At 71.8% G+C, this 112921-nt stretch carries 103 protein-coding genes, 2 pseudogenes and 1 riboswitch (1 of these 106 cut by a window edge); of the genes and pseudogenes, 51 read left to right on the top strand and 54 right to left on the bottom strand.

All coding sequences use genetic code 11. The annotated features are described in order from the left end of the window. The 7 genes from ACFXJ5_RS22965 to ACFXJ5_RS22935 form a co-directional block, all read left to right on the top strand. Window positions 1-1277, top strand: partial view of a 6-phospho-beta-glucosidase gene (locus ACFXJ5_RS22965; RefSeq protein WP_384634003.1) — the 3' portion only. The gene continues 67 nt to the left of window position 1, outside the view; the window shows 1277 of its 1344 coding nt (coding positions 68-1344); the start codon falls outside the window, past its left edge; its stop codon occupies window positions 1275-1277. A 3-nt stretch (window positions 1278-1280) separates the two neighbouring features. Further along, window positions 1281-4481 carry an alpha-mannosidase gene (locus ACFXJ5_RS22960; protein WP_384634001.1) on the top strand — a complete coding sequence of 1067 codons (3201 nt, stop codon included), beginning with the start codon at window positions 1281-1283 and terminating at the stop codon, window positions 4479-4481. Then, window positions 4472-5236: an endonuclease/exonuclease/phosphatase family protein gene (locus ACFXJ5_RS22955; protein WP_384633998.1), complete on the top strand. Its 765-nt coding sequence runs from the start codon at window positions 4472-4474 to the stop codon at window positions 5234-5236. Before ACFXJ5_RS22960 ends, ACFXJ5_RS22955 begins: the two co-directional genes overlap by 10 nt. A 16-nt stretch (window positions 5237-5252) precedes the next feature. After that, entirely contained in the window at window positions 5253-8195 is a 2943-nt protein-coding gene (locus tag ACFXJ5_RS22950; RefSeq protein ID WP_384633995.1) for a glycoside hydrolase family 2 TIM barrel-domain containing protein, read from the top strand. A 30-nt stretch (window positions 8196-8225) separates the two neighbouring features. Further along, entirely contained in the window at window positions 8226-8984 is a 759-nt protein-coding gene (locus ACFXJ5_RS22945) for a uracil-DNA glycosylase (RefSeq protein WP_384633992.1), read from the top strand. Between the two features lie 334 nt (window positions 8985-9318). Then, window positions 9319-9879 (top strand): carboxymuconolactone decarboxylase family protein, encoded by a 561-nt coding sequence (locus tag ACFXJ5_RS22940; RefSeq protein ID WP_384633990.1) that lies wholly within the window; start codon window positions 9319-9321, stop codon window positions 9877-9879. A gap of 71 nt (window positions 9880-9950) precedes the next feature. Further along, the gene (locus ACFXJ5_RS22935) at window positions 9951-12689 is read left to right on the top strand and encodes an AAA family ATPase (RefSeq protein ID WP_384633987.1); all 2739 of its coding nucleotides are present in this window, start codon (window positions 9951-9953) and stop codon (window positions 12687-12689) included. Here the strand turns inward: ACFXJ5_RS22935 and ACFXJ5_RS22930 are convergent. From ACFXJ5_RS22930 to ACFXJ5_RS22905, 6 genes are all read right to left on the bottom strand, one after another. Beyond that, the gene (locus tag ACFXJ5_RS22930) at window positions 12661-13077 is read right to left on the bottom strand and encodes a hypothetical protein (RefSeq protein ID WP_384633985.1); all 417 of its coding nucleotides are present in this window, start codon (window positions 13075-13077) and stop codon (window positions 12661-12663) included. The genes ACFXJ5_RS22935 and ACFXJ5_RS22930 overlap by 29 nt on opposite strands. 260 nt (window positions 13078-13337) lie before the next feature. After that, window positions 13338-14393, bottom strand: coding sequence for a S66 peptidase family protein (locus tag ACFXJ5_RS22925; protein WP_384633983.1), 1056 nt, complete (start codon window positions 14391-14393; stop codon window positions 13338-13340). A 55-nt stretch (window positions 14394-14448) separates the two neighbouring features. Beyond that, a complete protein-coding gene (locus ACFXJ5_RS22920) occupies window positions 14449-15471 on the bottom strand; it encodes a LacI family DNA-binding transcriptional regulator (protein WP_384633981.1) in 1023 nt (340 codons plus the stop codon). Between the two features lie 26 nt (window positions 15472-15497). Continuing rightward, window positions 15498-16394: a carbohydrate ABC transporter permease gene (locus tag ACFXJ5_RS22915; RefSeq protein ID WP_384633978.1), complete on the bottom strand. Its 897-nt coding sequence runs from the start codon at window positions 16392-16394 to the stop codon at window positions 15498-15500. Continuing rightward, the gene (locus ACFXJ5_RS22910; RefSeq protein WP_384634119.1) at window positions 16391-17338 is read right to left on the bottom strand and encodes a carbohydrate ABC transporter permease; all 948 of its coding nucleotides are present in this window, start codon (window positions 17336-17338) and stop codon (window positions 16391-16393) included. The genes ACFXJ5_RS22915 and ACFXJ5_RS22910 overlap by 4 nt, the downstream gene beginning before the upstream one ends. Before the next feature lie 17 nt (window positions 17339-17355). Next, the gene (locus ACFXJ5_RS22905; protein WP_384633975.1) at window positions 17356-18651 is read right to left on the bottom strand and encodes an ABC transporter substrate-binding protein; all 1296 of its coding nucleotides are present in this window, start codon (window positions 18649-18651) and stop codon (window positions 17356-17358) included. 159 nt (window positions 18652-18810) lie between these two features. Here ACFXJ5_RS22905 and ACFXJ5_RS22900 point away from each other — a divergent pair, with 159 nt between their 5' ends. The 3 genes from ACFXJ5_RS22900 (at window position 18811) to ACFXJ5_RS22890 (ending at window position 24238) form a co-directional block, all read left to right on the top strand. Then, window positions 18811-20808, top strand: a complete 1998-nt coding sequence (locus ACFXJ5_RS22900) for a beta-galactosidase (RefSeq protein WP_384633972.1) — start codon at window positions 18811-18813, stop codon at window positions 20806-20808. A gap of 122 nt (window positions 20809-20930) precedes the next feature. Then, window positions 20931-22514, top strand: a complete 1584-nt coding sequence (locus ACFXJ5_RS22895; RefSeq protein ID WP_384633969.1) for an arabinogalactan endo-beta-1,4-galactanase — start codon at window positions 20931-20933, stop codon at window positions 22512-22514. A 188-nt stretch (window positions 22515-22702) separates the two neighbouring features. Continuing rightward, window positions 22703-24238 (top strand): glycosyl hydrolase 53 family protein, encoded by a 1536-nt coding sequence (locus ACFXJ5_RS22890; RefSeq protein WP_384633966.1) that lies wholly within the window; start codon window positions 22703-22705, stop codon window positions 24236-24238. A gap of 32 nt (window positions 24239-24270) precedes the next feature. Here the strand turns inward: ACFXJ5_RS22890 and ACFXJ5_RS22885 are convergent, their stop codons facing one another. Continuing rightward, window positions 24271-25038 carry an IclR family transcriptional regulator gene (locus ACFXJ5_RS22885; protein WP_384633964.1) on the bottom strand — a complete coding sequence of 256 codons (768 nt, stop codon included), beginning with the start codon at window positions 25036-25038 and terminating at the stop codon, window positions 24271-24273. A gap of 113 nt (window positions 25039-25151) precedes the next feature. On the opposite strand from ACFXJ5_RS22885, the gene ACFXJ5_RS22880 reads away from it, so the two are divergent. After that, the gene (locus ACFXJ5_RS22880; protein ID WP_384633961.1) at window positions 25152-26678 is read left to right on the top strand and encodes an aldehyde dehydrogenase (NADP(+)); all 1527 of its coding nucleotides are present in this window, start codon (window positions 25152-25154) and stop codon (window positions 26676-26678) included. 207 nt (window positions 26679-26885) lie between these two features. On the opposite strand, the gene thpD is transcribed toward ACFXJ5_RS22880, so the two are convergent. The 6 genes from thpD to ACFXJ5_RS22850 all read right to left on the bottom strand — a co-directional run bounded on the left by thpD (window position 26886) and on the right by ACFXJ5_RS22850 (window position 31798). Next, on the bottom strand, window positions 26886-27758 hold the full coding sequence (thpD, locus tag ACFXJ5_RS22875) for an ectoine hydroxylase (RefSeq protein WP_384634116.1): 873 nt from the start codon (window positions 27756-27758) through the stop codon (window positions 26886-26888). Window positions 27759-27771: 13 nt separating this feature from the next. Further along, window positions 27772-28170, bottom strand: coding sequence for an ectoine synthase (locus ACFXJ5_RS22870; protein ID WP_384633958.1), 399 nt, complete (start codon window positions 28168-28170; stop codon window positions 27772-27774). Window positions 28171-28186: 16 nt separating this feature from the next. Beyond that, complete coding sequence (ectB, locus tag ACFXJ5_RS22865) at window positions 28187-29455, bottom strand: diaminobutyrate--2-oxoglutarate transaminase (protein ID WP_384633955.1); 1269 nt, start codon at window positions 29453-29455, stop codon at window positions 28187-28189. A gap of 49 nt (window positions 29456-29504) precedes the next feature. Next, on the bottom strand, window positions 29505-29999 hold the full coding sequence (gene ectA / locus ACFXJ5_RS22860; RefSeq protein ID WP_384633952.1) for a diaminobutyrate acetyltransferase: 495 nt from the start codon (window positions 29997-29999) through the stop codon (window positions 29505-29507). Between the two features lie 336 nt (window positions 30000-30335). Next, window positions 30336-31217, bottom strand: a complete 882-nt coding sequence (locus ACFXJ5_RS22855; protein ID WP_384633949.1) for a hypothetical protein — start codon at window positions 31215-31217, stop codon at window positions 30336-30338. Next, window positions 31217-31798, bottom strand: a complete 582-nt coding sequence (locus ACFXJ5_RS22850) for a SigE family RNA polymerase sigma factor (RefSeq protein ID WP_384633946.1) — start codon at window positions 31796-31798, stop codon at window positions 31217-31219. Before ACFXJ5_RS22850 ends, ACFXJ5_RS22855 begins: the two co-directional genes overlap by 1 nt. A 457-nt stretch (window positions 31799-32255) precedes the next feature. Here ACFXJ5_RS22850 and ACFXJ5_RS22845 point away from each other — a divergent pair, with 457 nt between their 5' ends. The 3 genes from ACFXJ5_RS22845 (at window position 32256) to ACFXJ5_RS22835 (ending at window position 35362) form a co-directional block, all read left to right on the top strand. Then, a complete protein-coding gene (locus tag ACFXJ5_RS22845) occupies window positions 32256-33353 on the top strand; it encodes an amidohydrolase family protein (protein WP_384633943.1) in 1098 nt (365 codons plus the stop codon). Between the two features lie 137 nt (window positions 33354-33490). Then, window positions 33491-34117: a hypothetical protein gene (locus ACFXJ5_RS22840; RefSeq protein WP_384633940.1), complete on the top strand. Its 627-nt coding sequence runs from the start codon at window positions 33491-33493 to the stop codon at window positions 34115-34117. Window positions 34118-34423: 306 nt separating this feature from the next. Then, window positions 34424-35362: an SCO1860 family LAETG-anchored protein gene (locus ACFXJ5_RS22835; protein ID WP_384633937.1), complete on the top strand. Its 939-nt coding sequence runs from the start codon at window positions 34424-34426 to the stop codon at window positions 35360-35362. A gap of 110 nt (window positions 35363-35472) precedes the next feature. On the opposite strand, the gene cobC is transcribed toward ACFXJ5_RS22835, so the two are convergent. From cobC to ACFXJ5_RS22745, 18 genes and pseudogenes are all read right to left on the bottom strand, one after another. Next, window positions 35473-36513 (bottom strand): Rv2231c family pyridoxal phosphate-dependent protein CobC, encoded by a 1041-nt coding sequence (gene cobC, locus ACFXJ5_RS22830; RefSeq protein ID WP_384633933.1) that lies wholly within the window; start codon window positions 36511-36513, stop codon window positions 35473-35475. Continuing rightward, window positions 36503-37405 carry a sirohydrochlorin chelatase gene (locus ACFXJ5_RS22825; protein ID WP_384633930.1) on the bottom strand — a complete coding sequence of 301 codons (903 nt, stop codon included), beginning with the start codon at window positions 37403-37405 and terminating at the stop codon, window positions 36503-36505. Before ACFXJ5_RS22825 ends, cobC begins: the two co-directional genes overlap by 11 nt. Next, the gene (locus ACFXJ5_RS22820) at window positions 37402-37998 is read right to left on the bottom strand and encodes a precorrin-8X methylmutase (protein ID WP_384633927.1); all 597 of its coding nucleotides are present in this window, start codon (window positions 37996-37998) and stop codon (window positions 37402-37404) included. The genes ACFXJ5_RS22825 and ACFXJ5_RS22820 overlap by 4 nt, the downstream gene beginning before the upstream one ends. Beyond that, the gene (locus ACFXJ5_RS22815; RefSeq protein WP_384633924.1) at window positions 37995-38192 is read right to left on the bottom strand and encodes a 4Fe-4S binding protein; all 198 of its coding nucleotides are present in this window, start codon (window positions 38190-38192) and stop codon (window positions 37995-37997) included. The genes ACFXJ5_RS22820 and ACFXJ5_RS22815 overlap by 4 nt, the downstream gene beginning before the upstream one ends. Then, entirely contained in the window at window positions 38189-39862 is a 1674-nt protein-coding gene (gene cobJ / locus ACFXJ5_RS22810) for a precorrin-3B C(17)-methyltransferase (protein ID WP_384633921.1), read from the bottom strand. Before cobJ ends, ACFXJ5_RS22815 begins: the two co-directional genes overlap by 4 nt. Window positions 39863-40443: 581 nt before the next feature. Continuing rightward, window positions 40444-41718: pseudogene (gene cbiE, locus ACFXJ5_RS22805) on the bottom strand (precorrin-6y C5,15-methyltransferase (decarboxylating) subunit CbiE); the annotation flags it as partial. Then, complete coding sequence (locus ACFXJ5_RS22800; protein ID WP_384633918.1) at window positions 41715-42896, bottom strand: cobalt-precorrin-5B (C(1))-methyltransferase; 1182 nt, start codon at window positions 42894-42896, stop codon at window positions 41715-41717. The pseudogene cbiE and the gene ACFXJ5_RS22800, both read right to left, overlap by 4 nt. A gap of 47 nt (window positions 42897-42943) precedes the next feature. Continuing rightward, complete coding sequence (gene cobM, locus ACFXJ5_RS22795; protein ID WP_384633915.1) at window positions 42944-43732, bottom strand: precorrin-4 C(11)-methyltransferase; 789 nt, start codon at window positions 43730-43732, stop codon at window positions 42944-42946. A gap of 23 nt (window positions 43733-43755) precedes the next feature. Beyond that, a complete protein-coding gene (cobI, locus tag ACFXJ5_RS22790; RefSeq protein ID WP_384633913.1) occupies window positions 43756-44487 on the bottom strand; it encodes a precorrin-2 C(20)-methyltransferase in 732 nt (243 codons plus the stop codon). Window positions 44488-44506: 19 nt separating this feature from the next. Then, window positions 44507-45883, bottom strand: coding sequence for a cobyrinate a,c-diamide synthase (locus tag ACFXJ5_RS22785; protein WP_384633910.1), 1377 nt, complete (start codon window positions 45881-45883; stop codon window positions 44507-44509). After that, complete coding sequence (cobO, locus tag ACFXJ5_RS22780) at window positions 45880-46476, bottom strand: cob(I)yrinic acid a,c-diamide adenosyltransferase (RefSeq protein WP_384633908.1); 597 nt, start codon at window positions 46474-46476, stop codon at window positions 45880-45882. Before cobO ends, ACFXJ5_RS22785 begins: the two co-directional genes overlap by 4 nt. Continuing rightward, window positions 46476-48461 carry a putative cobaltochelatase gene (locus ACFXJ5_RS22775; RefSeq protein WP_384633905.1) on the bottom strand — a complete coding sequence of 662 codons (1986 nt, stop codon included), beginning with the start codon at window positions 48459-48461 and terminating at the stop codon, window positions 46476-46478. The genes cobO and ACFXJ5_RS22775 overlap by 1 nt, the downstream gene beginning before the upstream one ends. 466 nt (window positions 48462-48927) lie before the next feature. Next, window positions 48928-52683: a cobaltochelatase subunit CobN gene (cobN, locus tag ACFXJ5_RS22770; protein WP_384633902.1), complete on the bottom strand. Its 3756-nt coding sequence runs from the start codon at window positions 52681-52683 to the stop codon at window positions 48928-48930. Continuing rightward, window positions 52680-54182 (bottom strand): cobyric acid synthase, encoded by a 1503-nt coding sequence (locus tag ACFXJ5_RS22765; protein ID WP_384633899.1) that lies wholly within the window; start codon window positions 54180-54182, stop codon window positions 52680-52682. The genes cobN and ACFXJ5_RS22765 overlap by 4 nt, the downstream gene beginning before the upstream one ends. Then, window positions 54179-55276 carry a cobalamin biosynthesis protein gene (locus tag ACFXJ5_RS22760; protein WP_384633896.1) on the bottom strand — a complete coding sequence of 366 codons (1098 nt, stop codon included), beginning with the start codon at window positions 55274-55276 and terminating at the stop codon, window positions 54179-54181. Before ACFXJ5_RS22760 ends, ACFXJ5_RS22765 begins: the two co-directional genes overlap by 4 nt. A gap of 54 nt (window positions 55277-55330) precedes the next feature. Next, a riboswitch (cobalamin riboswitch) is annotated at window positions 55331-55458 on the bottom strand. Between the two features lie 204 nt (window positions 55459-55662). Continuing rightward, window positions 55663-55860 (bottom strand): hypothetical protein, encoded by a 198-nt coding sequence (locus tag ACFXJ5_RS22755; RefSeq protein ID WP_384633893.1) that lies wholly within the window; start codon window positions 55858-55860, stop codon window positions 55663-55665. Between the two features lie 34 nt (window positions 55861-55894). Next, on the bottom strand, window positions 55895-57157 hold the full coding sequence (locus tag ACFXJ5_RS22750) for an anion permease (RefSeq protein WP_384633891.1): 1263 nt from the start codon (window positions 57155-57157) through the stop codon (window positions 55895-55897). Between the two features lie 188 nt (window positions 57158-57345). Continuing rightward, entirely contained in the window at window positions 57346-58737 is a 1392-nt protein-coding gene (locus tag ACFXJ5_RS22745; protein WP_384633889.1) for an NAD(P)/FAD-dependent oxidoreductase, read from the bottom strand. A 119-nt stretch (window positions 58738-58856) separates the two neighbouring features. On the opposite strand from ACFXJ5_RS22745, the gene ACFXJ5_RS22740 reads away from it, so the two are divergent. From ACFXJ5_RS22740 to ACFXJ5_RS22730, 3 genes are all read left to right on the top strand, one after another. Beyond that, a complete protein-coding gene (locus ACFXJ5_RS22740; RefSeq protein ID WP_384633886.1) occupies window positions 58857-59519 on the top strand; it encodes a class II aldolase/adducin family protein in 663 nt (220 codons plus the stop codon). 133 nt (window positions 59520-59652) lie between these two features. Then, complete coding sequence (locus ACFXJ5_RS22735; RefSeq protein WP_384633884.1) at window positions 59653-60768, top strand: alpha/beta hydrolase; 1116 nt, start codon at window positions 59653-59655, stop codon at window positions 60766-60768. Between the two features lie 120 nt (window positions 60769-60888). Next, the gene (locus tag ACFXJ5_RS22730; RefSeq protein WP_384633881.1) at window positions 60889-62289 is read left to right on the top strand and encodes a hypothetical protein; all 1401 of its coding nucleotides are present in this window, start codon (window positions 60889-60891) and stop codon (window positions 62287-62289) included. A 12-nt stretch (window positions 62290-62301) separates the two neighbouring features. Here the strand turns inward: ACFXJ5_RS22730 and ACFXJ5_RS22725 are convergent, their stop codons facing one another. Together ACFXJ5_RS22725 and ligD are read right to left on the bottom strand one after the other, a co-directional pair. Beyond that, window positions 62302-62721: a VOC family protein gene (locus ACFXJ5_RS22725; RefSeq protein ID WP_384633878.1), complete on the bottom strand. Its 420-nt coding sequence runs from the start codon at window positions 62719-62721 to the stop codon at window positions 62302-62304. A 54-nt stretch (window positions 62722-62775) separates the two neighbouring features. Next, window positions 62776-63663, bottom strand: coding sequence for a non-homologous end-joining DNA ligase (ligD, locus tag ACFXJ5_RS22720; RefSeq protein WP_384633875.1), 888 nt, complete (start codon window positions 63661-63663; stop codon window positions 62776-62778). 147 nt (window positions 63664-63810) lie between these two features. Here ligD and ACFXJ5_RS22715 point away from each other — a divergent pair, with 147 nt between their 5' ends. From ACFXJ5_RS22715 to ACFXJ5_RS22705, 3 genes are all read left to right on the top strand, one after another. Further along, window positions 63811-65409, top strand: coding sequence for an ABC-F family ATP-binding cassette domain-containing protein (locus ACFXJ5_RS22715; protein ID WP_384633872.1), 1599 nt, complete (start codon window positions 63811-63813; stop codon window positions 65407-65409). Between the two features lie 322 nt (window positions 65410-65731). Next, window positions 65732-65953 (top strand): helix-turn-helix domain-containing protein, encoded by a 222-nt coding sequence (locus tag ACFXJ5_RS22710; RefSeq protein ID WP_329319527.1) that lies wholly within the window; start codon window positions 65732-65734, stop codon window positions 65951-65953. 134 nt (window positions 65954-66087) lie between these two features. Next, window positions 66088-66885, top strand: a complete 798-nt coding sequence (locus ACFXJ5_RS22705) for an enoyl-CoA hydratase/isomerase family protein (RefSeq protein WP_384633869.1) — start codon at window positions 66088-66090, stop codon at window positions 66883-66885. 20 nt (window positions 66886-66905) lie between these two features. On the opposite strand, the gene ACFXJ5_RS22700 is transcribed toward ACFXJ5_RS22705, so the two are convergent. Further along, entirely contained in the window at window positions 66906-67496 is a 591-nt protein-coding gene (locus tag ACFXJ5_RS22700) for a hypothetical protein (RefSeq protein ID WP_384633866.1), read from the bottom strand. Window positions 67497-67565: 69 nt separating this feature from the next. On the opposite strand from ACFXJ5_RS22700, the gene ACFXJ5_RS22695 reads away from it, so the two are divergent. The 5 genes from ACFXJ5_RS22695 to amaP are packed head-to-tail and all read left to right on the top strand — an operon-like array spanning window position 67566 to window position 69787. Beyond that, complete coding sequence (locus ACFXJ5_RS22695) at window positions 67566-68060, top strand: Asp23/Gls24 family envelope stress response protein (protein ID WP_384633863.1); 495 nt, start codon at window positions 67566-67568, stop codon at window positions 68058-68060. 10 nt (window positions 68061-68070) lie between these two features. Continuing rightward, on the top strand, window positions 68071-68253 hold the full coding sequence (locus ACFXJ5_RS22690) for a hypothetical protein (RefSeq protein WP_384633861.1): 183 nt from the start codon (window positions 68071-68073) through the stop codon (window positions 68251-68253). A gap of 16 nt (window positions 68254-68269) precedes the next feature. Further along, window positions 68270-68623 carry an Asp23/Gls24 family envelope stress response protein gene (locus ACFXJ5_RS22685; protein ID WP_384633858.1) on the top strand — a complete coding sequence of 118 codons (354 nt, stop codon included), beginning with the start codon at window positions 68270-68272 and terminating at the stop codon, window positions 68621-68623. Then, on the top strand, window positions 68620-69207 hold the full coding sequence (locus ACFXJ5_RS22680) for a DUF6286 domain-containing protein (RefSeq protein ID WP_384633855.1): 588 nt from the start codon (window positions 68620-68622) through the stop codon (window positions 69205-69207). The genes ACFXJ5_RS22685 and ACFXJ5_RS22680 overlap by 4 nt, the downstream gene beginning before the upstream one ends. A 7-nt stretch (window positions 69208-69214) precedes the next feature. After that, window positions 69215-69787, top strand: coding sequence for an alkaline shock response membrane anchor protein AmaP (gene amaP, locus ACFXJ5_RS22675; protein WP_384633853.1), 573 nt, complete (start codon window positions 69215-69217; stop codon window positions 69785-69787). Here the strand turns inward: amaP and ACFXJ5_RS22670 are convergent. From ACFXJ5_RS22670 to ACFXJ5_RS22655, 4 genes are all read right to left on the bottom strand, one after another. Beyond that, on the bottom strand, window positions 69780-71579 hold the full coding sequence (locus ACFXJ5_RS22670; RefSeq protein ID WP_384633850.1) for a glycoside hydrolase family 15 protein: 1800 nt from the start codon (window positions 71577-71579) through the stop codon (window positions 69780-69782). The genes amaP and ACFXJ5_RS22670 overlap by 8 nt on opposite strands. A gap of 63 nt (window positions 71580-71642) precedes the next feature. Continuing rightward, the gene (locus tag ACFXJ5_RS22665) at window positions 71643-72464 is read right to left on the bottom strand and encodes an SURF1 family cytochrome oxidase biogenesis protein (protein WP_384633847.1); all 822 of its coding nucleotides are present in this window, start codon (window positions 72462-72464) and stop codon (window positions 71643-71645) included. Window positions 72465-72546: 82 nt separating this feature from the next. Next, entirely contained in the window at window positions 72547-72795 is a 249-nt protein-coding gene (locus ACFXJ5_RS22660; protein WP_127354416.1) for a hypothetical protein, read from the bottom strand. 79 nt (window positions 72796-72874) lie between these two features. Then, entirely contained in the window at window positions 72875-73864 is a 990-nt protein-coding gene (locus ACFXJ5_RS22655; RefSeq protein WP_384633844.1) for a DEDDh family exonuclease, read from the bottom strand. A gap of 65 nt (window positions 73865-73929) precedes the next feature. Here ACFXJ5_RS22655 and ACFXJ5_RS22650 point away from each other — a divergent pair, with 65 nt between their 5' ends. The 4 genes from ACFXJ5_RS22650 to ACFXJ5_RS22635 all read left to right on the top strand — a co-directional run bounded on the left by ACFXJ5_RS22650 (window position 73930) and on the right by ACFXJ5_RS22635 (window position 77456). Then, window positions 73930-74646, top strand: a complete 717-nt coding sequence (locus tag ACFXJ5_RS22650) for a VIT family protein (RefSeq protein WP_384633841.1) — start codon at window positions 73930-73932, stop codon at window positions 74644-74646. A gap of 79 nt (window positions 74647-74725) precedes the next feature. Further along, window positions 74726-75595, top strand: coding sequence for a sterol desaturase family protein (locus ACFXJ5_RS22645; protein ID WP_384633838.1), 870 nt, complete (start codon window positions 74726-74728; stop codon window positions 75593-75595). Window positions 75596-75783: 188 nt separating this feature from the next. Further along, window positions 75784-76392, top strand: coding sequence for a lysoplasmalogenase (locus ACFXJ5_RS22640; RefSeq protein ID WP_384633835.1), 609 nt, complete (start codon window positions 75784-75786; stop codon window positions 76390-76392). A gap of 20 nt (window positions 76393-76412) precedes the next feature. Further along, window positions 76413-77456, top strand: coding sequence for a zinc-dependent alcohol dehydrogenase family protein (locus ACFXJ5_RS22635; protein ID WP_384633832.1), 1044 nt, complete (start codon window positions 76413-76415; stop codon window positions 77454-77456). 25 nt (window positions 77457-77481) lie between these two features. Here ACFXJ5_RS22635 and ACFXJ5_RS22630 read toward each other — a convergent pair whose 3' ends face one another. After that, window positions 77482-79035, bottom strand: a complete 1554-nt coding sequence (locus tag ACFXJ5_RS22630) for a S8 family serine peptidase (protein WP_384633829.1) — start codon at window positions 79033-79035, stop codon at window positions 77482-77484. Between the two features lie 302 nt (window positions 79036-79337). Here ACFXJ5_RS22630 and ACFXJ5_RS22625 point away from each other — a divergent pair, with 302 nt between their 5' ends. The 3 genes from ACFXJ5_RS22625 to moaA all read left to right on the top strand — a co-directional run bounded on the left by ACFXJ5_RS22625 (window position 79338) and on the right by moaA (window position 82457). Further along, complete coding sequence (locus ACFXJ5_RS22625; protein WP_384633826.1) at window positions 79338-79694, top strand: DUF485 domain-containing protein; 357 nt, start codon at window positions 79338-79340, stop codon at window positions 79692-79694. Continuing rightward, the gene (locus ACFXJ5_RS22620; RefSeq protein ID WP_384633823.1) at window positions 79691-81343 is read left to right on the top strand and encodes a cation acetate symporter; all 1653 of its coding nucleotides are present in this window, start codon (window positions 79691-79693) and stop codon (window positions 81341-81343) included. Before ACFXJ5_RS22625 ends, ACFXJ5_RS22620 begins: the two co-directional genes overlap by 4 nt. Before the next feature lie 124 nt (window positions 81344-81467). Continuing rightward, entirely contained in the window at window positions 81468-82457 is a 990-nt protein-coding gene (gene moaA, locus ACFXJ5_RS22615) for a GTP 3',8-cyclase MoaA (RefSeq protein ID WP_384633820.1), read from the top strand. Here the strand turns inward: moaA and ACFXJ5_RS22610 are convergent. Next, entirely contained in the window at window positions 82440-82661 is a 222-nt protein-coding gene (locus ACFXJ5_RS22610; protein WP_384633817.1) for a hypothetical protein, read from the bottom strand. The two genes, moaA and ACFXJ5_RS22610, sit on opposite strands and share 18 nt — an antisense overlap. A 176-nt stretch (window positions 82662-82837) precedes the next feature. Next, the gene (locus tag ACFXJ5_RS22605; protein WP_384633814.1) at window positions 82838-83209 is read right to left on the bottom strand and encodes a DUF3099 domain-containing protein; all 372 of its coding nucleotides are present in this window, start codon (window positions 83207-83209) and stop codon (window positions 82838-82840) included. A gap of 225 nt (window positions 83210-83434) precedes the next feature. Between ACFXJ5_RS22605 and ACFXJ5_RS22600 the strand changes: the two genes are divergently transcribed. Beyond that, entirely contained in the window at window positions 83435-83710 is a 276-nt protein-coding gene (locus ACFXJ5_RS22600; RefSeq protein ID WP_384633812.1) for a GlsB/YeaQ/YmgE family stress response membrane protein, read from the top strand. Between the two features lie 6 nt (window positions 83711-83716). Here ACFXJ5_RS22600 and ACFXJ5_RS22595 read toward each other — a convergent pair whose 3' ends face one another. The 3 genes from ACFXJ5_RS22595 to ACFXJ5_RS22585 form a co-directional block, all read right to left on the bottom strand. Continuing rightward, entirely contained in the window at window positions 83717-84268 is a 552-nt protein-coding gene (locus ACFXJ5_RS22595; RefSeq protein ID WP_384633809.1) for an RNA 2'-phosphotransferase, read from the bottom strand. Window positions 84269-84273: 5 nt separating this feature from the next. Continuing rightward, on the bottom strand, window positions 84274-85668 hold the full coding sequence (locus ACFXJ5_RS22590; protein ID WP_384633806.1) for a metallopeptidase TldD-related protein: 1395 nt from the start codon (window positions 85666-85668) through the stop codon (window positions 84274-84276). Between the two features lie 73 nt (window positions 85669-85741). Further along, the gene (locus tag ACFXJ5_RS22585; protein ID WP_384633803.1) at window positions 85742-87265 is read right to left on the bottom strand and encodes a TldD/PmbA family protein; all 1524 of its coding nucleotides are present in this window, start codon (window positions 87263-87265) and stop codon (window positions 85742-85744) included. Window positions 87266-87467: 202 nt separating this feature from the next. On the opposite strand from ACFXJ5_RS22585, the gene fabG reads away from it, so the two are divergent. From fabG to ACFXJ5_RS22570, 3 genes are all read left to right on the top strand, one after another. Further along, the gene (fabG, locus tag ACFXJ5_RS22580) at window positions 87468-88172 is read left to right on the top strand and encodes a 3-oxoacyl-[acyl-carrier-protein] reductase (protein WP_384633800.1); all 705 of its coding nucleotides are present in this window, start codon (window positions 87468-87470) and stop codon (window positions 88170-88172) included. A gap of 5 nt (window positions 88173-88177) precedes the next feature. Next, window positions 88178-88957 (top strand): enoyl-ACP reductase FabI, encoded by a 780-nt coding sequence (fabI, locus tag ACFXJ5_RS22575; protein WP_384633797.1) that lies wholly within the window; start codon window positions 88178-88180, stop codon window positions 88955-88957. Between the two features lie 287 nt (window positions 88958-89244). Further along, window positions 89245-89556, top strand: coding sequence for a hypothetical protein (locus ACFXJ5_RS22570; RefSeq protein ID WP_384633794.1), 312 nt, complete (start codon window positions 89245-89247; stop codon window positions 89554-89556). Here ACFXJ5_RS22570 and ACFXJ5_RS22565 read toward each other — a convergent pair. Further along, window positions 89537-90217 (bottom strand): FadR/GntR family transcriptional regulator, encoded by a 681-nt coding sequence (locus tag ACFXJ5_RS22565; RefSeq protein WP_384633791.1) that lies wholly within the window; start codon window positions 90215-90217, stop codon window positions 89537-89539. The two genes, ACFXJ5_RS22570 and ACFXJ5_RS22565, sit on opposite strands and share 20 nt — an antisense overlap. A 37-nt stretch (window positions 90218-90254) precedes the next feature. Here ACFXJ5_RS22565 and ACFXJ5_RS22560 point away from each other — a divergent pair, with 37 nt between their 5' ends. The 4 genes from ACFXJ5_RS22560 to ACFXJ5_RS22545 all read left to right on the top strand — a co-directional run bounded on the left by ACFXJ5_RS22560 (window position 90255) and on the right by ACFXJ5_RS22545 (window position 92632). Then, window positions 90255-91502 carry a CynX/NimT family MFS transporter gene (locus tag ACFXJ5_RS22560; RefSeq protein ID WP_384633788.1) on the top strand — a complete coding sequence of 416 codons (1248 nt, stop codon included), beginning with the start codon at window positions 90255-90257 and terminating at the stop codon, window positions 91500-91502. Window positions 91503-91557: 55 nt separating this feature from the next. Further along, window positions 91558-91680: an SGM_5486 family transporter-associated protein gene (locus tag ACFXJ5_RS22555; protein ID WP_384633785.1), complete on the top strand. Its 123-nt coding sequence runs from the start codon at window positions 91558-91560 to the stop codon at window positions 91678-91680. 153 nt (window positions 91681-91833) lie between these two features. Beyond that, window positions 91834-92046: a hypothetical protein gene (locus ACFXJ5_RS22550; protein ID WP_384633782.1), complete on the top strand. Its 213-nt coding sequence runs from the start codon at window positions 91834-91836 to the stop codon at window positions 92044-92046. Window positions 92047-92110: 64 nt separating this feature from the next. Beyond that, on the top strand, window positions 92111-92632 hold the full coding sequence (locus ACFXJ5_RS22545) for a SixA phosphatase family protein (protein ID WP_384633779.1): 522 nt from the start codon (window positions 92111-92113) through the stop codon (window positions 92630-92632). A gap of 18 nt (window positions 92633-92650) precedes the next feature. On the opposite strand, the gene serB is transcribed toward ACFXJ5_RS22545, so the two are convergent. Continuing rightward, on the bottom strand, window positions 92651-93877 hold the full coding sequence (serB, locus tag ACFXJ5_RS22540) for a phosphoserine phosphatase SerB (RefSeq protein WP_384633776.1): 1227 nt from the start codon (window positions 93875-93877) through the stop codon (window positions 92651-92653). Window positions 93878-93944: 67 nt separating this feature from the next. Then, window positions 93945-95429, bottom strand: a complete 1485-nt coding sequence (locus ACFXJ5_RS22535; protein ID WP_384633773.1) for a streptophobe family protein — start codon at window positions 95427-95429, stop codon at window positions 93945-93947. A gap of 291 nt (window positions 95430-95720) precedes the next feature. Here ACFXJ5_RS22535 and ACFXJ5_RS22530 point away from each other — a divergent pair, with 291 nt between their 5' ends. After that, complete coding sequence (locus tag ACFXJ5_RS22530) at window positions 95721-98303, top strand: FHA domain-containing protein (RefSeq protein ID WP_384633770.1); 2583 nt, start codon at window positions 95721-95723, stop codon at window positions 98301-98303. 90 nt (window positions 98304-98393) lie between these two features. Here ACFXJ5_RS22530 and ACFXJ5_RS22525 read toward each other — a convergent pair whose 3' ends face one another. The 3 genes from ACFXJ5_RS22525 to ACFXJ5_RS22515 form a co-directional block, all read right to left on the bottom strand. Beyond that, a complete protein-coding gene (locus tag ACFXJ5_RS22525; protein ID WP_384633766.1) occupies window positions 98394-99086 on the bottom strand; it encodes an aggregation-promoting factor C-terminal-like domain-containing protein in 693 nt (230 codons plus the stop codon). A gap of 344 nt (window positions 99087-99430) precedes the next feature. Next, on the bottom strand, window positions 99431-100480 hold the full coding sequence (locus ACFXJ5_RS22520; RefSeq protein ID WP_384633763.1) for an S-adenosylmethionine:tRNA ribosyltransferase-isomerase: 1050 nt from the start codon (window positions 100478-100480) through the stop codon (window positions 99431-99433). Then, the gene (locus ACFXJ5_RS22515) at window positions 100477-101184 is read right to left on the bottom strand and encodes an SDR family NAD(P)-dependent oxidoreductase (RefSeq protein ID WP_384633760.1); all 708 of its coding nucleotides are present in this window, start codon (window positions 101182-101184) and stop codon (window positions 100477-100479) included. The genes ACFXJ5_RS22520 and ACFXJ5_RS22515 overlap by 4 nt, the downstream gene beginning before the upstream one ends. 189 nt (window positions 101185-101373) lie before the next feature. Here ACFXJ5_RS22515 and ACFXJ5_RS22510 point away from each other — a divergent pair, with 189 nt between their 5' ends. From ACFXJ5_RS22510 to ACFXJ5_RS22495, 4 genes are all read left to right on the top strand, one after another. After that, the gene (locus ACFXJ5_RS22510; protein WP_384633757.1) at window positions 101374-102522 is read left to right on the top strand and encodes a GAF domain-containing sensor histidine kinase; all 1149 of its coding nucleotides are present in this window, start codon (window positions 101374-101376) and stop codon (window positions 102520-102522) included. Then, window positions 102515-103156 (top strand): response regulator, encoded by a 642-nt coding sequence (locus ACFXJ5_RS22505; RefSeq protein WP_384633754.1) that lies wholly within the window; start codon window positions 102515-102517, stop codon window positions 103154-103156. The genes ACFXJ5_RS22510 and ACFXJ5_RS22505 overlap by 8 nt, the downstream gene beginning before the upstream one ends. 164 nt (window positions 103157-103320) lie before the next feature. Next, the gene (locus tag ACFXJ5_RS22500; protein ID WP_384634113.1) at window positions 103321-103569 is read left to right on the top strand and encodes a chaplin; all 249 of its coding nucleotides are present in this window, start codon (window positions 103321-103323) and stop codon (window positions 103567-103569) included. Window positions 103570-103752: 183 nt separating this feature from the next. Then, window positions 103753-103992: a chaplin gene (locus ACFXJ5_RS22495; protein ID WP_384633751.1), complete on the top strand. Its 240-nt coding sequence runs from the start codon at window positions 103753-103755 to the stop codon at window positions 103990-103992. Window positions 103993-104084: 92 nt separating this feature from the next. Here ACFXJ5_RS22495 and ACFXJ5_RS22490 read toward each other — a convergent pair whose 3' ends face one another. Beyond that, window positions 104085-104873 (bottom strand): hypothetical protein, encoded by a 789-nt coding sequence (locus ACFXJ5_RS22490; protein WP_384633748.1) that lies wholly within the window; start codon window positions 104871-104873, stop codon window positions 104085-104087. Window positions 104874-104954: 81 nt separating this feature from the next. On the opposite strand from ACFXJ5_RS22490, the pseudogene ACFXJ5_RS22485 reads away from it, so the two are divergent. The 4 genes and pseudogenes from ACFXJ5_RS22485 to ACFXJ5_RS22470 all read left to right on the top strand — a co-directional run. After that, window positions 104955-105497, top strand: a pseudogene (locus ACFXJ5_RS22485) (ABC transporter ATP-binding protein); the annotation flags it as partial. 350 nt (window positions 105498-105847) lie between these two features. After that, window positions 105848-106270 (top strand): NfeD family protein, encoded by a 423-nt coding sequence (locus ACFXJ5_RS22480; RefSeq protein WP_384633742.1) that lies wholly within the window; start codon window positions 105848-105850, stop codon window positions 106268-106270. Between the two features lie 124 nt (window positions 106271-106394). After that, window positions 106395-107342, top strand: coding sequence for an SPFH domain-containing protein (locus ACFXJ5_RS22475; RefSeq protein ID WP_384633739.1), 948 nt, complete (start codon window positions 106395-106397; stop codon window positions 107340-107342). A gap of 72 nt (window positions 107343-107414) precedes the next feature. Beyond that, window positions 107415-108176, top strand: coding sequence for a sulfite exporter TauE/SafE family protein (locus ACFXJ5_RS22470; protein ID WP_384633736.1), 762 nt, complete (start codon window positions 107415-107417; stop codon window positions 108174-108176). Window positions 108177-108180: 4 nt separating this feature from the next. On the opposite strand, the gene ACFXJ5_RS22465 is transcribed toward ACFXJ5_RS22470, so the two are convergent. From ACFXJ5_RS22465 to ACFXJ5_RS22455, 3 genes are all read right to left on the bottom strand, one after another. Continuing rightward, the gene (locus tag ACFXJ5_RS22465; RefSeq protein ID WP_127354360.1) at window positions 108181-108687 is read right to left on the bottom strand and encodes an HNH endonuclease; all 507 of its coding nucleotides are present in this window, start codon (window positions 108685-108687) and stop codon (window positions 108181-108183) included. Window positions 108688-109028: 341 nt separating this feature from the next. Further along, window positions 109029-109568 carry a YbhB/YbcL family Raf kinase inhibitor-like protein gene (locus ACFXJ5_RS22460; RefSeq protein WP_384633733.1) on the bottom strand — a complete coding sequence of 180 codons (540 nt, stop codon included), beginning with the start codon at window positions 109566-109568 and terminating at the stop codon, window positions 109029-109031. Window positions 109569-109614: 46 nt separating this feature from the next. Next, on the bottom strand, window positions 109615-110397 hold the full coding sequence (locus ACFXJ5_RS22455) for a sporulation protein (RefSeq protein WP_384633730.1): 783 nt from the start codon (window positions 110395-110397) through the stop codon (window positions 109615-109617). A gap of 86 nt (window positions 110398-110483) precedes the next feature. On the opposite strand from ACFXJ5_RS22455, the gene ACFXJ5_RS22450 reads away from it, so the two are divergent. Together ACFXJ5_RS22450 and tyrS are read left to right on the top strand one after the other, a co-directional pair. Next, a complete protein-coding gene (locus ACFXJ5_RS22450; RefSeq protein WP_384633727.1) occupies window positions 110484-111134 on the top strand; it encodes a DNA-3-methyladenine glycosylase in 651 nt (216 codons plus the stop codon). Between the two features lie 71 nt (window positions 111135-111205). Further along, window positions 111206-112465: a tyrosine--tRNA ligase gene (gene tyrS / locus ACFXJ5_RS22445; protein WP_384633724.1), complete on the top strand. Its 1260-nt coding sequence runs from the start codon at window positions 111206-111208 to the stop codon at window positions 112463-112465. Window positions 112466-112921: the final 456 nt, after the last annotated feature.

Genomic DNA, 112921 nt, shown 5'->3' with positions numbered 1-112921 from the left:
ACCGGGCCGGCGGCGGAGTCACCCATGTCACCCTGCACGACCTCGACGCCGGGCGGCTCGACGCCATCGTCAAGGTGCTGCGCGAACAGGCGGCCGGAGTCCCCGACCCGCCCGAGGTCACCGTCACCACGGACCTCGACGAAGCGGTCAGGGGCGCGGACTTCGTCTTCTCCGCGATCCGGGTCGGCGGCCTCGCCGGACGCGTCATCGACGAGCGCGTCGCCCTGGACGAGGGCGTACTCGGCCAGGAGACGGTCGGCGCCGGCGGCATCTCGTACGGACTCCGTACGATCCCCGTCGCCGTCGACATCGCCCGCCGCATCGCCCGGCTCGCCCCCGACGCCTGGGTCATCAACTTCACCAACCCCGCCGGCATGGTCACCGAGGCGATGTCCCGCCACCTCGGCGACCGCGTCATCGGCATCTGCGACTCACCCGTCGGCCTCGGCAAGCGCGTCGCGCGCGCCCTCGGCATCGACCCCGAGCGCGCCTGGTTCGACTACGCGGGCCTCAACCACCTGGGCTGGCTGCGGGCCATCCGGGTCGACGGCGTCGACCTGCTGCCGCGTCTGCTCGCCGACGACGACGCCCTGACCTCCTTCGAGGAAGGCAAGATCTTCGGGGCGGACTGGCTGCGCACCCTCGGCGCGGTGCCCAACGAATACCTCCACCACTACTACTTCAACCGCGAGTCGGTCGCCGCCGCCCGTGCCGCCGAGCACACCCGCGGGGCCTTCCTGCTCGACCAGCAGCAGCGCTTCTACGAGCAGATGCGCGCCCCCGGCACCGCCCCCTTCGAGGCCTGGGACGCCACCCGCCTGGAGCGCGAGGCCACCTACGGCGCCGATGTCCGCGAAGCCGCCGGCGGGGGCGAGCGTGACTCCTGCGACCTGGAGTCCGGCGGCTACGAACTGGTCGCCCTGGCCCTCATGCGCGCCATCGCCCTGGACGAACGTACGACCCTGATCCTCAACGTACGCGGCAGGGGCGCCCTGCCGCCCCTCGACGGCGACGCGATCGTCGAGGTCCCCTGCCACGTGGACGCCAACGGCGCCCGTCCGATCACCGGCGACCCGCTGCCCGACCACGCCGTCGGCCTGGTCATCTCGGTCAAGGCCGTCGAGCGGGCGGTCATCCACGCCGCGACCACCGGCGAGCGGGCGGCCGCGCTGCGGGCCTTCGCCCTGCACCCCCTGGTCGACTCCGTGGCCGTCGCCCAGCGGCTGCTCGACGGCTACCAGAAGCACGTACCCGACCTCGCCTATCTCCGGGACTGAGCCATGCATGACGACCGCAAGCAGGTGGAGGCCCGCCTCGACCGCGCCCTGGAGCAGCGGATCCGCCCGGCTGTGTACGCCGCGTCGGTCCCGCTGACGCTCACCGCCTGGCACGTCCCGGACGAACCGGTCCCGGTGGCCGAGGCCCTGGCCGCCGAGTACGGGCCGTTCGCGGTCGGCGAGCGCTGGGGGAGGCCCTGGTCCACCAGCTGGATCCGGGCCGTCGGCACCGTCCCCGCCGACTGGGCCGGCAGGCGCGTCGAGGCCGTCTTCGACCTCGGCTTCGTCGGCGACTGGCCCGGCAACCAGGCCGAGGCCCTGGTCTACGACGCCGCCGGCCACCCGGTGAAGGGCATCGAGCCCCAGAACCACTACGTCCCCGTCGCCAACCCGGCGACCGGCGGCGAACCGGTCGAGCTCCTGCTGGAGGCCGCCGCCAACCCCGACATCCTGGCCAAGGGCTTCCTGCCGACCCCGTTCGGAGACAAGCTCACCGCGCCCCCCGAGCCGCTCTACACCTTCGGCCGCGCCGACCTCGCCGTACTCGACGAGAACGTCTGGCACCTGGTGCTGGACATCGAGGTCGCGGCCGAGCTGATGCGCGAACTGTCCGACTCCGACCCGCGCCGCCACGAGCTGCTCCGCGCCCTGGAGCGCATGCTCGACGCCCTCGACATCGCGGATGTGCCGGCCACCGCCGCTGCCGCCCGCGCCGAGCTGGCGGACGTGCTGTCCCGGCCCGCGAACGCCAGCGCGCACACCCTGTCGTCCGTCGGCCACGCCCACATCGACAGTGCCTGGCTGTGGCCGCTGCGCGAGACCGTACGCAAGACCTCGCGGACCTTCTCCAACGTCACGGCCCTGGCCGCCGACTACCCCGACTTCGTCTTCGCCTGTTCCCAGGCCCAGCAGTACGCCTGGGCCAAGGAGCACCACCCCGAGGTCTACGCCCGGATGCAGGACGCCGCCAAGGCCGGCAACTGGATCCCGGTCGGTGGCATGTGGGTCGAGGCCGACGGCAATCTGCCCGGTGGCGAGGCCCTGGCCCGGCAGCTCGTGCACGGCAAGCGCTTCTTCGCCGACGAGTTCGGCGTCGAGTGCGAGGGGGTGTGGCTGCCCGACTCCTTCGGCTACACCGGCGCCTACCCGCAGCTCGCGAAGCTGGCCGGCATGAAGTGGTTCCTGACCCAGAAGATCTCCTGGAACCAGACCAACAGAATGCCCCACCACACCTTCTGGTGGGAGGGCATCGACGGCAGCCGCGTCTTCACCCATTTCCCGCCCGTCGACACCTACAACGCGGTCTTCACCGGCGAGGAGATGGCCCATGCGGTCCGCAACTACGCCGACAAGGGCGGCGGCACGCGGTCGCTGGTCCCCTTCGGCCACGGCGACGGCGGCGGCGGCCCCACCCGCGAAATGATGGAGAAGGCCCGCCGCCTGCGTGACCTGGAAGGGTCCCCCAAGGTCGTCGTCCAGGACCCCAACACCTTCTTCCGCGACGCCCAGGCCGAATACCCCGACGCCCCCGTCTGGACCGGCGAGCTCTACCTCGAGCTGCACCGGGCCACCTACACCAGCCAGGCCCGCACCAAGTCCGGCAACCGGCGCAGCGAACATCTGCTCCGCGAGGCCGAGTTGTGGGCCGCCACGGCCGCCCTGCGGGCCGGCTTCGCGTACCCGTACGAGGATCTGGACCGCCTGTGGAAGACGGTGCTGCTGCACCAGTTCCACGACATCCTTCCCGGCTCCTCCATCGCCTGGGTGCACCGCGAGGCCGAGGCGACGTATGCGCAGGTGCGGGCGGAGCTGGAGGCGGTCATCGCGGAGGCAGGAGCCGCATTGGCCGGGACGATCGGCCCGGGAGCCGCGCTTCCGGGCGCCGAGGTGGAGGGCAATCGTCCCGCGGGGCGGGACGGGTGGGCACAACCCGGCCACCTGGCCGCGCCCTGGGTCTTCAACGCCGGCCCCCGGCCGCGCTCGGAAGTCGTTGCCGTCCCGGCAGACCTCGCGGCGTCAGCCGAACTGACCGGACAGCCGCTCTCCGACGGCGCCGTCGCCGTCTACGCCACGGTGCCCGGCTCCGGAGCCGCCCCCCTGACCACCGCCCAGCCCCTGGTCCCCGTCACGGTCACCGACCGCGTCCTCGACAACGGTCTGGTCCGCCTCACGCTGGACGACGAAGGACTCTTCGCCTCCGTACGGGACCTGGCCGCCGACCGCGAGGTCCTCGCGCCGGGGGAGCGCGGCAATCTCCTGCGGTTGCACACGGATCTGCCGAACCAGTGGGATGCCTGGGACATCGACCGGCACTACAAGCGGCAGTACACCGACCTCACCGAGGTCGACGCGATCACGGTGGTCGAGAGCGGCCCGCTGGTCGGTGCCGTGCGGATCGAGCGGAGCTTCGGAAAGTCGAAGATCACGCAGACCGTGCGGCTGCGCGCGGGGAGCCCGCGCATCGACATCGAGACCGAGATCGACTGGCACGAGACCGAGAAGATCCTCAAGGCGGCCTTCCCGCTGGACGTGCACGCCGACCGCTCGGCGGCCGAGATCCAGTTCGGGCACGTCTTCCGGCCCACGCACACCAACACCAGCTGGGAGGCGGCCCGGTTCGAGGTCTTCTGCCACCGCTGGGTACATGTCGCCGAGGCGGGCTACGGAGTGGCCGTCATCAACGACTCGACGTACGGCCACGATGTCGGCCGCGCCGCCCGCGAGGACGGCGGTACGACCACCACCCTGCGCCTCAGCCTCGTCCGCGCGCCCCGCAGCCCCGACCCGGCGGCGGACCAGGGCGCCCACAGGATGACGTACTCGCTCCTCCCGGGCGCGTCCGTCGCCGACGCCGTCGAGAGCGGCTACGCGCTCAACCTGCCGCTGCGGGTGGCCCCCGGATCCCCGGCCGCCGAGGCCGCAGGGCCGCTGGTGGGCCTGGACGGCAGGGAAGCGGCGATCGAGGCGGTCAAGCTCGCCGACGACCGGTCGGGGGACGTCGTGGTCAGGCTCTACGAGTCGCTGGGCGGCCGGGCCACGACCACCCTGCGGCCGGGCTTCGCGGTGGCACACGCGCAGGTCACCGACCTGCTGGAACGGCCGCTGGCGGGCGAGCAGCCGGTCGAGCCCGACGCGGACGGCGGGATCGCGGTGAGCCTGCGGCCCTTCCAGGTGCTGACCCTGCGGCTGACGCCGTGCGCATAGCGACGCTCAACATCTGGTGCCGGCGCGGTCCCTGGGCGGACCGGCTGGCGCTGATCCGGGGCGAGCTGCGGCAGCTCGCCCCGGAGGTGGTCGCCCTCCAGGAGGTCATCCGGGACCGGGACGGCTGCCAGGCCCACGAGATCGCCGCCGGGCTGGGCCACACCGTCGCGTACGCCCCGGCGGCCTTCCGCCAGGGCAACGCCCTGCTCAGCGCCCACCCGGTGCTGGAGCAGCAGGTGTTGGTGCTCCCCGGCGCCGACCGCGCCGAACCGCGGGCCCTGCTCTGCGTCCGCCTGGACACCCCGCGGGGCGAACTCCCGGTCTTCGTCACCCACCTGGCCTGGAAGGCGAACGAGAGCGCGCTGCGCCTGGAGCAGGTGCGCTTCATCGCCGAACGTGTCGCCGAGTTCGCCCCGCCCGGCAGCGGCCTGCCACCCGTCCTCGCCGGGGACTTCAACGCCGGCCCCGGAACCCCCGAGATCGCCCACCTCACCGACAGCGGCTGGACCGACGCCTGGGCCCACGCCGGGGACGGCACTGAAGGCTTCACCTTCCACCGGCGCAACGACTACGCCCGGGAGTGGAACGAGCCGGACCAGCGCCTCGACTACCTCTTCGTACGCAATGGCAAAGGCAGCGGCCCCGGCCCCGGCAGCGGTGACCTCGTGCCCAAGAACACCCGGCTCGCCTTCACCAACCCCGTCGGCGGCGTCTGGCCCTCCGACCACTTCGGCGTCGTGACCGATCTGCACTGAAGGGACCCCCCACCCCATGCCGCAGCCCTGGGACTCCCCGGAGAGCGTCAGCCTGCATCGGAACCGCATGCACGCCGTGGTCCGTCCCGCGGCCGACCGGCTGCCGCTGGACGGCCGTTGGCGGTTCCAGCTGCTGCCCCACCCCGAGGCACCGCTCGCCCGCCGCTGGACCTACCTCGACGTCCCCGGCTGCTGGACCGTCCAGGACTTCGACGACCTCCACGGCGTCGACGACCGCCCGCAGTACACCAACACCCGGATGCCCTGGCCCGAGCCCCCGCCGCACGTTCCCGCCACCAACCCCACCGGCGTCCACGAACGGGACGTCGACATCCCGGCGGAGTGGGCCGGCCGCCGGATCGTCCTGCACGTCGGCGCGGCCGAGAGCGTCGTCATCGCCGAGGTCAACGGCGTCCCCGTCGGCTTCGGCAAGGACTCCCACCTGGCGGGCGAGTTCGACATCACCGCCGCTGCCCGCCCCGGCGAGCGCAACACCCTGCGCCTCACCGTCGTCAAATGGTCCGACGCCAGCTATCTGGAGGACCAGGACCAGTGGTGGCACGGCGGCATCACCCGCCCCGTCCACCTCTACGCCACCGACCCGCTGCACCTCGCCGACATCCGGATCACCGCCTCCGCCGAGGGCGCGCTGGGGGTGGCCGTCCAGGTCCGTACGACCCAGGCCGACGGCGTCCTCCCCGCCGGCTGGACCGTCTCCGGCCTCCTGCGCACCCCGCAGGGCTTCGTCGAACTCTGGCAGGACCAGGACTTCACCGCCGCGTGCGTGGCGAGCGACCGCGTCTCGGACTTTCTCGGCGAGGCCCTGCTGACCGCCTCGCTGCCCGGCGTACGGCAGTGGTCGGCCGAAGCCCCGCAGCTGTACGACCTCACCGTCCGCCTCGCCCACCCCGACGGCCGGATCGCCGACACCTCCCACCACCGCGTCGGCTTCCGCACGGTCGAGATCGCCGGCCACGAACTCCTCGTCAACGGCGCGCCCGTCTACCTGCGGGGCGTCAACCGGCACGACTTCCACCCCCGCACCGGCCGCGTCGTCACCCCCGACGACATGCGCGCCGACCTGTGCCTGCTCAAGGCGTACGGCTTCAACGCGATCCGTACGTCCCACTACCCGCCCGACCCGGCCCTCCTCGACCTCGCCGACGAACTCGGCCTCTACATCGTCGACGAGGCCGACATCGAGACCCACGACCACGCCCACGAGCTCGCCGACGACCCCCGCTACCTCGCCGCCTTCACCGACCGCGTCGCCCGCATGGCCCTGCGCGACAAGAACCACCCCAGCGTCGTCATCTGGTCGCTGGGCAACGAGAGCGACTACGGCGCCAACCACGACGCCGCCGCCGGGTGGCTGCGCCGCTACGACCCCACCCGGCCCGTCCAGTACGAGGGCGCCATCAAGGACGACGACGGCCGCTGGGAGGACAGGCCGCAGACCGCGAGCGACATCATCTGCCCGATGTACGCCTCCATCGAGCAGATCACCGCCCGCCCGCACACCAAGCCGCTGATCCTGTGCGAGTACTCGCACGCCATGGGCAACAGCAACGGCACCCTCGCCGAATACTGGCAGGCCATCGAGTCCACGCCCGGTCTGCAGGGCGGCTTCGTCTGGGAGTTCTGGGACCACGGCATCCTCCAGCGGTTGACCGACGGGCGTCCCGCCGGGCCGGGAGCCCCGACGGGTTCGTACGCCGCCGGGGTCACCGCCACCGGCTACCGCTGGGCGTACGGAGGCGACTTCGGCGACGAGCCGAACGACGGCAACTTCTGCGCCGACGGCCTGGTCTTCCCCGACCGCACCCCCAAGCCCGCCATGGCCGAGCACCGCGAACTCGCCGCCCCGCTACGCCTGGAGCGCACCCCGGACGGCCAGGTCCTGGTCCACAACCGCCAGCACTTCACCGACCTGGCCTGGCTCACCGCGCAATGGCACGCCGGCGCCTGGACCGCCCCCGCGCCGCTCCCGCACGTCGCCCCCGGCGGCAGTGCGGCCCTCCCGCTGCCCAGCAACCTGCCCCCGTACGGCGAACTCCGCCTCACCCTGCGCGTCACCACCGCCGCCGACCTGCCGTGGGCACCGCGCGGCACCCTCGTCTGCACCCCGCAACTCGTGCTCCGCGAGGACCGCCGCGACCTCCTCGGCCGCGCCGGGGCCACGCTCGGGGCCACCCCGGTCGAGCTGGACGCCGAAGGCCTCCTCGTCCATCCGCTGCTGACCGCCCCGCCGGTCCTCAGCCTCTGGCGTGCCCCCACCGACAACGACCGCTGGGGCGGGATGGCCGACCGCTGGGAAGCGCTCGGCCTGCACGCCCCGGAACGCAAAGCCCTCTCGGTCGAGCGCGACGGGCAGGCCGTCGTCATCCGCTCGGCGTACGACACCGGCGCCGGCACCGTCACCCACGAGCAGGTCATCACCCCGCTCACGCACGGCCTGATCATCGAGGAGACCGCCGTGCTCCCCGAAGGCCTCACCGACGTCCCCCGGGTCGGCACCGTCCTGGAAACCGTCGCCGGCTTCGACACCCTCGACTGGTACGGCCAGGGCCCCGGCGAGACCTACCCCGACCGCTGCTCCTCCGACCCCGTCGGCCACCACCACGCCCCCGTCGACGCCCTCCTCACCCCCTACCTCCGCCCCCAGGAGAGCGGCGGCCGCCACGCCGTCCACCACTTCGCCCTCACCGGCCCGCGCCCCGACGGCCCCGCCCTCACCGTCCACCTCGACCGGCCCCGCCAGGTCAGCGTCAACCGCTTCCGGGCCACCGACCTCGCCGCCGCCACCCACCACGACGCCCTCGTCCCCCGCCCCGGCTGCGTCATCCACCTCGACGCCGCCCACCGCGGCCTCGGCACCGCCTCCTGCGGCCCCGACACCCTGCCCCGCTACCTCGTCGGGCCCGGCACCTACCGCTGGGCGTGGACCATGTCCTCCTGACCGGCGATCCGGCGTGAAAGGGTGGGAATCATGCCCGACGCCACCGCCTTCCCCGCCCACGAGGCGCCCCGGGCGGGCACCCTGGCCCAGCTGGACGAACGGGTCGTCCACTGCCGCGCCTGCCCCCGCCTGGTGGCCTGGCGCGAGGAGGTCGCCCGGGTCAAACGCCCCGCCTTCCAGGACTGGGACTACTGGGGGCGGCCCCTGCCCGGCTTCGGGCCCGCGGACGCCGCCCTGGTGATCACCGGGCTGGCGCCCGCCGCCCACGGCGCCAACCGCACCGGTCGCATGTTCACCGGCGACCGCTCCGGCGACATCCTCTACGCGGCCCTCCACGCCCTCGGCCTCGCCTCGCAGGCCACCGCCACCCGCCCCGGCGACGGCCTGGAGCTGTACGGCGTCCGAGTCACCGCGCCCGTACGCTGCGCCCCGCCCGCCAACAGCCCCACCCCCGCCGAACGCGACACCTGCCGCCCCTGGCTCGCCCGGGAACTGCGGCTGCTCCGCCCCACCGCCCGCTCCGTCGTCGCCCTGGGCCGCTTCGGCTGGCAGGCCGTCCTCCCCGCCCTCGCCACTGCCGGCTGGACCATCCCCTCCCGCCCCCGCCCCGCCTTCGCCCACGGCGCCCGCGTCACCCTCGCTCCCGCCGAGGAAGGCGTCGCCCCGGTGACCCTCATCGGCTGCTACCACGTCAGCCAGCGCAACGTCTTCACCGGCCTCCTCACACCGGCCATGCTGCGCGACGTGCTCCGGGCGGCCGCACAGGCCGCAGGCCTCGACCCTGGCTGATACCGGCGATGTCACATCCGGGCCCGCCCGGCCCGTCGTACCCCTGAAGGCACGATCCCGCCGCCTCCAGGAGGAACGACCGCCATGGCCCGCATCTCGCTCGACCCGCCCCGCACCCCCCTCATCCGCATCACCGAGTGGGCCCCTCCTTTTGACGCCGCCCTCGCACCGATCGGCCCCTGGGGGCCTCTCGGGCTTCGGATGGCTGCGCCGGGCTCCGTCCGTCGGGTCGGGGCGCTGTCCTTGCTGGGACCGGCGGTGTCACATCCGGGCCGGCCCGGTCCGTCGTACCCCTGAAGGCACGATCCCGCCGCTTCCAGGAGGAACGACCGCCATGGTCCGCATCTCGCTCGACCCGCCCCGCACCCCCCTCATCCGCATCACCGAGTGGTATTCCCGCCGCAAGTACGGCAAGGTCCTCGACCCGGGCAAGGCGATCGGCCACAACCCGAAGGTGCTGATGTCCTACGCCCGCTTCGAGCAGTCCGTGGTGAAGTGGAAGGCCCTGGACCCCGGGCTCAAGCACCTGGCCGTCATGGTGTCCGCCGCGCGGATCGGCTGCTCCTGGTGCGTGGACTTCGGCCATTGGACGGCGGAGGGACTGGGCCTGCCGATGGACAAGATCAGCCTGGTGCCGACGTGGCGGGACCACGCCGACGCCTTCGGCGAGCTGGAACTCTGGGTCATGGAGTACGCCGAGGCCATGACCGACACCGAGCCCACGGTCACCGACGCGCTCGCAGGGAAGCTGCTCGCCCGGCTGGGGGAGCCCGCGTTCGTCGAACTCACGGCGATCGTCGCGGTGGAGAACCTGCGCTCCCGCATCAACAGCGCACTGGGCCTGACCAGTCAGGGCTTCTCCGACACGTGCGCGGTGCGACCGGCGAACCGGTGACAAACCACCACAGGAGTACGGTGGAGCAGCCACCCGGTGCACAACCGAGGCACTTGTAGGGAGCGGTCGTCATGACCGAACAGCTCGGCGAACAAGGGGACTTCGTCGGGCGTAAGCCCGAAAGCGCGCTGCTCCGCCAACTGTACGGAGAAGCCGCCGCCGGACGGCCGCGGCTGGTCGTCGTCGAAGGGCCGGCCGGTATCGGGAAGACCGCGCTGGTACGCCGCTTCCTCGCCGAGTCGGCCGTACCCAGGGTGATGTCGGCCGGGGGCGCGGAGAACGAGGCGACGCTGCCGTACGGCGTGCTGGGACGGCTGGTCGACGACGGTCGTGGCTACGGCGATCCGCTGGCCGCCGGGTCCCGGCTGCTGGAGGCGGTCGGCGAACTCCAGAGCCAGGGCCCTGTCGTCCTGGTGGTGGACGACATCCACTGGGCCGACGCGCCGTCGCTCCACGCCCTGGCCTTCGCCCTGCGGCGGCTGCGCGCCGACCAGCTGCTGGCCGTGCTGACCGTACGGAACGCCGATGACCGGCGGCTGCCCGAGGGACTGCGCCGGGTCCTCGCCGACGACACCACCGTACGGATGCCGCTGGGCGGGCTGACGCTCCCGGAACTCACCGAACTCGGAGTGAGGATCGGCCGCGGGCCACTCCCGGCGGGGGCGGCCGCCCGGCTGCACGCCCACACCCGGGGCAACCCGCTGCACTGCCGCGCCCTGCTCGAACAGCTCCCGGACGCCGTGCTCGGCGACACCGCGACGCCGCTGCCGGCCCCGCACTCGTACACCCTGCTCGTCCTCGACCGGCTCGCGCACTGCGCCCGCCCCACGCGGGACCTCGTCGGCGCGGCCGGGGTGCTGGGCACGCCGTGCCCGCTGGACGCGGCCGCCCGGCTGGCCGGGCTCGACGACGACGAGATGCTCGCCGCCCTCGACGAGGCGGTGGCGCACCGCCTGTTGAACGAGGAACGGCACGGCTGCGCGACCATGGTGGCCTTCCCGCACCTCCTGGTGCGCGCGGCCGTCTACCACGAGCTGGGGCCGGCCCGGCGGACCGAACTCCACACAAGGGCCGCGGAGACGGCGGACGGGGAGTTCACCCGGCTGCACCACCGGGTACTCGCCGCCCACGGGCCGGACGCCCGGCTCGCCGCCGAACTCGCCCACCACGCCCGCCCCCGCGCCCGTGGCGGCCTGTGGGCGGAGGCGGCGACCCTGCTCCACGACGCGTCGCGGCTCGCCGTGCCGGGCGCCGAGCGCGGCCGGCTCGCCGTCGAGGCCGTGGAGGCGCTGCTGATGGACGGCCGGGTCGACGAGGCCGTCGGCCTGGTCGAGGCGCTGCCGGCCGGTACGCCCCCCGCGGCCCGTCGGTACGCGGAGGGCTACGTGGCCGTCGTACAGGGCCACAACTCCCGTGGCGCCACCCTTCTCGACGAGGCGTGGCGGCTCGACGGCCCCGGCGCGGATCCCGCACTCGCCGCCCGGATCGCGGCGCGACTGGCCTACGCGGAGCTGCTGCGCGGGCACGGCGCTCTGGCCAGGGAATGGGCCGAGACCGCCCTGCGGGCATCGGACGGCGGGTCCGGCAGCGGCCTGCTGCGCTACTGCCATCTGATCGCACTCGGCCTGAGCGGCGCGGGCGAGGAGGGGCTGGCCCGCACCGACCGTCTGCCCGCACCGGCACTCGTACCGCGGGAGGACGCCGACCTGCTGCTCGGCCGAGGGATGCTGCACCTGTGGTCGGACCGGCTCGCCGTCGGCCACAGCGAACTCCAGGCGGCGACGGTCGTGTTACGGCAGGGGCCGGGGCCGATGCGGGTGCTCGCGGTGACGCTCCTCGGCCAGGCCGAATACCGGCTGGGGCGCTGGGACGAGGCGGTGACGCACCTGGAGTTCGCGTCCTCGATCGCCATCGACGGCAGTCAGCTCTGGTTCGCCCCCATGCTGCACGCGGAGGCCGCCGTCGTGCTCACGGCCCGCGGCGACTTCGACCGGGCGGCCAGGCATGTGCGTATCGCGCGGGCGTCCCCCGACCACACGGACAGCACCGACTCGGCTCACTTCCACGCGGCCCGTGCCCAGGCCCTCCTCGCCACGGTCCGCGGCGAGCCGGCGGAAGCCGTCGCCGTACTGCGATCCCTGACGGCCTGCGACCTGACGCACGCCGTGAACGCGCCGGGCTGCTTCCTCTGGCGGGACCTGCTGGCCGACGCGCTGGTGGCGTGCGAGGCGTACGACGAGGCCGAAGCCGTGCTCGCGGTGTTCGAGGAACTGGCCCTCGCCGGTGGCTGCCACTCGGACCTGTCGGCCGCCTGCCGGGTCCGCGGCAACCTGCACGCGGCCCGCCACGAGCCCAAAGCCGCGCAGGACGCCTACGCGGAGGGGATCGAGCACGCGGTGCGAGCCGGCTACCCCTTCCACCGGGCCCGGGCGGAACTCGACTTCGGCGTCTTCCTCCGCCGCGCCGGCCGCCGCACCACGGCAAAACAGCACCTGCGCGAGGCGCGGGTGCTGCTGGCGGAACTGGGCGCCGTACCTTTCCTGAAGACCTGCGACCGCGAACTGGCCGTCTGCGGGGTCCGCCCCGACGGCGCCCCCGCGTCGCCGCCCCGGGACGGCCTCACCCCTCAGGAGCACGCTGTCGCGCAGCTCGCGGCGACCGGGCTGACGAACCGCCAGGTCGCCCGCGAACTGATCCTGAGCGTCAAGACTGTCGAGTACCACCTCAGCCATGCCTACGCGAAGCTCGGCATCGGTTCCCGGATGGGCCTCGTCGAGCAGATTACTTCTGGATCAGGAACGGCTGGCTGAGCGCCAGCGTCGCGCCGGGGGTCTGGCTGCCGTAGCTCACGGCGCCGTACGCCTCGGCCAGGTGGCCCTTGCGCTTGGCCAGTTCGGCCTTGCTCACGGTGAACGAGAAGTTGGCCGCCGGGTTCATCCAGTGCTGGTCGGCGAAGTGTCCTTCGACCTCTCCGGCCTTCGTCGCGCCCTGGACCTTCGCGGGGATGATGCTGCCGTCGGTGAGGTCCCGGACGACGAGGGTGACGCAGTACGCGCCCTGGTTCTGGTGGAGTGTCCCGCCCGCTTCGGCGTCGATCACGATCTCGGCGTCCGTGTGGGAATCCAGGGTCACATCGGCGATCGAGCCCTTCGGCTCACGGCTGAACACTCGTACGATCTGGGCGTCGTTCGGTCCCATGGCGTCCTTTCCCTCGACCGGTGAATCCGGTTCGATGCCCCCAACGCTAGGCACGGCGCCGCACCCCGGCCTCCGGCAAAGCCCCGGGGACAACCCGGGGTTCGGGGTGCGGCGTCGCCTCAGTACGTCACGAAGATCCGCCGCGCCGGCCCGTCCCGATCTTTCACGCCGCCCTCGCGCTGCTTCGCAGGCTTCGGGACGGCTGCGCCGGACTCCGTCCGTCGTGCCGGGGGCGCCCCCAGCCTGGGCGTGAGTACAGGTCAGTAGGTGACGAAGATCCGCCGCGCCGGCCCGTCCACCCGCACCCGGCCGCCGTACGGCATGACGATGCGCGGGTCGGTGTGGCCGAGGTCGACGTCGAAGACGGCGAGGGTGTCGGGGGCGTACTCCTTGAGGGCGCGGAGGACGGCCTCGCGCTGCTTCGCCGAGTAGGCCTCACGCTCCTCCGCCGCCAGCGGAGCCTCGAAGGACCAGCTCTGTGGCCGGCCCATCAGCACGGCCGGGAACTGGGCGAGCAAGCCACGCTCGCCCATGTTGCGGAGGATCCGGTAGACCTCCTCGGCGCTCGGCATCTCCTCCGACGTCTCCAGGAAGAGGACGCAGCCCGTGTACTCCTCGACCGGGAGGATTTCCCGGTCCGCCATCATCAGCCAGGAGAGGATCTCCAGACAGCCGCCCCAACTCACGCCCTCCACCACACGGTCCGCGTTGTGCCAGATCCAGCTGTCGGCGGGCTCCATGGCCGGCGCCGTCTCGAAGGTCGCCGGGTCCTCCCAACGCCCGGCCACGTACCGGGTCTCGCCGGGGGAGGTCAGCTCGTACTCCTCGCCCGAGGTGAACACCGCCGCCCGCAGCGCGCTCTCGGACAGCGGGTGCATCGCGACAGGGCGCCCGAACTCGGCCATCACAGCGCCGCCGTAGTAGCCGACGATCCCGGAATTCCACAGGTGGGCCAGGAAGTTGGTGTTGTCGCTCCACCCGAAGAACGGCTTGGGGTTGGCCCGGATCAACTCCCGGTCCAGATACGGCAGCACGGTGATCTGGTCATCCCCGCCGATGCTGGCGAAGACCGCCTTGATCGTCGGATCCGCGAACGCCGCGTGAATGTCGGCGGCCCTGTCCTTCGGACTCGAGCCCATCCGGCGCGTCGTGGCGTACTCCACCGGTACGAGCCCGAAGTCCTCGGTAAGGCGCCTCAGCCCCAGCTCGTACGGCTGCGGAAACAGCTCCGGCAGCCCGGCGCCGGGCGACAGCACGGCAACGCGGTCCCCGGGGCGGGGCTTGCTGGGATACGCGGGATATCCGGGCTTCGGCATTGCCCGATGCTACGGGCGCCGCCGCGCCGTCTCCAGCCATTTCCCGGGCCGCCGCTCAGGCCGACTCGCGGCGGACCAGCTCCGTCGGGAGGATCACCGCGGAGGGTTCCTCGCCCGCTATGCGGGCCAGCAGGACGCGGACCATTTCGGCGCTGATGCGGGACCAGGGCTGGCGGATGGTGGTCAGTGGGGGCCGGGTGCCGAGGGCGGCGGGGGAGTCGTCGAAGCCGCCGACGGCGACGTCTTCGGGGACGCGGCGGCCGGCGTGGTCGAGGGCGGTGAGTGCGCCCTGGGCCATGAGGTCGGAGGCGACGAAGACGGCGTCGAGGTCCGGGGCGTGCTCGAGGAGGGTGGCCATGGCCGCCTCGCCGCTGGCGCGGCTGTAGTCGCCCTCGGCGACGAGCCGCTCGTCGGCCTCGAGGCCGGCGGCCGCCAGCTCCTCGCGGTAGCCGGCGAGCCGCTGGACACCGCCGGGCGTGTCCAGCGGGCCGGTGATCATGGCGATCCGGCGGCGGCCGGACCCGGCGAGGTGCCGGACCATCTGGTGGGCGCCGCCGCGCTCGTCGACGGCGACGTACGCGATCGCCCGGCTCTGCCCCAGGGGCTCGCCGCACGCGACGACCGGCACGCCGGCCTTCTCCAGGCGCTCGGCCATGGGGTTGCCGGAGTGGCTGGAGACCAGCAGGACGCCGCCGACGTGGCCGCCGGTGATGTACCGCGTTATGCGCCGCCGCTCGGCCTCGGTGCCGGCGATCATGAGCAGCAGCGGGATGTCGTGGGCGGCCAGCGCCTGCGTGCAGCCGCGGAGCAGCACATTGAAGTTCGGGTCCTCGAAGAACCGCTCCTGTGGCTCGGTGAGCAGGAAGCCCACCGAGTCCGACCGCCCGGTGATGAGGCTGCGGGCGTGCCGGTTGACGACATAGCCCGTGCGGCGGATCGCCGCGTTGACCGCCTCGAGCGCCGCCGGGCTGACGTTGTGCCCGCCGTTGAGCACGCGGGACACGGTGCCACGGGAGACTCCGGCCTCGCGTGCCACGTCATGGATCGTGGGCGGACGACGTCGTTCGGTGCGGCTCATACGGCGCTTTCTCTCGGTGGCATTCGTCAGGACTTTACGGCCCCGGACAGCAGGTCCAGGCTCCAGAATCGCTGGATCACCAGGAAGAGCGCGATCAGCGGGACGATCGCCAGCAGCGCGCCGGTGATCACCAGGGTGTACAGGGCAGGGGCGGAGGCGCCCTGCTGGAGCAGGGTGTAGAGGCCGAGGGTGACCGGGAACTTGTTGTCATCGCCCAGCATGATGAAGGGGAGCAGGAAGTTGTTCCAGACCGCCACGAACTGGAAGAGGAAGACGGTCACCAGTCCCGGCACCATCACCGGCAGCGCGATCCGCCGGAAGATCCCCCACTCGGTCGCCCCGTCCATCCGCGCCGCCTCGATCACGTCGTCCGGCACGGCGGCGGAGGCGTAGATCCGAGCGAGGTAGATGCCGTACGGGGACAGGATGCTCGGCAGCAGCACCGAGAGGTAGCTGTCCGCGAGGTTGGCCTTCGCCATCAGCAGGTACGTCGGGATGGCGAGGATGACCGGCGGCATGAGCACCCCGGTGAGCAGGACGTTGAAGATCGACTCGCGGCCCCGGAAGCGGTACTTGGCCAGGGCGTAGCCGCTCACCGCCGAGACGGCGGTCGACAGCAGCGCACCGAAGCCCGCGTAGAAGAGGGAGTTGAGCATCCACTTCCAGTAGACGCCGTCGCGGTAGGCCGTCAGGTCGGAGATGTTCCGGGCGAGACCGGTGCCGGGCAGGAAGGTGAAGGTGGAGAACAGATCGCTGCTGCTCTTGGTGGACGCCACCAGCACCCACGCCACCGGTAGCAGGCAGTACGCGGCGCCGAGCAGCAGGACGACGGTCGGGAGCAGCCCGGCACGGCGGGAGCGCCGGGCGGTGGCCGGTCCGGACGCCTTCCGGAGGCCGGGTCGGGCGACGGTGGTGGCGCTCATCGGGATTCTCCCTGGCTCGTACGGGAGTTGGCGACCTTGAGGAAGCCGAAGGACAGCACGAGGGTGATGACGGCGATGACCACGGAGGTCGCGGCCGCCGAGTAGATGTCGCCGCGTACGAAGGCGTCCTGGTAGACCTTCATCAGCGGGCTCCAGGTGGTGGAGATGGAGTTGGTCAGCGGCTTGAGGGTGGTCGGTTCGCTGAACACCTGCAGGGTCGCGATCATCGAGAAGAAGAAGGTCAGGACGAGCGCCGGCGCGATGGTCGGGATCTTGATCCGGAGCGCGATCTGCAGCTCCGAGCAGCCGTCGATCCGGGCCGCCTCGTAGATCTCGGTGGGCACCGCACGCAGCGAGGTGTAGATCACGATCATGTTGAAGCCGGTGCCGCCCCAGACCGCGATGTTGGCGAGCGCCCCGAACATGGCGCCGCCGGACAGCAGGTCCGGGATGGGCAGGCCCAGCTTGCCCAGTACGAAGTCGAACGGGCTCACGGTGGGCAGGTACAGAAAGCCCCACAGCAGGGCGGCGACGACGCCGGGGACCGCGTACGGAAGGAAGATCGCGAGCCGGGAGAAGCCGCGCAGCCGGGTCCGGTTGGCGTCCAGCATCAGGGCGAAGAGCAGGGCGAGCCCCAGCATGGTGGGGACCACCAGGGCGCCGTAACCGATGATGCGCAGGGCGCCGTGGACCAGTTCGGTGTCGCTGAGGACGCCGGTGTAGTTGCTCAGGCCCGCCCAGACCTCGTGGCGGGCGTTCTTGCCCAGGCCGAGTCCGCTGATCCGGACCTTGTGCAGGCTGAGGTAGACCGCGTAGCCGATGGGCAGCGCGAAGAAGAGCAGGAACAGGACGGTCGCGGGGACCAGGAAGCCGTACGGCGCGAGACGCGGCCCCGCGACACGCTGACGTGACGCGCGCGCGGGGGTGGCCTTCGTGGTGGCCATGGCGGTGGAGGTCATGATCAGGAGACCTTGAACCCCTGCTTCTTCATGTCGGCGACGGTCGTCTGCTGCATGCTGCTCAGCGCGGCGCCGAAGTCCGACTTGCCCTGGGCCGCCGTGCCGAAGGAGTCCTTGAAGGCGCTGTAGGCGACGTTGACGTTGGGTCCCCAGGAGGCGCCGGCGGTGGTCTTCGCGATCGCCGCGGCCTTGGTGTAGAAGTCCGGCTGGTTGGAGAAGAAGTCGGGGGCCTTGGCGAGCGCTCCGCCGGTCTGTGCCTCGGTGGCGGCCGGGTAGATGCCGCCGTTCTTCACCAGCGCGGCCACGGCCGTCGGGTCGGTGTTGAGCCACGTGGCGAACTTGACCGCCGCGTCCTTGTGCGAGGAGTCGTTGGTGACGCCGGTGGTGGAACCGCCCCAGCTGCCGGTGGAGTTGTCGCCGGCGTTCCACTGGGGGAGCGGGGCCATCGCCCACTTGCCCTTGGTGGCGGGCGCGGCGGAGGTGAGCACGCCGGGGGCCCAGACGGCGCTGACCCAGGCGATCTGGGTGCCGGTGTTGAGCGCCTTGTTCCAGGCCGGGGTGTACATCGGCTGGTTGTCGATGGCGCCGTCCTTGACCAGGCCGCCCCAGAAGTCGGCGACCTTCTTGGAGGCCGCGTCATCGATGCCGACGGTCCACTTGTCGCCGCTGGACGTCCACCACTTGGCGCCGGCCTGCTGCGACAGACCCGCGAACAGGCCCGGGTCGTTGGCCGAGAAGGTGGTCAGCGACTTCTTGCTGTCCTTCTTCTTCAGCGCCTTGGCGGTGGCCGCGAACTCGTCCCAGGTGGTGGGGACGGTCAGGTTGTACTTCTTGAACAGGTCCTGGCGGTAGTAGAACATCAGCGGCCCGGTGTCCTGCGGGATCGCGTACACCGCGTCCGAGCCGAGCGTGACCTGCTGCCACACGCCGTCCGCGAAGCTCGACTTGGCGTCCCCGGCCTGCCCCGATATGTCGGCGAGGACGTCGTTGCTGACCAGGGTGGGGAGCGCCTGGTACTCGGCCTGCACCAGGTCGGGGGACTTGTGGGCCTTCGCGGCGGTGATGATCTTGGTGACCAGATCGTCGCCCGACGCCTGCTTCTTCACGGTCACGTGGATGTTCGGGTGCGACGTGTTCCAGATCGCCGCGACCTTGTCGAGACCGGGCGCCCAGGCCCAGTAGGTGAGGTTGACCGGGCCGGCGTCGGCCTTGTCGCTGCTGCTGGACGAGCTGCAGCCCGCGAGCAGTGCGGCTGCCATGACGGCTGCGGTGGACGCCGCGAAGACGCGGTGGTTCATGGGGTTCCTCCCCTGGCGAGGGCGCTGTGATCGTTCACAGTGACGCTGTGGCGTTCACAATAGAGAAACTTTCCGGACACTTGTCAATGCTTGTTGCCATGCGGTTATCTAGGCCGGGTTACCGATCAGGTGACTGTGCACGTTCCCAAAGGAGATTCGATGTCGCGTCTTGCCTACGGCGGTGACTACAACCCCGAGCAGTGGCCGGAGGCGGTCTGGCAGGAGGATGTGGCCCTGATGCGCCAGGCCGGCGTCACCATGGTCAGCCTCGGCGTCTTCTCCTGGGCGCGGCTGGAAACCGCACCCGGTGTCCACGATTTCGGCTGGCTCGACCGGGCGCTCGACCTGCTGCACGCCCACGGCATCCGCGCCGACCTCGCCACCCCCACCGTCGTACCGCCCGCGTGGTTCTACGCCGCACACCCCGACGCGCTGCCGGTCACCAAGGAGGGCGTGCGGTACGGATTCGGCTCACGCGGCGCCATCTGCCACAGCTCGGCCGCCTACCGGCAGGCCGCCGCCGGGATCACCGAGCAACTCGCCCGGCGCTACGGCAAGCACCCCGCCGTCGCCATGTGGCACGTCCACAACGAGTACGGCGTCCCGGTGAGCGCCTGCTACTGCGAGGCCTCCGCCGCGGAGTTCCGCGGCTGGCTGCGCACCCGGTACGAGACCCTGGACGCCCTCAACGCCGCCTGGGGCACCGCCTTCTGGGGCCAGCACTACGGCGACTGGGCGCACGTCGACGTACCCCGCGCCACCCCTTCCGTCGGCAACCCGGCCCAGCAGCTCGACTTCGCGCGGTTCACCGACGAGACCGTACGCGGCAACTTCATCGCCGAACGCGACATCCTGCACCGCCTGGCCCCCGGCATCCCGGTCACCACGAACTTCATGACCGCCCTCAGCCAGAGCGACTCCATGGACTACTGGGCCTGGGGCCGCGAGGTCGACTTCGTCACCAACGACCACTACCTGATCACCGACGGCCGCCGCACCCACGTCAACCTCGCCATGGCCGCCGACCTCAGCCGCTCGGTCGCCGGCGGCGGCCCCTGGCTGCTGCTGGAGCACTCGCCCAGCGGCATCAACTGGCAGCCCCGCAACCCCGCCAAGCGCCCCGGCGAGATGGCCCGCAACAGCCTGGCGCACGTGGCCCGCGGATCGGAGGGCGCGATGTTCTTCCAGTGGCGGCAGTCCCGGTACGGGGCCGAGAAGTACCACTCCGCGATGCTTCCGCAGGCAGGCACCGACAGCCGCGTCTGGCACGAGGTGGTCGCCCTCGGCGCGGACATCGGCGCGCTCGCCGACGTCCACGGCAGCCGCACCGTCGCCGACGCCGCCATGCTCTGGGACTGGCAGTCCTGGTGGGCGCAGTCGCTGGACTGGCGGCCCAGCGTCGACCACGACGCCCGCGAGCGCGCCGACAGCTTCTACGAGGCGCTCTACGACCGGCACCTCACCCTCGACTTCGCCCACCCCGAAGCCGACCTGTCCGGTTACCCCCTGGTCGTCGTGCCCGCGCTCTACCTCGCCACCGAGGCCGTCGGCCAGAAGCTGCGTGCCTACGTCGAGGGCGGCGGCACCCTCGTCGTCTCGTACTTCTCCGGCATCGTCGACGAGCACGACACCGTCCACCCCGGCGCCTACCCCGGCGCCCTGCGCGAGGTGCTCGGGCTGACCGTGGAGGAGTGGTCGCCGCTGCTCGCCGGTGAGCAGGTCCGCATCGAGGCGGCCGACGGCTCCGAACTGCCGGCCGACGTCTGGACGGAGTTCGTCGTCCCCCGTGGCGCCGATGCCGTCTGGACCTACGCCGACGGCCCCGCCGCCGGAGGCCCGGCCGTCACCCGGTACGAGCTGGGCCAGGGCACCGCCTGGTACATCTCCACCCGGCTCGCCCCCGAAGCCCTCGACACCGTGCTCGCCGCCGCAGCCGCCGACGCCGGGATCAGCCCCCGCGACGACCTGCCGCGCGACGTCGAGGTGGTGCGGCGCACCGGAGAGCACGGCTCGTACGTCTTCGTGATCAACCACACCGCCACCGAGGTCAAGGTCCCGCTCAGTGCCGCCGGCACCGAAGTGCTCACCGGCGAGCGGGCGGCCGGCGTGCTGGCGGTGCCGCCGGGCTCGGTCCGCGTGGTGCGCGCGGACAGCTAGGGCCCTACTGACTCCGGCCGCCTGACCCGGGAGGTCAGCCGGCCGGCCGGGGCGGCGTCTTCGCGTACGCGGAGGGGACGGCGCCGCCCCACCCCACCCATAGGTTCATCGAAGGGACAACGATGTTCCACGCGAGACGCACGCTCACGCGCGCGCTGGCCCGCGCCCTGGCGATACCCGTGATCGCCGCCATCGGGCTCACCCTCGCCCCGGCCCAGCCGGCGGCAGCCGCCAGTACGCTCACCAACGGCGGATTCGAGTCCAACGGTGCCGCGACCGCCACTCCGACCGGCTGGTCCACCTACTCGGCCGCCGGCCAGAACAGCGCCTCGTACACCGAGTCGGGCGGCCACTCCGGCTCGTACCGGCTGACGCACTGGTCCTCGTCCGCGTACAAGGTGGAGACGTACCAGTACCTGTCGGGGCTGACGAACGGCACGTACACACTCACCGCCTGGGTGCGTTCGGGCGGCGGCCAGAACTCCGCCTACCTGGCCCTCAAGAGCTGCGGCAGCAGCGAGCAGCGCACGGACCTGCCGGTGAGCGCGAGCTCGTGGGTGCGGATCGTCACCTCGATCGCGGTGACGAACAACCAGTGCACGATCAGCATCAACTCCGATGCCAACGCGGGCAACTGGCTCAACGTCGACGACCTGACCTTCGCCTCCGGCTCGACGGGCCTCAGCATCAAGGGCGCCGACATCTCCTCCCTCGCCAAGAGCGAGGCGAAGGGCGGCGTCTACAAGACCAGCTCCGGCACCACCGGCGACGCGCTCGCCATCCTGAAGTCCGCCGGCATGAACTACGCCCGCCTCAAGGTGTGGGTCAATCCGGCCGACGGCTACAACAACAAGGCCCGGGTCCTGGCCATGGCCACGCGCATCAAGGCCCAGGGCATGAAGCTCCTTGTCGACTTCCACTACTCCGACATCTGGGCCGACCCCGGCGCGCAGACCAAGCCGGCCGCCTGGTCCGGCCATACGTACAGCCAGCTGAAGACCGACGTCTACAACCACACGTACGACGTCCTCAACGCCCTCAAGGCGCAGGGCACGACAGCCGACATGGTGCAGATCGGCAATGAGATCAACGCCGGCATGCTCTGGTCCGAGGGGTCGACCGACAACTGGTCGCAGCTCGCCGGGTTGATCAACTCCGGCTACAGCGCGGCGAAGGCGGTCTCCTCCAGCACCCTGGTCGCGCTGCATCTGGCCAACGCCGGTGACGACTCCACCGTCCGCTGGTGGTTCGACAACGCGGCCACGTACGGGATCAACTACGACGTGATCGGCCTGTCGTACTACGGCTACTGGCACGGATCGCTCGCCGCGGCGCAGACCACTCTCGACGACGTCGCGTCCCGCTACGGCAAGCCGGTCTTCATCGCCGAGACGGCCTATCCCTTCCGGCTCGACAGCGACGACTCGTTCACCAACATCATCGACACCAGCGGCGAGTTGGTCTCCGGCTACCCGGCCACGCAGGCGGGCCAGGCGGCGTGGTTCCGCGACGTGATGAACATCGTGGAGGCCGTCCCCAACGGCCGTGGCCTCGGGGTCTTCTACTGGGAGGCCACCTGGACCGCCGTCACCGGCAACGGCTGGGATCCCACGGACTCGACCTCGGGCAACGGCTGGGAGAACCAGGCGCTGTTCGACTACAGCGACAAGGCGACGTCGGCGATGAGCTGGTTCGGCCACCGCTGACACCGACCGGCGGCGCCGCGCAGCTCGGGGGCCGCGGCGCCGCCCCGCCCCCAACCACCGATCCTCACTCCCCTGTTGAACGGACGACGTCGATGCTCCCCTCAAGACCCTCTAGCCCCTCAAGCCCTTCGAGCCCTTCGAGCCCTTCGAGCCCTTCGAGACGTACGATCCTGACCGGCTCCCTCGCGGTGCCGCTCATAGCGGCCGGAGTCACCGCACTGCCCGCCCAGTCCGCCTACGCCGCCACCAACTCGCTCGCCAACGGCGACTTCGAGGCCGACGGCACCGGCACCGCGACCCCCGCGGGCTGGAGCACCCGGAACGCCCCGGGCCAGGACAACGCCTCCTACACCGAGGCCGGCGGTCACTCCGGCTCGTACCGGCTCACGCACTGGTCGCCGGCCGCCTACCAGGTCGAGACGTACCAGCGGCTGACCGGCCTGGCGAACGGCCACCACACCCTCACCGCCTGGGTCCGCTCCTCCGGCGGCCAGAAGTCCGCCTACCTGGTACTGAAGGGCTCCGGGGGCCGCGAGGAGCGCACCGACCTGCCGCCCACCCCCAACGGCGGCTGGGTCCGGCTCGTCACCTCCGTCAAGGTGACCGGCCACCGGCTCACCGTGGGCATCGTCTCCGACGCCGACGCGGGCAACTGGATCAACGTCGACGACGTCACCCTGACCCCGGGCCTGACGGGCCTCGCTGTCAAGGGCGCCGATGTCTCCACCCTGGCGAAGACCGAGGACTACGGCGGTGTCTACCGGTACGGCAACGGAACCGCCGGCGACGCGCTGACCATCCTGGGCTCCGCCGGGATGAACTACGCCCGCCTCAAGGTGTGGGTCGACCCGGCCGACGGCTACAACGACAAGGCCCACGTCCTGACCATGGCCAAGCGCGCCAAGCGTCTCGGCATGGGCCTGCTGATCGACTTCCACTACTCGGACGCCTGGGCCGACCCCGGCAAGCAGAACAAGCCCGCCGCCTGGGCCTCCGACACCTTCGCCCAGCTCAAGGCCGACGTCTACCACCACACGTACGACGTCCTGCACGCACTCAAGGCGCAGGGCACCACCGCCGACATGGTGCAGATCGGCAACGAGATCAACGGCGGCCTCCTCTGGCCCGACGGCCGCTGGGACAACTGGCCCGGCCTCGCCGCCCTGCTCACCTCCGGCGCCGAGGCGGCCAAGGCGGTCAGCCGCTCCACCAAGGTCGCCCTCCACCTGGCCAACGCCGGGGACGACGGGGGCGCCCGCTGGTTCTTCGACAACGTCGTCTCGTACGAGGTGCCCTTCGACGTCATCGGCCTGTCGTACTACAGCTACTGGCACGGTGCGCTGAACGATTTGCAGGCCACCCTCGACGACATGGCCTCCCGCTACGGCAAGCCGGTCTTCGTCGCCGAGACCGCCTACGCCTTCACCCTCGACAACGACGACGCCCTGGAGAACAACATCGCGACCTCCTCGCAGCTCGTCTCCGGCTACCCGGCCACTCCCGCCGGGCAGGCGGCGAACCTGCGGGACATCATGAACGTCGTCGAGGCCGTCCCGAAGGGCCTGGGCCTGGGCGTCTTCTACTGGGAGCCGACCTGGACCGCCGTCACCGGCAACGGCTGGGACCCCGCCGACCCGTCATCGGGCGACGCGTGGGAGAACCAGGCGCTGTTCGACTACGCCGACAGGGCGCTGCCGGCGATGAGGTGGTTCGGCCACCGCTGAGGCGTCAGAGTCGCGGCGTCAGAGCTGAGGCGTCAGAGCCGCCGCGTGGCCAGCGTCAGCCGGTCGCGGGCGTCGAAGAGCGCGTCCTTGATCATCTGCTCGTGTGCCGGGGTCAGCCGGGCCACCGGCACCGAGCAGCTGATGGCGTCCCGGGCGGGGGTGCGGTAGGGGATCGCGACGCCGTAACAGCGCAGGCCGAGGGTGTTCTCCTCGCGGTCGATCGCGTAGCCCTGCTCGCGGATCTGCTGGAGTTCGAGGATGAGCTTCTCGCGGTCGGTGTGGGTGTGCTCGGTCAGCGGGTCCAGGGTCTCCGGCAGCAGCTTGCGGACCTGCTCGTCGGAGTACGTCGCGAGCAACGCCTTGCCCAGGGAGGTCGAGTGGGCGGGGAGGCGGCGGCCGACGCGGGTGAAGGGCCGCAGATAGTGCTGGGACTGGCGGGTGGCGAGGTAGACCACGTTGGTGCCGTCGAGGCGGGCGAGGTGGATGGTCTCGCTGGTGTCGTCCGAGAGCCGGTCGAGGGCCGGGCGGGCGGCCGCGACCACCTCGTCGCCGTCGATGTACGAGGTGCCGACGAGCAGGGCCCGTACGCCGATCCCGTAGCGCGTGCCGGTGGCGTCGGTCTCGATCCAGCCGAGCTCGACGAGGGTGCGCAGCAGCATGTAGAGGCTGGACTTGGGGTACCCGACCGCCTCCTGCACGGCGGCAAGGCTGTGCATGCCGGGGCTCCCGGCGAAGAACTCCAGCAGCTCCACGGTACGGACCGCCGACTTGACCTGCGCTCCGGCGTCACCAGCAGCCATCGGTCGACCCCTCTTGTTCGGCCGGGATGCCCGGAAGTAGGCTCCCGAGCATAGTTCACGGTTACAGACGCTGTTCAGTATATCGAACGAAGTATAAGGTGGAGGCACCCGCGATGGCTGTACCAGTGTGGAGCGTAGATCCCCGTACCGGGAAGCAGCGGGAGCAGGTCGCTGTAGAAGCTACCGCCGAGGAGATCGACACGGTCGTACGGGCGGCGGCCGCCGCCGCCCCGGCGCTGGCCGACCGGACCGTACGCGCCCGGCTGCTGCGCACCGCCGCCGAGTTCCTGGAAGAGGCCGGCCCCCGCATCCTGGAGGCCGCCGACGCCGAGACCGCCCTCGGCCCCGGCCGGCTCACCGGCGAACTCGGCCGCACCACCTACCAGTTGCGGGCCTTCGCCGACATCGTGGACGAGGGCGCCTTCCTCGACGTGATCATCGACCACGCCGACGCGTCGCTGGCGCCCCCGCGCCCCGACCTGCGGCGCTACAAGATCCCGCTGGGCGTCGTCGCCGTCTACTCGGCCAGCAACTTCCCGCTCGCCTTCTCCGTCCCCGGCGGCGACACGGCGAGCGCCCTGGCGGCCGGCTGCCCGGTCGTCGTCAAGGCCCACCCCGACCACCCGGCCACCTCCGAGCTGTGCGCCGACGCGCTGCGGCGCGCCGCTGTCGCGGTCGGCCTCCCGGCGGACGTCGTCGCGGTCGTGCACGGCTTCGAGGCCGGCGTCGAGCTGGTCAAGCACCCGCTGGTCTCGGCGGCGGGCTTCACCGGCTCCGTACGGGGCGGCCGGGCGCTGTTCGACGCGGCCGCCGCACGGCCCGTCCCGATCCCCTTCCACGGCGAACTGGGCTCCCTCAACCCGGTGGTGATCACCGAGGCCGCCGCCGAGGAGCGCGCCGAACAGATCGGCGCCGGCCTCGCCGGATCCCTGACCCTCGGCGTCGGCCAGTTCTGCGTCAAGCCCGGCCTGGTCCTCGCCCCGGAGGGCGAGGCGGGCGACCGGCTGCTCAAGTCCCTCACCGGCGCCGTCTCCGACACCCCCGCCGGCACCCTCCTCGACGCCCGCATGCGGGACAACTTCATCGCCGGCGTCCGCGAACGCGCCGAACTCCCCGGCGTCCAGGCCCCCGTCGAGCCCGGCGACGGCGGCGAGCACCTGGTACGCCCCGGCTTCGTCTCCGTACCGGCGGCCCGGCTTGCCGAGGCGGGCGACTACGACACTCTCCTGGAGGAGTGCTTCGGCCCCGTCACCGTCGTGGCCCGCTACGCCACCCCCGGCGAGGTCGAGGCCGTCCTCGGCCGCCTCCCCGGCAATCTCACCGCCACCGCCCACATCAGCGAGGCCGAGGCCTCCGGCGACGGCCCCGGCGCCGACCTCCTCGCCCGCCTCACCCCCCTCGCCGGCCGCGTCGTCGTCAACGGCTGGCCCACCGGCGTCGCCGTCGCCCCCGCCATGCACCACGGCGGCCCCTACCCCGCCACCACCTCCACCTCCACCTCCGTCGGCGGCACCGCCATCGAGCGCTGGCTCCGCCCCGTCGTCTACCAGGACGCCCCCGCGGCCCTCCTCCCGGCCGAGCTGCGCGACGACAACCCGCTGGGCCTGCCGCGCCGGGTGGACGGCCACCGCGAGGCGTGACCAAGGGGTGACCGGAGCCTGACGGCTCCGGTCACCCGGGATCTGCGGTTCCGGGTCGGCGAGTGAGCCAAAGCGGAGCGGCCGCTGTCGAAAAGGAGAACGCGCGCAGTCCGCGAGGAACGAGCGGGCGAGCACGATCGACTGTCGACAGTGGCTCAGCGCAGCGGAGGCGAACTCGCCTCTAAAAAAGCGGAGGCGAACTCGCCGCTAAAAAAGGGGCCTGAAGTCGCGGGCGCCGATGAACTCCGGTCGGCGCACCGGGGCGGCGTAGGGCTCTACTGCGGCGTTCTCCACGCTGTTGAAGACGATGAAGACATTGCTGCGCGGGAACGGCGTGATGTTGTCGCCGGACCCGTGCATGCAGTTGCAGTCGAACCAGGTCGCCGAGCCGGCGGGCCCGGTGAAGAGCTTGATGCCGTGCCGCGCGGCCAGCTCCGTGAGCGCGGCGTCGGAGGGCGTGCCGGCCTCCTGCATCTTCAGGGACTGCCGGTAGTTGTCGGCGGGGGTCTCGCCGGCGCAGCCGAGGAAGGTGCGGTGCGAGCCGGGCATGATCATCAGGCCGCCGTTGGTGGCGTGGTTCTCCGTCAGGGCCACGGAGACGGAGACCGTACGCATCCGGGGCAGGCCGTCCTCGGCGTGCCAGGTCTCGAAGTCCGAGTGCCAGTAGAAGCCGGAGGCGCCGAAGCCCGGCTTGACGTTGACGCGGCTCTGGTGGACGTAGACGTCGGAGCCGAGGATCCGGCGGGCGTAGTCCAGCAGGCGGGGGTCGCGGACGAGTCCGGCGAAGACCTCGCTGAGCCTGTGCACCTCGAAGACGGAGCGGATCTCCTGGGACTTCGGCTCGATGACCGCCCGCTCGTCGGCCCGCACGGCGGGATCGGCGAGCAGCCGGTCGAGCTCGGCGCGGTAGGTCTTCACCTCGGTCGGCGTGATCAGCTGGTCGACCGTCAGGAAGCCGTCCCGCTCGTAGCCGCGCAGGTCGGCCGCCGCGGACTCGCCCCAGACGACGGGGTCCTGGCGCGGGCTCACCAGCTCGGTGGCGCCCCGGGTCGGGTACAGGTCGGCCGGCTGTGTCGTCATCGTCGTCGTCATCTCAGACTCCTTCCGTCAGCAGGGGGTAGACACCGTTCTCGTCGTGCTCCTCGCGGCCGGTGACCGGCGGGTTGAAGACGCAGACGAAGCGCAGATCGGTCTTCGGTCGCATCGTGTGCCGCTCGTGGCCGTCGAGGAGATAGAGCGTGCCGGGGGAGATCCAGTGCGTCTCGCCGGTCTCGTCGTTGGTCAGTTCGCCCTCGCCCTCGACGCAGAGGACGGCCTCGATGTGGTTCGCGTACCACATGGAGGTCTCGGTGCCCGCGTACATCACGGTCTCGTGCACGGAGAAGCCGACGCCCTCACGGGCCAGGACGATGCGCTTGCTGCGCCAGGTGCCGCTCTCGGCGGCGATGTCGCGGTCGGTGCCTTCGATGTCCTTCAGGGAACGGACGATCATCTCTGCGTTCTCTTCCTTACGCGGTCTCGCGGATGGCCCGGGCGAGGGTACGCAGTCCCTCGTCCAGCTCTTCGGGGGTGATGGTCAGGGCGGGCAGCAGCTTGACGACCTCGCTCCGCGGGCCCGAGGTCTCGACGAGCAGGCCGAGTTCGAAGGCGCGGGCGCAGACCCGGTCGGCGCGGCCGGTGTCGGTGAACTCCAGCCCCCAGACCATGCCGCGGCCGCGGTACTCGGCGCCGGCGCGGGAATGCTCGTCGCAGATCTGCCGCAGGGCCGCCTCGATCTGCTCGCCGCGCGCGATGGTCTGCTTCTCCATGCCGCTGTCGGCCCAGTACGTGTCCAGTGCGGCGGTCGCGGTGACGAAGGCCGGGTTGTTGCCCCGGAAGGTGCCGTTGTGCTCGCCGGGCTCCCAGATGTCGAGCTCGGGCTTGAAGAGGGTCAGCGACATCGGCATGCCGTAGCCGCCGATGGACTTGGAGAGGGTGACGATGTCGGGGACGATCCCGGCCTCCTCGAACGAGAAGAAGGTCCCCGTGCGGCCGCAGCCCATCTGGATGTCGTCGACGATCAGCAGCATGTCGCGCCGCTTGCACAGGTCGGCCAGGCCGCGCAGCCACTCCGGGCGGGCGACGTTGATGCCGCCCTCGCCCTGGATGGTCTCGACGATCACGGCGGCGGGCTTGTTGAGGCCCGATCCCTGGTCCTCCAACAGCCGTTCGAACCACAGGAAGTCCGGGACGCGGCCCGCGAAGTAGTTGTCGAACGGCATCGGTGTGCCATGGACGAGGGGGATGCCCGCGCCCGCCCGCTTCATCGAGTTGCCGGTGACGGCGAGCGAGCCCAGCGACATGCCGTGGAAGGCGTTGGTGAAGGACACGACCGACTCCCGGCCCTTGACCTTGCGGGCCAGCTTCAGCGCGGCTTCCACGGCGTTGGTGCCGGTGGGGCCGGGGAACATCACCTTGTAGTCCAGGCCGCGCGGACGCAGCACCAGGTCCCGGAAGCGCTCCAGGAAGGCCCGCTTGGCGGTGGTACCCATGTCCAGGCCGTGGGTGACGCCGTCGCGCTCCAGATAGTCCAGCAGCGCGCGTTTGAGGACCGGGTTGTTGTGCCCGTAGTTGAGCGCTCCGGCGCCGGAGAAGAAGTCCAGGTAGCCGTGGCCGTCCTCGTCGTACATCCGGCTGCCCTGCGCGCGGTCGAACACGGCAGGCCAGCCACGGCAGTAGCTGCGTACCTCGGACTCCAGGGTCTCGAAAACGGTCATGGCGGGCGGGGTGATGGTCATTCCTGGTCCTTACGTGGTGCGTGTGCGTGTGCGGGGGGATCGGGGAGAGTCAGGCGATCGGGCCGATGCGGTACAGCACCTCGGCCTCGTGGCCGTCGGGGAACAGGGCTCCGTCGAACAGCACTTCGCGCTCAACGCGGGCGCCGTGCCGCTCGCCGAAGGACATGAACAGGCGGTGCGAGGCCTCGTTGTCCGGCGTGATCGTCGTCTCGACGCCCCGTACGCCCTCCGCGGCCACGCGCTGAGCCAGGTCGTCCAGCATCGCGCCGGCCAGCCCCCGGCCCCGGTGCGCGCGGTCCACCGCGACCTGCCACACCACCAGCGTCTCCGGCCGGTCGGGCCGTACGTAGCCGGTCGCGAAGCCCACCGGCTCGCCGCCGTCCCCGCGCGCCACCACCGAGGTGCGGGCGAAGTCGCGGCACCAGAGGAGATAGCTGTACGAGGAGTTGAGGTCGAGAGCGTCCGAATCGCGGGCGATACGCCAGAGCGCGGCACCGTCCCCGATATCCGGGATGTCGAGCAGCAATTGCGTTGCGGCGGTCATGCGGCACGAAGCTACCGAGTGGAAATGGGAATTGCACGGGGCAATGGCCTTTACGCGGCGGGCTTCATCCGTTATCACGCGTGCGTGAGGGTGATCGAGGGTTGGGGGTATTTGTCATCACAATACTGGACAGAACGGGCCGGATGTGGGGTCGGTCACACAGCGGAAATCACCGTGAGACGTTCACGAAATCTTGGCGTTTGGCCGGTGATCGAGTGGGCAGGAGCGTGACGGAGGAATATTCGGAGACAATTTCCGGGAATTCACTGGCAATTCCGGGAAAGGTGGTCCCGTCGGAACCCGTCGGAATAGCAAGAAACAACCGCCCGCAACGGCTCAGTAGAAGTCGCCGCGGACTTCCACCGCGCCACCGGAGCCGTCGCCCTGCGCCGCGTAGAGGTCGCCGCCGGCGTCACGGCCGCCCTGCGCGTGGTTGTACTGGCCGGCGAAGATCTGGGTGCCGGCCGGCAGCGTCCTGCCGGACTTGAGCGTCCAGCGGTAGACCACGGCGCCGTCCTCCTCCGTGACGGTGACGTCGTAGTCGTCGGAGGAGACCGTCGACCACGAACCGGTGCTGGCGACGCCGTCCGACTTCACCACGCGCAGTTCGACCGTCAACTTCGTCAGCGGCTCGGCGTTCTTGATCGTGACGTCGCTCTGCGCCCAGAAGTCGTTGCTGCCCGAGTCGATCGAGCCGTCCGACCAGAGATAGCCGTCCTGCGGATGGTTGCCGCGCTTCGTGTCGGGCGAGGTGGTCGGCGTACCACTCGACGACGACGACGCGCCGCCCGAGGCCTTCCCGGTCGCCGAGCCGCTGCCGCCGCCCGTGGTGCCGGACGGCGGTACGACCGGCCGGTGGGTCGGCGAGACCGTCGGCGTCGGCACGTCCGGGGGCGCGGCGGGGCCGGGGGAGGTCACCACGGTCTGCGGCTGGGAGTCGCCGGCGTTCACCGTGAGACCCACGGCGAGGCCGCCGATGCCGAACGCGCCGACCAGTCCGGCCGTCACGCCCACCACCCGCGCCCAGGGCGCCGGTCCGGACCGCGAACGGTGCCCGCGCCGCCCGTCCAGGTCCTGCTCGGACATCCCGCGCTCCACGCGGGCCAGGATCCGCTCCCGGTCGGGGCGGTGCTCCTGCGCCGCCCGCTCCAACTGCGTCCGCAGGTCGCTCAGCACCTCAGGGTGCCGCCCGCTCTTGTCGTCGTACCGGCGCGCCATCAGGTCCTCCGTCCCACGTGTCCGGCGGCTGCCGCCGTTTCGCCGTGACCGCGCGGGGGGCCGAGTACCCGTACGGCATTCGCCGGCCCGAGCAGCTTCTCCAACTCCGCGATGCCCCGCGAGGTCTGGCTCTTCACGGTACCGACCGAGATTCCCAGCGTGAGCGCGGTCTCCTTCTCCGACAGGTCGAAGGCGTGTCGCAGCACCACACAGGCGCGCTTCCGGAAGGGCAACCGCCGCAGCGCCTCCCGTACATCCAGCACCGCCGGCACATCCGGGTCGTCGACGCGCTCACTGCGCTGCCCCCAGAACAGGGCGATTCGTCTGCGCTCCCGAACCAGGCTCCGTATGCGGGAGCGGGCCAGATTCGTCACCACGCCACGCGCGTACGCCCCCGGATGGTCGGCCGCCCGCACCCGGTCCCACTGGTGCCACATCGCGACCAGCGCGTCCGCCGCCAGGTCGTCAGCCGCGTCCGGGTCACCGGTCAACAGGTAGGCCAGACGTGCGAGTTCGGCGTGATACCGCTCAAAGAACTCATGAAACTCGGCAGCGGCGACATCGTCGACGGCTGTGCCCACGGTGACCTCTCCCCCTGATCGCTACCGGTGGCCCCCGTGCGTCGTCGCCTGGATCCCGGCGAGATGCGTGAGCGTAGCAGCGCAACGGGAGTTGTTCGACCCACCTCGCGCAAAACCGAACAAATACGCCCGGCCAAAAAAACTTCGGAATCCTCGGCAACCTATCCGCCGCCGGCGGCAACCACTGTGTGGGACTCGGAGAATGGCCCCTCTCACGTCCCGCCGCCGCCCGCTGTCGGATCACGTAGCTCTGGCCCCCCATGCCAACGGATCGGACAGCGGGCGGCAATTCCGCCGTGCGCCGGTGCGGGAATCAGCCCTCCGGGGCGCCCCCGGTGACCAGCGGGACCGCCGGAGCGGCGGCAAGTGCGCCGCCCACGATCGCCGCCGCGTCGACCCCACTGCGAGGGGATGTGCCATGGGCCGAGGGTGACCGAGACCTCGTAGAGTGCATGGCATGGGAGAACGCGAGGTGCTGCACATCCGGGGCCGGGTCCTCACCGGCCCCGACGACCGGGACGTACGGGACGAGCTGTGGGTGGTCGGCGGCCGGATCAGCTACGACCGGCCGACCGGTACCCACGACGTGGTGACCGTCGACGGCTGGGTCCTGCCCGGCCTGGTCGACGCCCACTGCCATGTCGGCCTCGGCCACCACGGCGCCGTCGACGCGGCCACCTCCGAGAAGCAGGCCCTCACCGACCGGGACGCCGGCACCCTCCTCCTCCGCGACGCCGGGTCGCCCTCCGACACCCGCTGGGTCGACGACCGCGAGGACCTGCCCCGGATCATCCGCGCCGGCCGCCACATCGCCCGTACCCGCCGCTACATCCGCGACTTCGCCTGGGAGATCGAGCCCGAGGACCTGGTCGCCTACGTCCGCCAGGAGGCCCGGCGCGGCGACGGCTGGGTCAAGCTGGTCGGCGACTGGATCGACCGCGAGGCCGGCGATCTGACCGCCTGCTGGCCGCGCGGCGCCGTCGAGGCCGCGATCGCCGCCGCCCACGAGGAGGGCGCCCGGGTCACCGCGCACTGCTTCGCCGAGGACTCCCTCCCGGACCTGGTCGAGGCCGGCATCGACTGCATCGAGCACGCCACCGGCCTCACCGACGACACCATCCCGCTCTTCGTCGAGCGTGGCGTCGCCATCGTGCCCACCCTGGTCAACATCGCCACCTTCCCGCAGCTCGCGGCTCCCGCCGACGCCAGGTTCCCCCGCTGGGCCGACCACATGCGGCGCCTCCACGCCCGCCGCTACGACACCGTCCGGTCCGCCTACGACGCCGGCATCCCCGTCTTCGCGGGCACCGACGCCGGCGGCTCCCTCGCCCACGGCCTCATCCCCGACGAGGTCGCCGAGCTCGTCCGCGCCGGCCTCCCGCCGACCGCCGCCCTCTCGGCCGCCACCTGGGGAGCGCGGGAATGGCTCGGCCGCCCCTCCCTCACCGAAGGCGCCTCCGCCGACCTCGTCGTCCTTCCCTCCGACCCCCGCGAGGACGTACGCGTCCTGGCCGCCCCGCGCCGGGTCGTCCTGCGGGGCCGGGTGGTCGGGTAGGTACGACGCGGTCGGAACAGATCAGGAATCAGAACCCCAATTCGGGTGATCCCCGGCGGAACCGGCGGATCCGCTTGCCCCGTCCGTGCTGACATCGGAAGCAACCGGTCGATAAGCACACAGGACGGGGAACAGCCATGACCAGGCGAGGACCACAGAAGTTCCCGGGCGCATCGCTGCGTTACTGGTACCAGGACGACTTCGGCGGCGACGCCATGGAGGTCAACGTCGTCGTCCTCCACACCACCGAGGGCCGGACCGTCCCGTCGTACGACGGCGGCAGCAACGCGCCCAATCTGACGGCGGTCCCGGACTTCGGTGCGGAGAAGCTGAAGTGGTACCAGCACTTCGACATCGACATCTCGTCGCGTGCGCTGGTCAACCTGCCGGGCGGCGTGGAGACCAACACGCTCAACGTCTGCCAGGTCGAGCTGGTGGGCACCTGCGATCCAGACCGGCATCACCGGTGGGGGAGCAGCCCGCACCTCTACTGGCCGGAGGCGCCGGACTGGGCCCTGCGGGAACTGGCGCGGTTCCTGGCCTGGATGAGCGAGGAGCACGACGTGCCGCTGAGCGGGCCCAAGGTGTGGAAGCCCTATCCCGAGTCGTACGGGAGCCACAACGGGGAGCGGATGTCGGGGCGGGTGTGGAACGGCTTCAAGGGGGTGTGCGGGCACTGCCATGTCCCCGAGAACCTCCATGGGGATCCCGGTGCGATCGACTTCCCGACGCTGATCGCCTATGCGAGGGAGTACGCGAGTTGACGCTGCGTGACCCGGAGTGCGGGGCGCTCGTTGCTGACCACCGTGTGCGCCACGGCGCGTCAAGGGAGGTGGGAGGCGTCATCCCGTTGAACGGGTGACGGATGGGAATGGGCGTGCCGAAAGGTTCGAATATGCGGGCGAAAACCACCCTTTGGAGTGAACTGGCTTCAGGTAGTCGCCAGTTCACTCTCAGTACGTAAATCATTACGTGCGTCAAGGTCGTCGCGAACGCGCTGTCCCCATCAGCAGGCGTCGACGACCCATGCCAGTTGGGGGTTTTCCACCTTGTCCAGCACTGCCTTCAGCATGCCCGTCGTCGCACTCGCGGCAGGCACGCTCGCTCTGGCGCCCGCGGCCGCCGCGCATGCGACGGAGAACACGAGCAGCCACGGAAAGGCCACGGCCGTTGTCCTGCGGACCGGGCTCGATGTGTCGCTGCTCAACAAGACGGTCGACGTGCCGTTGAATCTCTCGCTCAACGATGTGCACGCGCCCGCCGACGCCGGCCAGACCGCCCTGACCGCCAAGCTCGACGGGGTCGGCGGCGGCAGGCCGTTCAGCGTCCTGCGCGCCGACGTCGCCACCGCGCGGGCCACGGCGGACAAGCACAAGGCCGAGGGATATGTGAATCTGGTCAATGCGCAGGTCCATGTCCCGGGCCTGCCGTTGATCGGCCTGATCAAGGTCGGGACGGTGACGTCCAAGGCCACCTGCGAGGCCGGCAAGCAGCCGACGGCCGAGTCGAATCTGCTGGGACACGTCGTCGTCCTCGGCAAGAAGGTGACGGTCAGCACGGGCGGTACGACCAAGGTCACGGTGCCGGGGGTCGGCGAGGTCCGGCTGGAGCTGTCGAAGCGGGAGGTGACCTCGCGTACGGCGGCGGCCACCGCGCTCGAACTGACGGTGTCGGTCAACCCGCTCAACCTGAACGTGGCCGAGGTGAACGGGACGGTCACGCTGGCCAAGGCGACCTGCGAGTCGCCGAAGGACGGCAGTTCGTCAGGCGGCGGCTCCGATCCCGGCCCCAGTACGGGAACCGGCAGCGGAACAGGCACCGGCACCGGCTCGGGAACCAAAGCCGAGGCCCAGAACGTCGCCACCAGTGAACAGAACCTCGCCGAGACCGGCGGCGGCTCCGCCACCCCGTACCTCGCAGCGGGCGCGGCCGGCCTGCTCGCCGTCGGCGGCGCCGTGGTCTACGCCGCCCGCCGCCGCAAGCCGGCCACGGTGAACGTCCGGGACTGACCCGGGCCCCGGGGGGACGGGGGGACCGGGGGGACGGGGGGACCGGGGGAAACGTGGAGGGCGGCGACGTGTCCGGCGCCGTCCTCCACCTCTGCCTGGGCGACGGGCGTTCAGCCCGCCAGTGCCTTGCCCAGCGCCTCCGCGAACCGGTCCGTGGTGTCCCGGTCCCGCACCGCGACCCGCAGCCATTCCGGGCCCAGACCCGGGAACGTATCGGCCCGCCGCACCGCGAAGCCGAGGTCGCGCAGTCGCTCGCGTACGACGTCCGCACCCGGCAGCCGTATCAGCAGGAACGGCCCCGCGGGCGCGTCGCCCGCGATCTTCAGCCCCGCGAACTCCCTCAGCCGGGCGGCGAGATGGTCGCGGTCGGCCGCGATCCGCAGCGCCGCCTCCGCCGCCTCGGCCAGCGCGGCTGGCTCCACGCACGCCGAGATGGCCGTCAACCCCGGCGTGGACACCGCCCACAGCGGCTGGGCGCGCTCCAACTCACCGATGCGCGCCGGGTCCGCCAGCACATAGCCGATCCGCAGCCCCGCCAGCCCCCAGGTCTTGGTGAGGCTGCGCAGCACCACCAGCCCGGGCAGATCGCGCCGCCCGGCCAGGGACTCGGACTCGCCCGGGACCGCGTCCATGAAGGCCTCGTCGACCACCAGGGTCCGGCCCGGGCGGGCCAGCGCGGCGATGTCCGCGGCCGGGTGCAGTACGGACGTCGGGTTGGTCGGGTTGCCGATGACGACCAGGTCGGCGTCATCGGGAACCAGCGCCGGGTCGAGCCGGAAGCCGTCGGAGCCGCTGAGCAGCACCCGCTCGACCGCATGCCCGGCGTCCCGCAGCGCCGCCTCCGGCTCGGTGAACTGCGGGTGCACCACGACCGCCCGGCGCGGCGACAACGCCCGGGCGAGCAGGACGAACGCCTCCGCCGCGCCCGCCGTCAGCAGCACCTCGCCGGCCGGCCGGCCGTGCCGTACGGCCACCGCGTCGCGCGCCGCCCGGCCGTCGGGGTAGGCGGCGAGCCCGTCGAGGGACGCGGCGATGCGCTCCTTCAGCCACGGCGGGGGAGTGCCGGTGCGGACGTTGACGGCGAGGTCGACGAGGCCGTCGCCGACCTCCTGGTCCCCGTGGTGGCGCAGGTCGTAGCCGTCAGTGGGCATGGTCGTGGTGGTGATGGCCGTGGGAGTGCGACGGGTCGTCCGGGTGGTGGTGCGGCTGCTGCGGCGAGCCGACCCGGTCCTCGAACCCCGGCAGCTTGATGCGGTACACGCAGGTGTCGCAGTTCATCCGCAGGTCGCCCTTGAGGGTCTCCCGGTACCGCTCCATCACCAGCTCCGCCAACTCCGGCTCCGGCCCGATGACATCGGCCTGCCGCAGCTCGACCTCCGGGTGTGCCGCTCCCCAGCCCTCCGCCTGCTGGCGTACGCGCTCCGGCAGGATCCCGGTGAACAGGAAGTACGGCAGCACCACGATCCGCCTGGCCCCCAGCTTCGCGCACCGGTCGAGCCCCGACGGCACGTCCGGCGCCGCCAGCGACACGAAGGCGGTCTCCACGCCCGCGTAGCCCCGGCCCTCCCACAGCAGCCTGGCGACCTTGCAGACCTCGGCGTTGGCGTCCGGGTCGGTCGAGCCACGGCCGACCAGGAGCACCGTGGTGTCCTCGCGCTCGGACAGGCCGACCACCTCGTCCAGGCGCCGCTCCAGCACCGCCAGCAGCCCCGGATGCGGGCCGAGCGGCCGCCCGTACGCGTAGGAGGTGCCCGGGTGCCGCTGCTCCTCGCGGGCCAGGGCGGCCGGGATGTCGCCCTTCGCGTGTCCGGCCGACACGAGCACGAGCGGCACGGCGGCGAAGCGGCGGACGCCATCCTCCACCAGCTCGGCCACGGCGTCCGCCAGCGGCGGCGGCGACAGCTCTATGAAGCCGCCGCCGACCGGCAGCCCCGGATTCCGCTCACCGAGCTGCGCCACGAAGGCGCGGAACGCCTCGGCCCCGGCCTCGTCCCGGGTGCCATGGCCGACGAGGAGGAGCGCGGGTGGTGCGGGCGGGGTCACAGGTGGTTCTCCTTGTTGGGGTATTCCGTATAGAGCAGGGCGTTGAGCGCGGCCGCGGCCACCGCCGAACCGCCCTTTTCCGAGACATTGCTGACGGCGGGCAGGCCGGAGGCCCGCAGCGCCGCCTTGCTCTCCGCAGCGCCGACGAAGCCGACCGGCAGCCCGATCACGAGGGCCGGAGCCGCCGCGTCGAGCGTCAGCAGCTCCTCCAGCGCGGTCGGCGCGCACCCGATCACCCATACGGCGCCGGGGCCCACCTCCTCGTACGCGAGGCGGATCGCATGGGCCGAACGCGTCAGCCCGGGGCCGGATCTGGCCTCCTTGAGGCGGCAGACCGCCTTACGGGTGGTGATCCCGGCGGCCACCATCTCGACGTCCGCGACGATCGGCGCGCCCGCGAGCAGCGCCGCGTGCGCGGTGACGAGCGACGGCTCGTCACAGACCAGGTCCTCCGCGTAGTCCAGGTCCGCGCTGGAGTGGATCACGCGCTCCACCACCGCGCGCGTCAGCGGCGGCAGTGGTGACGTGTCGAGTCTCGACCGCAGAATGCGGAACGACTCCTGTTCGATCGGGTGAACCGTCGTCCGGCTCATCGGACTCCTCCGGTAAGGGTCGTCTCTTCTATGGCGTCGACCGGGCACACCTCGATGCACTCCACGCACCCGTTGCACAACTCCGCCAGCACGTGCAGCGTCCCGCCGCGCGGCCGGATGGCATGCGTCGGGCACGTCATCAGGCACGCCCCGCAGCCCGCGCAGCGCGAGGTGACGTGAACGGGGGCCGTCACACCTGCCACCGGTAGCCGCGCGGAGTCACCATGCGGCCCGCGACATTACGGGTCGCGGTGTTGCCGACCGTGACCACGGTGACCATGTCGACGGTGGTCACATCCAGCGCGGCCAAAGTCGTGACCTCGCTGCGCTCGTCGGGACGCGAGGCCGCGTGCACCACGCCGACCGGGGTCTGCGGGGTGCGGTGGCCGGCCAGGATGGACAGGGCCTTGGGAAGCTGCCAGTCGCGGCCCCGGCTGCGCGGGTTGTAGAAGGTGACCACGAGGTCGGACTCGGCCGCCGCCCGGACCCGCCGCTCGATGACCTCCCACGGCGTGTGCAGATCCGACAGGCTGATCGACACATGGTCGTGGCCCAGCGGCGCCCCCAGAATCGCGGCGGCCGCCAGCGCGGCCGTCACCCCGGGCACGCCGACCACGTCGATGTCCTCGCTCGCCTCGGCCAGAGCGGGGGAGGCCATCGCGTACACCCCCGCATCCCCGCTCCCGATCAGCGCGACCGCGTACCCCGCCCGTGCCTCCGCCACGGCTGTACGGGCCCGCTCCTCCTCCGCGCCCAGACCGGACTCGAGGACCCGGGTGCCCGGGCGCAGCAAGTCCCGGATCTGGTCCACGTACTGGTCCAGGCCCACCACGACCGACGCCCGCCGCAGCTCCTCGCGGGCCCGCGGCGTCACCAGGTCCCGTGCGCCCGGGCCGAGCCCGACCACCGCCAGCCGCCCACGCGGCCGCCGCCGCGCCACGGCCGCCGTGGCCATCGCCGACTTACGCTTCTGGACGACCAGTTCACCGCCGGGCGCCGCCGCCAGCGCCGCCGCCTCCGCCACGGACGGCGTCCCCACCGCCGCGAGCGGCGCCGCCGACGGGTTCGGCACCGCGATCCCGGCCAACACCTCGGCCCCGTACGTCTGCAGCGGCACCCCCAGCCGCTCCGCCGCCGCCACGATCCCCGCCTCGTCCGCCTTGGCGTCCACCGTCGCGAGCGCGGCCACCGACTTCGTCGACAACCCTCCCTCGGCCAGCGCCTCCCGTACGAGCCCGAGCACCTCGTCGGCGCCGACGCCCCGGCTGGCCCCGACCCCCACCACGAGCGACGGCGGCCGCAGCACGGCGGTCCGCTCCCCGTCGGCCACGACGCGGTCGGTGACCAGGAGTTCGGCCTCCCCGGCCGCCCCGACGTTGGGCGGAAGCGCGGGCAACGGCCATACGGCATCCGCCCGCAGCGCGACCGCCTCACCGTCGAGCATCGCGCGGCTGACGGCAGCGACCGCGCCCTCCACCGGCAGCCCGAGCATGTCGAGCCCCGCCGCGTCCACGGCATCCGTCGCCGTCGTGATCACCGGCGCCGCCCCCAGGACCTCCCCGACCGCCTCCGCCAGCGCATTGGCCCCGCCCCCATGGCCCCCCAGCAGCGCCACCGCATACCGCTGCGCCTCGTCCACGCACACCACGCCCGGGTCGGCCGCCTTGCCTTCGAGCAGCGGCGCGATGAGCCGCACGACCGCCCCGGTCGCCAGGAAGCACACCAACTGCTCGCACTCGCCGAACGCACGGGCCACGGCCTCGCGGACCGGCCCCTCATACACCCGCGTCCGGTCCGGCCAGGCGGCCGCGAGCCGTTCGCAGCCACGCTGCCCTGCCGCGGTGGCGGATATCAGGCCGATCACTGTATTGCTCCTTCGGTGATTGTGCGGTGCGGCTGGTGCCGCCTGCGCCGGGGTTTGTCGCCATGTACCGCGCCGTTGCGCCTGCGGCGGGCTTCTCCCACCCGCCCACCCATTCGCCGGTCCGTTGGCTTCTGGCCTCTCACGGGTGGTTGCTCGCTAACCCGCAGCCGCGAGGATACGTAGGAGGGGGTGCGCCGGGTTGCCCCCGGAAGCGACGAGAACACACGGGGGGCAACCCAACGCCCCCGGTCACGTTCGAGCGCTGAGGAGGCTGCCCGGTGGCGGCCCCGACCCCAGAGCGAACCGTGCGCACCCGCCTGCGCCCTGCGGGCGGCCTCGGGTTGTGGGAGAACGTTCCGCAAGGCGAGCGAAGCGAGATGGGGGCACCTCCCAAAGGAAGCTTTGGGGGAGGCTGGCACAACCCGGCCACGGGCCTCAGGCCGCCGACGCACCCCCGGCAACCCACCGTCGGGGTGCGGGCCCGTCGCCGGGCGCGGGCCGGTTGGGCCGGCCCCAGCTCTTCCCCCAGCCTTCGGCCGGGGGGACCCCCAAGGCGGGCGGCCTACCCCCAACCCATGGGCAGGTACGGGGTTCGGGGCGGTAGCCCCGTCCCGCGTACCCCAGAGGACGAAAACCGGATTGGTCGCCGCCAGCCGGCTGACCTCACCCGGCAGCAGCGCCAGCCGCGAGGACTGCAACAGGACGCCGTCAACGACGAGCCCCGCACCGGAAAGAGCCGCCCGGACGTCCGCCACGCGGTCAAGCGCGGCCAGCGTCACGACCACAACCCGCCGCACCCGCGCGGCGCACGCCGCGACGATCGCCGGAAGGTCCGCGCCACCGCCGCCGATGAAAACGGCGTCCGGGTCCGGGAGTTGGCCGAGGACGGCCGGGGCGGAGCCGTGCACGGCCTGCACGTCCACACCATGCGCGGCGGCGTTGGCCAGGACCCGGGCGACGCCGTCGGACGCCCGCTCGACGGCCACCACCGCAGCCCCGAAGCGCGCGCACTCGACGGCCACCGACCCGGAGCCCGCGCCGATGTCCCAGACAAGGTCGCCCGTACGGGGGCCGAGCCGGGCCAGGGCCAGCGCCCGGACCTCGTACTTCGTGACCATGGAATCCCGGTGGGTGAAGGCCTCCTCCGGCAGCGCCCAGCCCGCAGGCGAAGGCCCCGGCCCGGCGACGGTACGCGCCACCGGCGACAGCACCCGCCCCTCGTCGAGGCACAGGACGACGCTGACACCCACCCCCGACCAGTCCCGCGCCGCCGCCTCCGCCGGGGAGACCCGCTCGACGGACTCCTCGGCCGTGCCGAGCGCCGCCGCGACAACGAGGGTCCGCTCGATGCCCGTACCGGCCAGTGCCGCGCCCAGTTCACCGGGGCCGGCCCCCGGACCGGTCAGGACGGCCGTCTTCGGGTGCGCCCGGCACACGTTGACCGCCGTACGCGGGTCGCGGCCGTGCGCGCTGACCACGACCGCGTCGTCCCACGTCAGGCCGAGCCGAGCGAAGGCCACGGCCACCGAGGGCGCCGAGGGCCGTACGTCCAGTGCGGCCGCCCCGAAGCGCTCGGCCAGGGCCCGTACGATCCCGAAGAACCCGGGATCGCCGGAGGCGAGGACAGCCGCCGTACCGCCCTTGGCGAGGTGTTCCTCGATCGCGTCCAGCGCGGGGGCGAGCGGGCCCAGGACGACCTGCTGGACGCCGGGCGGGAGCGCGGCGGCGTCCAGATGGCGCCGGGCGCCGACGACCAGGGTCGCACCGGCGGGCACCCCCGGACCCGCGAGCCCAGCAGCCGCACCCGTACCCGCACCCGTGCCCGTACCCGTACCCGTACCGATGACCGTGATCACGCCGGCAGCCCCCGACCCCACCGCGCGATGAGCTCGCGCCCCGTGAAGTCGACCATCGCCGCCTCCGCCGCGACCCGGCCCTCCGTGAAGCGCTCCATGACGTCCGCGACGCGCCGGCACAGCTCGACCCCGGCCGGGCCGAGCAGCCCCGCCGCGTCCCACAACTCGTAGGCGTGACGCGCGGTGTTGGCGGCCGCCACCTCCGCCGCGAGCTCCGCGTCCCCGCCCACCGCACGCGTGATGTCGGCGAGGACGGTCGTGTTGACCTTGGAGCGCGTGTAGTGCGTCATCAGCACCCCCGCCGCCAGTTTCGTCAGCTTGCCGGCCATCCCGACGAAGATCACCCGCCCGACGCCCAGTTCCACGGCCCGGCGCAGCGCCGCGCCCGTGAAGTCGCCGACCTCGATGAAGCACACCGGCGGCAGCTGCGGCAGCAGTTCCATCGCGCCCTTCTCCGTGCGGCCGCCGGTGCACAGCACCACCGCCGGCTCGCCCTGCGCGGCGGCGACGGCCACCGCCTGCTCGACGCTCGCCCGCCAGGAGGCGGTGGAGAAGGGCCGGACGATCCCGGTGGTCCCGAGGATCGAAATGCCGCCCAGGATGCCCAGCTTGCCGTTCGTCGTCTTTCTGGCCCGCTGCTCGCCGTCGGGGACGCTGATCGTGACGTCGACCCCGCGCACCGCCAGGTCCACGACCTCGCCGACCGCCTGCGTGATCATCGCGCGCGGCGTCGCATTGATCGCGGGACCGCCGACCTCGAGCCCCAGCCCCGGCTTGGTCACCACCCCGACGCCAAGGCCCCCGTGCAGGGCGATCCCGGGCGTCTCCCGCCAGCTGACCGTCGCCGTGAGGTGCGCGCCGTGCGTGACGTCCGGGTCGTCCCCGGCGTCCTTCACCACGACCGCCTCCGTACGCCCCGGCCGCAGCTCCACCGACCGCTCCACGGCGAACGTGACCCGCCGCCCGGACGGCAGCCCGACCTCCACCCACGGCTGCGCCGCCCCCGTCACCAGGTGCAGGGCGGCCGCCCGGGCTGCGGCCGACGCGCAGGTGCCGGTCGTCCAGCCCGTACGCAGCGCCTTGGGACGCTCCTTGGCGGTGCGCGGCAGATCGGGCTCGCGCAGTTCGGGTCCTTCGTAGGGCTCTTCGTAGGGCTCTTCGTGGGGGGTGTCGCTCAAGGTCGTCCCTCCTTCCGGGGTCTCGTCAGTCTGTACGGGCAGGTCGGCTAGCCGCGCGATTCGCGCAGCTCGCGGCGCGCCACCGGATCGGCCCGGCGATAGCCGTGGAAGTGGCCGGGGTGGTAGAGGTGCGAGCGCGTGCCGGTCGCCGACAGGGCCGGACCGACCAGGAAGAGGGTGTGCTTCCAGAGCTTGTGCTCCTTGACCGTTGCCTCCAGCGTCGCGATCGTGCAGCGCAGCACCAGCTCCTCCGGCCAGGTCGCCTGGTACGCGATCACCACCGGCGTGTCCTCCGGGTAGCCGCCCTCCAGCAACTCGCCGACCAGCTGCCCGGACCGGGCCGCCGACAGGAACAGCGCCATCGTCGTGCCGTGCCGCGCGAACTCGCGTACCTCCTCGCCCGGCGGCATCGGCGTCTTGCCGCCGCCCAGCCGGGTCAGGATCACGGACTGCGCGACCTCGGGGATGGTCAGCTCGCGCTGCGCGATGGCCGCGACCGCCGAGAAGGACGACACGCCCGGCACGATCTCGGTCTCCAGCCCCAGTTCCACGCACCGGTCGAGCTGTTCCTGCGTACCACCCCACAGAGCCGGGTCGCCGGAGTGGATCCGCGCGACCCGCAGGCCGTCGCGCCCCGCCCGCTCGTAGACGGCGACCACGTCCTCCAGCGACATCGTCGCCGAGTCCAGGATCTCCGCACCCTCGCGGGCGTGCTCCAGCACCTCGGCCTGCACCAGGCTCGCCGCCCAGATCACGATGTCCGCGTCGGCGATGGCTTTCGCCGCCCGGAAGGTCAGCAGATCGGCCGCGCCGGGACCGGCCCCGACGAAGGTCACTTTCCCATGGGTCCCGGTGACCGTCACAGCTTTCCTCCACGGCTCTCCCGCGACGCGGGCGCGATCAATGTCGACAAATACGGCAACGGCCCATCCAACAGCTCGCTCGCCGGCCGGATCGACTCCTCCGGCAGCCCCAGCGCCGAGCCCCACACCGCGCCCTCGGTCCGGTCCGTCTCCTTCAACGCCGCCGCCACCTCCTCCGCCAGCCGCCCGAACTTGTACGCCACGACCGTCCCCGGCCCCTCGAGCGCCGCTCTCAGCACCGCCGACCCCGCCGTCACCGGCACCAGCGTCAACGGCTCGGTCCCCTCGGTCAGTACGGCCCCGCTGCGCGCCGCCAGGTCCTGCATCGCCGTGATGCCCGGCACCGTCTCGACGGCGAGCCCGTCGACCAGCCCGCCGACCGTCTGCGCGAGATAGGTGAACGTCGAGTACACATTCGGGTCCCCGATCGTCGCGAACGCCACCGTCCCGTGCGCCCGCAGCAACTCCGCGACCCGCCCGCCCGCCGCGTCCCACGCCGCCTCGCGCCGCCCCCGGTCGCTCCGCTCATTGAGCGCGAACACCACCCGTACGACCTTCTCCTGCGGCACGTAGTGCAGCACCGTCGCCTCGGCCCGGCCCCGCTCGCCCGTGTCCATCACCGGGACCACCACGACATCGGCGGCCCGCAGCGCGTTCACGCCCTTCACCGTCACCAGTTCCGGATCGCCGGGTCCGACCCCGACCCCGATCAGTCGGTGTGTCGTCATGCTGCTGCTCCTTGTCCGTTCATCGTGTGGCCCCTGCCACGAACCGCCGCGCGAGCGACGGCTCCGCCGCCCAGTGCACGTGCAGGTACGAGGCGTGCACCCTGCCTGCCTTGACGAAGCCCTCCACGCGCCGCTCGGGCCTCGTCAGCCCCCACGCCGGCGCCGCGCCCGCCCCCGGCTCGATCACCGTCCGGTGGAACTCGTGCCCCCGAACGCGGGTCCCCGCAACCGCCAGCGCGCTGTCCGACACCGCGACCGCCTCCCGGTAGCCCAGCGTCAGCCGCTCCGACATGCGGGCGGTCGCGTCCAGCACGCCGCACATCGGGAGGTCGTCCAGCTCCCTCGCCAGGTACAGCAGCCCGGCGCATTCGGCGGCCACGGGCCCGTCGAACGCCGCCACGGCCTTGCGCAGCGGCTCGTTGGCCGACAGCTCGGGCGCGTACACCTCGGGGAAGCCGCCACCGATGACGATGCCCGCCGTGCGCTCCGGCAGGGCCTCGTCACGGAGGGGGTCGAACGTCACGACCTCCGCCCCGGCGGCCGCCAGCAGCTCCGCATGCTCGGCGTACGAGAACGTGAACGCGGCCCCGCCGGCCACGGCGATCACCGGTGCATGATCAGCCCGTCCGCCGTCCGGGGAGCCGTCGCCGACCACCGCCGCCGGGTCCCACGGCTCAGCCGCGAGCGGGGGCGCACTGCGCGCCAGCGCCAGCAGCCCCTCCAGGTCGCACCCGGCACGTACCCGTGCCGCCAGCGCCCGCACCGACTCCAGAGCCTCCGGCCGCCGCTCGGCGACGGGCACCAGCCCGAGGTGGCGCGAGGGCGCGCCCAGCGCACCGTCGCGCCGCAGGGCGCCGAGCACCGGCACCCCGGACTCGTCCAGGGCGGCCCGCAGCAGGGCCTCGTGCCGATCGGAGCCGACCTTGTTGAGGATCACGCCCGCGACCCGCACTTCGGGGTCCCAGGAGGCGAAGCCGTGCACCAGGGCGGCCACCGACCGCGACTGCGACGACGCGTCGACGACCAGCACGACCGGCGCCCGCAGCAGCTTCGCCACATGCGCGGTCGACGCCAGTTCGCCCTGCCCCGAGGCACCGTCGTACAGCCCCATGACGCCCTCGACGACAGCGAGATCGGCACCGGCTGCGCCGTGCAGGAAGAGCGGGGCGACCAGCTCCTCGCCGCACATGTACGCGTCGAGATTGCGGCCGACGCGCCCCGTCGCCAGCGCGTGGTAGCCCGGATCGATGTAGTCGGGCCCGACCTTGTGCGGGGACACGGCGAGCCCGGCCTCCGCGAAGGCGGCCATCAGCCCGGTGGCGACGGTCGTCTTGCCGCTGCCGGAGGCCGGCGCGGCGATCACCAGCCGGGGGACCTGGGACGAGGACGAGGTCACCACTCGATGCCCTTCTGGCCCTTCTGGCCGACGTCCATCGGGTGCTTGACCTTGCCCATCTCGGTCACCAGGTCGGCCGCCTCGACCAGCTTCTCGGGCGCGTTGCGGCCGGTGACGACCACGTGCTGCGTCCCGGGCCGGTCGCGCAGCACCGCGACGACCTCGTCGGTGTCCACCCAGCCCCAGTGCATCGGATAGGCGAACTCGTCGAGCACGTACAGCCCGTACGTCTCCGCCGCCAGGTCCCGCTTGACCTGCTCCCAGCCCTCCCGGGCGGCCTCCTCGCTGCTCTCCAGGTCCCGTTGCACCCAGGACCAGCCCTCTCCCATCTTGTGCCAGGCGACGGTCCCGCCCTCGCCGGAGTCGCCCAGCACGCGCAGCGCCCGCTCCTCGCCGACCTTCCACTTCGCCGACTTCACGAACTGGAACACCCCGACCGGCCAGCCCTGGTTCCACGCCCGCAGCGCCAGCCCGAAGGCCGCCGTCGACTTGCCCTTCCCGATTCCCGTGTGCACCACGACCAGCGGCCGGTTGCGGCGCTGCCGCGTCGTCAGCCCGTCCTCCGGCACGACGCCCGGCTTTCCCTGCGGCATTACGCGGCCCTCCTGCGTACGTCCCGTACGAGCGCGGACACGGTGTCCGCGCGCAATTCCTCCAGCGTCACGGCGGCGCCGCTCAGATCCCGCGCCAGCGCACCCGCCAGCCCGAGCCGTACGGGCCCCGACTCGCAGTCCACCACCACCGACGCCACACCCTCGGCCGCCAGCAGCCGCGCCGCCCGCGACCCGAGCGCCACCGGCTCGGGTCCACCCGTCGCCCGGCCGTCGGTCACCACGACCAGCAGCGGCCGCCGCGACGCGTCCCGCAGCCGCTCCACGCGCAGCACCTCGCGGGCCTTCAGCAGCCCGGCCGCCAGCGGCGTCCTGCCGCCCGTCGGCAGCATGCCCAGGCGCGCCGCGCCCGCCTCCACCGACGAGGTCGGCGGCAGCGCCAACTCGGCCCCGTTGCCCCGGAAGGTGATCAGCCCGACCTTGTCCCGCCGCTGATACGCGTCGAGCAGCAGCGACAGCACCGCGCCCTTCACCGCGCTCATCCGCTGCCGCGCCGCCATCGACCCGGACGCGTCCACCACGAACAGCACGAGGTTGCCCTCGCGGCCCTCCCGTACGGCCTGCCGCAAGTCGTCCTTACGTATCACCAGCCCGGCACCACTGCGCCCCCGCGCCCGCTGATGCGGGGCCGCCGCCTGCACGGTCGCCGCCAAGTGCAGCTTCCCCAGGGCTCCCCGGGGCCGCCGGGCCCCCGTCGTCCGCCCGTGCGCCGTCCGCGCCCGGGAACGGCGCCCGGCAGCGCCCTCACCGAGCCCCGGCACGCTCAGCGCCTTCGCCTTGAACGGCTCCCCGGCGGGGGCGGCCTTCTGCTCGCCGCCGCCACCGGTGCTCGGGGCGGGCTCAGTGCCCTCCTCGCCGTCGCCGGGTCCGTCCTCCGGCGGCTGCCCGCCGCCGTCATCCGGGCCGTCGGGGTCCGGGCCGTCGGGGTCCGGGTCGGGGTCCGGGTCCTCGTCCCCGCCCCGGTTCTGCTCCAGCGTCTCGTCGAGCTTCTCCTCGTCCAGGCCGGGCGCGTCGAAGGGGTTGCGCCGGCGCCGGTGCGGCAGCGCCAGCAGCGCCGCCTGCCGTACGTCCTCCGCCAGCACCTCCGTACGCCCGGCCCACGCCGCCAACGCGGTCGCCGTACGGGCCATCACGATGTCCGCCCGCATCCCGTCGACCTCGAACGCCGCACACGTCGCCGCGATCTGCCGCAACGGCCCGTCCCCCAGCCGCACCGCCGGCAACAGCGCCCGCGCCCCCGCGATCCGTTTCCGCAGCGCGCCCTCCTCGTCGGCCCAACGCCCCGCGAACCCCGCCGGATCCTCGTCGTACGCCAGCCTCCGCCGCACCACCTCGACCCGCTCGTCCGTCTCCCGCGACGCCGCCACCTCAACCGTCAGCCCGAACCGGTCCAACAACTGCGGCCGCAGCTCCCCCTCCTCCGGGTTCATCGTCCCCACCAGCAGAAAACGCGCCGCGTGCCGCACCGACACGCCCTCCCGCTCCACGTACGACGCCCCCATGGCCGCCGCGTCGAGCAGCAGGTCCACCAGGTGGTCGTGAAGCAGGTTCACCTCGTCCACATACAGCACACCTCGATGCGCCGCCGCCAGCAGGCCCGGCTCGAAGGACTTCACGCCCTCCGCCAACGCCCGCTCAATATCGAGCGCTCCGACCAGCCGGTCCTCCGACGCCCCGACCGGCAACTCCACCATCCGTGCGGCCCGCGCCACGCCGCTCGTCGCCTCGTGCGGCCCATCCGGGCAGGCGGGATCCGGCCCTGCCGGATCGCACGAGAACCTGCACCCGGCAACGACTCTGACCTCCGGCATCAACGCCGAAAGCGCGCGCACTGCCGTGGACTTCGCGGTGCCCTTCTCGCCGCGCACGAGCACGCCGCCCACGGCGGGGGAGACCGCGTTGAGCAGCAACGCCAGCCGCAGATCGTCCATCCCGACGATTGCGCTGAAGGGGTATGGGGTGCTCACGTTGTGGCCCTCCGATTGTTGACGCCGCGGTCCGGGGTGCCGTCTACGCCTCCGCGGGATGGGTGGCTGAGGTCTGTCGGGCGGCGTGCGCCGAGTGCCCGGGCTGTGCCGGCCCGTCCCGCCGACTCAGGCGGACGGCCTACCCACATCCCGGGGTAGTCCGCAGCGTCGCCCCCCACGCCCGCCGGGGCGTAGGGGGCTCCGGGGCGCAGCCTCGTGTGGGGTCTGGGGCGCAGCCCCGTGGATCCCCGCGCTGCAACCCACGCACGCTGGGTTCTGAGAGCGGAGACCCGCCGCGCGGCGATCACCCGTGCGAGTGGTCTGCGGTCGCCGAAGACCCTGCGGTGCGTGCTGCGTGCGAGGCTGCCTCTGTGCTCCCCGCCGTGGCGGGGGTGGTCCGAACGTCGGCACTCGGGAACACGAGTTGGTCGACTTGTCCCCGCGCACGCGGGGGTTTCGAGGGTGGTCACTCGCCACCCTCCAGATCGCCCTCAAGTTCGAGGTAGATCTCGCGGAGCCGGGTCAAGGTTTCCTGGTCCGGCTCCGCCCAGAGTTGCCGCTCGGCGGCTTCCATCAGCCGTTCGGTGATGCCGCGCAACGCCCAGGGGTTGGACTTCCGCATGAAATCCTGGTTTTCCGGATTGAAGACGTATTCGGACGCCAGCTTCTCGTACATCCAGTCGTCCACGACGCCCGCCGTGGCGTCGTACCCGAACAGGTAGTCCACAGTCGCGGCCATCTCGAACGCACCCTTGTAGCCGTGCTTTCTCATGGCGCTCATCCAGCGAGGGTTGACCACTCGCGCGCGGAAGACCCGGTGCGTCTCCTCACCCAGGGTCCGTGTCTTGACCTGGTCGGTCATCGCACTGTCACCGACGTAGGCCTCGGGGGAGACGCCCGTCAGATGCCGGACCATGGCGACCATGCCGCCGTGGTACTGGAAGTAGTCGTCGGCATCCGCGATGTCATGTTCTCTGGTGTCAACATTCTTCGCCGCGACCTGGATCCGCTTGAACGCCTGCTCCATGTCGCCGCGCGCCGCCCGCCCGTCCAGACCGCGTCCGTACGCGTAGCCGCCCCATACCGCGTACACCTCGGCGAGGTCCGCGTCGCTGCGCCAGTTGCGCGCGTCGATGAGCGGCAGCAGCCCGGCACCGTACGCGCCCGGCTTGGAGCCGAAGATACGGGCCGTGGCGCGCCGCCGGTCGCCGTGCTGGGCGGTGTCCTCGTCGGCGTGGGCCCGTACGAAGTTCTGGTCGGCCGGTTCGTCGAGCTCGGCGACGGCACGTACGGCGTCGTCGATCAACGCCACCACGTGCGGGAAGGCGTCCCGGAAGAACCCGGAGATCCGCACCGTCACGTCGATGCGCGGGCGGCCCAGCTCCTCGAGCCCCACCACCTCGAAGCCAGTCACCCGCCGGGACGCGTCGTCCCACACGGGCCGGCAGCCCAGCAGGGCAAGGATCTCGGCGATGTCGTCGCCCTGCGTACGCATGCAGGACGTGCCCCAGACCGTCAGGCCCACGGACTTCGGAAACGCGCCGGTGTCGGCCAGGTGCCGTGCCAGCAGCGAGTCGGCGAGGGCCGTGCCGACGTCCCAGGCCAGCCGCGACGGGATGGCCTTGGGGTCGACGGAGTAGAAGTTACGACCCGTCGGCAGGACGTTGACCAGCCCGCGCGTGGGCGAGCCGGACGGGCCGGCCGGGACGTAACCGCCGCGCAGGGCGCGCAGGATGTTGTCGATCTCGTCCGTCGTGCGGGCCAGCCGGGGCACGACCTCCTCCGCCGCGAACTCCAGAACCCGTACGGCGTCCGGCACTTCGTGCCCGAGGACCTCCGCCACGACGCCCTTCGCCGCGCCGGCCGCCCAGCCGCCGGCCTCCATGGCCTCCGCCAGCCGCCGGGCCAGCGTCTCCAGCAGGTCCACGGCGTCGGAGGCCGTACGGGAAGGCCCCTCCGCCAGCGCGACCAGTGCGGCCGGCACCTCCAGCCGGGCGCCCGGCTCGGCCAGCAGCGACTTCTCCTCGAGGCCGAACCACGCCGCCAGCGCCGCCCGCAGACCCGGCAGGGCACCGCCGACGCCGCCCCACACCTGGGACGAACGCAGCACCGCCAGCACCAGGTTGACCTGGGCCTCGCCGACCGGGCCGCCGCCGAGGATGTGGAGCCCGTCCCGGATCTGGACGTCCTTGATCTCGCAGAGCCAGCCGTCGACGTGCATGACGAACTCGTCGAAGTCGTCGTCGTCCGGCTGGTCGTCCACATGCAGGTCGTGGTGGAGCTCGGCGGCCCGTACGAGCGTCCAGATCTGGCTGCGTACGGCCGGAGCCTTCGTCGGATCGAGGTCGCTGACCATCGCGTACTCGTCCAGCAGCTGTTCCAGCTTCGCCAGGTCGCCGTACGAGTCGGCCCGCGCCATCGGCGGCACCAGGTGGTCCACGACCGTGGCGTGCCCGCGACGCTTGGCCTGGGTGCCCTCGCCCGGGTCGTTGACGATGAAGGGGTAGACCAGCGGCAGTTCGCCCATCACCGCGTCGGGCGCGCAACCGGCCGACAGGCCGAGGCCCTTGCCCGGCAGCCACTCCATGGTGCCGTGCTTGCCCATGTGCACGATCGCGTCGGCCCCGAAGGAGAGCTCCAGCCAGCGGTACGCCGCCATGTAGTGGTGCGACGGCGGCATGTCGGGGTCGTGGTAGATCGCGATCGGGTTCTCGCCGAAGCCGCGCGGCGGCTGGATCATGATGACGACGTTGCCGAACTGCAGCGACGCCAGCACGATGTCCTCGCCGTCCACGTACAGCGTGCCCGGCGGCTCGCCCCAGTGCCGCAGCATGCCCTCGCGCAGCTCGTCGTCGAGCCCGGCGAACCACCGCTGGTAGTCGGCGAGCGGCACCCGTGCCGGGGCGGAGGCCAACTGCTCCTCCGTCAGCCACTCCACGTCATGGCCACCGGCGGCGATAAGTCGATGAATCAGCTCATCCCCGTTGTCCGGGTAGCCGTCAACGCCGTATCCCGCTCCCCGCAAGGCATCCAGCAGCCGCACCGCCGAGGCGGGCGTGTCCAGGCCGACCGCGTTGCCGACCCGCGAGTGCTTGGTGGGGTAGGCGGTGAAGACCACCGCCAGCCGCTTCTCCGCGTTCGGCTTGTGCTTCAGCGCGGCGTGCCGCACCGCGATCCCGGCCACCCGCGCGGCCCGCTCGGGATCGGCCACGTACACCGGTACGTCGCCCTCGCCCTGCTCCTTGAAGGAGAAGGGCACGGTGATCAGCCGCCCGTCGAACTCCGGGATCGCCACCTGCATCGCCGCGTCCATCGGCGACAGCGCGGCGTCCGACGCGTCCCACGCCGCCCGTGACGACGTCAGGCACAGCCCTTGCAGCACCGGAACGTCCAGCTCCGCCAGCGCCCCGATGTCCCACGCCTCGTCGTCCCCGCCGGCGCTCGCGTCGCTCGCCCGGGTCCCGCCCGCCGCCAGCACCGTCGCGACGATCGCGTCGGTCCGCCCCAGCAGCTCGTACAGCCCGGCGTCCGCGCCACGCCCCTCTGATGTGCGCGCTTCGCCTCGACTCGGCTCCGGGCGGGTGCCGGTCGCTCGTTCCTCGCTCCCGACCCCCACCCTGCGCTGCATCTCGGCTACGCCGCGCAGCGAACCGCAGTACACCGGCAGCGCGTTGGCGCCCTTCGCCTCGATCGCCTCGCACAGCGTGTCGACAAAGCCCGTGTTCCCCGACAGCTCGTGCGCCCGGTAGAAGAGCACGCCGACCGTCGGGCGGCCCTGCTCGTACGCGTACGAGCCGTGCGTCCCGTAGTCCGGCATCGAGGCCGGCGGCTCGAAGCCCTCGCCGGTCAGCAGCACCGTGTCCGACAGGAACCGCGCCAGCTCCCGCAGGTTCCCCGGCCCGCCCTCGACCAGATAGCGCAAGGCCTCCGCCACCACGCCCGCCGGCACCGACGACTCCGCCATCAACTCGGCGTCCGGCACCGCCTCACCGCCCAGCAGCACCGTCGGAATCCCGGCCGCCCGCAGCGCGGCGAGTCCGTCCTCCCAGGCCCGCTTGCCGCCCAGCAGCCGGACGACGGCGAGGTCGGCGCCCGCCAGCAGCGCGGGCAGATCGGCCGCCGCGTCCACCCGCGTCGGGTTGCCGATCCGGTACGGCCCGCCGGACGCTCGCGCGGCCAGCAGGTCGGTGTCGGCGGTGGACAGCAGAAGTACGGTGCTCACGGTGCCCCCGGGGCTACGAACGGGAGGCCGGCGGGTGCGCCGTCCTCGATGAGCCGCATCAGAGCGGCGGTGTCTGCGTGCTCCTCGATCAGATCGCCGAGGCGGTCCAACTGCTCCTCGCGCAGCGCGGCGAACGCCGTGTCCGGCGCCGGCACGAACCGCCGCCCGGCCGCCTCCGCGACCCGGCGCAGAAACGCACGCCGGAAGCCGTCGCTCTCCAACGACCCGTGCCAGTGCGTACCCCACACGGCGCCGACCCGGCAGCCGTCCAGGAAAGCCTCGTCGCCGCCCTCACGCAGCTCGGCGACCCCGTGGTGGATCTCGTAACCCTCCACCTGCTCCCCGTACGCCTTGCCGACCGGCCGCGCCAACGTCTTCTCCGCCGCGAACCGCACCCGCACCGGCAGCAGCCCGAGCCCCTCCACGGTCCCGGCGCGCGACTCGACCTCGTCCTCGATCGACTCGCCCAGCACCTGGAACCCGCCGCAGATCCCCAGCACCGGCCGCCCTTGCGCCGCCCGACGCTCGATGGCGTCCGCCAGCCCGTGCTCTCGCAGCCACGCCAGGGCCTTCACGGTGCCGCGTGTGCCGGGCACCACCACCAGGTCGGCGTCGGCCAGTTCCTCGGGCCGGTCGGCAAAGCGCACGACCACGCCCGGCTCGGCCGCCAGCGCGTCGACATCCGTGAAGTTCGACATCAACGGCACGGCGGCGACCGCCACCCGCAGCACGTCCTCCCCGTACGGCGGGCCGGCCGCCCTGCGCTCCCGGGCGATCTCCAGACCGTCCTCCTGGTCGATCCCCAGCCCGTGCCGGTGCGGCAACACCCCGTAGAACGCCCGCCCGGTCAGCCCGCGCAGCATCTCCAGCCCCGGCTCCAGCAGCGACACGTCGCCCCGGAACTTGTTCACGATGTACCCGGCCACCAGCGACTGGTCCGCCGCGCTCAGCAGCGCCGTCGTCCCGAAGAACGACGCGAACACCCCACCCCTGTCGATATCCCCGACCACCACCACCGGCAACCGCGCCGCCCGCGCCAGCCCCATGTTCACGATGTCCCCCCGCCGAAGGTTGATCTCCGCCGGGCTCCCCGCCCCCTCGCAGATCACCGCGTCATACTGCCCACGCAACTCCTCCAGGCACCCCACGACCGTCTCCAGCAACTGCGCCCGGCTCCCGTCGTGATACCCCCGCGCACTCATCTCGCCCACCGGCTTCCCCAGCACCACCACCTGGCTCGTCCGATCCCCGCCCGGCTTCAACAACACCGGATTCATCAGCGCCGTCGGCTCGATCCGCGCCGCCTGCGCCTGCATCGCCTGCGCCCGCCCGATCTCCGCGCCCTCGCGCGTCACGTACGAATTCAGCGACATGTTCTGCGCCTTGAACGGCGCCACCCGGACGCCCTGCCGCACCAACCACCGGCAGATCCCGGCCGTGACCACGCTCTTCCCGGCATCGGAGGTGGTCCCGGCCACCAGCAGCGCTCCGCCGCTCATGCGTGCCCGCCCTTTGATCGCCCGGGTTGGGGGTAGGCCGTCCGCCTGAGGCGAGCGAAGCGAGATGGGGGCACCTCCCAAAGGAAGCTTTGGGGGAGGCTGGCCCAACCCGGCCACGGACCCGCGGACGACAACGCACCCGTCCGGGGTCCAGGGTCCGGGGGAGACAGCACCGCCCACGCCAGCCGTCCCCCGACCGCAACGCCCAGCGCCAGCGCGCTCACTCGCCGCGAAAGCCGCACGGCCCGCTCAATATCCGCAACTTCCACCAATCGATTCCCCCCACCGAGAACCGGCCGGTGCTCAACCCGCGCCCCATAAGCCAGCGTCCCGCCCAGCCGCACACCCAGTGCCCCCGCGAACGAAGCCTCGACCGGCCCCGCATTGGGACTGGGATGGGCCGCACCATCCATCCGCCACACCCGCCACGCCCCGCGCGGATCCGCCCCCGCCAACACGACAAGCGCCGCCGTGAGCCGCGAACCGGGCCACCCCACAACGTCGTCGAGCCGCGCCGACGCCCAACCGAAGCGACGCAGCCTGGCCGACCGGTGCCCGACCATCGCGTCGAGCGTGTTGACGGCCCGGAAGCCCACGAGCCCCGGTACGCCACCCACCGCACCCCACACGAGCGCGCCGACCACCGCGTCCGAGGTGTTCTCGGCGACGGACTCGACGACGGCCCGCGCGATCTGCTGCCCGTCCAGAGCCTGAGGGTCGCGTCCGCACAGGTTCGGCAGCCGCTCCCGCGCGCCCGCCAGGTCACCGGCCTCAAGAGCGGCTCCCACCGCCCGGGCCTCGCGCCCCAGCGAAGTCCCGCCGAGCGCGGCCCAGGTGGCGGCAGCCGTCAGCCCGACGGACGCGGCGGTGGAAGAACGTACGACCCGGGAGGCCACCGCAGCGCCGGCCACGGCACCGCCCACGCACAGGGCCGTGTAGAGCGCGCCCCGGCCCCGGTGGTCACGCCACAGGCGCCGTTCGAGAGAACCCGCGATGCGACCGAAGGCGGCGACGGGATGACCGCGCCGGGGGTCGCCGAATGCGCGGTCGGCGACAAAGCCGAGCACAGCGCCGTACGTGTAGGCACGCGGCATCTGCAGATGTCCTCACTCAGGGTCCGCGCCCTGGTTCGACGTGACCGGCGGTGAGAGTCTCCTGGCTCCCGGATCGGCACACCTCCGGCCTTCCAGCTCGACGTACGAGCCGTGACCACGTGCGGAGGTGCACTCCCCGGTGACAGTGGCGGGACCGCGCCGGATTCTCACCGGACTTCCTCTCCTGCCGCCGCTTGGCCCCGGAAGTCCACCACGCGCCGCGAATGCCCGTCAACTCACCCTTGACCTGCATCGGAAGATGTGTGAAGACACACATGAGGGCGCACCCGAGCACAAACGTGAGCGGGGCACGGACATGGTCCGTGCCCCGCTCCGGCGTACGCGACGGCGCGTCAGGCGGCGATCAGGCGGCGGTCAGGCCGCGATCAGGCGACGATGATGTAGATCCCGTACGCCACCGCGGCCGCGCACAGTGCGAACGCGGCGTACGCGCCGGTGCGGGCGGCCACCGCGCCCTCCTTGGAGAGGCCGACGATGCCGAGCGTGAAGACGCCGACGAGGCCGACGGTGACGGCGAGGCTGACGCCGATGACGGAGCCGAGAGCTGCCCAGTCGATGTTCATGGGGTGGGGTTCCTTTTCCGGGGGTCCGGGGCCGTCAGGCCGTGGCCTGTGCGGGGTCGGCGGGGGAGACCGGGGCCACCGGGGCGACGGCCGGTGCCGGGATGGTGGCGGTCAGACCGTCCGCGGGCAGGGGGCCGGCCGGCGGCGGGGTGACGGCGGCGATCGCGGTGGTCACCACACCGGGGGCGTCCACCGCATCGTCGTTGACGTTGGTGTGGTCGACCGGCTTGCGGCGCGACGCGACCCAGATCGTGGCGCACCCGGCGGCCGCGAGGAGGGCCACCACGGTGACGCCCCAGGTGCCCTGGTCGGCCAGCAGCGCGGCGCCCGCGGCGACGAGGCCGGCGGCCGGCAGGGTCAGCGCCCAGGCGACGAGCATCCGCCCCGCGGTGCTCCACCGCACGACACCGCCCTTGCGGCCGAGCCCCGCACCGATGACGGAGCCGGAGACCACATGCGTCGTCGACAGCGAGAAACCGATGTGGGACGAGGCCAGGATCACGGTCGCGGCACCCGTCTGGGCGGCGAAGCCCTGCGGCGGCTGGATGTCGGTGATGCCCTTGCCCATGGTGCGGATGATCCGCCAGCCGCCGATGAAGGTGCCGAGCGCGATGGCCATGCCGGACGAGATGATGACCCACATCGGCGGGTTGGAGCCCGGGGCGATGACCTTGCCGGTGACCAGGGCGAGGGTGATGACGCCCATGGTCTTCTGCGCGTCGTTGGTGCCGTGGGCGAGCGAGACCAGACCGGCCGAGGCGATCTGACCGGCGCGGTAGCCCTTGGCGGTGGCCTTCGGGTCGGCGTCGCGGCCGATCCGGTACGTGAGGCGGGTCGCCAGCAGCGCGGCGATGCCCGCGACGATCGGCGCGGCGATGGCCGGGATCAGCACCTTCTCGGCGACCGCTTCACCGTTGACCCCGGCGAGGCCGACGGAGGCGACGGTGGCGCCGATGAGGCCGCCCATCAGGGCGTGGGAGGAGCTGGAGGGCAGCCCGGCGTACCAGGTCACCAGGTTCCAGAGGACCGCGCCGACCAGACCCGCGAAGATCACTTCCGGATGGACGCCCGCGCTCTCGTCGATGATGCCCTTGGAGATGGTCAGGGCGACCTGGACGGAGATGAAAGCACCGACAAGATTCAGCGCGGCGGACATCGCCACGGCCGTCTTGGGCTTGAGTGCGCCAGTGGAGATGGTGGTGGCCATCGCATTGGCGGTGTCGTGGAAACCGTTCGTGAAGTCGAACACGAGAGCGGTGATGATCACGATTCCGATCAGGAGCGTGACGTGTTCCATTTACCCAGGCAATCGTTTGATCCGACAGTGGCGGTGGCGACCGTACGGACCCTGAATGAACGGAAGGTGAACGAGGGGCGGCCGCTCGGTGCCACCTGAAACGTGCCCGAATTATTCGCCTGAAGGTCACGCCTCGTTCGCCTTCGGGAGACATCATCCGGCCCCCTGGCGCCGCCCCGCTCACCCTCTCAGTGCCGCCCCGCCACCCGGTCCGCGAGCTGCGCCACCCGGTCCGTCTCCGCGCTGCGCCCGGCCAGCTCACGGCGGTCCGCGCCGCGATAGGCCGCGTACATCCCGTGCACCCCGACCCAGCGCAGCGGCTCCGGCTCCCATTTACGCACCTTGTGCCCCACCCACGGCAGCGCGGTGAGCGCCGTGCCATGGCCCTGGCCCGAGTCCAGCTGCACGAGGTCGCGCAGGGTGCGCGCCGCGAGGTTGGCCGTGGCGACCCCGCTGCCGACGTAGCCGCCGGCCCAGCCGAGCCCCGTGGAGCGGTCCAACTCGACGCTCGCGCACCAGTCGCGCGGCACGCCGAGGACGCCGGACCACGCGTGGTCGATCGCCACGCCCGCCGTGGCCGGGAAGAAGCGGACCAGGATCTCGCGCAGCGCCTCGATGGTCGCCGCCTGCGTACGCCCGTCGTTGTCGGTACGGGAGCCGAAGCGATACGGCACGCCCCGGCCGCCCAGCGCGATCCGGCCGTCGGCGGTGCGCTGCGCGTACATGTAGGCGTGCGCCATGTCGCCGAGGGTCTCGCGGCCCTCCCAGCCGATGGTCTTCCAGACGTGCTCCGGCAGCGGCTCGGTCGCGATCATCGAGGAGTTCATCGGAAGCCAGGTCCGCTTCTGGCCCTTGACGGAGGCGGTGAACCCCTCGGTGCAGCGCAGCACATAGGGGGCCCGCACCGTGCCGTATGCGGTGACCGCGTGCTTCGGGCGGATCTCGGTCACCGGGGTCGACTCGTGGACCACCACGCCCAGCGCCTCCACCGCCCGGGCGAGCCCCTGGAGCAGCTTCACCGGGTGGATGCGCGCGCCGTGCGGCGTCCAGGTGCCGCCGGCCGTCCCGGCGACCCGGATCCGCTCGGCGGACTCGGCCGCGCCGAGCAGCAGCCGGTCCTTCTCGCCGAAGGCGACCTCGGCCTCGTGGAAGGCCTTCAGTCGGGCCAGCTGGGCGGGGGAGTAGGCCACCTCCAGCACACCGCCCTGGTGGATGTCGGCCTCGATGCCCTCCTCGGCGGCGACCCGCACCACCTCGTCCACCGTGTCGTTCATGGCCCGCTGGAGGGCGACGGCGGCCTCATGTCCGTGCAGGCGGGCGTAGCGGTCCCGGCCGGCGATGCCGTTGTAGAGCCAGCCGCCGTTGCGACCGGAGGCGCCGTAGCCGCAGAACTTCTGCTCCAGGACGACGATGCGCAGGAACGGCACGGCCTTCTTCAGGTAGTACGCGGTCCACAGACCGGTGTAGCCGCCGCCGACGATGCACACGTCCGCGGTCGTGTCGCCGGGCAGCGGCTCGCGCGGTGCCGGAATGCCCTCCTGTGCGTACCAGAAGGAGATTCCGCCGTTGACGGTGGTCATGGGTGCCCCTGCAATTCGTATGGCTGATCGGCACGGAAGGATGTGGCGGGACGTTACTGCGCCCCGGGAGCGCGCGGCAACGAGCAACCTGTCAGGATCAGGGGTCGGAGGTGGGGCGAATGTCGGAGCGCGAAGGCCGGGACGGTCTGGAACAGCCGTGGATGCAACTGGTGGCCACGGCCCGCCGCATGGTCGACGACGGACTCGTGGTCGGCACGTCCGGCAACGTCTCCGCCCGGGTCGGCCACCTCATCCTGGTGACCCCGAGCGGCATCCCGTACGACCGCATCGGCCTCCAGGACATCGTCGCCGTCGACCTCGACGGCAAGCAGGTCGTCGGCGAGCTGCGGCCGAGCAGTGAACTGCCGATGCACCTGGCCATCTACCTCCGCACCGACGCCCGCGCCGTCGTCCACACCCACGCCGTGCACGCCACCGCCGTCTCCACCCTCCTCTACGAGCTGCCCGCCATCCACTACATGGCGGCCGCCCTCGGCGGCAAGATCCGCGTCGCCGACTACGCCACGTACGGCAGCGAAGAGCTCGCCGCCAACGTCCTCCACGCCCTCCGCGAGCGCACCGGCTGCCTGATCCGCAACCACGGCACCATCGTCTACGGCGACGACCTCGACCAGGCCTACGAGCGCACCGCCCAGCTCGAATGGATGTGCCAGGTCTGGCTCGCCGCCCGATCCGTGGACGGCTTCTCCCCCTCCCTGCTGTCCAAGCGCGAACTGGCCCGCGTAGCGGAAAAACTCCGCGACTACGGCCAGCCCAATTAGCCCGTCCGGCCATTGAGGACAGCGGGTCCAGGGGGCGTGCCCCCTGGTTTCGGGAAGGGGCGGGGTGCGGGATTCCTCCCGGCCCGCCGCCGCCCACTGGCCGTCGCGCCGTACGGCGCCGACACTGGAACGGATGCGCCTACGAACCGCGGCAGCCCTGACCGCCACGACACTCCTGGGCGCCGGCACCGCCGCCGTCGCGGCCGGCCGGTACGCCTCGGGCTTCGCCCTGAAGCCGAACCGCGACGGTGCGGAACCCGAGCCGCCGCTCACCGTGCACGCCGCCGACGACACCCACGTCACCCTCACCCGCACCCTCGCCTCCGCCCGCCCCGGCGTCTACGGGCTGACCGGCGACGGCGTCCACGCCCAGGTCGGGGAGATCACCGCCACCGCACCCGACTCCGTCACCCGCCGCCTGCGCCATGTCCAGCGCGGCGCCCTCAAGTCGGGCGAGGCGGTACGGCTCACCCCGCAGGTCTACGCGGGCGACCCGCGCGAGGCGCTCGGCCTGGACTTCAGCGAGGTCCAGGTCCCCGGCGAACTGGGTCTGCTGCCCGCGTGGTTCATCCCCGGCGCCCGCGACGTCTGGGTCATCACCGCCCACGGCCTCGGCGCCACCCGCGAGCAGCCCCTCGGCGTCGTGCCCGCCCTGCACCGCCGCCGCATCCCGGTCCTGGACATCACCTACCGCAACGACCCCGGCGCGCCGCGCTCCCCGGACGGCATCGCGCATCTCGGCGACACCGAGTGGCGCGACCTCGACGCGGCCATGCGCTACGCCGTCCGGCACGGCGCCCGGCGCCTGGTGCTCCACGGCTGGTCCATCGGCGCGACCATGGCGCTGCGTGCCGCCGACCACTCCCCGCTGCACAACCGGGTCAGCGGCCTGGTCCTCGACTCGCCCGTCCTCGACTGGCGGTCCACGGTCCGTGAGGCCGCCGCCAACCACGGTGTGCCCGCCCCGCTGCTCCCGCTCGGCGTACGCGCCGCCGAAGGCCGCACCGGCCTGCACGCGGCCCGCATCAGCGACTCCGCCGACCCGGCCCGCCTGCGCGTCCCCACCCTGATCTTCCACGGCCCGGACGACACCCTCGCCCCTTGGGCACCTTCCCGGCGCCTCGCCGAGGCCCGCCCGGACCTCGTGTCCCTCCAGGCCGTCGCCGAGGCGCCGCACGCCGCCATGTGGAACCGCGACCCGGACCGCTACGAGGAAGCACTGCGCCGTTTCCTGACCCCATTGGTCTGACCGCGCCCGGCGGCCCGGCGCGGGTGCAAAACGCCACCATACAGACAAACCACCCATGACCCATCGCGTGACGGGGACGCTCGTTTGGGAATCCGGGTACTCACCCGCAAGACTGCTCCCGTGACGTCCCGTATCCCGCGAGACACTCCGCTCCGCCTCGTCCCCCGCAGGCCGCTGGCAGCCGCGCCCCGCGCCGCCGCAGCGCGCCGCTCACGTCCGCCCAGACCACCGGAGGGGACCCCGCCGCTCTCCGAACTCGCCCGCCGGGCCAGAAACGAGCTCATCGACGCCGTACGCCTGGCCCGTTGGGCCGACGCCGCGACCGGCCTGGCTACCGGCACCGCCCGCCCCGGGGCCGGCGGGATACTGCGGGACGTCGACGTCCAGCGGGGCGCGGCCGCACTGCGGCTGACGGACCGGCAGGTGCGGGCGGCGTGGGACAGGGCACGGCTGGCCGGGCTGATCGAGCTGCACAAGGGCTCCGCCCGCCCGGGCTGGCGGCTGCGCGCGTGGGACCGGGACGACACCGCCGTCCTGCGTGGCTGGGTCGCCCTCTTCGACGCGTGGTCGCTCGCGCACCCCGCCGATGAGCACCCCGCGTGCGAGGGTGCCGACCCCTCGCTGGTCGCGGAGGTCGTCGAGGCCGCCCCTCAGCTGCTCTCCCTCCTGCACCTGTCCTCCGGGCCCGTGGCGGTCGCCGTGCTGCTCGACCTGCTGCGGCAGCGGGTGGCCGAGCTGCGTGAGGAACGCCACGAGCCCCCCGCCGACGGCAGCAGCGGCAGCCGCGACGAGCTTCCGCCGCTCCTGGACTGGACCCTGGAAGCCCTCGCCCGCGTGGGCGCCCTGTACCCGCGCGGCCCCGGGCGCGCGGAAGAGGTGACGATCACCGCGCTCGGCAGCTGGGCGGTATGGGTCAAGCTGGAGCAGATCTGCGTGGCCGCCCAGGGCCCTGCCGGGAACATCGAGCAGTCCGCCGAGGAGATGCTCAAGGCCTGCGTCGGCCTGTCCCCCCGGCCGGCCCGTGCCGAGCACCAGGCGTGGCTCGCCGCCCGCCCGGTCGCCCAGGCGGTCGCCGAACTGCTCGACGTCGCCCGTGGCGACGACGCCCTGCTGCGCGGCCTCGCCTTCGAGGTGCTCCGCTCCGTGGGCGCCCCCGCGGAGCCCGCCGTGCGCGCTGTCATCGACGAGGCCTCGCTGCGCCCGTACGCCCTGATGTGGATCGCCGAGCAGGAAGGCGGCGACCCGGATGCCGCCGCCGAACTGCTCACCCGCGAGGAGGCCACCTGGCTCTGGGTGGACACCGCCGCGGCCGTCGCCGAGCACGGCGAGAGTCATCTGCTGGTCAGCCACCTGGAGGCCGCCCTGCAGGGCTCGGTACCCCGCCTCCTGGCGGAGCTGACCGCCATAGGGCACCCCCGCACCGTCCAGGTGCTGGTCGCGCTCGCCGCCGCCCACCCCGACCCGGCCCTGGCCAAGGCGATGCGCCGCGCCGCCTTCCAGGTCCACACGGGAGCCGAGTGACCCATGTCGCAGTCAGCCCGAGGTCGGCGGTATCCGCGGCAGATAGGTGCCGAAGCTCCAGAGATTGCCCTCCGGGTCGCGGGCCGTGTAGTCCCGTGACCCGTAGTCCTGGTCGGTCAGTGGCATGACGACCTCGGCGCCGGCCGCCACCGCCCGCGCATGGTGGGCGTCGGTGTCCTGCACCACCACATAGACCGAGCTCGGGCCGAGGTCCTTCGCGGCCCGGCCGAACTCGCTGTCGTTCTGCGCGCTGCCGAGCATCACCATGCCGTTCCCGTAAGCGAGTTCGGCGTGGTGGACCACCCCGCCTCCGCCCTCGTGAACAGCCACCTCGGTGAAGCCGAACGCGTCCTTGAGGAAGGCGATGGCCGCCTTGGCGTCGCGATAGCGCAGCGCCGGGTAGACGGTGGGGGCGGCTCCATTGCCGGCCATGACGATCACTCTCCCCTTGACGAGCTCCGAGCTCCCTGTGTGAGCTGAGTCACCTCAGTCTGGCAGCGGGGTCCGACAATCGCCCTTGGGGTTCGGTTCCAGCAGGTCACCGGCCTTCTCCAGGCGTGCGAGCACATCCTCCGGCAGGAATCGCAGATCCTCCGGAGCACGGCACCCCTCGACCTCCTCCCACGACACCGGCGCGGCCACCGTCGGCTCGCTGCACGCCCGCAGCGAGTAGGGGGCGACCGTCGTACGGGCCGGGTTGTTCTGGTTCCAGTCCACGAAGACCTTGCCGCCCCGCAGCGACCTGTCCATCTCGGCCACCACCAGCTCCGGTTCACGCTCCACCAGCCGCTCCGCGAGCCCCCGCGCGTACGCCGTCGCCCGTGTGCCCTTCACCGGCTTCAGCGGTACGTGGACGTGCAGCCCTTTGGAGCCCGACACCTTCGGCCAGGCGTCGAGCCCGTCCCTGGCCAGCTCCTCGCGGATCATCAGTGCCACCCGGCAGCACTCCACGACGGTCGCCGGCGCCCCCGGATCCAGGTCGAACACCATCAGGTCCGGGTCGTGCACCCCGCCGCGCGGACCGACCCGCCACTGCGGCACATGGATCTCCAGCGCCGCCAGATTCGCCGCCCACATCAGCGTCCGCGCATCCTCGACCACCACATACCGCACCGTCTGCCGCCCCTTCGTGGACCCCGGCGACGGCAGCTCGACGGTCCGCACCCAGTCCGGGGTGCCGCGCGGCGCGTTCTTCTGGAAGAAGCCCTCCGCGTCCACCCCGTCCGGGAAGCGCTTGAAGGAGGCCGGGCGCCCGCGTACGTGGGGCAGCAGGACCGGGGCGATCCGCTCCCAGTAATCCAGCACCTCGCCCTTGCTGAAGCCGGTGGCCGGATACAGCACTTTCCCGGTGTTGGTCCGCGTCACGTCGTCCATAGGGTGCGGGTGACCGAAAAACCGCTTGGCAATCCGGTGGCCCCCGCCCGGTAGACTGCTCGCATGGCAGTTCTCCTCGCGCATTAGACGGCACCGCACGACCTCGACCGTCCGCACTGCCGTCCGCCACGCCCTGGAGTCTTTCCCGTGATCACTGCCACCGGCCTTGAGCTGCGCGCCGGAGCCCGCGTCCTCATCGAGTCCGCTTCCTTCCGTATCGCCCGCGGCGACCGCATCGGCCTCGTCGGCCGCAACGGTGCCGGCAAGACCACCCTCACCAAGGTCCTGGCCGGCGAGGGCCAGCCCGCGGCCGGCACCGTCACCTGCTCCGGCGAGGTGGGCTACCTCCCGCAGGACCCGCGCACCGGCGACCTCGACGTCCTCGCCCGCGACCGCATCCTGTCCGCCCGTGGGCTGGACGAGGTGCTGCGCAAGATGCGCGAGAACGAGGAGCGGATGTCCACCGGCCAGGGCGCCACCCGCGAAAAGGCGATGAAGAGGTACGAGCGCCTGGAGACCGAGTTCCTCACCAAGGGCGGTTACGCCGCCGAGGCCGAGGCCGCCACCATCTCCGCCGCGCTGGGCCTGCCCGACCGGGTGCTGGGCCAGCCCCTGCACACCCTCTCCGGCGGTCAGCGCCGCCGGGTCGAGCTGGCGCGGATCCTGTTCTCGGACGCGGACACGCTGCTGCTCGACGAGCCGACCAACCACCTCGACGCCGACTCGATCAGCTGGCTGCGGGACTTCCTGAAGACCTATCGCGGCGGCTTCGTCGTGATCTCCCACGACATCAACCTGGTCGAGACGGTCGTCAACAAGGTCTTCTACCTGGACGCCAACCGCTCCCACATCGACATCTACAACATGACCTGGAAGAAGTACCTCCAGCAGCGCGAGGACGACGAGAAGCGCCGCAAGCGCGAGCGCCAGAACGCCGAGAAGAAGGCCGCGACCCTCAATTCGCAGGCCGACAAGATGCGCGCCAAGGCCACCAAGACCGTCGCCGCGCAGAACATGGCCCGCCGCGCCGAGAAGCTGCTCGCCGGCCTGGACGAGGTACGGCAGTCCGACAAGGTCGCCAAGCTGCGGTTCCCCGACCCGGCGCCCTGCGGCAAGACGCCGCTGATGGCCACGGGCCTGTCCAAGTCGTACGGATCGCTGGAGATCTTCACGGACGTCGACCTGGCGATCGACAGGGGCTCGCGGGTCGTCATCCTCGGCCTCAACGGCGCGGGCAAGACCACCCTGCTGCGGCTCCTCGCCGGCGTCGAGAAGCCCGACACCGGTCAGGTCGAGCCCGGCCACGGCCTCAAGCTCGGCTACTACGCGCAGGAGCACGAGACCCTCGACCCGGACCGCACCGTCCTGGAGAACATGCGTTCGGCCGCGCCCGACATGGACCTGGTCGCGATCCGTAAGACGCTGGGCTCGTTCCTCTTCTCGGGTGACGATGTCGACAAGCCCGCCGGGGTGCTCTCCGGCGGAGAGAAGACCCGCCTCGCCCTGGCCACGCTCGTGGTCTCCAGCGCCAATGTGCTGCTGCTCGACGAGCCCACCAACAACCTCGACCCGGCCAGCCGCGAGGAGATCCTCGGCGCGCTGCACACCTTCACGGGCGCGGTCGTGCTCGTCACCCACGACGAGGGCGCGGTGCACGCGCTGCAGCCCGAGCGGATCATCCTGCTGCCCGACGGCGTCGAGGACCTGTGGGGCGAGGACTACGCGGACCTCGTCTCGCTGGCCTGACGCACTCGGTTGGATCAACCGTATGGATCATTCGGCCTACGGGTGATCCTTCATCTGTGTGAGACGAGCTCATACCCCGGCGTGGTGATCCGCGGCTTGGCGACTCTCTGTGTCGATCAGCCATGTCACGTGGGGAAACTCCTTACCGACCATGGTGACCTGCCCTTTCTTCACGGCTCTCGCGCCGCGTCCGGGAATGCCGGGCCCCGGGCGCCTCTCGCGGCGGAAATGTTGTCGCACGGACCTTGCCGAATGGGTGGCCAGGAAGCGCGCAAGGGGTGATCATGAGAGTCCGAAGCGCACTTCCCTGGAGGAGGCACGGGTGGCCGAGACTCTGAAGAAGGGCAGCCGGGTAACCGGAGCCGCGCGCGAAAAGCTCGCGGCAGACCTGAAGAAGAAGTACGACGGCGGTGCGAGCATCCGGGCACTGGCCGAAGAGACCGGCCGTTCCTACGGCTTCGTACACCGGATGCTCAGCGAGTCCGGCGTGACCCTGCGTGGTCGCGGCGGAGCGACACGGGGCAAGAAGGTCCCCGCGTCCTGACGGACGTCGGCGCCTCTCGTGGCTGCGGTTCGTGGTTTTCCGGTATCCGTTGCGGGTGCCACCCGGTCGCATTGCTGACCGACCGGGTGGTTACTCTTCGGTAATCGAATCCGCGGTTCGCTCGGAGGTGCCCGATGTCCGACCCCACTGTGCTGCTCGACCGTGACGGCGTACTGCTCACGGCGGAGGAACCCCTCCACCTCGCCACTGTCACGCTGAGCAACCCGGGCAAGCGGAATGTCCAGTCGCCCGCTCTGTGGCGGGCGTTGGCCGAGGCCGGCCGGCTGCTGCCGGGCAGTGTCAGGGTGGTCGTACTGCGCGCGGAAGGCGTGTCCTTCTCCGCAGGGTTGGACCGCCAGGCGTTCACCCCCGAAGGCTTTGACGGCGAACCGTCCTTCATCGACCTCGCACGCGCTTCCGAGGCCGAACTCGACGCCGCCATCGCCTCCTATCAGGAGGCCTTCACCTGGTGGCGGCGCAACGACATCATCTCCATCGCCGCCGTCCAGGGCCACGCCATCGGGGCGGGCTTCCAGCTGGCCCTCGCCTGCGACCTGCGGGTCGTCGCCGACGACGTGCAGTTCGCCATGCGCGAGACCAGCCTCGGGCTCGTCCCCGACCTCACCGGCACCAAGCCGCTGCTCGACCTCGTCGGCTACGGCCGCGCGCTCGAGATCTGCGCCACCGGCCGCTTCGTCAAGGCCGACGAGGCCGAGCGCATCGGCCTCGCCAACGTCGTCGTGACCGCCGCCGAGCTCGATGCAGCCGTCAAGGACCTCGCCGCCCCCCTGCTCGCCGCCCCACGCGACGCCGTCATCGAGACCAAGGCCCTGCTGCGCGAGGCCTCCGGCCGTGCGTACGACGACCAGCGCGCCGCCGAGCGCGCCGCGCAGGGCCGCCGGCTGCGGGACCTCGCTGGGGTGGGCGAGTAACCGCCTCCGCCCAGCGGGAGTTACGCCACTTCGGTGACGACCACGGTCACCGGGCCCACCGCCTCCGCCACCGCCCTGGCGACGTCCAGCGCGCGGTGACCGGCGGCCACGGCGATCTGTACCCACGGACCGTACGGGGCCGGGCTGAAGTCGCCGAGCCGCGAGGTCACCCCGGCCACCCCCGGCACGGCGCGCACCGCCTCCGTCAGGGAGCTCGCCACCACCACCCCGGCGGACGGCGGCAGGGGATCCGGTACGGATTCCGTCGCACCCGGGGCCTCGTCAAGGAGCCCGGTGACCGTCAGGTCGACGGCGGTCACCTCCAGGCCGAGCCGGTCGTGCGCGGCGTCCCAGAGCGCGCGCCGCAGGCCGTCGGAGGTGAACGGCAGCGGCCGGGCGACGGTGGCCTCGAACTCGGCGGCCACGAGGCCGTCCCGGCCGATGCGCAGGGCCGTGATCCGTACCGAGCCCAACCCGGCGGCCGCCGTACGCAGCACTCGGGCCGCCGCCTGCTCGGTGATCCAGGCGGCGTCGGCGGACCCGCCGAGCGGCAGGACACGGCCCATGGCGACCTGCTCGCGTACGGCTTGAGCCAAACGGTCCGACGTCATCGCGGCTGTCACCTCCGGCACCTAGTCTGGGGCATGGACCAGCCGGAACCGGAGAGGGGACGACTCGAGATGAGCGACACCGCGCTGGAGGGCGCCGGCAACGGCAAGACCCTGGAGCAGGGCACCGGTCCGGGGGTGGGCCCGGGCGTGTCGGGACGGCGGGTACCGCTCGGCGATCCGGCCACCCGGGGTCGTACCACCATCTCCGACGGCGTCGTGGAGAAGATCGCCGGGCTCGCCGCCCGGGACGTCCTGGGCGTGCACGCCCTCGGCTCCGGCTTCTCCCGCACGTTCGGCGCCGTACGCGACCGGGTCCCCGGCGGGAAGTCGCAGACGCCCGGCGTCAGGGCGGAGGTCGGCGAGGTGCAGACCGCGCTCGACCTGGCCATCGTGGTGGACTACGGCGTGTCGATCGTCGAAGTCGCCCGCGTGGTGCGGGAGAACGTGATCGTGGCGGTCGAGCGGATGACCGGGCTGGAGGTCGTCGAGGTCAACATCGTGGTCGGCGATGTGAAGCTGCCCGACGACTTCGATGACGAGCAGACCGAGCAGAGGGTCCAGTGAGGTGCCGTTGATGAGCAATGCCGTGGTGGGCCTGATCGTGGGAATGGCGCTCGGCTTCGCCGGATACTTCGGCGGGTTCGCCGCCTTCCTGCTGGTCGCCGCGCTCGGCGCCGTGGGCTTCGTCGCGGGACGGCTGCTCGACGGCGACATGGAGCTGGGCGACTTCTTTCGCGGCCGCGACCGGCGCCGGTGAACGTGGGAGGGCACCGGTGACCGCTGCCGCCGCCGACCGCGGCTCGCTGCGCATCGCGGACCGCGTCATCGCCAAGATCGCCGCCCGCGCGGCTCGTGACGCCCTGTCCGACGCGCCCGAGGCCCAGCACGTGCCCCCCGGCACCGAACCCAACGCCTCCGTCGCGGTGCGGCGCGGGAAGGCCCACCTCAGACTGTCGGTCGAACTCGGCTACCCCAACGACATCGTTGCCGTGGCCCGCACCGTACGCCGCCATGTCGCCGACCGCGTCGAGGCGTTGACCGGCATCGCGGTCCCCGAGGTCGCCGTGGAGGTGGAGCGCCTGCACTCGCCGGCCACCCACCGCGAGGACGAAGGGAGAGTCAGATGAGCGCCCCGACCCAGGCGCCGCCCACCACCGCGACAGCCACGCCGCGCGCCCGCCGCTTCTGGTCCGCCCGCAGGATCCCGGCCGCCCTGACGGCGCTGGTCGTGCTCGGCGCCGCCGGCCTGCTGCTCTACGACGTCACCGCCGTACGCGCCCACCGGCCCGGGATGGCCTGGCGCAGGACGCTCGCCCACGAACTGGCGAACCGCCCGCTGAACGACGTCTGGGTCGTCACAGGCGCCGCCGTGGCCGCCGCCCTCGGCCTCTGGCTCCTGCTGCTGGCCGCCACACCGGGGCTGCGGACCGTGCTGCCCATGCGCCGCGACACCACCCCCATCCGGGCCGGGCTCGACCGCCACGCCGCCGAACTCGCCCTGCGCGACAAGGCGATGGAGGTCCCCGGCGTCCGGTCGGCGCGGGTCTCGGTCGGCCGGCGGCGGGCCCGGGTGCGCGCCGAAGTGAGCTACCGGGACACCGACTCCGTACGGGCCGACCTCGACGCCGCGCTCGCCGACGGGCTGGCGCGGCTGTCCCTGGCCCGGCCGCTCGCGCTGGCGCTGTCCGTCCGCCGTACGGCAGGGGGGTGACGACGGGATGCGTACCACCGTCAACCGGCTGCTGCTCGGGCTGACCGGGCTGGTGCTGCTCGCGGCCGGCCTGGCCGTGCTGGCGGGCGGCCTCGGCCACTGGCCGTACGGCAGCGCACACGACGTGCTGCTCAGCGCCGCCGCCCGCCACCGCTACCGGGGCGAGGACTGGTGGTGGCCCACCGTGATCGGGGTCCTCGGCGTCGTCGTCCTGGTGGCGCTGTGGTGGCTGCTGGCGCAGTTCCGCGACCGCCGGATCCGCCAGATCCAGGTGGACGGCGGGGACAGCGGAGACGGCCAGGGCGTGGTGCTGCGCGGCCGGGCCCTGGAGAACATCGTCGCCGCCGAGACCGAGAGCCTCCCCGGCGTCGCCCACGCCCACGCGGCCCTCACCATCCGGCGCGACGCCCCCACCGTCCGGCTGCTCCTCGCCCTCGCCCCGCACGCCGACCCCGGCGCCCTGCTCACCGAGCTCGACGCCTACGTACTGGAGCGTGCCCGCGCCTCGGCGGCGCTGCCCGCCCTCCCGGCGGAGGCGCGGCTGCGGGCCGTCAGCCACCGGGCCTCGCGGGTCAGCTGACGGCTTGCCGGGCGCTGTCGAGGCCGGACAGCGTCAGTGCCGTGTTGACCAGGCCGATGTGGCTGAACGCCTGCGGGAAGTTGCCGAGCTGGCGGTCCTCGACCGGGTCCCATTCCTCCGCGAGCAGCCCGACGTCGTTGCGCAGCGCGAGCAGCTTCTCGAAGAGCGTGCGGGCGTCGTCCTCCCGGCCGGTCCGGTGCAGGGCGTCGGCGAGCCAGAACGAGCAGGCGAGGAAGGACCCTTCACCGCCGGGCAGACCGTCGACGCTACTCTCCTCCAGCGTGTAGCGGCGTACGAACCCGCCGTGGTCCAGCTCGCGCCGGACCGCGTCGACCGTGCCGATGACCCGCCGGTCGGTCGCCGGAAGAAAGCCGACCTGCGGGATCAGCAGCGTGGCGGCGTCCAGCTCCCGCGAGCCGTAGAACTGCGTGAAGGTGTTGCGCGCCGGGTCGAATCCCTTGCGCAGCACCTCGCGGTGCACCTCGTCGCGCATCGCCCGCCACCGGGCCGGGTCGCCCCTGAGCTGGGGCCGGCTTTCCAGCGTGCGCGCGGCGCGGTCGGCGGCCACCCAGGCCATGACCTTGGAGTGCACGAAGTGCTGCCGGTCGCCGCGCACCTCCCACAGGCCCTCGTCGGGCTCGCGCCACTTGCCCTCCAGGAAGTTCATCATGGCGCGCTGGACCGCCCAGGTGTGGTGCTCCGTGTCCATCCCGGCGGCACGGCTGAGGAAGAGGGAGTCCATGACCTCCCCGTAGACGTCGAGCTGAAGCTGGTCGACCGCCGCGTTGCCGACCCGGATCGGCAGCGAGGCCTCGTAGCCGTCGAGCCACGGGATCTCGGTCTCCGCCAGCCGTCGTTCGCCCTCTATGCCGTACATGATCTGCAGATCGGCGGGGTCTCCGGCGACCGCGCGCAGCAGCCAGTCCCGCCACTCGGCGGCCTCGGTCATGAAACCGCTGGTCACCAGCGCGTTGAGGGTCAGCGTCGAGTCGCGCAGCCAGCAGTAGCGGTAGTCCCAGTTGCGCACGCCCCGGATCTCCTCGGGGAGGGAGGTGGTCGCGGCGGCGACGATGCCCCCGCTGGGGGCGTACGTGAGCGCCTTGAGGGTGATCAGCGAGCGCAGCACCGCGTCCCGCCACGGGCCGTCGTAGCGGCACTGGGAGGACCACTTCTCCCAGTCCTCCAGGCTCTGTTCCAGGGACTCGTACGGATCGACCAGCTGCGGCCGCTTCTCGTGCGAGGGGTGCCAGGTGAGGACGAAGGCGACCCGCTCGCCCTGGGAGACCGCGAACTCGGCGTAGGTGCAGAAGTCCTTGCCGTACGTGTGGACCTCGGGCTCGCTGCGCAGCCACGTCGAGTCGGGCCCCGCGATGGCGACCCGGTGGCCGTCGACGCGCCGCACCCAGGGGACGATGCTGCCGTAGTCGAAGCGCAGTCGCAGCTCGCCCTTCATCGCCACGCGGCCCGACACGCCCTCGACGATGCGGATGACGTCCGGGGCGTGGTCGCGCTGCGGCATGAGGTCGATGATCTTGACGGTGCCGGAGCCGGTCTCCCAGACCGACTCCAGGACCAGGGTGTCGCCGATGTACGAGCGCCGGGCGCAGTTTCTGGGCCCATGGGCCGGGGCGATCCGCCAGTGGCCGTTCTCCTGGTCGCCGAGCAGGGCGGCGAAGCAGGCGGCGGAGTCGAAGCGAGGCAGGCACAGCCAGTCGATGGAGCCGTCCCTGCCGACCAGCGCGGCGGTCTGCAGGTCGCCGATGAGCGCGTAGTCCTCGATGAGTCCTGGCACGGTGCCCGCCTCTCTCAGATCTACGGACCGGTGAATGCCGTCTCTGTAGCGTGCCTCGGCGGGTCAGGGGGACGCGACTCCAGCGGTCGCCGGGTCCGGTTCCAGGGCCTGACCTTCGGCCTTCGCCCCCGCCGCGAGGCGTTCCCTGCGCTCGCGGCGGACCAGGATGACCCAACCGACCGGGACCATGACGGTGAACAGCCACCACTGGATGGCGTAGCCCATGTTGAGCGCGGAGCTGATGTCGGCGGGACTGGCGATCAGCTCGGGCTGCTTGCCGGTCGGCTTGGGGGAGGTGGACGCCAGCTCGACGTAGCCGCCGACCAGGGTCTCGGGCACCTGGTCGGTGACCAGGGTGCTGTTGATCAGCGAGATCTGGCGGGCGGGCAGGCCGACGCGGTTGCGGATGCCCGTCTCGGACGTGGTCTCGTCCGGGCGCAGCCGCCCGGTGAGGGTGACCTCGCCGCCGGGCGCCTTGGGGACCTTCGGAAACGTCGTGAGGTCGTTCCCCGCGGCGATCCAGCCCCGGTTGACCAGCACGGCCCTGCCGTCGGCCAGCACCAGCGGCGTGATGACGTGGTAGCCGATGCTGTCGCCGTCCGCCGCCGTGCGCTGCCGGGCGACCAGCTCGTGCGCGGTGTCGTAGTGCCCCCGCAGGATGACCGTGCGGTAGGTGTCCGTGGACGGCACGGTCCGCGCCGGCCCGGTCAGCGACTCGACCGGCACGGCCTTGGCGGCCAGATTCCGGTGGATGAGCTGGTTGGTCGCCTCTTTGCGGTCGTGCCGGTGCAGCTGCCAGAAGCCCAGCCGGTACATGGTGGGCATGACGAGCAGGGCGATCAGCGTGAGGATCACCCACTGCCGGGACAACAGGAAGCGGTACACGGCATCGACGTTACATCCGCTGTCCCGGCGCCCGATCGGAGGGGCACGTTCGGCCCGGGCTCAGGCTGTGCTCACCCCGGACTCAGGCCGGCAGCGAGCCCACCCGGTCGACGATGCCGGCCGCGCCTTCCGCCTTGGCGCAGTGACCACCGCAGTACCAGCGGCCGTCGACCTCGACGCCGTGGCCGACGATCCGCACCATGCAGTGCTCGCAGATGGGGGCCATCCGGTGGATGGCACATTCGAAGCTGTCGAACACGTGCACAGCCCCCTGGGCGTGCACCTCGAAGCTCATGACGTAGTCGTTTCCGCACACTTCACATCGGGCCATGAGGCCCAGAGTGGGGCGCGCCGCCGGACCCGGCAACCGGAAGCCGGGTGCGTCGCGGCGGCGCCACCCGATCGGCGGGTCAGCCGTGGACGTCCGGCGCGGGGGCCACTGCCTTGAGCAGTTCGACGAAGCGCCGTTCGTCGACGACCGGCGTGCCGAACTGCCCGGCCTTGGCGACCTTGGTGCTCGGGGACTCCGGGTCGTTGGTGACCAGCAGGCTGGTCAGCCGGCTCACCGACGACGCCACATGCAACCCGGCGTCCGTGGCCCGGTCCTCCAGCAGCTCGCGGTCGATCGCCGTGTCACCCGAGAAGGCGACCCGCATGCCCTGCACCAGCGGCCCGTCCGCCGCCATCCGCCCCGGATTGGGGTAGGGGCAAGCAGGCCGCTTGCGGGACGGCCGCCAGCTCATCGGCCGATAGGTCGAGCGGTAGCCCGCCGAGCCGCTGGAACGGCCGGACATGCCCCCGTCGACCCATTCGGTCAGCGGCCGGCAGGCGTGCAGCGGCAACCGCATCCCGGCGGCCGCCGCCAGATGCAGGCTGGGCCGGAAGGACTCGGCCAGCACGCGGGCGTCGTCCAGCGCATGGTGGGCGCGCTGCTGTACGACGCCGTAGTGCGCGGCCAGCGACTCCAGCTTGTGGTTGGCCAGCGGCAGCCGCAGCTCCTTGGACAGCACGATGGTGCACAGCCGGTGCTCCACCGGCGCCGCCGAGTTGGCGCGTGAGTATTCGCGGGCCAGCATCGACCAGTCGAAGACCGCGTTGTGCGCGACCAGCACCCGGCCGTCGAGGCGTTCGGCCAGCTCGGCGGCGATCTCCGGGAAGAGCGGGGCGTCGGCGAGCATCCGGCTCGTGAGGCCGTGAATCCACACGGGTCCCGGATCGCGCTGCGGATTGACGGGGGAGTACCAGTGGTCCTGCACGTCGCCCTGGGCGTCCAGCCGGTAGACGGCCGCCGACACTATCCGGTCGTCGCGGCCCAGCCCCGTGGTCTCGACGTCCACGACGGCGTATCCGTCGGGATAGGCCTCTGGCCACGGCTGCTGCGGAATCAGGGACGCGTGCATGGTGGACCACCATACGGGCCGCCACTGACAGTGGCCGAACCCCCCGTGAGCCGTACGCTCGCCGGGTGAGCGACGAGACACCCACGCATGACGAGGCCCACAGCGGCGACCTCGGCGCACGGCTCAACTGGCTGCGGGCGGCGGTGCTGGGCGCCAACGACGGCGTGGTCTCGACGGCCGGCCTCGTGGTCGGCGTCGCCGGGGCCACCGACTCGCGCAGCGCCCTGCTGACGGCGGGCCTCGCGGGACTGCTGGCCGGGTCGCTGTCCATGGCGGCCGGCGAGTACGTGTCGGTGAGCACCCAGCGCGATTCGGAGAAGGCCGCCCTGGCGAAGGAGGAGCGCGAGCTGCGCACCGAGCCGCAGGCCGAACTCGCCGAGCTGGCCGGGCTGTTGGAGGAGCAGGGGCTCACCTCCGAACTGGCCCTGGAAGTCGCCCGGCAGTACACCGCGCGGGACGCCCTGCGCGCCCACGCCAGCATCGAACTGGGCATCGACCCCGACGAGCTCACCAACCCCTGGAACGCCGCCGGGGCGAGCTTCCTGGCCTTCACCGTGGGCGCCCTGCTGCCGCTGCTCGCCATCGTGCTGCCGCCCGCGGTGCTCCGGCTGCCGATCACCGTCGGCTCGGTCCTCGTGGCCCTGGTCCTGACCGGCTGGCGCAGCGCCCGCCTCGGCGCGGCCCCGGTCCGCCCGGCGATCCTGCGCAACGTGGCCGGCGGCGCGCTGGCCATGGCGGTGACGTACGGAGCAGGGTCGCTGCTGGGGGCGGCCGGGGTGTGAGCGTCGCTGACACCACGTCTTACATACTTCTCGGTAACAATATCTAGCCGTGACCGCCGTGCGCCTCTACGGTGCACGCATGCCGAACCTGCCCGATGTCGTGCTGTGGTCCATACCTGCCTTCGTGCTACTCACCGTCGTCGAGATCGTGAGCTATCGCCTCCACCCCGACGAGGACTCCGCCGGGTACGAGGCGAAGGACGCCGCCACCAGCATCTCCATGGGGCTCGGCAGCCTCGTCTTCGACCTGGCCTGGAAGATCCCGATCGTCGCGATCTACACCGCCGTCTACGAACTGACCCCACTGCGCGTCCCCGTGCTGTGGTGGACGGTCCCGCTGATGCTCCTCGCGCAGGACTTCTTCTACTACTGGTCGCATCGCGGCCACCACGTCATCCGCATCCTGTGGGCCTGCCACGTCGTCCACCACTCCAGCCGGAAGTTCAACCTCTCCACGGCGCTGCGCCAGCCCTGGACCAGCCTCACCGTCTGGCCCTTCTACCTCCCCCTGATCGCCTGCGGCGTCCACCCGGCCGCCCTCGCCTTCTGCTCGTCGGCCAACCTCGTCTACCAGTTCTGGATCCACACCGAGCGCATCGACAAACTGCCCCGCCCCTTCGAGTACGTCCTCAACACCCCCTCCCACCACCGCGTCCACCACGCCTCCCAAGGCGGCTACCTGGACCGCAACTTCGGCGGCATCCTCATCCTCTGGGACCGCCTCTTCCGCTCCTTCACCCCCGAGACCGACCGCCCCGTCTACGGCCTCACCAAGAACATCTCCACCCACAACCCCCTCCGCGTCGCCACCCACGAATACGCCGCCATCGCCCGCGACCTCCGCACCGCCCACACCTGGCGCGAACGCGCCGGTCGCCTCTTCCGCGGCCCCGGCTGGGTGCCCCAGGCGCCCACGACGCCGCAGCCCGTCGCCGAGCGTGCGGCGTGACCGAGGCTGCCGCCCCCGACCCCGGGTTGGGGGTAGGCCGTCCGCCTGAGGCGAGCGAAGCGAGATGGGGGCACCTCCCAGCGTCTAGCTGGGGGTGGGGGCACCTCCCAAAGGAAGCTTTGGGGGAGGCTGGCCCAACCCGGCCGCACCCGGCGACGGACGCGCACCACGACGGTGGGTGGCCGGCGGTGCGCCGGCGGCTGACGGTCCGAGGCCGGCTGGCCGCCGCCTTCGCCCTGGCAACCGCCGCCGACCTCGGCGCCCTGCTCGCCGGATCCCACACCGCCCACGCAGTCGCCAAGCCCCTCCTCATGCCCCTGCTCGCGGCGTACGCGGCAGCGAACCGCGGCCCCCGCCTCCTCCTCGCCGCACTGCTCTGCGGCTGGGCCGGAGACGTGCTCCTGCTGAGCGACGCGAAGCCCGCGTTCCTCGCCGGGATGGGCTGCTTCGCCGCGGGGCACGTCTGCTACCTGGCCCTCTTCGGGCGCCCGAAGAGGACCACCGCCGCCGCATACGCCCTGCTCTGGGCGGCCACCCTCACCCTGCTGTGGCCCGGCCTGGAACCGGGCATGCGGATCCCGGTGACGGCGTACAGCCTGCTGCTCACGGCGATGGCGGCGGCCGCGACGACACGCGGCCCGCGCACGGCGGCGGGCGGCGCGCTCTTCCTGCTGTCGGACACCCTGATCATCACCGGCGCACCCGGCTTCTGGATCATGCTGACGTACGCGGCCGCCCAGTACGCGCTGGCCTCGGGGCTGCTCAGGTACCGTGAAAGGACCGCGATCACCATCTGAGCAGCGACAAGGACACCCCCATGCGCGCCACCGTCATCAACGCCCCTCGTGACATCCGGGTCGAGGAGGTGCCGGACGCCGCGATCAGGGAATCCGGGGACGCCGTGGTGCGGGTGGTGCTGGCCTGCATCTGCGGCAGCGACCTGTGGGCGTACCGGGGGGAGTCGCCGCGGCAGCCGGGCCAGCGGATCGGGCACGAGTTCCTGGGCGTGGTCGAGGAGACCGGCTCCGAGGTGGCGGGGCTCAAGGCGGGCGACCTGGTCGTGGCGCCGTTCGTCTGGTCGGACGGCGTCTGCGAGCACTGCGTCGAGGGCCTGACGACCTCCTGCCCGGCCGGCGGCTTCTGGGGCTCGGTGGGCTCCGACGGCGGCCAGGGCGAGGCCGTACGGGTGCCCTTCGCCGAGGCCACCCTGGTGAAGCTGCCCGCGGAGGCGGCCTCCGACGAGCGGCTGCTCACCGCCCTGCTGTCCCTCTCCGACGTGCTGGGCACCGGCCACCACGCCGCCGTGGGCGCCGGAGTGAAGCCCGGCAGCACGGTCGCTGTGGTCGGCGACGGCGCGGTCGGCCTGTGCGGCGTGCTGGCCGCCCGCCGGCTGGGCGCCGAGCAGATCATCGCGCTGGGGCGCCACACCGTACGTACCGACATCGCCCGGAAGTTCGGCGCCACCGACATCGTGGCCGAGCGGGGCGACGCCGCCGTCGAGGCGGTCCGGGAGCTCACCGGGGGCCAGGGCGCCCACGCGGTCATCGAGGCCGTGGGCACCGAGCAGTCCATGCGTACCGCGGTCGGCATCGCCCGCGACGGCGGCGCCATCGGCTACGTCGGTGTCCCCCACGGCAGCGGTACCGGGCTCGACCTGGGCATCATGTTCAACCGCAACATCGCGCTGCGCGGCGGGGTCGCCCCGGTCCGTACGTACATCCCCGAGCTGCTGCCCGACGTGCTGGACGGCACCATCGACCCGTCCCCGGTCTTCGACCTCACCGTCGGCCTGGAGGGCGTACCGGGCGGTTACGCGGCGATGGACGACCGCACCGCCCTCAAGACGCTCGTCAGGCTCTGAGCACCCCAAGGGCGGTGCAGGCGGCCTACTTCCCGGTCACCGCGGCGAGCGCGTCGACGATGCCGGAGCCGTAGAAGCTGTTGACGCTCTTGCCCGTGGTGCAGGTGGAGTCCTCGACGCCGTTGCCGTCGGGGTCGTAGATCCCGGTCGGGCAGCCGGGGTTGTCGGCCTCGGCCTTGAGGATCCGCAGCACCTGCGCCGGGGTGGCGTGCGGGTGCGTGCTCTTCACCAGCGCCGCGACGGCGGCCACGTGCGGGCTCGCCATCGAGGTGCCCTGCAGGTAGCCGTACGTGTTGTCCGGCAGGGTGGACAGGATCCGGCCGTTGGCGTCCGGGGTGTCCGGGATCTGGTACTTGTCACCGCCGGGGGCGGCGACGTCGATGACCCCGAGGCCGTAACTGGAGTAGTACGACTTGAGGTTCTGCACGCCCGTCGCGGAAACGGTCGCGACGCCCGGCAGTTGGGTCGGGATGTCGAAGCACTTGTGCGGGTCGACGGTGCGGGTGACCGCGGTCGAGTCGTCCGGGCTGGAGGCGTCGACGATCGCGTGGGAGTCGAGGTCGTCGTTGGAGTTGCCGGCCGACGCGACGTTGAGGACGCCCTTGCTCTGCGAGTAGAGCGAGGCCCGGTTGACGGCGTCGACGATGGCCAGCTGGTCGGGATCGTCGAGGCAGTTGTAGAGCCACGGGTCGATGTAGTAGCTGTTGTTGGTGATCTCGACGCCGTGGTCGGCGGCGAAGACGAAGGCGCAGACCACGCTCTCCGGGTAGAAGAGCTGGGTGACCGGGTCGGCCACCTTGATGGAGGCGACCTTCACGCCCGGGGCGACCCCGGCGACACCGATGCCGTTGCGGGCGGCGGCGATCTCACCGGCCACGTGGGTGCCATGGTAGTTGGCGGAGGTGTACGGGCGCCAGGCTCCGTAGCTCGTGTCCGCCACGCCGCCGACGCAGTTCGCGGACTGCGAGGCGGAGAAGTTGGCGGTCAGGTCCGGGTGGGTGTCGTCGACGCCCACATCGAGGACGGCGACGGTGACCTTGCTGCTGCCCGGGTTGATCTTGGCGGCCTTGTCGGCGCCGATGGCCCGCAGATCCCACTGGTTGGCCTCGAGCGGTTCCTGACCGTCGGCGGCCTGGGAGGTGGCCTTGGCCACCTCGGCTGCGGTGAGCACCTCAGGCGCGCCCTCGTCCGTCGTCGAGGCCGCCGAGAGCGCGGCGGTGCGGGTCGCGCCGGCCGTCTGAACCCCGCGCACCTTGCGGATCGTCGGGCCGAAGTCGGGGTTCGCCGAGTGGACGACGATGACGCCGATCTTGTCGTAGCTGGTGACGACCTCGCCGCCGGCCGCGGCTATCGCGCGCTCGACGGACTTGATGGTGGAGCGGTCGGGCCTGGTGTTCACCACGTACGACAGCAGCGGTCCGTCGGCCGCCGCCGCCGTGGTCGTCGTGCTGCCGGTCGTCGCTGCCGAGGCCGAGTTGGGCAGCAGCACCAGCGCGCTCGCCAGCGCGAAGCCGATGGGTATCGCGAGCGCGCGGCGCCGTCTCGGACGCCACCCCGGCCGGTTAACCAGCGGAACCATGGGTTCTCCAATCGTCCAGCGACCCGTCCGGTGGCAGGGTTGCCTTTGGACGGGTACATGACCATGGAAACTAGCGCTGGTCAGAGGGTGCCTTCAATGGATCCCGGCGGAAAGCTCGGATTCCATTTCGTACAGAGGTTCGTGACGGGGGCTCGAAAGAGGGCCAGTTTTCAATTACCGCCCCCTGTCGAAGCCTGTTGCCCGGCCTTTACCATGCGCGAGTCCGATCTTTACGTGACGCACCTCACGTCACGCACTCCCGCACGCCGCCGCCACACCCGCTCCGCCCCACAGGAGGAACCGTGGATTCCGCACGACCCTCAGGCACCTCCAGCACCTCCGGCCCACCGACCCCGGCCTCCTACTCCGCGGTCGAAGCGAGCTCGGAGTTCGTCCAACTCCGGCGCTCGTACCGCAACTTCACCTTCCCCGTCACGGTGGCCTTCATCGCCTGGTACCTGCTGTACGTGGTGTTGTCGAGCTACGCGGACTCCTTCATGGGCACCAAGATCGTCGGCAATATCAATGTCGCTTTCGTCCTGGGACTCGCGCAGTTCGTCACCACCTTCCTCATCGCGTGGCTTTACTCCCGCTATGCCAACGCCAAGCTCGACCCGGGCGCCGCAGCGCTCAAGAGCCGTCTGGAGGAAGCCGAATGAGCGCGCCGCTGATCACCGCCCAGGACACGGTCCCGCTCGCGGCGGCCGTCGCGAGCGAACACCGCACCCTGATCATCAGCCTCTTCGCGGTCTTCGTCCTGGCCACCCTCGCCATCACCGTCTGGGCCGGCCGCCAGACCAAGGACGCCACCGACTTCTACGCCGGCGGCCGCTCCTTCACCGGCTTCCAGAACGGCCTGGCGATCTCCGGCGACTACATGTCCGCCGCCTCGTTCCTCGGCATCGCCGGCGCCATCGCCCTGGTCGGCTACGACGGCTTCCTCTACTCCATCGGCTTCCTGGTCGCCTGGCTGGTCGCCCTGCTCCTGGTCGCCGAACCGCTGCGCAACTCCGGCCGCTTCACCATGGCCGACGTCCTGGCCTTCCGGCTGAAGCAGCGCCCGGTCCGTACGGCGGCCGGCACCTCCACCATCGTCGTCTCGATCTTCTATCTGCTGGCCCAGATGGTCGGTGCGGGCGCGCTCGTCTCGCTGCTGCTCGGGGTCACCGGCGACGGGCCGAAGCGGCTGATCGTCGCGCTCGTCGGCATCGTCATGGTCCTCTACGTCACCATCGGCGGCATGAAGGGCACCACCTGGGTCCAGATCATCAAGGCCGTGCTGCTGATCCTCGGCACCCTGCTGATCACGATCCTGGTGCTCAACAAGTTCAACTGGAACATCTCCTCGCTGCTCGGCGCCGCCGCCGAAAAGAGCGGCCAGGGCTCGAAGTTCCTGGAGCCGGGCCTGAAATACGGCATCGACGGCACCAGTAAGATCAACTTCATCTCGCTCGGCCTCGCCCTCGTCCTGGGCACCGCCGGTCTGCCGCACATCCTGGTGCGCTTCTACACGGTCCCGACCGCCAAGGCCGCCCGTAAGTCGGTGAACTGGGCGATCGGCATCATCGGCGTCTTCTACCTGATGACCATCGCGCTCGGCTTCGGCGCCGCCGCCCTGGTCGGCGCGGCGAAGATCACCGCCGTCGACAAGTCCGGCAACACCGCCGCCCCGCAACTCGCCGAGGCCGTGGGCGGCGGCGCGGGCTCCACCTGGGGCGCGATCCTGCTGGCGGTGATCTCGGCGGTCGCCTTCGCGACCATCCTCGCCGTGGTCGCGGGGCTCACCCTGGCCTCGTCCGCCTCCTTCGCCCACGACCTGTGGGCCAATGTGATCCGCAAGGGGGAGTCGGGGGAGAAGGACGAGCAGAAGGAGGTCGTCGTCGCCAAGATCGCGGCGGTCGTGATCGGCGCGGTGGCGATCGTCCTCGGCATGTACGCCACCAAACTCAACGCGGCCGCCCTGGTCGCCCTCGCCTTCGCGGTCGCGGCCTCCGCCAACCTCCCGACCATCCTCTACAGCCTCTACTGGAAGGGCTTCAAAACTCAGGGCGCGACCTGGTCCATCTACGGCGGCCTCATCTCCGCCGTGGGCCTGGTGATCTTCTCCCCGGTGGTCTCCGGCTCGCCCGAGGCCCTCTTCTCCGGCAGCGACTTCCACTGGTTCCCGCTGACCAACCCCGGCATCGTCTCCATTCCGCTGGGCTTCGTCCTCGGCTGGCTCGGCACGGTCCTGTCCCGCGAGGAGGCCGACATCGAGAAGTACAAGGAACTGGAGGTACGCGCCCTCACCGGCGCCGGCGCACATTGATCACCGCTGATCACCGCGCGGCAATATCAACAGACTGTTGAATGTCGGACCCGTCACGTAGGCTTCAGAACTACGGGGCGGGTCCTGCCGCACCCAGGACCCCCAACCCTGCGGGAGGCGACACATGCTGATCGACACGTATGGACGCGTCGCCACAGATCTTCGCGTCTCGCTCACCGACCGCTGCAACCTGCGGTGTACGTACTGCATGCCCGAGGAAGGCCTGCAGTGGCTCGCCAAGCCCGAACTGCTGACCGATGACGAAATCGTCCGGATGGTACGGATCGCCGTCACCGACCTCGGCGTCAAGGACGTCCGCTTCACCGGCGGCGAGCCGCTGCTGCGCCCCGGCATCGTCGGCATCGTCGAGCGCTGCGCCGCCCTGGAACCCCGCCCCAAGATATCGCTGACCACCAACGGCATCGGCCTGCAGCGCACCGCCGCCGCGCTGCGCGACGCGGGCCTGGACCGGGTCAACGTCTCCCTCGACACCCTGCGCCCGGAGGTCTTCCAGGCCCTCACCCGCCGCAAGCGCCACCACGACGTCATAGGCGGCCTCGAGGCCGCGCGGGCAGTCGGCCTCGCCCCCGTCAAGGTCAACACGGTGCTGATGCGTGGTGTCAACGACGACGAGGCCCCCGACCTGCTGCAGTGGGCCGTCGACAACGACTACGAGCTGCGCTTCATCGAGCAGATGCCGCTCGACGCCCAGCACGGCTGGCAGCGCAGCGACATGGTCACCGCCGAGGAGATCCTCGACAGCCTCCGCACCCGCTTCGACCTCACCCCCGAGCCCGACGAGGCCCGTGGACACGCCCCCGCCGAGCGCTGGCTGGTCGACGGCGGCCCCGCCCGGGTCGGCGTGATCGCCTCCGTCACCCGCCCCTTCTGCCGCGCCTGCGACCGCACCCGGCTCACCGCCGACGGCCAGGTCCGCAACTGCCTCTTCGCCCGCGAGGAGTCCGACCTGCGCGGCGCGCTGCGGTCCGGGGCGTCCGACGCGGAGATCGCCGACCTCTGGAAGGTCGCCATGTGGGGCAAGAAGGCCGGCTCCGGGCTCGACGACCCGACCTTCCTGCAGCCCGAGCGCCCCATGTCAGCGATCGGCGGCTGACGCCTCCCACTCGTCGAGGGCGACCACGTCCTTGAGGAACCCGCGCATATCCAGGAACTGCGAGAGATGCTCGCGGTGTTCCTCGCACGCCAGCCAGGTCTTCCGCCGCTCCGGCGTGTGGATCTTGGGGTTGTTCCAGGCCAGCACCCACACAGCGGTGGTGCGGCAGCCTTTGGCCGAGCAGATCGGCGCGTCATCAGTCACAAGGACCAGTAAACATGGCGACGCCGGGCAGCCACGGGGGGAGCCGCCCGGCGTCGGTCCGTCGCTCCGACGGGGGATGCGGAGCGCGTACGAAGTATGTCACGCGGACACCCCGGCAGTGCAGGGGATCCCCATGATTGATCTGAGCTTTTCTTGAGCTTACGCATTGGTACGGATCAAGTCTGGCCGGTGTGCGGCGCGGTCTTCTCCTCCGCGACCGGCTCCTCCGGAAGGTTCTCCGCTTCGTCCTCGCCGGGCCCCAGCATCGGCCGTACCGGCGGGTGAATGAAGGTCGACGGGAGCTTCGGCGCGTTCTCCCGGCCCGCGTTGGCGACCACCACCGCGACGTACGGCAGCAGAAGCCCCAGAGCCAGTGCGATCCAGCCCAGCGGCCGCGACACGTTCCACAGCGCGACGAAAAGGATGAACGACACGGTGCGCACCGACATGGAAATGATGTACCGACGCTGCCTGCCCCGGACATCGTCCGTCAGCCCCGCCCTGGCCCCCGTGATCCGGAAGACCTCCGCATGGCTGTGCTTCCGCATCACGTCCACCACCCGCTCGACCCGCCGGATGCATCCTGGTCCGGACAACCTCCACGGTACGCCGCGAGTCCGCCGCATTCGAGACCGGGGCCGCACCGTCTGTGACGCCGCCACCCCCGCCGTACGGCGTACGGACGCACCCGGCATGCGGCGTATGCCACCCCCACGCAGACTGGCGCTACGGGCGGCCATATCGGTCGTCGACGTGCGAGGAGGCGAACGGCCGTGAGCTGGTTGTGGGCGATCATCGTCGGGTTGGTCCTGGGGTTGCTCGCGAAGGCGATCCTTCCGGGGAAGCAGAACATCCCGCTGTGGCTGACGACGATCTACGGCATCCTGGGCAGCATCCTCGGCAATGCGGTCGCCGGGTGGATCGGCATCGCGGAGACCAAGGGCATCGACTGGGGCCGCCACGCCCTCCAACTCGCCGGAGCGGTGCTCATCGTGGCCCTGGGCACCCCGTTGTGGGCCGCGATCCGAGGGCAGCGGAAGACCGCCTGAACGGGCTCACCCGGTGTGCTGCCGCAGGTGTGCGGGCGGTATGCGATCGGTGAGCCAGACTCCGTTGGCGCTGAGCCGGAAGACGTGGCCGTCGGCGGCCAGGGCGGCGGCGTCGACGACCAGCACCACGGGGCGGCCGTGGCGTGAGCCCACGCGCACGGCCGTTTCGACGTCCGCCGAGAGGTGGACGTCCTGGCGGGACATGGGTTTGAGGCCCTCCCGGAGAACGAGGGGCAGGGTGGTGCTCGCGGTGCCGTGGTAGAGCACGGGGGGCGGCTCGGCGGAGGCGAGGCCGAGGTCGACCTCGACCGAGTGGCCCTGGCTGGCGCGGATCCGCAGACCGTCGTCGGAGTAGGCGAAGCGCCTCTTGTTGTTGGTCGCCACGACGTGGTCCAGCTCGGCCCGCGAGAAGCGCCGGCCGGCCCGGGCGGACGCGGCGATGAGCTCGTCCACGTCCACCCAGCCGCCCTCGTCGAGGACGATGCCGATCGCCGCCGGATCGTGCCGCAGTACGCGCGACAGGAACTTCGACGTCCGGACCGTCCGCTTTTCGTCCACCGCCGCTAGACCCCCTGACTGACCGAGCTCATGTTGAAGTCCGGCACCCGCATCGCCGGGAACGCGGCCCGCGTGAACCAGTCGCTCCACTCGCGCGGCAGCGTCCGCTCCGTACGGCCCACCTCCGTGACCCGCCCCAGCAGGTCGACCGGCGACTCGTTGAACCGGAAGTTGTTGACGGCGCCCGTCACCTCGCCGTTCTCCACCAGGTAGACGCCGTCCCGGGTGAGGCCGGTGAGCAGCAGCGTGGCCGGGTCCACCTCGCGGATGTACCACAGGCACGTGAGCAGCAGCCCGCGCTCGGTGTCGGCGACCAGCTCCTCCAGCGACCGCTTGCCGCCGCCGTCGAGCAGCAGGTTGCCGACGCCGGGGGCGACGGGGAGGCCGGTGAGGGAGGCGCTGTGCCGGGTGGTGAGCAGCCGCTCCAGAACCCCGTCGCGCAGCCAGTCCGTCGGCCCGACGGGCAGCCCGTTGTCGAAGACCGACGACGCGTCGCCGGAGGAGTGCGCGATCACGAAGGGCGCCGACTCCAGGCCGGGCTCGGCCGGGTCGCTGCGCAGGGTCAGCGGCAGTTCGGAGAGCTTCTCGCCGACCCGGGTGCCGCCACCGGGCCTGCTGAAGACCGTGCGGCCCTCGTGGGCGTCCCGGGCCGCCGCCGACCACTGCTGGTAGATCACCAGGTCGGCCACGGCGGACGGCGGCAGCAGCGTCTCGTACCGCCCCGCCGGGAGCTCGACCCGGCGCTCGGCCCAGGCGAGCCGCTGGGCCAGCTCCGCGTCGAGCGCGCCGGGGTCGACGTCCTTGAAGTCCCGGGTGGCCGCGCCGGCCCAGGCCGAGCGGGACAGGTCCTCGGACTTCGCGTTGAGCTCCAGCGTGCCGCTCGGCTGGTCGTGGCGCAGCCGCAGCCCGGTCGAGGTCCCCAGATAGGTGGAGGTCACCGAGTGGTACGCGAAGCCGTACAGCCGCCGGCCGCCGGCCCGCGCGGTCGCGAAGGCCTCTCCCAGCGCCGGGGCGAAGGCCGCGAAGACCTCCGACGAGGTCTCGGCGGGCCCCTCCGTGAAGTGCGGGGAGGCCGGAACGCCCTCGACCAGCGGCTGGGCGTCCTCCGCGGGACCCGCGTCCCGGGCGGCCGCCTCCGCCGCCCGCACCAGCGGTTCCAGCTCGTCGTCGGTCACCGCGGCCCGCGACACGACACCCGAGGCGGTGCCCTGCGCGCCGTTCACCGTCGCGATGACGGTCAGGGTGCGGCCCCGGGTCACGCCGTTCGTGGTCAGGGCGTTGCCCGCCCAGCGCAGGTTGGCGGAGGACTCCTCGTCGGCGATGACGACGGTGCCGTCGGCGCGGGACAGCTCAAGAGCGCGCTCGACGATCTCGTGCGGGGCATTGACGCGAGGGCTCACGCACACCCCTCGCTTCGCTCGGGTCGGCCTTCGCCCGGGACGCACCTTTTGATTGTTCGCTCGCTTCGCTCACTCATCGACCCGCCTCCTGCGTGGTGTTGAGGATGTTGACGCCGCGGAACAGCGCGGAGGGGCAGCCGTGCGACACGGCCGCGACCTGCCCCGGCTGGGCCTTGCCGCAGTTGAAGGCGCCGCCGAGGACGTATGTCTCCGGGCCGCCGACCGCCTCCATCGAGCCCCAGAAATCGGTGGTGGTGGCCTGGTAGGCGACATCGCGGAGCTGCCCGGCCAGCCGCCCGTTCTCGATCCGGAAGAAACGCTGCCCGGTGAACTGGAAGTTGTAGCGCTGCATGTCGATCGACCACGACCGGTCGCCGACGATGTAGATGCCGCGCTCCACGCCGCCGATCAGCTCCTGCGTCGACGGGCCGTCCGGCGCGGGCCGCAGCGACACGTTCGCCATCCGCTGCACCGGCACATGCCCGGGGGAGTCCGCGTAGGCGCAGCCGTTGGACCGCTCGAAGCCGGTCAGCTTCGCGATCCGGCGGTCCAGCTGGTACCCGACGAGCGTGCCGTCCTTCACCAGGTCCCAGGACTGCCCGGCCACGCCCTCGTCGTCGTACCCGATGGTCGCCAGGCCGTGCTCGGCCGTCCGGTCGCCGGTCACATTCAGCTGCTCGGAGCCGTACTTGAGCTTGCCGAGCTGGTCGAAGGTCGCGAAGGAGGTGCCCGCGTACGCCGCTTCGTAGCCCAGCGCGCGGTCCAGCTCCGTCGCGTGCCCGATCGACTCATGGATCGTCAGCCACAGGTTGGAGGGGTCCACCACGAGGTCGTACGCGCCCGCCTCCACCGCCGGCGCCCGCATCTTCTCCGCCAGCAGTCCGGGGATCTCCGCCAGCTCGGCGTCCCAGTCCCACCCGGTGCCGGTCAGGTACTCCCAGCCGCGTCCGACCGGCGGCGCCAGCGTCCGCATCGAGTCGAACTCACCGGACGTGGGGTCGACCGCGACCGCGGTGAGCACCGGATGGACCCGCACCCGCTGCTGCGTGGTGGTCGTGCCCGCCGTGTCCGCGTAGAACTTGTTCTCATGGACCGTCATCAGCGACGCGTCCACATGCGACACGCCGTCCGCCGCGAGCAGCCGTCCGCTCCACTCCGCGAGCAACCCGGTCTTGTCGGCATCCGGCACGTCGAAGGGATCGGTCTCGTACGCCGAGATCCACACCTTGTCCGCGTGCACCGGCTCCGCGGCCAGCTCGACCCGCTCGTCCGAACCGGCCGCCGCGATGACCTTCGCCGAGAGCTTCGCCATGGCCACCGCCTGCCCGGCCACCCGCGCCGCGGCGTCCATCGTCAGGTCCACGCCGGACGCGAACCCCCAGGCCCCGCCGTGCACCACCCGCACCGCGTACCCCGCGTCCGTGTCGTCCGACGAGCCCGAGGGCTTGCCGTCCCGCAGCCGCCACGACGCGCTGCGCACCCGCTCGAAGCGGAAGTCCGCGTGATCGGCCCCCAGCGCACGGGCCCTGGCCAGCGCCGCGTCGGCCAGCGCGCGCAACGGCAGCGCCAGAAATGACTGATCGATCTCATGGGGCACGGCGGCCTCCCCTTCTCGCCCACGCGACATGTCGACAGCTTCCCGAAGTGAATCATGCCGCTACGACAATCCGGCCGCCTCGGCATTTCTGTAGAGACTCGACAGTGAGTCGCACAACCCCCTGTCGAGGGTCGATTCTCCGTACCGGCCCGTAGACCGATAACTTCGAGGTAAGCCAGACGACTATCGAAAGGGTGATCCGTTGAGCCGCTCGGTTCTCGTCACCGGAGGAAACCGGGGCATCGGCCTCGCCATCGCCCGCGCCTTCGCCGACGCCGGCGACAAAGTCGCCATCACATACCGCTCGGGAGAGCCGCCGGCCGGCTTCCTGGCCGTCAAGTGCGACATCACCGACTCCGAGCAGGTCGAGCAGGCATTCAAGGAGATCGAGGCCGAGCAGGGCGCGGTCGAGGTGCTGGTCGCCAACGCCGGTGTCACCCGCGACCAGTTGCTGCTGCGGATGACCGACGAGGACTTCACTTCGGTCCTGGACACCAACCTCACCGGCACCTTCCGGGTGGTCAAGGCCGCCACGAAGAAGATGCTGCGGGCCCGAAAGGGACGGATCGTCCTCATCTCCTCGGTGGTCGGGCTCCTCGGCTCCGCGGGCCAGGCCAACTACGCCGCCTCCAAGGCCGGTCTGGTCGGCTTCGCGCGCTCCGTCGCCCGTGAGCTCGGCTCGCGCAACATCACCGTCAACGTCGTCGCGCCCGGCTTCGTCGACACCGACATGACCCGCGTGCTCACCGACGAGCAGCGCAAGGGCATCGTCGCGCAGGTCCCGCTGGGCCGCTACGCCCAGCCCGAGGAGATCGCCTCCTCGGTCCGCTTCCTCGCATCCGACGAGGCCGCATACATCACCGGAGCCGTCATTCCCGTCGACGGCGGATTGGGCATGGGTCACTGAGCACCATGAGTGGAATCCTCGCAGGCAAGCGCATCCTGGTCACCGGAGTCCTCACCGACTCCTCGATCGCCTTCCACGTCGCGAAGCTCGCCCAGGAGGAGGGCGCGGAGGTCGTCCTCACCGGCTTCGGCCGGCTGAGCCTCGTCGAGCGCATCTCCAAGCGCCTGCCGAAGCCGGCCCCGGTCATCGAGCTCGACGTCCAGAACAAGGAGCACCTCGACGGCCTCGCCGCCAAGGTCTCCGAGCACATCGGCGAGGGCATCAACCTCGACGGCGTCGTGCACTCCATCGGCTTCGCCCCGCAGGACGCGCTCGGCGGCAACTTCCTCAACACCGAGTGGCCGTCCGTGGCCACCGCGGTCGAGGTCTCCGCGTACTCGCTCAAGTCGCTGACCATGGCCCTGCTGCCGCTGCTGGAGCAGCGCGGCGGTTCCGTCGTCGGCATGGACTTCGACGCGCAGGTCGCCTGGCCGAAGTACGACTGGATGGGCGTCGCCAAGGCCGCTCTCGAGTCGACCTCGCGCTACCTCGCCCGCGACCTCGGCGAGAAGAACATCCGCTGCAACCTCATCTCCGCCGGTCCCATCAAGTCCATGGCCGCCAAGTCCATCCCCGGCTTCGAGGACCTCGCCAACGTCTGGGACTCCCGCGCCCCCCTCAAGTGGGACCTCAGCGACCCCGAGCCCGCCGCCCGCGGCGTCGTCGCCCTCCTCTCGGACTGGTTCCCCAAGACGACCGGGGAGATCGTCCACGTCGACGGCGGCCTGCACGCCATCGGCGCGTAGCGGCTGCGGTGCGCCGGACGCGGCGGCACTACCCGGATGCCGTGAGGCCGTTTCGGGTGGGCCGCCGACGGACGGAGTCCGGCGCAGCCGTCCGAAGCCGGAGAGGCCCCCATGGGGCCGAGCCGTGCGAGGGCGGCGAAGGGAATCGGGTCGACGGGGGAGATCGTCCACGTCGACGGCGGGCTGCACGCCATCGGCGCGTAGCGGCTGTTCGCCCGGTTCTGGATTCGCCCGTTCGGGCGACCAGAACTGGGCGTTGTGCGTGGTGGGGGGCACACGATGAGGGCATGGCGCGCACCTCGGCAGTCCTGGTCCTGACCGCGATAGCCGCCCTCGCGGCGGCGTACGCATGTCCGTCCGCTCATGCCGACACCGGCTGCAGTACGCATGTGCAGGGGAGCCTGGGGGTGGCGGTGTGCCACAACCCGGACCCGCGCAATGATCATGTGCAGCTGCACATCGAGTGCCGGCGATGGTGGGATCCGGACGTGGACGGGCGGCCGCTGGAGATCGGCCCGGCCCAGACGGTGACGATGGGCGACCGGTGCTGGAAGGAGATCCAGAAGATCTGGGTCACCATCACGCAGGGGGAACGCTGAAGCACCAGCTGAAGGCGTGGCCGGCCGCTTCCGTCGCGGCGGTGTCGCCGTCGCCGGCCCGGATCGCCTCGACCAGCCGGGCGTGGTCGACGTACTGCTCGGGCCGCAGTTCCTCGCCGACGTCCGCCCGCAGGAAGGCGCGCAGGACCTGGCCCAGGTCCGCGTAGAGCTCGGCGAGGACGGGGTTGTGGGAGGCCGCGACGACCGCCAGGTGCAGGGTGGCGTCGGCCTCCACGAAGGCGTCGGCGTCGCCGGACTCCCAGGCGCGCTCGCGGCGGTCGAGGGCGGCGTCCAGGTTCGCGAGGTCCCGCTCGGTACGCCGCTGGGCGGCAAGCCGCGCCGCCGAGGCCTCCAGGGCGCTGCGCAGTTCGCTGACGTGCCCCGTCTCGGCGTCGGCGAAGCGGCGGTGCATGACCCCGGCGAGCTCGCTGGTCGCCAGGACGTAGGTGCCGGAGCCCTGCCGGATGTCGAGGAGCCCGTTGTGGGCGAGGGCGCGGACCGCCTCGCGCACGGTGTTCCTGGCCACCCCGAGCTGCTCGACGAGCTGCTGTTCGGTCGGAATGCGCGAGCCGACCGGCCACTCGCCGGAGGTGATCTGGGCGCGCAGCTGCGCGATCACCTGGTCGGCGAGCGCGGAACGCCGGGGTGAGGTCAGCGGCATGGACTCTCCCTTCCCATATTCATCCCATGATTCTACGATGACAGCCATGCGTACCGACAAAGCCACGACCGCGGTCGTGCCCCCGCCGCACACCGCCCGCGTACGCACCCGCGGAGCCACCGCCATCATCGTCGTCTCGTTGGTGCTGGCCGCGCTCAACCTACGCCCCGCCATCACCGGCCTCGGCGCCGTCCTGGAGGAGGTACGCGGCGACCTCGGCATGAGCGGCACCGTCGCCGGCCTGCTCACCTCCGTCCCCGTGCTGTGCTTCGCCGTGTTCGGCGTGGCCGCGCCCCGCCTGGCCCGCCGCTTCGGGGCGGCCGCCGTCATCTGCGCCGGGATGGCGGTCATCGCGCTCGGCCTGGGCCTGCGCCCCTTCGCCGGGAGCACCGCGCTCTTCCTCGCCGCCAGCGCCGTCGCCCTGGCCGGCATCGCGGTCACCAACGTCCTGATGCCCGTCATCGTCAAGCGGTACTTCCCGGACCGCGTCGGCGCCATGACCGGCCTCTACTCCATGGCCCTGACCCTCGGCGCCGGGCTCGGCTCCGCGATCACCGTCCCGCTGGCCGACGCCGCGGGTGGCAGCTGGCGCTTCGGCCTGGGCGCCTGGGCCCTGGTCGCGGCTGTGGCGGTGCTGCCGTGGCTGGTGATGCTCGTACGGGACCGGTCCGGGGACGCCGCCCCGCCCCGGGTGGCCGCCACGGCCGTACGGATCACCAGGAGCCGTACCGCGTGGGCGCTCGCGATCTTCTTCGGCCTCCAGGCCATCAGCGCGTACGTCGCCATGGGCTGGCTGCCGCAGATCTTCCGCGACGCCGGGGTCCCGGCCGGCACCGCGGGTGTGCTGTCCGCCGTGACCATGAGCATGGGCGTACCGCTGTCCTTCGTCCTCCCCGCCCTCGCCGGCCGGATGCGGCACCAGGGCTCGCTCGCCGTCGCCCTCGGCGCCTTCGGGGTGGCCGGGTACGCCGGGCTGTGGCTCGCCCCGGCCGCCGCGCCCTGGGTCTGGGCGGTCCTGCTCGGGGTCGCCAACTCCACCTTCCCCCTCGTGCTCACCCTGATCGGGATGCGCTCGCGCACTCCCTCGGGCGTGGTCCGGCTGTCCGCCTTCGCCCAGTGCACCGGCTACCTCATCACCGTGCCCGGGCCCATCCTGGTCGGCGCCCTCTACCAGTCCAGCGGCGGCTGGGGCCTGCCCATCGGCCTCATGATGGCGCTGCTGGTGCCGCAGACCGTGGCCGGTGTCGTCGCCGGCCGCGACCGCTTCGTCGAGGACGAGCTGTGACCCGGGTGGAAGACCCCGGTAACAGCCGGATCCGGCCCGGTGCGAAACTGAGTGCATGCCCGTACTTGAGCCGGATCCGCCGACGCCCCAGAAGAAGCTTCTCCTCCTCTTCGGCCTGATGATGGCCGTCCCGGCGGTCGTCGCGGTGGTCGCGATCATCGCCGCCAGACTCGGCTGACCCTCAGACCGGGGTAGGGACAACCCCACCACCCCTAGGGGGCCAGGGTCAGGGTGCAGTGGGTGGACCACCGGATGGGACCGCAATCCCCGCTTCCGTAGCGTCGTAGTGCAGTCACAGCCAGCACCTCGGCCCTTCACGGAGGCGGTCCCCGTGTCCTCGCAGATGTTCCACCCCCAGACGGCGCGGCAGGCCCAGACCCGTCTCCCCTGGTGGGCCGTCGCGCTGCCCGCCCTCGCCTTCGCCGCGCTTCTGGCGCTGGTCGCGGCCCCGGCCCATGCCGACCCGTCCGCCGCCGAGCCGCTGGTCCACCTCCTCGGCCGGATCACGCAGGCGATCCCCGACCTCGTACGGCAGGTGCTGTGAGCACCGGGGAGGGCCTTGGCCACACCTCGCGCCTGATGGCTGGTTTTCTGGAAAGCTGATGGGCATGAGCGAAGCTGCATCGCCCCGCCGGATCGTCCTGCTCCGGCACGCAAAGGCCGACTGGCCCGCCGTACCCGATCACGAGCGGCCCCTCGCAGAGCGTGGCCGCAAGGACGCGCCCGCCGCCGGACGCCGGCTCGCGGACCTGGGCATACCCTTCGACCTGGCCCTCTGCTCCTCCTCCGCCCGCACCCGCGAAACGTGGAAGCTGGCCGCGCACGAACTGTCGCACCGGCCAAGGACCGTCTACGAGGAGCGGCTCTACGACGCCACCCTCGGCGACCTCCTGGCGCTTTTGGCCGAAACTCCCGACGACATCGACGATGTGCTCGTCATCGGCCACAATCCCGGCATGCACGCCCTCGCGGACGCCCTCGCCGGCCAGGCCGACGGCGACACCCTGACCCGCCTCAGCCGCGGCGGCTTCCCCACCGCCGCGCTCGCGGTTCTGACGTTCTCCGGCTCCTGGAAGTCGGTGGAACACGGCGTCGCCCGGCTCACGGACTACTGGGCCCCGCACGAGTAGGGCGCGGCGCGCGCCGGTTCAGCCGGCGGCGCCGTCCAGCTCGTCGGCGGACTCGACCTCTTCGCGGGTCACGCCCAGCAGGTAGAGCACGGTGTCCAGGAAGGGCACGTTGACGGCGGTGTCGGCCGCCTGCCGGACGACCGGCTTGGCGTTGAAGGCGACGCCGAGCCCGGCGGCGTTGAGCATGTCGAGGTCGTTCGCCCCGTCGCCGATGGCGACGGTCTGCCCGAGCGGCACGCCCGCCTGCTCCGCGAAGCGCCGCAGCAGGCGGGCCTTGCCGGCCCGGTCGACGAGCTCGCCGGTGACCCGGCCCGTGAGCTTGCCGTCGATGATCTCCAGGGTGTTGGCGGCGGCGAAGTCGAGCCCCAGCCGCTCCTTGAGGTCGTCGGTGACCTGCGTGAAGCCGCCGGAGACGACGCCCACCTGGTAGCCGAGCCGCTTGAGCGTACGGATCAGGGTCCGCGCCCCGGCCGTCAGCCGGACCTCGGCCCTGACCTTGTCGACGACGGACTCGTCGAGCCCCGCCAGCAGCGCGACCCGGGCGTGCAGCGACTGCTCGAAGTCCAGCTCACCGCGCATCGCGGCGGCCGTGATCTCGGCGACCTTCTCCCCGGCCCCGGCCCCGGCGTGGGCGGCGAAGAGCTCGATGACCTCGTCCTGGATGACCGTGGAGTCCACGTCCATGACGATCAGCCGCTGGGCCCGCCGGTGCAGTCCGGCCGCGACGACGGCGATGTCGACGCCGCGCGCGTGCGCCTCGACGGACAGGGCCGGCCGCAGGGTGTCCGTGGCGACGCCCGAGACCGCGAACTCGACCGCCGTCACCGGGTACTTCGCGAGCCGGAAGATCCGGTCGATGTTGCCACCGGCCTCGGTGATGGTGGCCGCTATGGCGGCCGTCGCCTCGGCGGTGAGCGGGTGGCCCAGCACCGTCACATGGGAACGGCCCTCACCGCGCGGCCGGTTGTCGCCGATGCCGGAGATGATCTCCGCCTGAAGCTTCAGGGACTCGGCCCAGCTGTGCACGGTCGACCGCAGCTCGCCCTCCAGGCCCCGCCCGGACGGCATGGTCACCAGCGCGCAGAGCACGATGCGGCCCCGCGTGACGACCTGCTCGATGTCCACCACGTCCACACCGAACGCGGCCAGTGTGTCGAAGAGCCCGGCGGTGATGCCCGGCCGGTCCTTGCCGAAGATCTTGACCAGGAGGGTCGGCACATTGACGGTCTGCGATACGTCGTTCATGGTGACACCACCGTATCGGGCTCCGCTCGGGCCGCGACACGCCGTCCCGGGTGGCGGACAGCCCAGGTCAGCCCGGGGTCGGCGGCTGTTCCTTGTACGGATTGGGCTCGTCCTCGCCCGGCCGGTAGACCGGGCTCGGGATGTAAGGCCCCGGCTGGTACGCGATGCCCGGATACGTACGCGACGAGTCACCGCCGACAGCCTCCACCGGCCCCCGCCCCCGCTCCGGCCCCCGCTCCGGCCCCCGCCCCGGCCCCGGCCCCCGCGCATACGGCGCCGCCCGCCGCCCCGCCGCCCCCGTGGCCAGCGCCAGCAGCGCCCCCACGCCGCCCGCCGCCCCGCCCCAGGCGGCACCGAGAAGCAGCGCCGGCGGCAGGCTGCCGTGCAGGGCGAGCCCGGCACCGACGGCGTTGAAACCGAAGACCGACAGGTTGGCGTCGACCGACACCCCGGTCAGCCACACCAGCAGCGGGAAGGCGGCCGCCGTGACCACCGCCAGCCGCAGCGCGCACCGCCCGGCGTAACCGGCCCCGGTGGTCCCCCACCGCGGGGTGCGGGCGGCGGCCAGCACCCCGGCCGCCAGCAGCATGACCGCCGCCGCCACCGTGAGCAGCCACGCCCTGTGGTCCAGCTCGGCCAGCCGCCCGGGGGTGATGGGTTGGCCGGCCTTCCCGGACAGCAACCGGTTCAGCGGATCCGGCAGCGCCTGCGCCAGCTCACCGGTCGCGGTGCCCGTCCACCGTACGAACAGCCCCAGCGGCACCGCGAGCCACACCCCGTTGGGGGCGCCCAGCAGCGCGGCCCCCATGATCCGGCCGGGGTGGTCGTCGGTGAGGGCCGCATAGCCCGCCGCCGCGAAACCGGCCGCCACCGCGAGCAGCAGCACCCCGTAGAGCGCCGACGCCGCCGGCCGGACCACCCGGTGCAGCGCCGTCAGCCCGTGCGGCAGCGGCGTACGGCGGGACACCAGCAGCGCGATCACCAGCACCCCCAGCACCCAGCCGAGGCCCCCGAGCAGCGAGCGGACGGTGTCGACGTGGAAGCCCACCGAGGTCTTGGTGCCGATCGCGTCCCCCAGCCCGTTCTGCAGCTGGTCGAGCAGTCCGCCGCCGCCGCTCGTGCCACCGCCGCCCGTGACCGACGCCCCGTCAATGGCGATGGTGTCCTGCCCCGCCCAGGCGAGGCCGCCGAGCAGCGCGACGAACAGCACCACCACCGCCCCTGCCCGCGCGGCCAACTGGCTGCCCGGGATCTCCGCGCCCGCCCCACGCAGCGACCGCAGAAAGACCCACCCCAAGGGCAACGCCCCGACCAGCCCGACCCCCAACGGCACGATGTCGATGGCCGCCTGCGCCCCGGCCCCGCCCAGCCCGAACACCGAGACGTCGCCGGACGGGCTGACCCGGCCCCCCACGGCCATCGCCACCACCGCCGCGGTCATCGGACCCAGCGACCCCGCCGTGTCCGCGCCGAGCAGATGCAGGCCGAGGGCGGCGGTGCCGGCCATCGCCAGAAAGCCCCAACTCACCGCCGCTATCGCGGAAAACAGCACTCCACCCCAAGAAATCGCAGGTGAATGTGGTGTGGAGGTTTGCGCGCTCATCCCGGCCCCCCGAGGTGCGGTTGTCCCGATCGGTCATGATCAGGACCGTTACGCGTGTGGTTACCACTCTCCGGTGGTGTTTCTCCGCCGTCAACGCCGCCTCCACCGCGTAGTTCGCGAAGTTCGTCCTCGGCGGGTTCCGGTACGAAGAGACCGCCTGGAATAGTTCCTCCCGCTGTTGGCAATCCCTAGACTCCCCTCAGCGGGGATGACTCGGGGGACGACTTTGTGGGGCTTGGGGTGCCTGAACTCGTACTGGAATTGAACGGACAGACCTGGACGCTCGATCCATCCAGGTCATACAGCCTCGGCCGAGATCCGCAGGCTGACATCGTCTTCGAGGACGCCAGGGTCTCCTGGCGGCACGCCACCATCCGCTGGGGCGGCACCGGTTGGCTCTTCGAGGACCTCGGGAGCACCAACGGCACCTTCGTACAGGGGCAGCGGGCGGCGCAGGCCGTCGAGGTCGGCCCGGGCTCCGCGGTCAGCCTCGGCAATGCCACCGACGGCCCGCGGCTCAACTTCACCGGCGTACGGCAGCAGGCCGGCGCCGACCTCTACAGCGCCGAGACCGCGCTCGCCCAGCCGCCGCAGGCGCGACCCGCGGCGCAGCCGGCCGGATACGCGGCGGCCCAGCCGGCCGTCGCCGCCCAGCAGGCCCCGGCCCCGGCCTGGGGCGCACCGCCTGCGCAGCAGTCCGTACCGCCGCAGTCCGGCGGTTGGGGCGGCCGGCCCCAGGCCCAACAGCCCCAGCAGGCGCCCGCGTCGACCGGCGCGGCCGGCGGCGCCGGCGCACCGCCGGTCTACGGCGAGCGCAGCCCCACCACCTTCCACCAGCTCGCCCTCGGCCACGTCATGCGCATCGGCCGTGCGCTGGAGAACGAGCTGGTCGTCTCCGACCTGCAGGTCTCCCGCCACCACGCGGAATTCCGCGCGCACCCCGACGGCCGCTACGAGATCGTCGACCTGGGCAGCCACAACGGCACCTACGTCAACGGCCAGCCGGTCCAGCGTCATCTGCTCGACGCCGACGACATCGTGGGCGTCGGCCACTCCACCTTCCGGCTGGTCGGCAACCGGCTGGAGGAGTTCGTCGACACCGGCGAGGTCTCCTTCTCGGCCCGCCGCCTCACCGTGCGCGTGCCGCAGGGCAACACCACCAAGACCATCCTCAACGACGTCTCCTTCGGCGTCCCCGAGAAGTCGCTGGTCGCGGTCATCGGCCCGTCCGGCTCCGGCAAGTCCACCCTGCTGCGCGCCCTGACCGGCTACCGCCCCGCCGACGCGGGCGACGTGCTGTACGACAACCGCAACCTCTACAAGCAGTTCGCGGAGCTGCGCCAGCGCATCGGCCTGGTCCCGCAGGACGACATCCTGCACAAGGAGCTGTCGGTCCGCACCGCCCTGCGCTATGCGGCCAAGCTCCGCTTCCCCGGCGACACCAAGTCCGCCGAGCGCGAGTCCCGTATCGACGAGGTGCTGCGCGAGCTCAAGCTCGACATCCACGCCGACAAGCGCGTCACCTCCCTCTCGGGCGGCCAGCGCAAGCGCGTCTCCGTCGCCCTGGAGCTGCTCACCAAGCCGTCCCTGATCTTCCTGGACGAGCCCACCTCCGGCCTCGACCCGGGCATGGACCGGGACGTCATGAAGCTGCTGCGCGGCCTCGCCGACGACGGCCGTACGGTCCTGGTGGTCACCCACTCGGTGGCCGAGCTGGCGCTGTGCGACAAGCTCCTGGTGATGGCCCCGGGCGGCGCGGTCGCGTACTTCGGCCCGCCCGAGGAGGCGCTGAACTTCTTCGGCTACGACACCTGGGCCGACGTCTTCTCCGCCTTCGAGAACTACCGCGACTACGACTGGGCGGGCCGCTGGAAGGGCTCGCAGCACTACCAGATGTACGCAGCGGACCTCGACGCCGCTGCCCCCATGTCCGCGCCGGTCGTCCCGCAGCGGGCCGGCCGACCGCCCAAGCCGCAGAGCTGGGGGTCGCAGTTCGTCACGCTGGTGCGCCGGTATCTCTCGGTGATCGCCTCGGACAAGGGCTTCATAGGTCTGATGATCATCCTGCCCGCCGTGCTGGGCGTGGTGAGCATCGTCATCCCCACCGAGTTCGGGCTGGCCCCGCCGCCGAAGGGCAGGTTCAACAGCAACGCCGGCACCATCATGCTGATCCTCGCGGTCGGCGCCTGCTTCGCCGGGGCGGCGAACTCGGTCCGCGAGCTGATCAAGGAACGGGTCATCTACGAGCGCGAACGGGCCACCGGCCTGTCCCGCTCGGCCTACCTCATGTCCAAGGTGGTCGTGCTCGGCCTGATCACCGCCCTCCAGGGCGTCATCATCTGCGCGATCGGATTCAGCCGCCGCGAGCTCCCGCCCACCGGTGTCGTCCTGCACAGCCTGCCCGCCGTCGAGCTCGCCCTGCCGATCATGGGGCTCGGCTTCACCTCGATGATGTTCGGCCTGGTCATCTCGTCCCTGGTCAAGACCGCCGAGAAGACCATGCCGCTGCTGGTCATGTTCGCCATAGTCCAGGTCGTCTTCACCGGCGTGCTCTTCCAGATCTACGGCACGGTCGGTGTCGAGCAACTCGCCTGGCTGATGCCCTCCCGCTGGGCGGTGGCGGCGGCCGGCTCCACGCTGGACCTCGGCCACGTCATGCCGCCCTGGGACGGCCAGAACCCCAACAACACCGACCCGATGTGGGCGGCCACGGCGGGGCAGTGGGGCGTCAACATGACGGTCCTGCTCCTGATCGGCGCCGTCTGCGGCGTCCTGGTGCTGAGGCTGCTGCGCCGCCATGAGCCCGAGGTCATGCGCAAGTAGTGACCGCTGCGCGACGCCGAAGGGCGGCGGCTTCCCGGTGAGGGAAACCGCCGCCCTTCGTACGAGCGTCAGCAGGCCGAGCCGGTCGGCTCAGTACCAGCTGTGGGCCTGCCAGAAGGACCAGGCGCCACAGGGGCTGCCGTAGCGGCCGTTCATGTAGCTCAGGCCCCACTTGATCTGGGTGGCCGGGTTGGTGCGCCAGTCGGCGCCGGCGGAGGCCATCTTGGAGCCCGGCAGCGCCTGGACGAGGCCGTACGCGCCCGAGGAACCGTTGGTCGCCGAGGGATTCCAGCTGCTCTCGTGGCTGACGATGTTCGAGAAGCACTGGAACTGCGACGCGCTCATCATCGACGCGGCTATCTGCTGCGGCGTACCGCTCACGACCGCGCGGGCCGGCGACTTGGTGATCGCCTTGCGGACCTGGCTGCGGCTCGCGGCGGCAGCCTGGGCCTTGCGCTTGGAGGCAGCGGCGACGGCGGCCTCGTGCTTCTTCTTGGCGGCAGCGGCGGCAGCGGCCTTCTTCTTGGCAGCGGCGGCGGCGTCGGCCACGGCCTTCTTCTTCGCGGCGACGGCCTGGCTGCCGGCCTGGCCGGCGATGCTCTGCTGCTGAACGTTCGACGCGGGGGTCCAGTCGGCGACCTGCTGGGCAGCCACGGCCGTCCCGGCCGTCCCGGATACGCCGGTGATGGCCAGGACACCGGCACCTGCCGCGGCAACGCCGGCGGCGGAGTACTTGTGGACCTTGGTCAGACGGTTGAGCATCGGGATCGTGGGGACGTTCATGGGGGAGTTACCTCTTCCATTCGCGCGGTGCTCCGCTCTGCCCTTGGGCGCTGCCGTCAGGCAAAGAGAAGCGCCGCGTGTCGAACGCGGCGCGGAGCGACCCCGACATTGTTAGCGGCGGGAAAATCCCCTGGCAAAGATGCCCATTACTACCGAACGCCGTAGTTGCCCCCTAAACCAGACTCCCGCCGATGGCCTCCCACCTGGGCATGTAAGGGGGCTGTGAAGCTACTAATCCCGTTAGTAAGTGATCTGCGTCCCATGAGGCGCTTCACATGGGGGTGCCTCCGGCATCGCGCACTGCGACACCGGAGACACGCTCTGTGGCCGATTTGAGAGGCCCTTTACGGCAGCAGCAGGTTCACGTCCCCGAACTCGTGCCACAGGTAGCCCCCGGCCACAGCCGCCCCGTACACCCACTCGAGCAGCGCACCACCCGCCACCGCCTCCAGCATCAGCAGGTGGGACGCCTCGGGGTCGTGCAGCCCGGTCAGCAGACCGTCCACGGCCCGCACGCCGCGCTCCGGGGTGATCACCAGGTCCGTCCAGCCCTCCGCCGCCCGGACCCGCCCCCGGCCCGAGGTCGCCGACTCCAGGGCCCGCACCGCCGTCGTACCGACCGCCACCACCCGCCCGCCGCCCGCCCGGGCCGCGTTCACCAGCCACGCGGTGCTGGCCGGTACGGCGAAGCGCTCCGGGTACGGCGGCTCGTGGGCCTCCGCCGAGGCGACGCCGGTATGCAGCACGATCGGCGCGATCTGCACCCCCCGGCTCACCAGCTCCGTCACCAGCCCCGCCGTGAAGGGCCGCCCCGCGCTCGGCATCTCCGCCGAGCCCAGACCATCGGCCGACGGCACGGAGAAGACCGTCTGGTACGCCGCGAGCGGCTGGTCCCGCTCCGTGTAGCCGTACCGGATGGCCCGCCCGTAGCGCCCCAGGTACGCCGCCACGTCGGCCACCGACACCGCCGCCAGCCACAGCCGCTCCCCCCGCGCCGAGAGCGGCGCCAGCAGCGTCAGGCGCTCCCCGCCCGGCAGAGCCACGACGACCCCGGCGGGACCGCCCGCCCGGGGCAGGGTCGTACCCCGCGCGTCCGGCGTACGCAGCTCGACCGCCCACCGCCCGTCGTCCTGCCGGGTCGAGAAGTGCACGACCACCGGCTTCTCCCCGAGCCGCCCGTCCACCGCCGCAGGGAGCGTCCGCGACGTGTTCACCACCAGGACGTCGCCGGCCCGCAGCAGGCACGGCAGCTCACCGAAGCCGTGGTGCGAAACCTTCCCGGCGGCTCTGCGCCCGACCAGCAGCCGCACCGCGTCCCGCCCGCCGCCGCGCTTCTCCGCAGGTACCCGGGCCGACAACTCGGGCGGCACCCGAAGCCCCTCCATCACCGTCATCGCGCCCCCTCCAGCAGCGCCGGGGCGGAGTAGCGGCCGCTGCCCGCGCCCTCGTCGAGCAGCCCCAGCAGCGCCGGCACCACCGACTCCGGCGAGGCCCGGTCCGCGAAGTCCGGGTCGTCCGGTACGGCCGCCGCGTACAGCTCCGTACGCAGGTCGCCCGGGTCCACCGCCCACACGGCCAGCCCCGGCTCCTCCACCGCGAGCACCGCCGACAGCTGATCGAGGGCGGCCTTGGTCGCCCCGTAGCCGCCCCAGGTCTCGTACGCCTCCACGGCAGCGTCCGAGCTCACGTTGAGTACGGTCCCCGAACCCGACCGCAGCAGCGGCAGCGCCTCCTGCACCAGCGCCAGCGGAGCCACGACATTGGTCTCCAGTGCCGCCCGCAGGCCGGCCAGCGGCAGCTGGGCAAGTGCCACCAGCGGCTCGGCGCCCAGCGCGCTCGCGTTGTTGACCAGCAGGTCGAGGCCGCCGAACTCCCACGCGGCCGCCACCAGCTCGACCCGGTGCGCGGGCTCGGTGACATCGCCCGGCACCGCCGTCACCCCCGCCGCACCTTCCAGACCCTCCAGCTCGGCCGCCGCGGCCTTCAGCGCGTCCGCCGACCGTCCGTCGATCACCAGGTCCCAGCCGCGCGCCGCCAGCGCCGTCGCCAGCGCCCGCCCCAGTCCCCGTGATGCCCCAGTGATGATCGCTACCGGCATGGTTCAGTCCTCCAATGCCGCCGACCGGCCCCGTGCCGGACGACTGCCCTCACCGTAGGAACGCGGGCACCCCCAGCGCCTCGGCCGCCCGCAGCACCCGACGGGGGCACTTCGCCCTAGGTCTCCGGACCCCCGCCCACCCGCCGAGCGGCCGATCCCCGGGGCCCCGCCCGCCGGTACGGTGAACACATGTCCAGCCACGCGTCCCGACGCGGCATCGAAGCGGTCAGCGCCGCGGTCCTCGCCATGAGCAGGCACCTGGAGGTCCGCGAGGTCCTGCAGACCATCGTCGGCTCCGCCCGCGAACTGCTCGACGCCGAGTACGCCGCGCTCGGGGTGCCCGACGACCACGGAGGCTTCGCCCAGTTCGTGGTCGACGGCATCAGCGACGAGCAGTGGAAGGCGATCGGCCCGCTGCCCCGCCAGCACGGCATCCTCGCGCTCATGCTCAGCGAGGCCACCACCCAGCGGCTGCCCGACGTACGCAAGCACCCCAGCTTCGACGGCTGGCCCAGGGCCCACCCCGACATGACCGACTTCATCGGCATGCCCGTCGTCGACGGCGACGAGGTGCTCGCCGCGCTCTTCCTCGCCAACAAGAGGTGCCCCACGCCCGTCGACGTGTGCGGCTTCACCGAGGAGGACGAGGCGCTGCTGCGCATCCTCGCCGCGCACGCCGCCATCGCGCTGGTCAACGCCCGGCTCTACGAACGCAGCCGCGAGCTGACGCTGGTGGGGGAGCGGGCCCGTATCGCCCACGAACTGCACGACGCCGTATCGCAGAAGCTCTTCTCGCTGCGGCTCACCGCCCAGGCCGCCGCCGCCCTCGTCGACCGCGACCCCGGCCGTGCCAAGGACGAGCTACGGCAGGTGGCCGCCCTCGCGGCCGAGGCCGCCGACGAACTGCGCGCCGTCGTCGTCGAGATGAGGCCCGCCGCCCTGGACGAGGACGGCCTCGTCGCCGCGCTGCGCAGCGAGGTGCAGGTGCTCGGCCGCGCACACACGGCGAGCGTCGAGTTCACCACCGCCCGGCTGCGGGCCCTGCCGGCCGCCCAGGAGGAGGCCGTGCTGCGCGTCGCCCAGGAGGCGCTGCACAACGCGCTGCGGCACTCCGGCGCGTCCGCCGTGACCGTCCGCCTGGAAGGCCGCGCCAAGGGCGCGTTGCTCACCGTCACCGACGACGGGTGCGGCTTCGACCCGTCGGTGGTGCGCGCCGCCGGTCGCCACCTCGGCCTGGTCTCCATGCGGGACCGGGCGAGCGGCGTCGGCGGCACCCTGACTGTGCAGTCGGCGCCCGGCAAGGGCACCGTGATCGAGATGGAGGTGCCCGGTGGCTGACGCCATCCGCGTCCTGCTGGTCGACGACCACCAGGTGGTCAGGCGCGGCCTGCGTACGTTCCTGGAAGTGCAGCCCGACATCGAGGTCGTCGGCGAGGCCGGCGACGGAGACGAAGGAGTGCTGCGCGCCCAGGAACTGAGCCCCGACGTGATCCTGATGGACGTCAAGATGCCCGGCACCGACGGCATCACCGCGCTGCGCAGGCTCCGCGAGGAGGGCAGCCAGGCCCGTGTCCTGGTGGTCACCAGCTTCACCGAACAGCGCACCGTGGTCCCCGCCCTGCGGGCCGGCGCCGCCGGCTACGTCTACAAGGACGTGGACCCCGACGCCCTCGCCGGTGCCATCCGCTCCGTGCACGCCGGCCACGTCCTGCTCCAGCCGGAGGTCGCCGACGCACTGTTGTCCCAGGAGGAGGCCGGCGGCGGCACGGGCCGGGGCACCACGCTCACCGAGCGCGAGCGCGAAGTCCTCACCCTGATCGCCGACGGCCGCTCCAACCGCGAGATCGCCCGTGCCCTGGTGCTGTCCGAGAAGACCGTCAAGACCCACGTATCGAACATCCTGATGAAGCTCGACCTCTCCGACCGCACCCAGGCCGCCCTCTGGGCCGTACGGCACGGGATCGGCATCTGACCGGCGTCCGGTAGGCGTCCAACCGGAACGTCGTCCTCCGGGCTGAGATTCATACCGTCGGGTGTATGTCCCCCGAATGGCGCAACCTCATCGACCCTCGGCCGTTCTCCATGGCGTGCTGCGGCGACTCGCCGCAGTGCCACATGCAAGGAAGGGTCAACGAAGTGAAGAACCTGCACAAGGTCGCCGCCGTCACCATGGTCGCCGGAGGCCTCGCCCTGGCCGGAGCCGGAGCTGCCTCCGCCACCAGCGGCGGTGCGCACGCCGGCGGTCTGGCGAAGAACTCACCGGGAGTCGTCTCGGGCAACCTGATCCAGGTGCCCGTGCACGTCCCGGTCAACGTCTGCGGCAACACCGTGAGCGTGATCGGCCTCCTCAACCCGTCGACCGGGAACTTCTGCGTCAACAAGTGACCCGGCGCCTGCGCCAGGCACAGCTGTGACCACCGGCCCCGGAGGCCTCGCCTCCGGGGCCGGTCCTTTACTTTCGGCCGTTTGGGGGGTTCCGGGCCCAGGCCCGTTTCATCCGACCGGGCCCCGCGTTCCTCAGGCGTGGCCCCACATTCGGGGCCGTACAACAGCAGGAGGAACGCTTCCATGAGCACTGCCACCAAGGCAGCTTTCGCCATCGCCGCCGCCGGGATGGTCGCCGGTGCCGGAGCAGGCACCGCGCTCGCCGACGCGAACGCCGGCGCCATCGCCGCCAAGTCCCCCGGCGTGCTCTCGGGCAACGTCATCCAGGTGCCCGTGCACATCCCGGTCAACCTGTGCGGCAACTCGATCAACCTCGTCGGCCTCGTCAACCCGGCCATCGGGAATGTCTGCATCAACAAGTGACGCAGAGCGGAAGGCCCCGCGGACAACGACGTCCGCGGGGCCTTCCGCTCTGTTCAGGACCTCCTCAGGACCTCCGTACCAGGACGGCGGCCTCAGCCCTGCCGACGCTCCGTCTCCTCCACATACGCGTTGTACGCCGCCACCTGCGCCCTCCGAGCCGTACGCTCCACCGGCCGCAGTAGCCCGGCCCGCGCCGCGATCTCCGAGGCGCTCACCGCCCCCCCGTGCTCGCCGGTCGCGATCGCCACCAGCGCCGCCACCCGCTGCGCCAGCTCCAGCACCCGCGCCGCCCGCGGCGGATACCCCGGCGCCAGCACCTCGCGCCCCCGCTCGGCCCGCGCCCGGTAGGCGTCCAGCGCCGCCTGCGCGGCCGGACCCGACCCCGCGACATCCAGCTTCGTGAGCGCCGCTGTGGCCTCCCGCAGCGCCTCCGCCAGCTCCCGCTCCGCCTCGCCCAGCGACGGCACGTCCGCGGGCGGCCCTTGCCGGACCTCCAGACACTGCCACTCCACCTCGACATGCACATCGCCCCGGGGCCCGGCCTCCCTCACTTCCGGTACGAGACCGAGCGGCGGCCCCCCGACCGCGACGACCGCCTCACCCGCCGCGAGCGCCCGGGCATTGAAGTCCGGCGGCCCGCTGAGCCCCAGCGGATGCCCCGGCACCGGCAGCGCGAGCCGCAGCCCCGTCACCCCCAGGGCGCGCAGCCGGCCGAGCCCCAGCGTGAGGCCGACCGGGGCCGGCTCACCCGGCAATCCGGAAACGCGGTGGATCGTATCGCCGGCGATTACCTCATCGGCGACGTCATCTGGTGCGGCAAGTCCGGCAATCAGGGCATTCCCCCACGCCGTCAGCCGTCCTGAGCGAGGTTCCTCGAGCATCCCCCCAGCCTAAGGACTGGCACCGACACCGCGTGGCGTAGGTTTTCCCTCGGGGGCCTCGACGCCAAGACTGCGACTGCAATGGGAGACAACGCGCTCATGAGCGATGTTCTGGAGCTGGTGGACGTATCAGTGGTCCGCGACGGCCGGGCTCTGGTGGACCAGGTTTCCTGGTCGGTCGCCGAAGGTGAGCGCTGGGTGATCCTGGGTCCCAACGGCGCCGGCAAGACAACCCTCCTCAATGTCGCCTCCAGCTATCTCTTCCCGACCTCCGGCACCGTCCAGATCCTCGGCGAGAAGCTCGGCAGCGTCGACGTGTTCGAGCTGCGGCCCCGCATCGGCATGGCCGGCATCGCGATGTCCGAGAAGCTGCCCCGCCGCCAGACCGTCCTGGAGACCGTCCTCACCGCCGCGTACGGCATGACCGCCCACTGGCAGGAGAGCTACGAGAAGGTGGACGAGGACCGCGCCCGCGCCTTCCTCGACCGGCTGGGCATGTCCGACTACCTCGACCGGAAGTTCGGCACCCTCTCCGAGGGCGAACGCAAGCGCACCCTCATCGCCCGCGCCATGATGACCGACCCCGAACTGCTGCTCCTGGACGAGCCCGCCGCCGGCCTCGACCTCGGCGGCCGCGAGGACCTGGTCCGCCGCCTCGGCCGGCTCGCCCGTGACCCGATCGCCCCGTCCATGATCATGGTCACCCACCATGTCGAGGAAATCGCCCCCGGCTTCACCCACGTCCTGATGATCCGTCAGGGCAAGGTCGTCGCCGCCGGACCCCTCGACACCGAGCTCAGCTCCGTCAACCTCTCCCGCTGCTTCGGCCTCCCGCTCGTCGTCGAGCGCAACGGCGACCGCTGGACCGCCACCGGCCTGCCCCTCAGCTAGATCCCAACCCCCGCCCAACCCCCGCCCGACGCCGGGGCCTTCGCGCTCTGTCACAGATCACCCCACGCCCCTACGATGGGGGCGTGGACTCATGGTTGTGGTGGCTCGTCGCGGCAGTAGGGCTCGGCATTCCCCTCGTGGTGACCGCGATGCCCGAGTTCGGGATGTTCGCGGTCGGCTCGGTGGCCGCCGCCGTCGTCGCAGGCCTCGGCGGCGGAATCACCGCGCAGGTGCTGGTCTTCGCCATCGTCTCCGTCGCACTCATCGCCGTCGTACGCCCCATCGCCAACCGGAACGCGAAACAGCGCCCCGAACTGCGCAGCGGCGTCGACGCACTCAGGGGCCGCCAGGCCGTCGTCCTCGAAAGAGTCGACGAGAACGGCGGCCGGATCAAGCTCAACGGCGAGACCTGGTCCGCCCGATCTCTCGACTCCGGCCGGATTTTCGAGCCCGGCGAGAAGGTGGACGTCGCGGAGATCGAGGGCGCGACAGCGGTCGTCATCTGACAGCTGACCTGGCCGTACGGGGCCAACGGGAATTCGCCGAACCCCAGCGCCGCCCGGCCCGGGTCTGACAGACTTGATCATGTCGTAATACAGGCAGCAGCAGGCAAACGGCGTGGGAGTAGACGTGGCACCGATCGTCATCGTCCTGATCATCCTGGTGGTGCTCGTCTTCATCGCGCTCATCAAGACGGTCCAGGTCATTCCGCAGGCCAGCGCGGCCATCGTCGAGCGATTCGGCCGCTACACAAGGACCTTGAGCGCGGGCCTCAACATCGTGGTCCCCTTCATCGACACCATCCGCAACCGCATCGACCTCCGCGAGCAGGTCGTGCCCTTCCCGCCCCAGCCGGTGATCACCCAGGACAACCTGGTCGTGAACATCGACACGGTCATCTACTACCAGGTCACCGACGCCCGCGCCGCGACGTACGAAGTCGCCAGCTACATCCAGGCGATCGAGCAGCTCACCGTCACCACCCTCCGCAACATCATCGGTGGCATGGACCTGGAGCGGACGCTGACCTCCCGCGAGGAGATCAACGCGGCGCTGCGCGGCGTCCTCGACGAGGCCACCGGCAAGTGGGGCATCCGCGTCAACCGCGTCGAGCTCAAGGCCATCGAGCCGCCCACCTCCATCCAGGACTCGATGGAGAAGCAGATGCGCGCCGACCGTGACAAGCGCGCGGCGATCCTCACCGCCGAAGGTATCCGCCAGTCGCAGATCCTCACCGCCGAGGGCGAGAAGCAGTCCGCCATCCTCCGCGCCGAAGGTGAGTCCAAGGCCGCAGCCCTGCGCGCCGAGGGCGAGGCCCAGGCCATCCGTACGGTCTTCGAGTCCATCCACGCCGGCGACCCGGACCAGAAGCTGCTCGCCTACCAGTACCTCCAGATGCTCCCGAAGATCGCCTCAGGCGACGCCAACAAGCTCTGGATCATCCCCAGCGAGCTCAACGACGCCCTCAAGGGCCTCGGCGGCATAGTCAACATCCCGGGCGCCCCCGGCGCGGGCGGCGGTGGCGGCAACGGGGACGGCGGCACGCGGCGCGAGACCCCGCGCCTCGACAAGGACTGAGACATGGCATGATCGCTGCGCGCCCCCCGACCTCACAGGCGGGGAGGCGTCGCACCGATCATGGAGAAGCACATGTCCCACCTGTCCCTCTGGGAAATGGCGGCCGTCTTCGCGGCCGGCATCGGCGCCGGGACCATCAACACCATCGTCGGTTCCGGCACCCTGATCACCTTCCCCGTCCTGCTCGCCGTCGGCCTGCCACCGATCACCGCCAACGTCTCCAACACCCTCGGCCTCGTCCCCGGTTCCCTCACCGGCGCCTTCGGCTACCGCCGCGAACTCGAGGGCCAGCGCCCCCGCGTCCTGCGCCTCGGCCTCACCGCCCTCACCGGCGGCCTCACCGGCGCGATCCTGCTACTGGCGCTGCCCTCCGCGGCCTTCGACGCGATCGTCCCCGTCCTCATCGGGATCGCCCTCGTCCTCGTCGTCCTCCAGCCCCGGCTTTCCCGCGCCCTGGCCGGACACCGCGGCCAGAAGGAATACGGCGGCCCCCTGCTCTTCGCGGGCATCTTCCTCGCCAGCGCGTACGGCGGCTACTTCGGCGCCGCCCAGGGAGTCCTCTACCTCTCCCTCATGGGCCTGCTCCTCAACGACACCCTGCAGCGCATCAACGCCGTCAAGAACGTCCTCGCCCTGCTGGTCAACGGCGTGGCCGCGGTCTTCTTCCTCTTCGTCGCCCACTTCGACTGGACGGCAGTCCTGCTCATCGCGTCCGGCGCGGCCATCGGCGGAGTCATCGGCGCGCGCATAGGCCGCCGGCTTCCGCCGACGGCCCTGCGCGGGGTGATCGTCGTGGTCGGCATCGTCGCGATCGTCCAGCTGATCATCCGCTGACCGGTTACGCCGGCCTCGCCAGCCACTCCGGCAGCGCGGCCGCGCCGTCCTTCATCCCCAGCGCCAGCAGCAAAGTGTCGGCCGGCGTCGGCTCGAACGGCTGCGTCAGCAACCGCATCCCCGCCTGCTCCGGCGTACGGTCCGCCTTGCGGTGGTTGTCCTCCGCGCACGACGCGACCGTGTTCAGCCAGGTGTCCCCGCCGCCGCGCGAACGCGGTACGACATGGTCCACCGTCGTCGCCCTCCGACCGCAGTACGCGCACCGGTGCTGGTCACGCACCAGTACACCGCGCCGCGACCACGAGGCCCGTTGTCGGAACGGCACCCGTACGTAGCGGCAGAGCCGGATCACCTGCGGCACCGGTATGTCGACCGCGGCCGCACGGATCCGCAGCCCGGGGTGCGCCTGCTCGACCACGGCCTTGTCCCGCATGACCAACACCACCGCACGCCGCAGCGACACCGTCGACAGCGGCTCGAAGCTCGCGTTCAGCACCAGCGTCTCGCGCATACCGCCCACCCCTCAGGTCCGTCTCCGCCCCATGGCGAAGTGTTTCCCACTGTGACCGGGCGTTACCCGCGCGGACAACGTAATTTCCGCACGTCAGGGTGAACGGAGAAGAAATCGGAGGATAATGCCTGCCACTCCGGGCGCCCTCCCCCGTGACTCGCATCGGGCGCCCGGAGCGCGGCGGTCGACGCGGACACCCCGGCGATGACAGGGCTCCGGCGGACAGCTCGGCGTCCACGCGGCGAGAACCGCACAGCGCAACGCCCCGCCGTCCCCGCGACTGCGGTGCCGACGGCACCACTGTGCGATCCGGGATGCCGGGGCGCAACGCAATTAACCGGCTACTGACCGCTGGTGTCCTCGAACTCCCCGATCAGCTGAGCCCGCCCGATCGCATGGAAGCGCAGATTGAAGCCGACAACCGCCGGCGACACGTCCGCATCAGGCCCGAGCTTCTCCTGGTCCACCGCGTAGACCGTGAAGACATACCGGTGCGACCCGTCACCGGGCGGCGGCGCGGCACCCCCGAAGTCCTTGCTCCCGTAGTCGTTCCGCACCTGTACGGAACCCTCGGGCAGCCCCTTCAAGTCTCCTGATCCCGCACCCGCGGGCAGCTCGGTCACGTCCGCCGGGATGTCGAAGAGCACCCAGTGCCAGAACCCGCTGCCCGTGGGCGCGTCCGGGTCGTAGCACGTCACCGCGAAGCTCTTCGTCTCCGCCGGGAACCCCTCCCACCGCAGATGCGGTGAGATGTTGCCCTCCGAGTACACCTGATCGGCCTTCAGCGTTCCGCCCGGCTCGACGTCGTCGCTCACCACCGTGAACGACGGCACCGGCGGGTGGAAGTCGTGGGGGAGCGGCCGCCGCTTCAGCTCGGACACTCGGCACCTCCTGATCGCATCGCGCGAAGTCCTTACCCGACCGACCTTAGAACCAGTTGCGCTTCCCGCCGACCTCGGCCAGCCACTGGTTGAGATACGCAGCCCAGTCGGTCGACTGGAAGCCGTTCAGATTCACCGTGAACGACCGGAAGGTGTCGCTCCCCTCGGTGAACAGCCCCGGCTTCTTGTCCATCTCCAGGATGACGTCCATCTCGTGGCCGTCGGCGATGAAGGTCAGCTCCACCTGGTTCAGCCCCCGGTACTGCTGCGGAGCGTGGAACTCGATCTCCTGGTAGAAGGGCAGCCGCTGCCGCGTCCGCTTGATGTGCCCGCGCTCCAGGTCCGCGCTCCGGAAGGAGAAGCCCAGCTGCCCGAAGGCGTCGAGAATCGCCTGCTGCGCCGGGATCGGGTGCACGTTGACCGGATCCAGGTCGCCCGAGTCCAGAGCGCGGGCGATCGCCAGCTCCGTCGTCACCCCGATGTTCATCCCCGTCAGGTGCCGCCCGATGAAGTGGGTGATCGGCGTCTCCCACGGGATCTCAAGGCCGAACGGCACCGTGTGCACCGCCCCCGGCTGCACCTCGAACGCCCCGCCCAGCTGCTGCCGGTGGAACTCGATGTTCTGCTTGTACTCCTCGTCCCCGCGCTCCACCTCGACCCGCGCCTGCAAGCCGACCGAAAGGCCCTCGATCTGCTGCGCGACCGAGCCGCCCTGGATCCGCACCTCGCCCTGAACGACACCGCCCGGCACCACGTTCGGCTCGTTGAGCACGGTCTCCACAGACGCGCCCCCGGCGCCCAAGCTCGCAAGCAGCTTCTTGAACCCCACGTTTGTCCCTCTCCCTTTACGAACGGTTGTCCCGCCCTTTAACGAACGCGACCCCGTCCAGAACGGTTCCACTACTCTCGTACCGCATGATCCCCGCTCCCGAAAGCACCCCGATCGCCCGGGCCTTCTTCAACCGTCCGGTCCTCGAGGTCGCCCCCGACCTCCTGGGGCGCACCCTCGTACGGAGCACCCCCCACGGCCCCATCACCCTGCGCCTCACCGAGGTCGAGGCCTACGCCGGCCCCGACGACCCCGGCTCCCACGCCTACCGCGGCCGCTCCGACCGCAACGCCGTGATGTTCGGCCCACCCGGCTACGCCTACGTCTACTTCACGTACGGCATGTGGCACTGCCTCAATCTGGTCTGCGGCCCCGAAAGCGACCCCAGCGGAGTCCTGCTGCGCGCCGGCGAGATCACCGAGGGCGCCGACCTCGCCCGTAAGCACCGCCCCACATCCCGCCGCCCCCACGACCTCGCCCAGGGCCCGGCCCGTCTCGCCACCGCCCTCGACGTCGACCGCGCCCTCAACGGTGCCGACGTCTGCCCCGCCGACCCCGCCGACGCCTTCTTCCAGGTCCTGGCCGGCACCCCGGCCGACCCCTCCGCCATCCGCACCGGCCCCCGCACCGGCGTCGGCGGCGAGGGCGCGGGCCACCCGTGGCGCTTCTGGATCGACGGCGACCCGACGGTCAGCCCGTACCGGGCCCATGCCCTCCGACGCCGCAATAAGCAGTAGTCCCGACCGCGTACCCTCGGACACGCTGTAGTGACCCCCAAGACGTAACAACCCGAGGAGACACGAGACCCGTGACGGACATCGTCGACGAGCTGAGGTGGCGCGGACTGATCGCCGTTTCCACCGACGAGGACGCATTGCGCAAGGCGTTCGCGGACGGCCCCGTCACGGTCTATGTGGGCTTCGACCCGACCGCGCCGAGTCTTCACATCGGCAACCTGGTCCAGATCCTCACCATCCGCCGCCTCCAGCAGGCCGGCAACCGGCCGCTCGCCCTCGTCGGCGGCGCCACGGGCCTTATCGGCGACCCGCGCCCCAGCGCCGAGCGGACCCTCAACGCCCCGGAGGTCGTCGCGGCCTGGGTGGAGAGGATCCGGCACCAGATCGAGCCCTTCCTCTCCTTCGAGGGTCCAAACGCCGCCACCATGGTCAACAACCTGGACTGGACCTCCGGCCTGTCGGCCATCGAGTTCCTGCGCGACGTCGGCAAGCACTTCCGCGTGAACAAGATGATCGCCAAGGAAGCCGTCGCCCGCCGCCTCAACTCCGACGCCGGCATCAGCTACACCGAGTTCAGCTACCAGATCCTCCAGGGCATGGACTTCCTGGAGCTCTTCCGCCGCTACGGCTGCACCATGCAGACCGGTGGCAGCGATCAGTGGGGCAACCTCACCGCGGGCATCGACCTCATCCACCGCGTCGAGGGCCAGTCCGTCCACGCCCTCGCCACCCCGCTGATCACCAAGGCGGACGGCACCAAGTTCGGCAAGACCGAGGGCGGGTCCATCTGGCTCGACCCCGAGATGACCACGCCGTACGCCTTCTACCAGTTCTGGCTCAACTCCGACGACCGGGACATCTCCAACCTCCTCCGTATCTTCAGCTTCAAGACCCGCGACGAGATCGAGGAGCTGGAGCAGCTCACCGCCGAGCGCCCCCAGGCCCGCGCCGCCCAGCGCGCCCTCGCCGAAGAGCTGACGACGCTGGTCCACGGCGCCGACCAGACCGCCGCCGTCATCGCCGCATCCAAGGCACTTTTCGGCCAGGGCGAACTCGCCGACCTCGACGAGGCCACCCTGGCCGCTGCCCTCAGCGAACTGCCCCACGCCAAGGTCTCCGAACTCGCCCCCGTCGTCGACCTCCTGACCGAGGTCGAGCTCGTGGCCAGCAAGTCCGCCGCCCGCCGCACCATCAAGGAAGGCGGCGCCTACATCAACAACGCCAAGGTCACCAGCGAGGACGCCGTCCCGGCTCCCTCCGACCTCCTCCACGGCAAGTGGCTGGTGCTGAGGCGGGGCAAGAAGAACCTCGCCGCCATCGAAGTTGGCTGATCGGCTGATTTCATACGTTTGGGGGGCGGCGGAGCTTGACTCTGCCGCCCCTCGTGCGTAACGTAGCCCGAGCCGCTAGAGACGGTGCGTCCGGTTCGTCCGGATCCTCCGGCTGGCGGCCACCCACTACAAACGACTCCATCCCGAAGATTCGGGCGCATTTTCGTGCGCGTCGAATGCTATTGGCATGGAATCCGGCGAGTGAATTCGCAAGTCGCGAAGGAATCCGCTAACGTAGTGAACACGCCGAGGCGGAAACGCCAAAGCAAACCCCCTCCAGAGTGTGGCGGAAACGAGAAATCGGGTCTGCTAAGCTGGAGACACGAAGGGAAAGCCCGGAGGGGCCCGTGAAACGGCCACAAAGGAAGCTTCCGTTCCTTGAGAACTCAACAGCGTGCCAAAAGTCAACGCCAGATATGTTGATGCCCCGTCCGTCCGGCCCGTAGGGCTGGTGGA

This window comes from Streptomyces sp. NPDC059373, from assembly GCF_042751495.1.
Taxonomy (GTDB): Bacteria; Actinomycetota; Actinomycetes; order Streptomycetales; family Streptomycetaceae; genus Actinacidiphila.
The sequence above is the reverse complement of the archived record's forward strand: the minus strand, read 5'-3'. Positions and strand labels throughout refer to the sequence as shown.

What these genes read in the sequence shown, in the direction of transcription:
- ACFXJ5_RS22620 (WP_384633823.1), top strand. Translation starts at nt 79,691, where the DNA reads ATGAGCGCGCCGCTGATCACCGCCCAGGACACGGTCCCGCTCGCGGCG.
- ACFXJ5_RS22700 (WP_384633866.1), bottom strand. Translation starts at nt 67,496, where the DNA reads ATGACGTCGGACCGTTTGGCTCAAGCCGTACGCGAGCAGGTCGCCATG.
- ACFXJ5_RS22945 (WP_384633992.1), top strand. Translation starts at nt 8,226, where the DNA reads ATGCCCGACGCCACCGCCTTCCCCGCCCACGAGGCGCCCCGGGCGGGC.
- amaP (WP_384633853.1), top strand. Translation starts at nt 69,215, where the DNA reads ATGCGTACCACCGTCAACCGGCTGCTGCTCGGGCTGACCGGGCTGGTG.
- ligD (WP_384633875.1), bottom strand. Translation starts at nt 63,663, where the DNA reads ATGGACGACGTGACGCGGACCAACACCGGGAAAGTGCTGTATCCGGCC.
- fabI (WP_384633797.1), top strand. Translation starts at nt 88,178, where the DNA reads ATGAGTGGAATCCTCGCAGGCAAGCGCATCCTGGTCACCGGAGTCCTC.
- ACFXJ5_RS22845 (WP_384633943.1), top strand. Translation starts at nt 32,256, where the DNA reads ATGGGAGAACGCGAGGTGCTGCACATCCGGGGCCGGGTCCTCACCGGC.
- ACFXJ5_RS22950 (WP_384633995.1), top strand. Translation starts at nt 5,253, where the DNA reads ATGCCGCAGCCCTGGGACTCCCCGGAGAGCGTCAGCCTGCATCGGAAC.
- cobO (WP_384633908.1), bottom strand. Translation starts at nt 46,476, where the DNA reads ATGCCGCAGGGAAAGCCGGGCGTCGTGCCGGAGGACGGGCTGACGACG.
- moaA (WP_384633820.1), top strand. Translation starts at nt 81,468, where the DNA reads ATGCTGATCGACACGTATGGACGCGTCGCCACAGATCTTCGCGTCTCG.
- ACFXJ5_RS22940 (WP_384633990.1), top strand. Translation starts at nt 9,319, where the DNA reads ATGGTCCGCATCTCGCTCGACCCGCCCCGCACCCCCCTCATCCGCATC.
- ACFXJ5_RS22840 (WP_384633940.1), top strand. Translation starts at nt 33,491, where the DNA reads ATGACCAGGCGAGGACCACAGAAGTTCCCGGGCGCATCGCTGCGTTAC.
- ACFXJ5_RS22450 (WP_384633727.1), top strand. Translation starts at nt 110,484, where the DNA reads ATGATCCCCGCTCCCGAAAGCACCCCGATCGCCCGGGCCTTCTTCAAC.
- ACFXJ5_RS22820 (WP_384633927.1), bottom strand. Translation starts at nt 37,998, where the DNA reads ATGAGCCGGACGACGGTTCACCCGATCGAACAGGAGTCGTTCCGCATT.
- ectA (WP_384633952.1), bottom strand. Translation starts at nt 29,999, where the DNA reads ATGACCGCCGCAACGCAATTGCTGCTCGACATCCCGGATATCGGGGAC.
- ACFXJ5_RS22735 (WP_384633884.1), top strand. Translation starts at nt 59,653, where the DNA reads ATGCGCCTACGAACCGCGGCAGCCCTGACCGCCACGACACTCCTGGGC.
- ACFXJ5_RS22495 (WP_384633751.1), top strand. Translation starts at nt 103,753, where the DNA reads ATGAGCACTGCCACCAAGGCAGCTTTCGCCATCGCCGCCGCCGGGATG.
- ACFXJ5_RS22680 (WP_384633855.1), top strand. Translation starts at nt 68,620, where the DNA reads ATGAGCGCCCCGACCCAGGCGCCGCCCACCACCGCGACAGCCACGCCG.
- ACFXJ5_RS22745 (WP_384633889.1), bottom strand. Translation starts at nt 58,737, where the DNA reads ATGACCACCGTCAACGGCGGAATCTCCTTCTGGTACGCACAGGAGGGC.
- ACFXJ5_RS22835 (WP_384633937.1), top strand. Translation starts at nt 34,424, where the DNA reads ATGCCCGTCGTCGCACTCGCGGCAGGCACGCTCGCTCTGGCGCCCGCG.
- ACFXJ5_RS22520 (WP_384633763.1), bottom strand. Translation starts at nt 100,480, where the DNA reads ATGACGGTGATGGAGGGGCTTCGGGTGCCGCCCGAGTTGTCGGCCCGG.
- ACFXJ5_RS22925 (WP_384633983.1), bottom strand. Translation starts at nt 14,393, where the DNA reads ATGCCGAAGCCCGGATATCCCGCGTATCCCAGCAAGCCCCGCCCCGGG.
- ACFXJ5_RS22635 (WP_384633832.1), top strand. Translation starts at nt 76,413, where the DNA reads ATGCGCGCCACCGTCATCAACGCCCCTCGTGACATCCGGGTCGAGGAG.
- ACFXJ5_RS22935 (WP_384633987.1), top strand. Translation starts at nt 9,951, where the DNA reads ATGACCGAACAGCTCGGCGAACAAGGGGACTTCGTCGGGCGTAAGCCC.
- ACFXJ5_RS22655 (WP_384633844.1), bottom strand. Translation starts at nt 73,864, where the DNA reads ATGCACGCGTCCCTGATTCCGCAGCAGCCGTGGCCAGAGGCCTATCCC.
- ACFXJ5_RS22570 (WP_384633794.1), top strand. Translation starts at nt 89,245, where the DNA reads ATGGCGCGCACCTCGGCAGTCCTGGTCCTGACCGCGATAGCCGCCCTC.
- ACFXJ5_RS22645 (WP_384633838.1), top strand. Translation starts at nt 74,726, where the DNA reads ATGCCGAACCTGCCCGATGTCGTGCTGTGGTCCATACCTGCCTTCGTG.
- ACFXJ5_RS22565 (WP_384633791.1), bottom strand. Translation starts at nt 90,217, where the DNA reads ATGCCGCTGACCTCACCCCGGCGTTCCGCGCTCGCCGACCAGGTGATC.
- serB (WP_384633776.1), bottom strand. Translation starts at nt 93,877, where the DNA reads ATGAACGACGTATCGCAGACCGTCAATGTGCCGACCCTCCTGGTCAAG.
- ACFXJ5_RS22900 (WP_384633972.1), top strand. Translation starts at nt 18,811, where the DNA reads ATGTCGCGTCTTGCCTACGGCGGTGACTACAACCCCGAGCAGTGGCCG.
- ACFXJ5_RS22630 (WP_384633829.1), bottom strand. Translation starts at nt 79,035, where the DNA reads ATGGTTCCGCTGGTTAACCGGCCGGGGTGGCGTCCGAGACGGCGCCGC.
- ACFXJ5_RS22560 (WP_384633788.1), top strand. Translation starts at nt 90,255, where the DNA reads ATGACAGCCATGCGTACCGACAAAGCCACGACCGCGGTCGTGCCCCCG.
- ectB (WP_384633955.1), bottom strand. Translation starts at nt 29,455, where the DNA reads ATGACCATCACCCCGCCCGCCATGACCGTTTTCGAGACCCTGGAGTCC.
- ACFXJ5_RS22465 (WP_127354360.1), bottom strand. Translation starts at nt 108,687, where the DNA reads ATGCGCGAGACGCTGGTGCTGAACGCGAGCTTCGAGCCGCTGTCGACG.
- ACFXJ5_RS22740 (WP_384633886.1), top strand. Translation starts at nt 58,857, where the DNA reads ATGTCGGAGCGCGAAGGCCGGGACGGTCTGGAACAGCCGTGGATGCAA.
- ACFXJ5_RS22880 (WP_384633961.1), top strand. Translation starts at nt 25,152, where the DNA reads ATGGCTGTACCAGTGTGGAGCGTAGATCCCCGTACCGGGAAGCAGCGG.
- ACFXJ5_RS22905 (WP_384633975.1), bottom strand. Translation starts at nt 18,651, where the DNA reads ATGAACCACCGCGTCTTCGCGGCGTCCACCGCAGCCGTCATGGCAGCC.
- ACFXJ5_RS22545 (WP_384633779.1), top strand. Translation starts at nt 92,111, where the DNA reads ATGAGCGAAGCTGCATCGCCCCGCCGGATCGTCCTGCTCCGGCACGCA.
- ACFXJ5_RS22555 (WP_384633785.1), top strand. Translation starts at nt 91,558, where the DNA reads ATGCCCGTACTTGAGCCGGATCCGCCGACGCCCCAGAAGAAGCTTCTC.
- ACFXJ5_RS22760 (WP_384633896.1), bottom strand. Translation starts at nt 55,276, where the DNA reads ATGCCGCGTGCCTACACGTACGGCGCTGTGCTCGGCTTTGTCGCCGAC.
- cobI (WP_384633913.1), bottom strand. Translation starts at nt 44,487, where the DNA reads ATGACGACACACCGACTGATCGGGGTCGGGGTCGGACCCGGCGATCCG.
- ACFXJ5_RS22690 (WP_384633861.1), top strand. Translation starts at nt 68,071, where the DNA reads ATGAGCAATGCCGTGGTGGGCCTGATCGTGGGAATGGCGCTCGGCTTC.
- ACFXJ5_RS22705 (WP_384633869.1), top strand. Translation starts at nt 66,088, where the DNA reads ATGTCCGACCCCACTGTGCTGCTCGACCGTGACGGCGTACTGCTCACG.
- ACFXJ5_RS22930 (WP_384633985.1), bottom strand. Translation starts at nt 13,077, where the DNA reads ATGGGACCGAACGACGCCCAGATCGTACGAGTGTTCAGCCGTGAGCCG.
- ACFXJ5_RS22490 (WP_384633748.1), bottom strand. Translation starts at nt 104,873, where the DNA reads ATGCTCGAGGAACCTCGCTCAGGACGGCTGACGGCGTGGGGGAATGCC.
- ACFXJ5_RS22725 (WP_384633878.1), bottom strand. Translation starts at nt 62,721, where the DNA reads ATGGCCGGCAATGGAGCCGCCCCCACCGTCTACCCGGCGCTGCGCTAT.
- ACFXJ5_RS22960 (WP_384634001.1), top strand. Translation starts at nt 1,281, where the DNA reads ATGCATGACGACCGCAAGCAGGTGGAGGCCCGCCTCGACCGCGCCCTG.
- ACFXJ5_RS22895 (WP_384633969.1), top strand. Translation starts at nt 20,931, where the DNA reads ATGTTCCACGCGAGACGCACGCTCACGCGCGCGCTGGCCCGCGCCCTG.
- thpD (WP_384634116.1), bottom strand. Translation starts at nt 27,758, where the DNA reads ATGACGACACAGCCGGCCGACCTGTACCCGACCCGGGGCGCCACCGAG.
- ACFXJ5_RS22510 (WP_384633757.1), top strand. Translation starts at nt 101,374, where the DNA reads ATGTCCAGCCACGCGTCCCGACGCGGCATCGAAGCGGTCAGCGCCGCG.
- ACFXJ5_RS22885 (WP_384633964.1), bottom strand. Translation starts at nt 25,038, where the DNA reads ATGGCTGCTGGTGACGCCGGAGCGCAGGTCAAGTCGGCGGTCCGTACC.
- ACFXJ5_RS22470 (WP_384633736.1), top strand. Translation starts at nt 107,415, where the DNA reads ATGTCCCACCTGTCCCTCTGGGAAATGGCGGCCGTCTTCGCGGCCGGC.
- ACFXJ5_RS22920 (WP_384633981.1), bottom strand. Translation starts at nt 15,471, where the DNA reads ATGAGCCGCACCGAACGACGTCGTCCGCCCACGATCCATGACGTGGCA.
- cobC (WP_384633933.1), bottom strand. Translation starts at nt 36,513, where the DNA reads ATGCCCACTGACGGCTACGACCTGCGCCACCACGGGGACCAGGAGGTC.
- ACFXJ5_RS22750 (WP_384633891.1), bottom strand. Translation starts at nt 57,157, where the DNA reads ATGGAACACGTCACGCTCCTGATCGGAATCGTGATCATCACCGCTCTC.
- ACFXJ5_RS22660 (WP_127354416.1), bottom strand. Translation starts at nt 72,795, where the DNA reads ATGGCCCGATGTGAAGTGTGCGGAAACGACTACGTCATGAGCTTCGAG.
- ACFXJ5_RS22515 (WP_384633760.1), bottom strand. Translation starts at nt 101,184, where the DNA reads ATGCCGGTAGCGATCATCACTGGGGCATCACGGGGACTGGGGCGGGCG.
- ACFXJ5_RS22915 (WP_384633978.1), bottom strand. Translation starts at nt 16,394, where the DNA reads ATGAGCGCCACCACCGTCGCCCGACCCGGCCTCCGGAAGGCGTCCGGA.
- ACFXJ5_RS22755 (WP_384633893.1), bottom strand. Translation starts at nt 55,860, where the DNA reads ATGAACATCGACTGGGCAGCTCTCGGCTCCGTCATCGGCGTCAGCCTC.
- ACFXJ5_RS22870 (WP_384633958.1), bottom strand. Translation starts at nt 28,170, where the DNA reads ATGATCGTCCGTTCCCTGAAGGACATCGAAGGCACCGACCGCGACATC.
- ACFXJ5_RS22525 (WP_384633766.1), bottom strand. Translation starts at nt 99,086, where the DNA reads ATGAACGTCCCCACGATCCCGATGCTCAACCGTCTGACCAAGGTCCAC.
- ACFXJ5_RS22605 (WP_384633814.1), bottom strand. Translation starts at nt 83,209, where the DNA reads ATGCGGAAGCACAGCCATGCGGAGGTCTTCCGGATCACGGGGGCCAGG.
- ACFXJ5_RS22695 (WP_384633863.1), top strand. Translation starts at nt 67,566, where the DNA reads ATGAGCGACACCGCGCTGGAGGGCGCCGGCAACGGCAAGACCCTGGAG.
- ACFXJ5_RS22765 (WP_384633899.1), bottom strand. Translation starts at nt 54,182, where the DNA reads ATGAGCGGCGGAGCGCTGCTGGTGGCCGGGACCACCTCCGATGCCGGG.
- ACFXJ5_RS22910 (WP_384634119.1), bottom strand. Translation starts at nt 17,338, where the DNA reads ATGGCCACCACGAAGGCCACCCCCGCGCGCGCGTCACGTCAGCGTGTC.
- ACFXJ5_RS22855 (WP_384633949.1), bottom strand. Translation starts at nt 31,217, where the DNA reads ATGGCGCGCCGGTACGACGACAAGAGCGGGCGGCACCCTGAGGTGCTG.